116 protein-coding genes (1 of these 116 only partly in view) are annotated in these 113,056 nt (G+C 58.2%); 47 read left to right on the top strand and 69 right to left on the bottom strand.

The genetic code is table 11. The features are described from left to right. From Q1B27_RS12820 to Q1B27_RS12810, 3 genes are all read right to left on the bottom strand, one after another. Positions 1-1,679, bottom strand: the 5' portion of a protein-coding gene (locus tag Q1B27_RS12820; RefSeq protein WP_299848135.1) for a tetratricopeptide repeat protein. It extends 37 nt beyond the left edge of the window; 1,679 of the gene's 1,716 nt are visible here — the first part of the coding sequence; the start codon lies at positions 1,677-1,679; its stop codon lies off the left edge, out of view. Positions 1,680-1,787: 108 nt separating this feature from the next. Beyond that, on the bottom strand, positions 1,788-3,422 hold the full coding sequence (locus Q1B27_RS12815) for an electron transfer flavoprotein-ubiquinone oxidoreductase (RefSeq protein ID WP_299848134.1): 1,635 nt from the start codon (positions 3,420-3,422) through the stop codon (positions 1,788-1,790). Positions 3,423-3,575: 153 nt separating this feature from the next. After that, positions 3,576-4,361, bottom strand: a complete 786-nt coding sequence (locus tag Q1B27_RS12810; protein WP_299848133.1) for a DUF2927 domain-containing protein — start codon at positions 4,359-4,361, stop codon at positions 3,576-3,578. A gap of 371 nt (positions 4,362-4,732) precedes the next feature. Between Q1B27_RS12810 and greA the strand changes: the two genes are divergently transcribed. The 4 genes from greA to Q1B27_RS12790 all read left to right on the top strand — a co-directional run bounded on the left by greA (position 4,733) and on the right by Q1B27_RS12790 (position 8,606). Then, positions 4,733-5,203 carry a transcription elongation factor GreA gene (gene greA / locus Q1B27_RS12805; protein WP_299848131.1) on the top strand — a complete coding sequence of 157 codons (471 nt, stop codon included), beginning with the start codon at positions 4,733-4,735 and terminating at the stop codon, positions 5,201-5,203. A gap of 13 nt (positions 5,204-5,216) precedes the next feature. Further along, positions 5,217-6,236, top strand: a complete 1,020-nt coding sequence (locus tag Q1B27_RS12800; RefSeq protein WP_299848129.1) for a hypothetical protein — start codon at positions 5,217-5,219, stop codon at positions 6,234-6,236. Between the two features lie 479 nt (positions 6,237-6,715). After that, entirely contained in the window at positions 6,716-7,600 is an 885-nt protein-coding gene (locus tag Q1B27_RS12795) for a DMT family transporter (RefSeq protein ID WP_299848128.1), read from the top strand. A 166-nt stretch (positions 7,601-7,766) separates the two neighbouring features. Further along, positions 7,767-8,606, top strand: a complete 840-nt coding sequence (locus Q1B27_RS12790) for a methyltransferase domain-containing protein (RefSeq protein ID WP_299848127.1) — start codon at positions 7,767-7,769, stop codon at positions 8,604-8,606. Positions 8,607-8,853: 247 nt separating this feature from the next. Here Q1B27_RS12790 and groL read toward each other — a convergent pair whose 3' ends face one another. Both groL and Q1B27_RS12780 read right to left on the bottom strand, forming a co-directional pair. Beyond that, entirely contained in the window at positions 8,854-10,494 is a 1,641-nt protein-coding gene (groL, locus tag Q1B27_RS12785; protein ID WP_299848126.1) for a chaperonin GroEL, read from the bottom strand. A gap of 39 nt (positions 10,495-10,533) precedes the next feature. Then, positions 10,534-10,821 (bottom strand): co-chaperone GroES, encoded by a 288-nt coding sequence (locus tag Q1B27_RS12780; protein ID WP_299848124.1) that lies wholly within the window; start codon positions 10,819-10,821, stop codon positions 10,534-10,536. Between the two features lie 217 nt (positions 10,822-11,038). Here Q1B27_RS12780 and Q1B27_RS12775 point away from each other — a divergent pair, with 217 nt between their 5' ends. The 10 genes from Q1B27_RS12775 (at position 11,039) to Q1B27_RS12730 (ending at position 20,263) form a co-directional block, all read left to right on the top strand. Further along, positions 11,039-12,028 carry a TraB/GumN family protein gene (locus tag Q1B27_RS12775; RefSeq protein ID WP_299848122.1) on the top strand — a complete coding sequence of 330 codons (990 nt, stop codon included), beginning with the start codon at positions 11,039-11,041 and terminating at the stop codon, positions 12,026-12,028. 192 nt (positions 12,029-12,220) lie between these two features. Further along, the gene (locus Q1B27_RS12770; protein ID WP_299848120.1) at positions 12,221-12,559 is read left to right on the top strand and encodes a DUF952 domain-containing protein; all 339 of its coding nucleotides are present in this window, start codon (positions 12,221-12,223) and stop codon (positions 12,557-12,559) included. Continuing rightward, positions 12,556-13,614 carry a quinone-dependent dihydroorotate dehydrogenase gene (locus Q1B27_RS12765; RefSeq protein ID WP_299848118.1) on the top strand — a complete coding sequence of 353 codons (1,059 nt, stop codon included), beginning with the start codon at positions 12,556-12,558 and terminating at the stop codon, positions 13,612-13,614. Before Q1B27_RS12770 ends, Q1B27_RS12765 begins: the two co-directional genes overlap by 4 nt. After that, the gene (arsC, locus tag Q1B27_RS12760) at positions 13,611-13,952 is read left to right on the top strand and encodes an arsenate reductase (glutaredoxin) (protein WP_299848116.1); all 342 of its coding nucleotides are present in this window, start codon (positions 13,611-13,613) and stop codon (positions 13,950-13,952) included. Before Q1B27_RS12765 ends, arsC begins: the two co-directional genes overlap by 4 nt. Positions 13,953-13,962: 10 nt before the next feature. Next, positions 13,963-15,594: a hypothetical protein gene (locus tag Q1B27_RS12755; protein WP_299848114.1), complete on the top strand. Its 1,632-nt coding sequence runs from the start codon at positions 13,963-13,965 to the stop codon at positions 15,592-15,594. Positions 15,595-15,658: 64 nt separating this feature from the next. Further along, positions 15,659-16,900 (top strand): MFS transporter, encoded by a 1,242-nt coding sequence (locus Q1B27_RS12750; protein ID WP_299848112.1) that lies wholly within the window; start codon positions 15,659-15,661, stop codon positions 16,898-16,900. 96 nt (positions 16,901-16,996) lie between these two features. Beyond that, positions 16,997-17,923, top strand: a complete 927-nt coding sequence (locus Q1B27_RS12745) for a branched-chain amino acid ABC transporter permease (protein WP_299848330.1) — start codon at positions 16,997-16,999, stop codon at positions 17,921-17,923. After that, positions 17,920-18,864, top strand: coding sequence for a branched-chain amino acid ABC transporter permease (locus Q1B27_RS12740; protein ID WP_299848111.1), 945 nt, complete (start codon positions 17,920-17,922; stop codon positions 18,862-18,864). Before Q1B27_RS12745 ends, Q1B27_RS12740 begins: the two co-directional genes overlap by 4 nt. Further along, positions 18,861-19,568, top strand: coding sequence for an ABC transporter ATP-binding protein (locus Q1B27_RS12735; RefSeq protein ID WP_299848110.1), 708 nt, complete (start codon positions 18,861-18,863; stop codon positions 19,566-19,568). The genes Q1B27_RS12740 and Q1B27_RS12735 overlap by 4 nt, the downstream gene beginning before the upstream one ends. Continuing rightward, the gene (locus Q1B27_RS12730; RefSeq protein ID WP_299848109.1) at positions 19,568-20,263 is read left to right on the top strand and encodes an ABC transporter ATP-binding protein; all 696 of its coding nucleotides are present in this window, start codon (positions 19,568-19,570) and stop codon (positions 20,261-20,263) included. Before Q1B27_RS12735 ends, Q1B27_RS12730 begins: the two co-directional genes overlap by 1 nt. Positions 20,264-20,288: 25 nt before the next feature. Here Q1B27_RS12730 and ribA read toward each other — a convergent pair whose 3' ends face one another. Next, positions 20,289-21,380 (bottom strand): GTP cyclohydrolase II, encoded by a 1,092-nt coding sequence (gene ribA, locus Q1B27_RS12725; protein WP_299848108.1) that lies wholly within the window; start codon positions 21,378-21,380, stop codon positions 20,289-20,291. 162 nt (positions 21,381-21,542) lie between these two features. Here ribA and Q1B27_RS12720 point away from each other — a divergent pair, with 162 nt between their 5' ends. After that, positions 21,543-22,229 (top strand): response regulator transcription factor, encoded by a 687-nt coding sequence (locus Q1B27_RS12720; RefSeq protein ID WP_299848107.1) that lies wholly within the window; start codon positions 21,543-21,545, stop codon positions 22,227-22,229. A 480-nt stretch (positions 22,230-22,709) separates the two neighbouring features. Here the strand turns inward: Q1B27_RS12720 and Q1B27_RS12715 are convergent, their stop codons facing one another. After that, positions 22,710-23,078 (bottom strand): diacylglycerol kinase, encoded by a 369-nt coding sequence (locus tag Q1B27_RS12715; RefSeq protein ID WP_299848105.1) that lies wholly within the window; start codon positions 23,076-23,078, stop codon positions 22,710-22,712. A 212-nt stretch (positions 23,079-23,290) separates the two neighbouring features. Between Q1B27_RS12715 and Q1B27_RS12710 the strand changes: the two genes are divergently transcribed. Next, complete coding sequence (locus tag Q1B27_RS12710; protein WP_299848103.1) at positions 23,291-24,211, top strand: manganese-dependent inorganic pyrophosphatase; 921 nt, start codon at positions 23,291-23,293, stop codon at positions 24,209-24,211. 67 nt (positions 24,212-24,278) lie between these two features. Here Q1B27_RS12710 and Q1B27_RS12705 read toward each other — a convergent pair whose 3' ends face one another. The 5 genes from Q1B27_RS12705 to Q1B27_RS12685 all read right to left on the bottom strand — a co-directional run bounded on the left by Q1B27_RS12705 (position 24,279) and on the right by Q1B27_RS12685 (position 27,699). Continuing rightward, complete coding sequence (locus Q1B27_RS12705; RefSeq protein ID WP_299848101.1) at positions 24,279-25,106, bottom strand: phytanoyl-CoA dioxygenase family protein; 828 nt, start codon at positions 25,104-25,106, stop codon at positions 24,279-24,281. Between the two features lie 72 nt (positions 25,107-25,178). Then, a complete protein-coding gene (locus tag Q1B27_RS12700; protein ID WP_299848098.1) occupies positions 25,179-25,958 on the bottom strand; it encodes an alpha/beta fold hydrolase in 780 nt (259 codons plus the stop codon). Positions 25,959-25,967: 9 nt separating this feature from the next. Further along, entirely contained in the window at positions 25,968-26,162 is a 195-nt protein-coding gene (locus Q1B27_RS12695) for a 2-hydroxymuconate tautomerase (protein WP_299848096.1), read from the bottom strand. 11 nt (positions 26,163-26,173) lie between these two features. Then, positions 26,174-26,662, bottom strand: coding sequence for a flavin reductase family protein (locus Q1B27_RS12690; protein ID WP_299848094.1), 489 nt, complete (start codon positions 26,660-26,662; stop codon positions 26,174-26,176). Then, complete coding sequence (locus tag Q1B27_RS12685) at positions 26,659-27,699, bottom strand: LLM class flavin-dependent oxidoreductase (protein ID WP_299848091.1); 1,041 nt, start codon at positions 27,697-27,699, stop codon at positions 26,659-26,661. The genes Q1B27_RS12690 and Q1B27_RS12685 overlap by 4 nt, the downstream gene beginning before the upstream one ends. Positions 27,700-27,799: 100 nt before the next feature. Here Q1B27_RS12685 and Q1B27_RS12680 point away from each other — a divergent pair, with 100 nt between their 5' ends. The 8 genes from Q1B27_RS12680 to Q1B27_RS12645 all read left to right on the top strand — a co-directional run bounded on the left by Q1B27_RS12680 (position 27,800) and on the right by Q1B27_RS12645 (position 34,275). After that, entirely contained in the window at positions 27,800-28,624 is an 825-nt protein-coding gene (locus tag Q1B27_RS12680) for a LysR family transcriptional regulator (RefSeq protein ID WP_299848087.1), read from the top strand. A 219-nt stretch (positions 28,625-28,843) separates the two neighbouring features. Further along, positions 28,844-29,716, top strand: a complete 873-nt coding sequence (locus tag Q1B27_RS12675; RefSeq protein WP_299848085.1) for a TIGR01459 family HAD-type hydrolase — start codon at positions 28,844-28,846, stop codon at positions 29,714-29,716. Positions 29,717-29,819: 103 nt separating this feature from the next. Beyond that, on the top strand, positions 29,820-30,263 hold the full coding sequence (locus Q1B27_RS12670) for a MaoC family dehydratase (RefSeq protein WP_299848082.1): 444 nt from the start codon (positions 29,820-29,822) through the stop codon (positions 30,261-30,263). Positions 30,264-30,396: 133 nt separating this feature from the next. Beyond that, a complete protein-coding gene (locus tag Q1B27_RS12665; RefSeq protein ID WP_299848080.1) occupies positions 30,397-30,768 on the top strand; it encodes a hypothetical protein in 372 nt (123 codons plus the stop codon). Between the two features lie 103 nt (positions 30,769-30,871). Beyond that, positions 30,872-31,810, top strand: a complete 939-nt coding sequence (locus Q1B27_RS12660; RefSeq protein WP_299848077.1) for a bifunctional riboflavin kinase/FAD synthetase — start codon at positions 30,872-30,874, stop codon at positions 31,808-31,810. Beyond that, positions 31,807-32,277, top strand: coding sequence for a YcgN family cysteine cluster protein (locus Q1B27_RS12655; RefSeq protein WP_299848075.1), 471 nt, complete (start codon positions 31,807-31,809; stop codon positions 32,275-32,277). The genes Q1B27_RS12660 and Q1B27_RS12655 overlap by 4 nt, the downstream gene beginning before the upstream one ends. Continuing rightward, the gene (locus Q1B27_RS12650) at positions 32,278-33,321 is read left to right on the top strand and encodes a low specificity L-threonine aldolase (RefSeq protein ID WP_299848073.1); all 1,044 of its coding nucleotides are present in this window, start codon (positions 32,278-32,280) and stop codon (positions 33,319-33,321) included. Positions 33,322-33,648: 327 nt separating this feature from the next. After that, the gene (locus tag Q1B27_RS12645) at positions 33,649-34,275 is read left to right on the top strand and encodes a LysE family translocator (RefSeq protein WP_299848071.1); all 627 of its coding nucleotides are present in this window, start codon (positions 33,649-33,651) and stop codon (positions 34,273-34,275) included. 68 nt (positions 34,276-34,343) lie between these two features. Here the strand turns inward: Q1B27_RS12645 and Q1B27_RS12640 are convergent, their stop codons facing one another. Further along, the gene (locus Q1B27_RS12640; protein ID WP_299848068.1) at positions 34,344-35,144 is read right to left on the bottom strand and encodes an alpha/beta hydrolase; all 801 of its coding nucleotides are present in this window, start codon (positions 35,142-35,144) and stop codon (positions 34,344-34,346) included. Between the two features lie 3 nt (positions 35,145-35,147). Beyond that, a complete protein-coding gene (locus tag Q1B27_RS12635) occupies positions 35,148-35,747 on the bottom strand; it encodes a 2-hydroxychromene-2-carboxylate isomerase (protein WP_299848066.1) in 600 nt (199 codons plus the stop codon). A 107-nt stretch (positions 35,748-35,854) separates the two neighbouring features. Here Q1B27_RS12635 and Q1B27_RS12630 point away from each other — a divergent pair, with 107 nt between their 5' ends. Both Q1B27_RS12630 and polA read left to right on the top strand, forming a co-directional pair. Continuing rightward, positions 35,855-36,874, top strand: a complete 1,020-nt coding sequence (locus Q1B27_RS12630) for a ribose-phosphate pyrophosphokinase (protein ID WP_299848064.1) — start codon at positions 35,855-35,857, stop codon at positions 36,872-36,874. A gap of 187 nt (positions 36,875-37,061) precedes the next feature. Further along, entirely contained in the window at positions 37,062-39,866 is a 2,805-nt protein-coding gene (polA, locus tag Q1B27_RS12625; protein ID WP_299848063.1) for a DNA polymerase I, read from the top strand. A gap of 15 nt (positions 39,867-39,881) precedes the next feature. Here the strand turns inward: polA and Q1B27_RS12620 are convergent, their stop codons facing one another. Further along, positions 39,882-40,232: an H-type lectin domain-containing protein gene (locus Q1B27_RS12620; protein WP_299848061.1), complete on the bottom strand. Its 351-nt coding sequence runs from the start codon at positions 40,230-40,232 to the stop codon at positions 39,882-39,884. 180 nt (positions 40,233-40,412) lie between these two features. Here Q1B27_RS12620 and Q1B27_RS12615 point away from each other — a divergent pair, with 180 nt between their 5' ends. Beyond that, complete coding sequence (locus Q1B27_RS12615; protein WP_299848059.1) at positions 40,413-41,531, top strand: helix-turn-helix transcriptional regulator; 1,119 nt, start codon at positions 40,413-40,415, stop codon at positions 41,529-41,531. 79 nt (positions 41,532-41,610) lie between these two features. On the opposite strand, the gene Q1B27_RS12610 is transcribed toward Q1B27_RS12615, so the two are convergent. The 7 genes from Q1B27_RS12610 to Q1B27_RS12580 all read right to left on the bottom strand — a co-directional run bounded on the left by Q1B27_RS12610 (position 41,611) and on the right by Q1B27_RS12580 (position 48,398). Then, entirely contained in the window at positions 41,611-42,252 is a 642-nt protein-coding gene (locus tag Q1B27_RS12610; RefSeq protein WP_299848058.1) for a hypothetical protein, read from the bottom strand. A 195-nt stretch (positions 42,253-42,447) separates the two neighbouring features. Further along, the gene (locus Q1B27_RS12605) at positions 42,448-43,290 is read right to left on the bottom strand and encodes a VPLPA-CTERM sorting domain-containing protein (protein ID WP_299848055.1); all 843 of its coding nucleotides are present in this window, start codon (positions 43,288-43,290) and stop codon (positions 42,448-42,450) included. A 144-nt stretch (positions 43,291-43,434) separates the two neighbouring features. Beyond that, the gene (locus Q1B27_RS12600) at positions 43,435-43,860 is read right to left on the bottom strand and encodes a F0F1 ATP synthase subunit epsilon (protein ID WP_299848051.1); all 426 of its coding nucleotides are present in this window, start codon (positions 43,858-43,860) and stop codon (positions 43,435-43,437) included. Between the two features lie 95 nt (positions 43,861-43,955). Next, the gene (gene atpD / locus Q1B27_RS12595) at positions 43,956-45,380 is read right to left on the bottom strand and encodes a F0F1 ATP synthase subunit beta (RefSeq protein ID WP_299848048.1); all 1,425 of its coding nucleotides are present in this window, start codon (positions 45,378-45,380) and stop codon (positions 43,956-43,958) included. 18 nt (positions 45,381-45,398) lie between these two features. Next, positions 45,399-46,274: a F0F1 ATP synthase subunit gamma gene (locus Q1B27_RS12590; RefSeq protein WP_299848045.1), complete on the bottom strand. Its 876-nt coding sequence runs from the start codon at positions 46,272-46,274 to the stop codon at positions 45,399-45,401. Between the two features lie 18 nt (positions 46,275-46,292). Further along, positions 46,293-47,831, bottom strand: a complete 1,539-nt coding sequence (atpA, locus tag Q1B27_RS12585; protein WP_299848043.1) for a F0F1 ATP synthase subunit alpha — start codon at positions 47,829-47,831, stop codon at positions 46,293-46,295. Further along, entirely contained in the window at positions 47,832-48,398 is a 567-nt protein-coding gene (locus Q1B27_RS12580; RefSeq protein ID WP_299848329.1) for a F0F1 ATP synthase subunit delta, read from the bottom strand. A 476-nt stretch (positions 48,399-48,874) separates the two neighbouring features. On the opposite strand from Q1B27_RS12580, the gene Q1B27_RS12575 reads away from it, so the two are divergent. After that, complete coding sequence (locus Q1B27_RS12575; protein WP_299848042.1) at positions 48,875-50,326, top strand: sulfotransferase family protein; 1,452 nt, start codon at positions 48,875-48,877, stop codon at positions 50,324-50,326. Positions 50,327-50,493: 167 nt separating this feature from the next. Here Q1B27_RS12575 and Q1B27_RS12570 read toward each other — a convergent pair whose 3' ends face one another. The 8 genes from Q1B27_RS12570 to crcB form a co-directional block, all read right to left on the bottom strand. Further along, on the bottom strand, positions 50,494-51,261 hold the full coding sequence (locus Q1B27_RS12570; protein ID WP_299848040.1) for an amino acid ABC transporter ATP-binding protein: 768 nt from the start codon (positions 51,259-51,261) through the stop codon (positions 50,494-50,496). Positions 51,262-51,273: 12 nt separating this feature from the next. After that, positions 51,274-52,572, bottom strand: a complete 1,299-nt coding sequence (locus tag Q1B27_RS12565) for an amino acid ABC transporter permease (RefSeq protein ID WP_299848039.1) — start codon at positions 52,570-52,572, stop codon at positions 51,274-51,276. A 3-nt stretch (positions 52,573-52,575) separates the two neighbouring features. After that, a complete protein-coding gene (locus tag Q1B27_RS12560; protein ID WP_299848037.1) occupies positions 52,576-53,790 on the bottom strand; it encodes an ABC transporter permease subunit in 1,215 nt (404 codons plus the stop codon). 128 nt (positions 53,791-53,918) lie between these two features. Further along, positions 53,919-54,938 (bottom strand): amino acid ABC transporter substrate-binding protein, encoded by a 1,020-nt coding sequence (locus tag Q1B27_RS12555; protein WP_299848036.1) that lies wholly within the window; start codon positions 54,936-54,938, stop codon positions 53,919-53,921. 198 nt (positions 54,939-55,136) lie between these two features. Beyond that, the gene (locus Q1B27_RS12550; protein ID WP_299848035.1) at positions 55,137-55,853 is read right to left on the bottom strand and encodes an ATP12 family chaperone protein; all 717 of its coding nucleotides are present in this window, start codon (positions 55,851-55,853) and stop codon (positions 55,137-55,139) included. Further along, positions 55,850-56,536: an HAD-IA family hydrolase gene (locus Q1B27_RS12545; RefSeq protein ID WP_299848034.1), complete on the bottom strand. Its 687-nt coding sequence runs from the start codon at positions 56,534-56,536 to the stop codon at positions 55,850-55,852. The genes Q1B27_RS12550 and Q1B27_RS12545 overlap by 4 nt, the downstream gene beginning before the upstream one ends. Further along, positions 56,533-57,576, bottom strand: coding sequence for an RluA family pseudouridine synthase (locus Q1B27_RS12540; protein ID WP_299848032.1), 1,044 nt, complete (start codon positions 57,574-57,576; stop codon positions 56,533-56,535). Before Q1B27_RS12540 ends, Q1B27_RS12545 begins: the two co-directional genes overlap by 4 nt. Continuing rightward, complete coding sequence (gene crcB, locus Q1B27_RS12535; protein WP_299848328.1) at positions 57,573-57,950, bottom strand: fluoride efflux transporter CrcB; 378 nt, start codon at positions 57,948-57,950, stop codon at positions 57,573-57,575. The genes Q1B27_RS12540 and crcB overlap by 4 nt, the downstream gene beginning before the upstream one ends. Before the next feature lie 335 nt (positions 57,951-58,285). Here crcB and Q1B27_RS12530 point away from each other — a divergent pair, with 335 nt between their 5' ends. Continuing rightward, on the top strand, positions 58,286-59,548 hold the full coding sequence (locus Q1B27_RS12530) for a glycerate kinase (protein ID WP_299848031.1): 1,263 nt from the start codon (positions 58,286-58,288) through the stop codon (positions 59,546-59,548). Between the two features lie 448 nt (positions 59,549-59,996). On the opposite strand, the gene Q1B27_RS12525 is transcribed toward Q1B27_RS12530, so the two are convergent. The 6 genes from Q1B27_RS12525 to Q1B27_RS12500 form a co-directional block, all read right to left on the bottom strand. Further along, a complete protein-coding gene (locus Q1B27_RS12525) occupies positions 59,997-60,740 on the bottom strand; it encodes an SDR family NAD(P)-dependent oxidoreductase (protein WP_299848029.1) in 744 nt (247 codons plus the stop codon). 176 nt (positions 60,741-60,916) lie between these two features. Next, complete coding sequence (locus Q1B27_RS12520; RefSeq protein WP_299848027.1) at positions 60,917-61,468, bottom strand: hypothetical protein; 552 nt, start codon at positions 61,466-61,468, stop codon at positions 60,917-60,919. Then, positions 61,465-62,577: an exo-alpha-sialidase gene (locus tag Q1B27_RS12515; protein ID WP_299848025.1), complete on the bottom strand. Its 1,113-nt coding sequence runs from the start codon at positions 62,575-62,577 to the stop codon at positions 61,465-61,467. The genes Q1B27_RS12520 and Q1B27_RS12515 overlap by 4 nt, the downstream gene beginning before the upstream one ends. 6 nt (positions 62,578-62,583) lie before the next feature. Beyond that, the gene (locus Q1B27_RS12510) at positions 62,584-63,567 is read right to left on the bottom strand and encodes an NAD(P)H-quinone oxidoreductase (RefSeq protein WP_299848023.1); all 984 of its coding nucleotides are present in this window, start codon (positions 63,565-63,567) and stop codon (positions 62,584-62,586) included. Positions 63,568-63,578: 11 nt separating this feature from the next. Further along, positions 63,579-64,268 carry a COQ9 family protein gene (locus Q1B27_RS12505; protein ID WP_299848020.1) on the bottom strand — a complete coding sequence of 230 codons (690 nt, stop codon included), beginning with the start codon at positions 64,266-64,268 and terminating at the stop codon, positions 63,579-63,581. A gap of 77 nt (positions 64,269-64,345) precedes the next feature. Further along, positions 64,346-65,521, bottom strand: coding sequence for a Xaa-Pro peptidase family protein (locus Q1B27_RS12500; RefSeq protein WP_299848018.1), 1,176 nt, complete (start codon positions 65,519-65,521; stop codon positions 64,346-64,348). A gap of 106 nt (positions 65,522-65,627) precedes the next feature. On the opposite strand from Q1B27_RS12500, the gene rpsU reads away from it, so the two are divergent. After that, on the top strand, positions 65,628-65,834 hold the full coding sequence (rpsU, locus tag Q1B27_RS12495; RefSeq protein WP_008207378.1) for a 30S ribosomal protein S21: 207 nt from the start codon (positions 65,628-65,630) through the stop codon (positions 65,832-65,834). Between the two features lie 92 nt (positions 65,835-65,926). On the opposite strand, the gene Q1B27_RS12490 is transcribed toward rpsU, so the two are convergent. Genes Q1B27_RS12490 through gstA form a run of 4 tightly spaced genes read right to left on the bottom strand, consistent with a single transcriptional unit; the run spans position 65,927 to position 67,572 of the window. Continuing rightward, the gene (locus Q1B27_RS12490) at positions 65,927-66,367 is read right to left on the bottom strand and encodes a DMT family transporter (protein WP_299848016.1); all 441 of its coding nucleotides are present in this window, start codon (positions 66,365-66,367) and stop codon (positions 65,927-65,929) included. Further along, the gene (locus Q1B27_RS12485; protein WP_299848014.1) at positions 66,364-66,576 is read right to left on the bottom strand and encodes a 4-oxalocrotonate tautomerase family protein; all 213 of its coding nucleotides are present in this window, start codon (positions 66,574-66,576) and stop codon (positions 66,364-66,366) included. Before Q1B27_RS12485 ends, Q1B27_RS12490 begins: the two co-directional genes overlap by 4 nt. Positions 66,577-66,580: 4 nt before the next feature. Further along, positions 66,581-66,961: a nuclear transport factor 2 family protein gene (locus Q1B27_RS12480; protein WP_299848012.1), complete on the bottom strand. Its 381-nt coding sequence runs from the start codon at positions 66,959-66,961 to the stop codon at positions 66,581-66,583. Beyond that, positions 66,958-67,572, bottom strand: a complete 615-nt coding sequence (gene gstA, locus Q1B27_RS12475) for a glutathione transferase GstA (protein WP_299848009.1) — start codon at positions 67,570-67,572, stop codon at positions 66,958-66,960. The genes Q1B27_RS12480 and gstA overlap by 4 nt, the downstream gene beginning before the upstream one ends. Positions 67,573-67,690: 118 nt before the next feature. Here gstA and Q1B27_RS12470 point away from each other — a divergent pair, with 118 nt between their 5' ends. Next, on the top strand, positions 67,691-68,041 hold the full coding sequence (locus Q1B27_RS12470) for a helix-turn-helix domain-containing protein (protein ID WP_299848007.1): 351 nt from the start codon (positions 67,691-67,693) through the stop codon (positions 68,039-68,041). A gap of 255 nt (positions 68,042-68,296) precedes the next feature. Here Q1B27_RS12470 and Q1B27_RS12465 read toward each other — a convergent pair whose 3' ends face one another. Continuing rightward, the gene (locus tag Q1B27_RS12465) at positions 68,297-69,208 is read right to left on the bottom strand and encodes a LysR substrate-binding domain-containing protein (RefSeq protein WP_299848004.1); all 912 of its coding nucleotides are present in this window, start codon (positions 69,206-69,208) and stop codon (positions 68,297-68,299) included. Positions 69,209-69,420: 212 nt separating this feature from the next. Here Q1B27_RS12465 and katG point away from each other — a divergent pair, with 212 nt between their 5' ends. The 9 genes from katG to Q1B27_RS12420 all read left to right on the top strand — a co-directional run bounded on the left by katG (position 69,421) and on the right by Q1B27_RS12420 (position 79,104). Continuing rightward, positions 69,421-71,613 carry a catalase/peroxidase HPI gene (katG, locus tag Q1B27_RS12460; RefSeq protein ID WP_299848001.1) on the top strand — a complete coding sequence of 731 codons (2,193 nt, stop codon included), beginning with the start codon at positions 69,421-69,423 and terminating at the stop codon, positions 71,611-71,613. 111 nt (positions 71,614-71,724) lie between these two features. Beyond that, entirely contained in the window at positions 71,725-72,624 is a 900-nt protein-coding gene (locus Q1B27_RS12455) for a LysR family transcriptional regulator (RefSeq protein WP_299847999.1), read from the top strand. Between the two features lie 75 nt (positions 72,625-72,699). Next, positions 72,700-73,533, top strand: coding sequence for a putative hydro-lyase (locus Q1B27_RS12450; protein ID WP_299847997.1), 834 nt, complete (start codon positions 72,700-72,702; stop codon positions 73,531-73,533). A gap of 2 nt (positions 73,534-73,535) precedes the next feature. After that, on the top strand, positions 73,536-74,573 hold the full coding sequence (locus tag Q1B27_RS12445) for a TRAP transporter substrate-binding protein (RefSeq protein ID WP_299847995.1): 1,038 nt from the start codon (positions 73,536-73,538) through the stop codon (positions 74,571-74,573). A gap of 64 nt (positions 74,574-74,637) precedes the next feature. Beyond that, positions 74,638-75,201, top strand: a complete 564-nt coding sequence (locus tag Q1B27_RS12440; RefSeq protein ID WP_299847994.1) for a TRAP transporter small permease subunit — start codon at positions 74,638-74,640, stop codon at positions 75,199-75,201. Between the two features lie 3 nt (positions 75,202-75,204). After that, positions 75,205-76,488, top strand: coding sequence for a TRAP transporter large permease (locus Q1B27_RS12435; RefSeq protein ID WP_299847993.1), 1,284 nt, complete (start codon positions 75,205-75,207; stop codon positions 76,486-76,488). A gap of 74 nt (positions 76,489-76,562) precedes the next feature. After that, a complete protein-coding gene (locus Q1B27_RS12430) occupies positions 76,563-77,303 on the top strand; it encodes a carboxyltransferase domain-containing protein (RefSeq protein ID WP_299847992.1) in 741 nt (246 codons plus the stop codon). Beyond that, complete coding sequence (locus Q1B27_RS12425; RefSeq protein WP_299847991.1) at positions 77,300-78,328, top strand: urea amidolyase; 1,029 nt, start codon at positions 77,300-77,302, stop codon at positions 78,326-78,328. Before Q1B27_RS12430 ends, Q1B27_RS12425 begins: the two co-directional genes overlap by 4 nt. After that, the gene (locus Q1B27_RS12420) at positions 78,325-79,104 is read left to right on the top strand and encodes a 5-oxoprolinase subunit PxpA (RefSeq protein WP_299847990.1); all 780 of its coding nucleotides are present in this window, start codon (positions 78,325-78,327) and stop codon (positions 79,102-79,104) included. The genes Q1B27_RS12425 and Q1B27_RS12420 overlap by 4 nt, the downstream gene beginning before the upstream one ends. A 91-nt stretch (positions 79,105-79,195) precedes the next feature. On the opposite strand, the gene Q1B27_RS12415 is transcribed toward Q1B27_RS12420, so the two are convergent. Then, positions 79,196-81,190, bottom strand: a complete 1,995-nt coding sequence (locus tag Q1B27_RS12415) for a transglycosylase domain-containing protein (protein ID WP_299847989.1) — start codon at positions 81,188-81,190, stop codon at positions 79,196-79,198. On the opposite strand from Q1B27_RS12415, the gene Q1B27_RS12410 reads away from it, so the two are divergent. The 4 genes from Q1B27_RS12410 to Q1B27_RS12395 all read left to right on the top strand — a co-directional run bounded on the left by Q1B27_RS12410 (position 81,180) and on the right by Q1B27_RS12395 (position 84,213). Continuing rightward, the gene (locus Q1B27_RS12410) at positions 81,180-81,404 is read left to right on the top strand and encodes a hypothetical protein (protein WP_299847988.1); all 225 of its coding nucleotides are present in this window, start codon (positions 81,180-81,182) and stop codon (positions 81,402-81,404) included. The two genes, Q1B27_RS12415 and Q1B27_RS12410, sit on opposite strands and share 11 nt — an antisense overlap. Before the next feature lie 196 nt (positions 81,405-81,600). Beyond that, the gene (locus Q1B27_RS12405; protein WP_299847987.1) at positions 81,601-81,939 is read left to right on the top strand and encodes a P-II family nitrogen regulator; all 339 of its coding nucleotides are present in this window, start codon (positions 81,601-81,603) and stop codon (positions 81,937-81,939) included. 25 nt (positions 81,940-81,964) lie between these two features. Next, positions 81,965-83,287 carry an ammonium transporter gene (locus tag Q1B27_RS12400; protein WP_299847986.1) on the top strand — a complete coding sequence of 441 codons (1,323 nt, stop codon included), beginning with the start codon at positions 81,965-81,967 and terminating at the stop codon, positions 83,285-83,287. A 752-nt stretch (positions 83,288-84,039) separates the two neighbouring features. Further along, complete coding sequence (locus Q1B27_RS12395; RefSeq protein ID WP_299847985.1) at positions 84,040-84,213, top strand: hypothetical protein; 174 nt, start codon at positions 84,040-84,042, stop codon at positions 84,211-84,213. 411 nt (positions 84,214-84,624) lie between these two features. On the opposite strand, the gene trpB is transcribed toward Q1B27_RS12395, so the two are convergent. Further along, positions 84,625-85,857, bottom strand: a complete 1,233-nt coding sequence (gene trpB, locus Q1B27_RS12390) for a tryptophan synthase subunit beta (protein WP_299848327.1) — start codon at positions 85,855-85,857, stop codon at positions 84,625-84,627. Positions 85,858-85,978: 121 nt separating this feature from the next. On the opposite strand from trpB, the gene Q1B27_RS12385 reads away from it, so the two are divergent. After that, entirely contained in the window at positions 85,979-86,542 is a 564-nt protein-coding gene (locus tag Q1B27_RS12385; protein WP_299847984.1) for a DUF4453 domain-containing protein, read from the top strand. A gap of 3 nt (positions 86,543-86,545) precedes the next feature. On the opposite strand, the gene Q1B27_RS12380 is transcribed toward Q1B27_RS12385, so the two are convergent. The 6 genes from Q1B27_RS12380 to rpsA all read right to left on the bottom strand — a co-directional run bounded on the left by Q1B27_RS12380 (position 86,546) and on the right by rpsA (position 91,108). After that, positions 86,546-87,175 (bottom strand): class I SAM-dependent methyltransferase, encoded by a 630-nt coding sequence (locus tag Q1B27_RS12380; protein ID WP_299847983.1) that lies wholly within the window; start codon positions 87,173-87,175, stop codon positions 86,546-86,548. A gap of 53 nt (positions 87,176-87,228) precedes the next feature. After that, a complete protein-coding gene (locus Q1B27_RS12375) occupies positions 87,229-87,678 on the bottom strand; it encodes a GNAT family N-acetyltransferase (RefSeq protein WP_299847982.1) in 450 nt (149 codons plus the stop codon). Further along, positions 87,675-88,319, bottom strand: a complete 645-nt coding sequence (locus Q1B27_RS12370) for a phosphoribosylanthranilate isomerase (RefSeq protein WP_299847981.1) — start codon at positions 88,317-88,319, stop codon at positions 87,675-87,677. Before Q1B27_RS12370 ends, Q1B27_RS12375 begins: the two co-directional genes overlap by 4 nt. Before the next feature lie 10 nt (positions 88,320-88,329). After that, a complete protein-coding gene (locus tag Q1B27_RS12365; protein ID WP_299847980.1) occupies positions 88,330-88,680 on the bottom strand; it encodes a LapA family protein in 351 nt (116 codons plus the stop codon). Between the two features lie 4 nt (positions 88,681-88,684). Next, positions 88,685-88,966, bottom strand: coding sequence for an integration host factor subunit beta (ihfB, locus tag Q1B27_RS12360; protein WP_085801620.1), 282 nt, complete (start codon positions 88,964-88,966; stop codon positions 88,685-88,687). 462 nt (positions 88,967-89,428) lie between these two features. Further along, positions 89,429-91,108 (bottom strand): 30S ribosomal protein S1, encoded by a 1,680-nt coding sequence (rpsA, locus tag Q1B27_RS12355; RefSeq protein WP_299847978.1) that lies wholly within the window; start codon positions 91,106-91,108, stop codon positions 89,429-89,431. A gap of 457 nt (positions 91,109-91,565) precedes the next feature. Between rpsA and Q1B27_RS12350 the strand changes: the two genes are divergently transcribed. Both Q1B27_RS12350 and Q1B27_RS12345 read left to right on the top strand, forming a co-directional pair. Continuing rightward, complete coding sequence (locus Q1B27_RS12350; RefSeq protein WP_299847977.1) at positions 91,566-92,054, top strand: YHS domain-containing (seleno)protein; 489 nt, start codon at positions 91,566-91,568, stop codon at positions 92,052-92,054. Positions 92,055-92,184: 130 nt separating this feature from the next. Further along, a complete protein-coding gene (locus tag Q1B27_RS12345; protein WP_299847975.1) occupies positions 92,185-93,561 on the top strand; it encodes a DUF3179 domain-containing protein in 1,377 nt (458 codons plus the stop codon). A 156-nt stretch (positions 93,562-93,717) separates the two neighbouring features. Here the strand turns inward: Q1B27_RS12345 and Q1B27_RS12340 are convergent, their stop codons facing one another. From Q1B27_RS12340 to Q1B27_RS12245, 20 genes are all read right to left on the bottom strand, one after another. Then, positions 93,718-94,332: a d(CMP) kinase gene (locus Q1B27_RS12340; RefSeq protein WP_299847972.1), complete on the bottom strand. Its 615-nt coding sequence runs from the start codon at positions 94,330-94,332 to the stop codon at positions 93,718-93,720. 70 nt (positions 94,333-94,402) lie between these two features. Then, on the bottom strand, positions 94,403-95,509 hold the full coding sequence (locus Q1B27_RS12335; RefSeq protein ID WP_299847971.1) for an FAD-binding oxidoreductase: 1,107 nt from the start codon (positions 95,507-95,509) through the stop codon (positions 94,403-94,405). A gap of 52 nt (positions 95,510-95,561) precedes the next feature. After that, positions 95,562-95,954 (bottom strand): GFA family protein, encoded by a 393-nt coding sequence (locus Q1B27_RS12330; protein ID WP_299847970.1) that lies wholly within the window; start codon positions 95,952-95,954, stop codon positions 95,562-95,564. An 87-nt stretch (positions 95,955-96,041) separates the two neighbouring features. After that, complete coding sequence (gene aroA / locus Q1B27_RS12325) at positions 96,042-97,394, bottom strand: 3-phosphoshikimate 1-carboxyvinyltransferase (protein WP_299847969.1); 1,353 nt, start codon at positions 97,392-97,394, stop codon at positions 96,042-96,044. Between the two features lie 120 nt (positions 97,395-97,514). Further along, on the bottom strand, positions 97,515-97,889 hold the full coding sequence (locus tag Q1B27_RS12320; protein WP_299847967.1) for a RidA family protein: 375 nt from the start codon (positions 97,887-97,889) through the stop codon (positions 97,515-97,517). Between the two features lie 146 nt (positions 97,890-98,035). Next, positions 98,036-98,494 (bottom strand): hypothetical protein, encoded by a 459-nt coding sequence (locus tag Q1B27_RS12315; protein ID WP_299847966.1) that lies wholly within the window; start codon positions 98,492-98,494, stop codon positions 98,036-98,038. Between the two features lie 313 nt (positions 98,495-98,807). Beyond that, complete coding sequence (locus Q1B27_RS12310; RefSeq protein ID WP_299847965.1) at positions 98,808-99,929, bottom strand: beta-ketoacyl-ACP synthase III; 1,122 nt, start codon at positions 99,927-99,929, stop codon at positions 98,808-98,810. A 152-nt stretch (positions 99,930-100,081) separates the two neighbouring features. Next, positions 100,082-101,035, bottom strand: coding sequence for a D-glycerate dehydrogenase (locus Q1B27_RS12305; RefSeq protein WP_299847964.1), 954 nt, complete (start codon positions 101,033-101,035; stop codon positions 100,082-100,084). Further along, the gene (locus tag Q1B27_RS12300) at positions 101,032-101,373 is read right to left on the bottom strand and encodes a tRNA-binding protein (RefSeq protein WP_299847963.1); all 342 of its coding nucleotides are present in this window, start codon (positions 101,371-101,373) and stop codon (positions 101,032-101,034) included. Before Q1B27_RS12300 ends, Q1B27_RS12305 begins: the two co-directional genes overlap by 4 nt. Next, the gene (gene proC, locus Q1B27_RS12295) at positions 101,366-102,181 is read right to left on the bottom strand and encodes a pyrroline-5-carboxylate reductase (protein WP_299847962.1); all 816 of its coding nucleotides are present in this window, start codon (positions 102,179-102,181) and stop codon (positions 101,366-101,368) included. Before proC ends, Q1B27_RS12300 begins: the two co-directional genes overlap by 8 nt. A gap of 44 nt (positions 102,182-102,225) precedes the next feature. Further along, the gene (locus tag Q1B27_RS12290) at positions 102,226-102,726 is read right to left on the bottom strand and encodes a YbjN domain-containing protein (protein WP_299848326.1); all 501 of its coding nucleotides are present in this window, start codon (positions 102,724-102,726) and stop codon (positions 102,226-102,228) included. A 286-nt stretch (positions 102,727-103,012) separates the two neighbouring features. After that, positions 103,013-103,948, bottom strand: a complete 936-nt coding sequence (locus Q1B27_RS12285) for a 3-hydroxyacyl-CoA dehydrogenase NAD-binding domain-containing protein (RefSeq protein ID WP_299847960.1) — start codon at positions 103,946-103,948, stop codon at positions 103,013-103,015. Then, a complete protein-coding gene (locus Q1B27_RS12280) occupies positions 103,948-104,691 on the bottom strand; it encodes an SDR family NAD(P)-dependent oxidoreductase (protein ID WP_299847958.1) in 744 nt (247 codons plus the stop codon). The genes Q1B27_RS12285 and Q1B27_RS12280 overlap by 1 nt, the downstream gene beginning before the upstream one ends. 17 nt (positions 104,692-104,708) lie before the next feature. After that, positions 104,709-105,503: an SDR family NAD(P)-dependent oxidoreductase gene (locus Q1B27_RS12275; RefSeq protein WP_299847956.1), complete on the bottom strand. Its 795-nt coding sequence runs from the start codon at positions 105,501-105,503 to the stop codon at positions 104,709-104,711. Then, entirely contained in the window at positions 105,500-107,032 is a 1,533-nt protein-coding gene (gene betC / locus Q1B27_RS12270) for a choline-sulfatase (protein WP_299848325.1), read from the bottom strand. The genes Q1B27_RS12275 and betC overlap by 4 nt, the downstream gene beginning before the upstream one ends. Before the next feature lie 97 nt (positions 107,033-107,129). After that, complete coding sequence (locus Q1B27_RS12265; protein ID WP_299847954.1) at positions 107,130-108,269, bottom strand: ring-hydroxylating oxygenase subunit alpha; 1,140 nt, start codon at positions 108,267-108,269, stop codon at positions 107,130-107,132. Between the two features lie 89 nt (positions 108,270-108,358). Beyond that, positions 108,359-109,318 (bottom strand): GlxA family transcriptional regulator, encoded by a 960-nt coding sequence (locus Q1B27_RS12260; RefSeq protein ID WP_299847952.1) that lies wholly within the window; start codon positions 109,316-109,318, stop codon positions 108,359-108,361. Between the two features lie 109 nt (positions 109,319-109,427). Further along, complete coding sequence (locus tag Q1B27_RS12255) at positions 109,428-110,465, bottom strand: ACP S-malonyltransferase (protein WP_299847950.1); 1,038 nt, start codon at positions 110,463-110,465, stop codon at positions 109,428-109,430. Then, positions 110,462-112,645 (bottom strand): thiamine pyrophosphate-dependent enzyme, encoded by a 2,184-nt coding sequence (locus Q1B27_RS12250; protein ID WP_299847948.1) that lies wholly within the window; start codon positions 112,643-112,645, stop codon positions 110,462-110,464. The genes Q1B27_RS12255 and Q1B27_RS12250 overlap by 4 nt, the downstream gene beginning before the upstream one ends. Before the next feature lie 134 nt (positions 112,646-112,779). Then, complete coding sequence (locus tag Q1B27_RS12245) at positions 112,780-113,028, bottom strand: accessory factor UbiK family protein (protein WP_299847947.1); 249 nt, start codon at positions 113,026-113,028, stop codon at positions 112,780-112,782. Positions 113,029-113,056: the final 28 nt, after the last annotated feature.

Below are 113,056 nucleotides of genomic sequence, written 5' to 3'. Positions count from 1 at the left end.
CCCTCTTCCTCAAGCACCTGATCCAGCCCGACTTCCAGCTTGCGGCGAATCCGGTCTGGGTCGACATCGGTGTTGGTTGCACCACCATCAATAAAGGACAACGCGCGATGCCACTGAAATTGTGCTTCCTTGAAACGGCCCACGGCCCAAAGCACATCCCCCAGGTGGTCGTTGACTGTCGGGTCCACCGGCTCAAGCTCGGCGGCGCGTTCCATATGGCCGACGGCCTCATCATAGCGACCCAGGCGGTAGAGAACCCATCCAAGGCTATCAAGGATATATCCGCTGTCAGGACGTGCCGCTACAGCGCGTTCGATCATATCCAATGCCTCGTCCAGATTGATGCGTTTCTCAACCATCGAATAGCCCAGATAGTTCAATACCTGCGGATGCTCGGGGTTCAGCTCAAGCGCCTTGCGAAAATCGGCCTCGGCCTGATCCCACTGGTCAAGACGTTCATGGGCGATGCCGCGTGCATAATGCACGAACCACTGGTCATTGTCGCGTTCAACATAAAGCTTCAGTGCCTTGTCATAGGCCACTACTGCTTTGTCGAATTGTTCCAACTGACGATAGAGGTCCCCTGCTGATACGTGCACGACAGGCACGTCACCATGTGATTTCGCAAGCTGTTCCAGCACTTCGACCGCTGCATCGGTCTTTTCAGACCGACGCAAAGCTTCGGCCCGGCCGAGTTCAGCAATATAATAGGACGGATGATCGCGCGGCACACGTCGGTAGGCGACCGTTGCCAATTCATGCCGCTCCAGGTTTTCCAGAAGTTCGGCAGACATGATGATCGCGTCGACATTATCGGGTGTCAGGTATTCGGCCACACGGGCGTAAAGCAGCACATAATCCTGCCCTGCGTCGACCTGTAAGGCCCGACCCAGCGAATGAAAAACCTCGGACACGCCATCACGTGCACCGGTGATGATGCTGAAAGGAAGTCGTTCCCCCGCAGCCAATTTACCGCGCAACTCGGCAATTTCAGGATCTAAATCCGCCCCGAACAAATCGTCGATAACGGCCACGGCCTCGCCATTGCGTTCAAGTTGGCTCAACACCTGTGCCCAGGCCATCGTGCCGCGCCTGGTGCGCTGCATCGGGCCCTCTGCGTCGCCCGCGAAAATCTTTTCGGCACTTTCAAAATCCCCGACCGAGGCGAGGGCCAACGCTTTGTGGTAAATCGCGAAACTATGCAGCCCGCGTTGTTTGGAAACCTTGTCGAACAATTCGAGGGCTGTTTTCATATCGCCCTTGCCCATATGGGCCCAGGCCGAAATCAGCCCATCGGCAAGCTCTCCGACACCGCGATTTCTTTCAATGCGATCCAGCAATTCGTCAAAAGCCTCGCGGCGCCCTTCATCGGCGATCAACACCATATGGGCGACCTGGCTCAGCAAATCGGCATCTTCGATACGTTGCGCGACGGGCAATGCCTTGTCGATTTGCCCAAGACCTACATACGCCGCAACGGTATTCTCCATCAGCGCCGGGTTTGATGGGTCTTTGGCGAGCGCGCGCGTGAAATGTTCAGCGGCGGCGGTGAAATCATTCTGATACCGTGCCTGACGCGCTGCCAGGTAGGCCCCTACGGCCTCACCTGCATATACTGGTCCTGTCGGCAACTGCAAAGCAGCAACCAGAACAGCAATGGAAAGGGATTTGAGTTTCACGTGTGCCTGCCTTTGGGATTGCTCAAGAGGCAAACTAGTCTGATAGCGCTCTCAAAGCAATGCGGGACGGCCCATTTGCCGCCCCACAAGCAAGAATTCACGCGCCTTTTACATGTTGGGATAATTCGGCCCGTCACCGCCCTGTGGCGTGACCCAGTTGATGTTCTGACTTGGATCTTTGATGTCACAGGTTTTGCAATGCACACAGTTCTGGAAATTGATGACGAATTTGTCATCAACGACCTCGTACACACCGGCCGGGCAATAGCGCTGCGCGGGTTCGGCGTATTTCGGCATGTTGATCGACATCGGCACATTTGGATCCTTCAACTGCAAATGGGCTGGCTGGCTTTCCTCGTGATTGGTCATCGAAAAGCTGACATTGGTCAGGCGGTCAAAGCTCAGCTTGCCATCGGGTTTGGGATAGTCGATCGGCTTGTGCGTGCTGGCCTGTTCGGTCGCTGCGGCATCGGTCTTGCCATGTTTGAGCGTACCAAACAGTGAAAAGCCCAGGGTGTTGGTCCACATGTCGACGCCGCCCAGGGTAAGGCTGGCCAGAAGGCCGTATTTCGACCAGAGCGGTTTTACATTGCGCACCTTCTTAAGATCTTTGCCGATCTGGCCCGTGCGCACTTCGGTTTCGTAATCGTTCAGTTCATCGCTTGCACGACCACCTGAGATCGCGGCATGAGCCGCCTCGGCGGCCGCCATACCCGACAGCATCGCGTTGTGATTGCCTTTGATCCGCGGCACGTTGACCATGCCCACCGAACAGCCAAGCAGCGCAACACCCGGCGCCACCATCTTGGGCATCGACTGGAAACCACCTTCGGAAATCGCGCGCGCACCGTAAGCGACCCGCTTACCGCCCTTCAGCAACTCAGCCACCATTGGATGATGCTTGAAGCGTTGAAACTCCATGTACGGGAAAAGGTGCGGATTGCGATAATTCAGATGTACCACGAAACCCACATAAACCTGATTGTTCTCAAGGTGATAGATAAATGATCCACCGCCCGCGTTAGACCCCAGGGGCCAGCCCATCGTGTGCGTGACCGAACCTTCCTTGTGCTTGGCGGGGTCAATCTCCCAGATCTCTTTCATACCAAGACCGAATTTCTGCGGTTCTTTGCCATGTGACAGCTCGTATTTGGCGATCACTTCCTTGGCCAGACTGCCGCGCACACCTTCGCTGAGAAATACATATTTGCCGTGCAGTTCCATGCCCGGTTCATAGTTCGGACCATGTGTACCATCGGCTTCTTTACCGAATTCACCCGCGACCACGCCTTTAACACTGCCATCATCGTCATAGACAATTTCCGAACATGCCATGCCGGGGAAAATCTCTACTCCCAGCTCCTCGGCCTGCTCTGCCATCCAGCGGCAGACATTGCCCATCGAAACGATGTAATTGCCGTGATTGTTCATCAGTGGCGGCATCGGGAAGTTCGGAATCCGGATTTTGCCCGCTTCGCCAAGCATGAAGAAATTATCGTCCTTCACGGGCGTATTCAGCGGCGCACCTTTTTCTTTCCAATCAGGGATCAGCGCGTCAAGACCGCAGGGATCAAGCACAGCACCCGACAGGATATGCGCCCCAACCTCACTGCCCTTTTCCAACACAACGACCTCGCGTTCGGGATCAAGCTGCTTCAGGCGGATTGCGGCACTGAGACCGGCAGGGCCTGCGCCCACAATCACAACATCGTATTCCATCGTTTCGCGTTCAATCTCGGCCATTCTGCACGCTCCTCTCGGGCAAAAAACGTTTGAGATTGGCTAAACTAGAGATTGGGTTAATGCAATCGCGACGGGGCGTTAAAGCACTCTATCGCAGGGAAATTACGTAATTTACGCTGGATTTGACGGTATTCACGCAAGAGCGGCCAAACACTAACGCAGGCTTGCGTAGATGTTCAGTACCTGGTCGACCTCGTCCCCATTCCGAATCCGCGGATCATAAAGCGCTTCCAGAAGCCTCTGATCGTAATCGCGGGGCTTTTCTTCGGCCAGGTTATCAAATGTGAAAAAGGGAGAATCCTGCGCGTCATTCATCAAACCCATCGCCTGCACCATCTCTTCGTAAATGCACGCTTTTTGCATCTGGGGGTCGATGGTTGGCGCAATCAGAATCGTGCCGAAATGGATGCTCTCACCATTAGACAACACCTTGAAATAGCACGGCCCACTGCCCTGAACGTAGCTACGCGTAAGGTTACCCGTATAGCGGCCATAAGCTGTCAACGCGATGAAATGCGAAGCGAGAGGCGGCGAAACCATGAAGACGAAGATGTTGGCCGAAAGCTGGAGGTCTTCCTTCTGCGCGATGAGCAAATCCGACGTCATCTGCCCGGACTCAGTTTTGCGTGGGCTGTAGCGCGAGGCCGTGTAAAACCGCGGATCAAAGGTAGCGTCGGTCAAATTGACGAAGGTCGGCTGCTCAATCGGCAGCCCGGTTGCGGCGGCGATGAAATCGGTCACCTCTGCAAATGCCGGTTGATCGACAGGTTGGTCATGCACGACAACAAAGCGTGGCGGATAGTGCCATTTCTTGACCGTGTTCGACTTGGCCGTGACGATAACCCGAGCATCTTCCAGATCGTCAGCGGCAACGCTGCCTACGCCCCATGAAGCCAAACCCACGGCCACTGCTGTTAAGACATTAATGACTTTACGCATTTGCAACCCCTACGATACCTGTATAGGCAAAAACATGCCATAAATTGCGCTCAAGTCAAATCACACTTGCCAATATTTGTGGAACTTTTTGTGATTCGGACGTTACGTAAAATTTACCAAGTTTTAACTACTGCGTTCGGAAGTTCCCGAAGATGTTCTGGCGATGGTGATCGAGAGACACTTTGGGGGGTCAGGATAGACGCGCCGCTGCGACCGGCGAAAAACGGCAAGTTTTCAAGCAGGCGCATATGATTGCGTTGCCTTATGTCATCATCTATTGCATCCGCTGCCTCGGTCGGGGCAATCTTGCGTGATGAATTGGAAAAATGGGGTCATGCCGCGACCCCCGCATATGACAGTGGACGATTGATATGGAAAAGATCCCTATGACACACGCGGGGTTTGCCGCGCTTGAAGCTGAGCTGAAACAGCTGAAGTCGGTGGAACGCCCGGCCATCATTCGTGCCATCTCGGAGGCGCGTGAGCATGGCGATCTTTCTGAAAATGCTGAATACCATTCGGCCAAGGAAAAACAGTCCTTCATCGAAGGTCGTGTGAAAGAGCTGGAAGGCGTGATCGGCCTGGCAGAGGTGATCGACCCTGCCAAACTATCAGGCACGATCAAATTCGGAGCCACCGTCACCCTCGTGGACGAAGACACCGACGAGGAAAAGACCTGGCAGATCGTGGGCGAGCATGAAGCCAGCATTGAAAACGGCCTTCTGAACATCAAATCGCCCATTGCGCGCGCGCTGATCGGCAAAGATGAGGGCGATAGTGTCGAAGTGCGCACTCCTGGTGGCGAGCGGTCCTACGAAGTGTTAAAGATCGCCTATATCTGACAGGCAAACTGACATGTCGAACCAACCGGATTCGCATCCGACCCCGCTGGGGATTTATGACAAGGCCCGCAAGGAGACGATCACCGGTATCGAGGTGATCGCGATTGCGCTATCGCTGCTGTGGCTGCTTGGCACAGCGGTGTTTTTTCTGGTGCTTGCGCCAAGCGGCGTGTTTAACGGATCGGGCGGGGCGCTGCAATTTGTCATGATCCTGCTGGCAATTTTCATGCCGGTGGCGATGATCTGGGTAGCGGCCACAGCGGCACGCGCCAGCAAGGTCATGCGGGAAGAAAGTCAGCGATTACAAACGGCTATCGACGCGATCCGTCAAACCTACGTGGCGCAAAGCCAGGGACGGAACACCACATCAGAGCCATCTGTCGCCAAAAAACTGGATGAGATTGCAGCCGCCCAGCGCAAGACAGAAAATGCCCTGGCGACGTTTTCATCTACCCGTCAGGCAGCGCCCGTCCAACCAGCCCCGCCCCCGACCGAGGTCGAGGCCACACATGACGATCAGGTCGCCCTTCCGCTTGGCACGTCCGCCGAGGATCTGCAGCCCCCGCCTGAAAAATCCGACTTTATCCGGGCGCTCAACTTTCCGGAGAACGCGGGCGACAAGGCCGGGTTTGCAGCGCTTCGGCGCGCGTTGAAAGACCGGACGACGGCCCAACTGATCCAGGCGGCTCAGGACGTTCTGACACTGCTGTCGCAGGATGGCATCTATATGGATGATCTGCGGCCGGACATGGCCCGCCCCGAGATCTGGCGGCGCTTTGGCGCCGGTGAACGCGGGCGCACAATTGCATCACTGGGAGGTGTACGGGACCGGTCGTCGCTGGCCCTGGCCGCAACCCGGATGCGCAGCGACACGATTTTCCGCGATGCGGCACATCACTTCCTGCGTCTCTTTGATCGGATGTTCACACAGTTTGCCGAGACAGCTTCGGACGCGGAAATATCCGAGCTGTCCGACACCCGCACCGCGCGCGCCTTCATGTTGCTGGGTCGCGTGGCCGGGACGTTTAACTAAAACACGATAGCGTTGTGGCCTGCCTGGTTAAGGATTGATTACAAGGCACAACCGCGTCCGGAGCCGCGCAGCACCCGAATCGCCCGCCGACCCCTGGTTAACAAGGCAATTCCACTATCGGTATAACGTCGGTATTTTGTCGGTATTACGTCGGTGTCAGACACCGAAAACGGCGCCGTTAACAGGGCGCACGCCCCGGAGCCTGCCAAAGGCAGGTTTATCCAACTTTGGATGACGGATATCGCGAATCGCTTTCCGAGGGGTGCTGCACATATGATGGGTCAGCCTGCGGGCGCAGGTTTGACGATCTGTTATCCCTGACCGTCCGGGCTGACTGGGGAACGGTCACGATTGCCAATCGCGCCTGCAACAATAGCCGCATCCCGATCAGGTGAACCCAACCCTCTGGTTTTCTACTGACATACTGCTGTCAGCAGAGACATGGTAAGAAGCAAATCCTCAGCAATTTGCGAGCAACCATGCCAACTCAGGAAACCGATGGAACACGCCAGCTACTTGGCATTGGTTTGGTGCTTGCCTCCACCGTGGCGTTCAGTCTTTCGGGTGTGCTGACCAAGGCGATCGAAAGCGACACCTGGACAATTGCCTGCTGGCGCGGGCTGCTTGGTGCGGTGTGCATTGTAACCTATGTTCTTTGGCGTAACCGCACCGACCCCAGCCCAGCTGGGATTCGCCTTGGATGGCGCGGGTGGTTGCTGGCCAGTGTCGGAAGCCTTGCCAGCCTGGCCTTCATCGCCGCCTTCAAGATGACCTATGTCGCGAATGTCGCGATCATCTATGCCACCGTGCCATTTGCGGCGGCGCTTCTTGAATGGGTAATGCTGCGCCAGAAGGTGCGACGCCCGACAATGATTGCGGCGATGATTTCAGTCGTGGGCGTGCTTGTCATCGTCGGCGCAGGGGCTGGTTCGATCAACCTTCTTGGTGATTTCGTGGCTGTGCTGATGATGCTTGGCAATGCGCTCTATATGGTTCTTATCAGGGTGTTCAGCCAAACACCGGTTGTTCTGGCAGGGGCGGCGTCTGCCTTCCAACTGTTCGTCATTGGATGGTTTTTGACTGATCCTCTTGCCGTAAGCCTGCAGGATGGCGTGCTGTTAACGGTTTTCGGCCTGTCCTTCGCCATCGCTGTTATTTTGTGGACCGAGGGGACCAGATGCATCACCGCTGCTGAATCCGGCCTTCTGGGCGCGGCAGAGGTGCCGCTGGCAATCCTGATGGCCTGGATGTTTCTGGCAGAAGTTCCGCCGATGGCGAGCTTCGCGGGCGGCCTTTTGGTTTTATGCGCCGTTCTCTGGCATGCCGTCGGAGATTACCGCCGGGCAAATCCTGTGCGCCGCTGAATGACTGTTTCGGGCCCCTGCGAGCCAGCATGATCGTTGCGCCAGGGACACCTGTTTTTCGTCGCAGACACAATCATGGACATTCGGTCGTGAATCGATTGTGCTTGGCGTTTGGACTAGATTGCCGGGCTTTCTATACCGTTGATCGTGCAGGAGAACGAAACCTATGGATAATGATATGTCGGAATCGTCTGAATATATTCATGGCAGTTCGCCGGAAGAACAGCACCGGTTGTCCTTACTGAACGACATCCTGAATGTGGCCTGCCTGAAAGAGCTCAACCTCAGACCAGGCGAGAAGGTCCTGGATTTTGGCAGCGGGCTTGGCCAGTTTACGCGTCTCATGGCGCGGACGGTGGGCGGCAAGGGACAGGTCGTCGGCGTTGAACGCGATCAAGATCAGCTATCACAGGCAAAGCGGCTCGCCGACAGTTCAGGCGAGGCAGCGTTTGTGGAGTTTCGCCAAGGTGATGCGCTGGAGCCGCCGTTGAGTGCGGCAGAATGGGGAACGTTCGACCTGGCGCATACGCGTTTTCTTCTGGAGCATGTTCCCCGCCCGGCATTGGTCATTGAACAGATGGTTCGTTCGGTTCGCCCTGGCGGGCGCGTCTTTGTCACTGATGATGATCATGGCGACTTTCGCCCGTGGCCCGAACCCCAGGGGTTCCAGACCCTTTGGCGGGCGTATGTGCGTTCATATGAAATGCTTGGCAATGACCCCTATGTTGGGCGACGCCTTGTTTCGTTGCTGCAAGATGGCGGGCTGACCTCTATACGCAACAGTTGCGTGTTCTTTGGGGGGTGTGCCGGAAATGAAGGATTTCAGGCGATTGCTGACAATTTGATTGGCGCGCTTGAAGGCGCCAAAGAGGCGATATTGTCTGGCGAGCTTCTGGACGAAAAGTCGTTCCACGCGGGTATGGACGGGCTTCGGCAATGGAAGGCGCATCCCTCGTCTGCCTTGTGGTACTCGGCCTGTTGTGCCGAAGGTTTCGTGCCGCATTGAGGTTTTGGGGTTGTCTGAAATCCGAACCAAGGGGCCGGTTCAGAGAGGTTCAATAAGAGTGGGTGTCCAGCATATCGTGATCACCCGGCAATGGTGAGGAGACGGAAACCCGGAATAGGAAAGAGCCGCGGCATTCGCCATAATGGGTTCAACCAAGCCGTTCTGGAATTAAACTTGCATTGCACCGCCGCCAACGAAAAGGGGCCGCCCGAAGGCAGCCCCGATCCGTTTGCACAAAGGCGCTGGCTTACATCATGCCGCCCATGCCGCCCATGTCGGGCATACCGCCAGCGGCGGGGGCATCTTTGACAGGCTTGTCGGCAACCATCGCCTCAGTGGTGATCAGCAGGCCTGCGATCGAAGCTGCATCTTCCAGCGCGGTACGCACAACCTTGGCCGGGTCGATGACGCCGAACGAGAACATGTCGCCATATTCTTCGGTCTGTGCGTTAAAGCCAAACTTGGCGTCACTGCTTTCGCGGATCTTGCCAGCCACAACCGAGCCGTCAACGCCGGAGTTTTCAGCGATCTGACGCAGCGGTGCTTCCAGTGCCTTGCGAACGATGGTGATACCGTTGTTCTGGTCGCTGTTGGCGCCTTCGAGACCGGCCAGGGCGTTTGCGGCCTGAACCAGCGATACGCCACCGCCGACAACGATGCCTTCTTGAACGGCGGCACGGGTTGCGTTCAGCGCGTCATCAACACGGTCCTTACGCTCTTTCACTTCGACCTCGGTCATGCCACCGACGCGGATAACGGCAACGCCGCCCGCCAGTTTGGCAACACGCTCTTGCAGTTTTTCACGGTCGTAGTCGCTGGTGGTTTCTTCGATCTGGGTGCGGATCTGGCTGACGCGCGCTTCCAGTTCAGCTTTTTCACCGGCACCGTCGATGATGGTGGTTTCGTCCTTGGTGATGTCCACCTTCTTGGCCGAACCCAGCATTTCCATGGTGACCGATTCCAGCTTCATGCCGAGATCTTCGCTGATCACCTGACCGCCGGTCAGGATGGCGATGTCCTGCAGCATGGCTTTGCGGCGATCGCCGAAACCAGGTGCTTTGACCGCAGCAATTTTCAGGCCGCCGCGCAATTTGTTGACCACGAGGGTCGCCAGCGCTTCGCCTTCAACGTCTTCAGCAATGATCAGCAGCGGTTTCTGCGACTGGATCACCTGCTCGAGCAGCGGAACCATAGGCTGGAGGCTCGACAGTTTCTTTTCGTGCAGCAGGATCATGCAGTCTTCAAGCTCTGCAATCATCTTGTCGCTGTTGGTCACGAAATAGGGGCTCAGGTAGCCACGGTCGAACTGCATGCCCTCGACCACATCGGTCTCGGTTTCCAGACCTTTGTTTTCCTCGACGGTGATCACACCCTCGTTGCCAACCTTCTGCATCGCGTCTGCGATCTGCTGACCGATTTCGGCTTCGCCGTTGGCCGAGATGGTGCCGACCTGCGCAACTTCGGCGCTGTCCTTGACTTCGCGGGCGGCTTCTTTGATCGACGCAACCACTTTCGAGGTCGCCAGATCGATGCCGCGCTTCAGATCCATCGGGTTCATGCCCGCGGCAACGGCTTTCATGCCTTCGCGTACGATGGCCTGGGCCAGAACGGTGGCGGTTGTGGTGCCGTCGCCGGCTTCGTCATTGGTGCGGCTGGCGACTTCTTTCACCATTTGCGCGCCCATGTTTTCGAACTTGTCTTCCAGTTCGATTTCCTTGGCAACCGATACACCGTCCTTGGTGATGCGCGGTGCGCCGAAGGATTTGTCCAGAACAACGTTACGGCCTTTCGGGCCCAGCGTTACCTTGACCGCGTCGGCCAGAATGTTCACGCCGCGCAGCATCTTGTTGCGGGCATCGGTATCGAATTTGACGTCTTTAGCAGCCATGTCTCGATTTCCTTTGAATTAGTGTTTCACTCAGCGTGTTCAGGCGATGATGCCCAGAATGTCGCTTTCTTTCATGATCAGCAGCTCTTCGCCGTCCAGCGTGATCTCGGTGCCCGACCATTTGCCGAACAGAACCCGATCACCGGCCGAAATCGACATCGCGATCAGCTCACCGCTGTCTTTGCGAGCGCCTTCGCCACAAGCGACGACTTCGCCTTCGCTCGGCTTTTCCTTGGCGCTGTCGGGGATGATCAATCCGCCGGAGGTTTTCTCTTCGCTTTCAACGCGGCGTACAACGACGCGATCATGTAGCGGTTTAAATGCCATCTCTGAGGCTCCTTAGCTCAAAGTTACTCCCTATGGCCCCTCCCCAAAGGTTATGGTGGGGCCGTTAGCACTCACTCGGTTCGAGTGCTAACGGCGCATAGCTAAGGATGTGATTATTCGGAGTCAACAACTTCGGGTGAATTTTTTCCGAGCATTTACAAAGAACCGTAAGAGCGTTCCGACTTGCGCATGGCAGACAGCGGGCTAGAGTTGCGCCATGTCGCGATTTCTTACCGTCCTGCTTTGCCTGCTCACACCGCTTGCCGCCCACGCCCGCTGCGATGGCACCGACTTGATCGCGGCACTGCCCGCGACCGAGCAACAGGCCCTGTCCGACCGCGCCAATGCCACGGCCTATCCCAACGGGCTGTTGTGGCAGGCGGTCAGGGATGACACCACGATAACGCTTTTTGGCACCTACCATTTTGAACATGCCCGGACATCCGCGCATCTGGCGGCGCTTACCCCGCTGATCGATCAGGCCGACAGCGTTTACCTTGAAGTGTCGAACGCGGATCAGACACAGTTGCAGCGCGAACTGGCCGATGATCCGTCGATCATGTTCATCACCGAAGGCGACACCCTGCCCGATCTTCTGGGCGAAGAGGACTGGCAACGCCTGTCCGCCGAGATGCAGGCGCGGGCAATTCCCGGTTTCATGGCCGCAAAGTTCAAACCCTTCTGGGCGGCGATGATGCTGGGCATCGGCCCGTGTGAGGCCCGCAACGCCGCCACCAAGGAAAATGGCATCGACAAGCAGATCGGCGATTACGCCAGCAGCATCGGAAATGACAGCCGCTCGCTTGAGGATTTTCGCACCCTTCTGACCCTGTTCGACAGCTTCCCGCTGGAAGAGCAGCTTGACATGATCCGGCTGCTCTTTGCCTCATCCGGGGATGCGGATGACCTGGCCTACACGCTGCGACAACGCTATCTGGCGCAGGAAGTCGCCCTGATCTGGGAGTTTTCGCGCCTCGTTTCGCTGAAATTCGGGGGGGCGACGGCCGAAGCTGATTTCGCCCTTTTCGAAGAACAATTGCTGATCAAACGCAATCGGGAGTGGATCGACCTGCTGATCCGCGACGCCCCCGGCAAGAACCTGTTCCTGGCCGTGGGGGCGGCACATCTGCCGGGCGATTATGGCGTTTTACGCTTGCTTGAGGAACAAGGCTTTACAATCAAACGTCTGCCCTTTGACGCACTCTGATCGCGCCTGATCCGTCGCGCGCCGCCGATACCAGCCACTCGGCAGGAACACCGATGGTGCCCCGCGCGGCCCGAGGAGAAGGCCGGAGGCCGACGACGAGAGAACAGGCGTGCGCGCCAGCGCGCTCAATTTAACAGCCCCTCTCGCCTCTTCGCGCTTGACCGTTGTTCAGAGCCAAGGCATCACCGCCCCATGCTAATCTACAAAATTTTCCGCGCCCCGGAATGGGCTACCCTGAAAGACCAGAAAGAAACCGCCGGAGCACCTGTCGACATGGCCGATGGGTACGTGCATTTCTCGACACTCGCCCAGGCGCCGGAAACGGCGGCAAAGCACTTTGCCGGTGAGGACGGGTTGATGCTGCTGGCGGTCGAGGCCGACACGCTGGGCGACGCGCTGAAATGGGAGCCGTCCCGCGATGGTGCCCTCTTCCCGCATCTTTATCGCAATTTACGCCTGAGCGATGTGCATTGGGCGCAACCATTGCCGCTGATCAACGGCCAGCACCAGTTTCCACCGGGCCTGACATGACGCTGATCGAACGCATGGGACTGGCCGCGTTGCACCGGTTCGATCCGGAAACCGCGCACGGGCTGGCAATCAGGGCGCTTCGGGCGGGCCTGACACCTGCGCCGGGGCCTGTCACCTCATCACGCCTGCGCTGCCGGGTTGCGGGCCTCAACCTGCCCAACCCCGTGGGTCTTGCCGCCGGGTTTGACAAGAACGCCACTGCGCTTGCCCCGCTCTCGAGGGCCGGATTCGGATTCATCGAAGTGGGGGCAATCACGCCACGGCCCCAGCCCGGCAATCCACGCCCGCGCCTTTTCCGGCTGCGCGAAGACAAGGCCGTCATCAACCGTTTCGGGTTCAATAATGACGGGATGGAGACGGCGCTTCAGCGCTTGTCAAAACGTCCGGCTGGTGCCGTCATCGGCCTTAACCTGGGGGCCAACAAGGACAGTGCGGACCGGGCCGAAGATTTTGCCCGCGTGCTGGCGCATTGCGGGCGGCACCTGGATTTCGCCACCGTCAATGTGTCCAGTCCCAACACGGAAAAACTGCGCGACCTTCAGGGCCCCAAGGCGCTTTCGGCCCTGCTGAAAGGCGTGATCGAAGCGCGCAACTGGTTGCAGAATCCCATTCCGGTCTTTCTGAAAATCGCGCCGGACCTGACCCAGTCCGAACTGGGTGATATCGCCGAGGTTGCCCTGTTGTCGGGGCTGGACGCGATCATCGCCACCAACACGACCCTTTCGCGCGAGGGTCTGACCAATCCGCACAAGGACGAGGCCGGCGGCCTTTCCGGCGCACCGCTTTTTGATAAATCGACCCGCGTGCTGGCCGAGCTTGCAGACATGACCGATGGCAATATCCCTCTGATCGGCGTCGGGGGTATCAGCACCGCCAAGGACGCCTATGCCAAGATTTGCGCCGGGGCCAGCGCGGTGCAGCTATATTCGGCGCTGGTTTACCAGGGGCTGTCGCTGTCCGGTGAGATCGCCAAAGGTCTCGACCAACTTCTTGACGCCGATGGATACACCCATATCTCGCAGGCGACAGGCACGAAAAAACAGGACTGGCTATGACAACCATCTGGCACAACCCCCGCTGTTCGAAATCCCGGCAAACGCTGGCATTGCTGGAAGAGCGCGGCGAAGAGGTTACGATCCGCACCTATCTGACCGATGCGCCAAGCGCCGATGACATCCGCGCCGCCCTTGGAACACTGGGCCTGAAAGCCATCGACATTATCCGCACCGGTGAGGCCGCGTTCAAGGAACTGGGTCTCAGCAAGACCGACGACGACGAAACCCTGATCGCTGCGATGGTCGAAAGCCCGAAGCTGATCGAGCGCCCGATCGTCTTCAAGGGGGATCGCGCCGCCCTGGGACGTCCGCCGGAAAACGTGCTGGATATCCTGTGATCCGGGCCGCATGACCCTGCTTCGAAGCCTCTCCAACGGTATCGACGCGATCATCTTTGATCTGGCCCGGCAGTTGCGCTGGTCCTTCCTGCCGCCGGTGATGATCTACTTTGCCTATGGGCTGTCGACCGTGACCACGATTGTCGGCACTTTTTTCGTCAAGGATTACCTTGATCTTTCTGCTGCCTACCTGGCCGGGCTGGCATTCTGGGCGGGCCTGCCCTGGGCGTTGAAAATGCCGCTGGGGCATCTGGTTGATATCATCTGGAAATGGAAATGGCTGCTTGTGTGGCTGGGTGCCAGCCTGATCGCAGCAAGCGTCATCATCATGTATCTGGTGATTGCGCAGACCCAGATGATGCAGGCGCTGATGCCGATCAGTGCCTGGTATATCACCTCGTTCATTCTGGCCCCATGCGGCGCGGTCATCCAGGATGCCGTCGCCGACGCAATGTCTGTGGAGGCCGTGCCCAAGGTTAACGAGACCGGTGCACCCATTCCGGATGATGTCTCAAAAACGCTGCACACGACGATGCAGACACTGGGCCGTTTTGCCCTGATCGGCGGCACGGTCGTGGTTGCCGCCGTCAACATCTACATGTTCTCGGATATCGAGGGGATGAGCGAGGCCGACAAGGCAGCGATTTACGCACGCATCTACCTTATCGCGCTCGCGATCCCGCTGATTTCGGTGTCGGGCGTTGTTCTGGCGGGCGCCCAACGGCTTCGGCGGCAGCGCGTCCTGTTGCGGCGGGGCATGTCGCCCGAGGACATCGACGCGCTCAACCGTCCGGACGAAGAGACAACACCGAACCCCTGGTATTTCATCGGCGGCGCAGGTTTCGTGGCACTTACCCTCACCGTGGGCCTGACCGATATCCCCTATGGGCAAGAGATCATCTTTGCAGGCTCCATGACCATTGTGCTGCTGTTGATGCGCCAGCTTATCGCGGTTCTCAGCCCGGCCCAGGCAAAGGCGTTGGTAGGCACGGCATTGATCTTGTTTTTCTTTCGTGCAGTCCCACTGCCCGGGCCGGGCCAGACGTGGTTTCAGATCGACATTCTGGAGTTTGATCAGCGGTTTTTATCTGTCCTGTCGCTTATCGTCTCGGTCCTGACACTGGTGGGCATGGTGGTGCTGCGCCCGACGATGTCCAACCGGTCGATCACCTGGCTGGTGGTGATGCTGACCCTTGCCGCGGGCGTGCTGACACTACCCAATATCGGGCTTTATTATGGCATGCATCACTGGACGTCGACTGTCACCGGCGGCATTGTCGATGCGCGCTTCATCGCCATCATTGATACGGCGGCCGAATCCCCGCTGGGGCAGATCGCCGTGATCCCGATGCTGGCCTGGATTGCCCGCAGCGCACCCCGGCACCTGAAGGCCACATTCTTTGCGGTCATGGCGTCATTCACCAATCTTGCCCTTTCTGCCAGCGCGCTTTCGACCAAGTATCTCAACCAGATTTTCATCATCACCCGCGAAGTCAAAGACAACACGACAGGCAAGGTGCTAACCGCCGCCGATTACAGCGAATTGGGGATGCTTCTGATCGCGGTCACGCTGATCACGGTCGGCCTGCCACTGATCGTCATCTACATCGTCCAGCGTTCACCCCTTCGAACCAGTGATTGACGCGCCTTTCGCAATCCAACACTGATGGTCCCCAGCGGGCGAAAGCCCATGAGGGACGCGCAGCATGACCAGCCACGCCACAAAAGAGAAAGCCGCCAGAAACGTCAGTCTCTATCCGTGGTACCAGTTTGGGCGCAATTTGGTTTTCTGGCAGGCGGTCTGGTTTCTATTCTTCCAGAACAGGCTGTCGGCGTCCGAGGCGATCCTGCTCTATGCGCTCTACGATATCGGCACCACTGTGCTGGAGGTGCCATCGGGCTATATGTCCGACCGGATCGGACGACGGTTTACGCTGATCGCCTCGGGTGCTGCGGGTTTGATCGGCGCGTCGCTGCTCAGCCTGGGTGACGCATTTATGGTCTTTGCCCTGGCGCAGATTTTCCTGGGTGCCAGCACCGCGTTCAATTCCGGGACGGATAGTGCGTTATTGTTCGAATCCCTTGCCGCCAGCGAACAACAGGACCAGATCGAGGCGCAGGAACTCAGGGCCTGGCGGTTTTCCTTCACTGCGCTGGCGGTTTCGGCGGTGCTGGGCGGGGTGATGTCGTATTTCAGCGAAACGCTGCCCTTTGTCACCAGTGCCCTGGCGGGCCTGGGTGTGCTGGTGATTGCGGCAAAGTTCCGCGAGCCACCGCACCGCGATGAAAGGGTGCCGCAGGGGTCGGAATGGATGCGACTAGCCTCTCTCAGACCCGCCCTGACGCAACCGGTGTTGACCTGGCTCTTTGTGCTGAGCGTGCTGATGTATGGTTTCAGCCACCTTCCCTTTGTTTTCGGCCAGCCCTTTATCCTGGAGGCGCTGGAAGGTGCGGGCCTTGCCCCGCAGGCGCCGGTGGTCAGCGGGGCAACATCGGCGCTGATGATGCTTTTGTCGATTGCCACGTCGATGATCGCACTGCGCCTGCGCCATGCCATCGGATTGCGTGCGATCCTAACGCTGGCATTTGCCATGCAGGTCGCACTGGTCGCCGTACTGGCGATTACCAACAGCCTTTATGCTATCGCGCTTCTGTTTTTCCGGATGGTGCCGAATTCCCTATCGCAACCCTTCATCCTGGCACGAACACAGCCCCTGTTGGCAGATGAGAGCCGCGCGACATACCTTTCTCTTCGCAGTTTCTGCGCGCGGTTGCTTTTTGCAGGGTCGCTTTACCTTGCGTCCTTGTCGACGTCCCATGCCGGTCAGATGGCCTATGCCGAACTGCAGCGCGTTTTGGGTTGGTATGTTGCAATCGGTATCATCGCCCTGATCGCTTTGCTGTTCTGGGCCCGGCGGATTGCAATCGAGCCGTCCGAGCAGAGCTGAGCGCGCGCGCCATGGCCACGTTGACCAAGAAAATGCCGGCCAAGCGGCGCAACGGGCTTGCCCCCCGTTCACGCTCGGGGCATGCCTATGTGCAGAATGGAACTTGGCCCCTATCTGATACTCGCCTCGCTTGAAGGAGCTGTCACCGCCGCCGTACTGGCGTTGACCGCCGTCGGGCTGTCGCTGGTCTTTGGCGTGATGCGCGTGGTCAACATCGCGCATGGTGAGTTTTTCATGCTGGGCGCGGTCATCGCCTGGTGGATCGCCCATAGTATGGGCGGGCATCCTGCCCTTGGCTTTGCCGTGGCGCTTGTCGTGGCACCGCTGGTCGTCGGGGCGATTGCCGTTGCGGCCGACATGACCATCCTCAAACGTCTGGATTACGATCCCGAACGCACGATCGTCGCCACCATCGGTCTGCTCTATATCATCCAGCAACTGACGTTGATGACCTATGGCCCCGAGGCCCGCCCAGTTGAGGCCCCGTTCAATACGCGGCTGGCGATCCCCTGGTTCGAGAATGGCGAAAACGGGTGGCAGATGATCTGGCCCTGGGGGCTGGGCACGACCTCGTACAAGCTGGCTGTGATCGGCGCGGCAATGACGGTTCTGCTGGGCGTCTGGGTGCTGATGAAACGCACGCGCATCGGGCTGGTCATGCGTGCCACGCAGACGGATCGCGAAATGGCATTGGCGTTCGGCATCCCGGTTGAGCGTATCTATGCGCTTGTATTTGGCCTTGGCGCGGCACTGGCGGCCCTGGCAGCGGTGTTGATCGTGCCCATCCAGCAGGCGCATTACCTGATGGGGGGTGATCCATTGTTGCTCAGCTTCATCGTGGTCATCATCGGCGGGCTTGGCAGCTTGCCGGGGACGGTGCTGGCGGCCATTCTGATTGGTCTTTCGGATGGCATCATCTCGGTCTTTTTCTCACCCACGCTGGCCAAGATTCTGGCAACGCTGCTGGTGGGTTTGGTGCTGGTGTTCAAGCCCGGCGGGTTGACAGGATCGTCCGGCAAATGAGCGCGAAGGCCAAGATCATCGCGCTTCATGGCGGGTTACTGGTGCTGCTTTTCGCGCTGCAATTCGTGCTGCCTGCCTATCACCACGGCAACCTGGCACGGATCATGGTGCTGGCCAGCTACGCTATCGGCTACAATATCCTTTTTGGCTATACCGGGTTGCTCAGCCTTGGGCATGCGCTGTTTTTCGCGGCGGGCATGTATGGCATGGGGCTGGGCATTCAGCATCTTGGCCTGTCCGTCGCCCCCGCATTGCTGGCCGGGATCGCCGCCGGTGCGGTGGTATCGGCCGCGCTGGCCCTGCTGGCGCTGCGTACGGTGGGTGTCGCCTTTATGATCGTCACGCTGATGTTCGCGCAGGCGGGTTATCTGACGGTACTTTATTTCGGCGAATACACACGTGGGGACGAGGGGTTTGTCATTCAGCAGGCGCAGCGCATGCTTTGGGGTATCGACCTGTCAGACGCTACGAACCGTTACTTTGCCGCGCTGATCCTCTTTGCCACCTGTCTTGCGGTTTCGCTCTGGCTGGTGCGCCACCCGTTTGGCAAAACCCTTGTCGCCATCCGCGAAAACGAAGAGCGCGTGCGCATGCTGGGCTATGATATCTTTGTGCACAAGCTTGTGGCCATGATCGTGTCGGGCACCCTCTCGGCGGCGGCGGGCGCGGCTTATGGTCTTCTTTTCGGCTATGCGGGGGCCAGCTTTGCCAGCGTGCAATATTCTATCTTTCCGCTGCTTTGGGTGCTGTTGGGCGGTGCGGGCACCATATTGGGGCCGTTCATTGGCACACTTTTCATGTTCTACCTGATCGACCTCAGCTCTGGCCTGACCAGCGCCTATATGCTGATTGCGGGCGTGGTGCTGGTTCTTCTCACCCTTTTCGCGCCACAAGGACTGGTCGGAGAATTGCGTAACCGCATCTGGCGGTGGCTGCCATGAACCTGCTGTCCACCCATGAGCTATCCAAGCATTTCGACGGGCTGCAAGCGGTGCGCAATGTGTCGATGGATGTTCCCGCCGGGCAGGTGCGCGCATTGATCGGACCGAATGGGGCGGGCAAAACCACGCTTGTCAGCATGATCAGCGGACGCATCGCGCCGTCATCCGGGCAGGTCTTTTTCGATGCGGCGAATGTCACGGCCCTGCCGGCGCATGCACGTATCAGACGGGGTATGGCCTATACGTTTCAGATCACTTCGGTTTTCGAACGGTTGCCCGCAGGAGAGAACGTGGCGCTTGCCGCGCGCCGCCACCTGAAAGGTGCCGCGGTGATTGAGGCCACGCATGAGGCGCTGGAACGAGTTGGTCTGCAATCTTTGATCGATACCGAGGCGGGCGATTTGGCGTATGGCCACCAGCGCCTGCTGGAGATCGCGATGGGGCTGGTGCAACGCCCCCGCCTTCTGATCCTTGATGAACCGACGCAGGGCTTGACCGACGCCGAAATCACCGGGTTCAAGAAACTGGTCCGTGACCTGGCGGGAAAGACAACAATCCTGTTGATCGAGCACAATATGAATGTGGTGATGGAAACCGCCGATCAGGTGACAGTGCTGAATTTTGGCGAAGTTCTTGCCGAAGGATCGCCCGAGGAAATCCGCGCCGAAACGTCGGTTCAGGCAGCATATTTGGGGACGGGCTGATGCTGCAGCTTGACAAGATCAACTCGGGCTATGGCCGGGCGCAGATCTTGCGAGATCTGAGCCTGACCGTTGAAAGCGGTGAAATCCTGTGCCTGCTGGGCCGCAATGGAGCCGGCAAGACCACGACGATGAAAACCATCATGGGCCTTTTGCCGCTGATGTCGGGCCAGATCACATTGGACGGTCAGGATGTCGGCCAACTGCCGCCGCATGAGGTCCCGCGCCGGGGCATCGGATATGTGCCGCAGGGACGCCGATTGTTCACCGGTCTGAGCGTGGCGCAAAACCTTGAAATTGGATTGCGTACGCGGAAAAGCGGACAGGACACGCTGGAAGAGGTTCTGACGCTTTTTCCGCGGCTGCGCGAACGGTATCGCCAGCGGGCTGAAACGCTTTCAGGTGGCGAACAGCAAATGCTAGCGACCGCCCGCGCCCTTTGTCTGCGACCCAAAGTGTTGCTGTTGGATGAGCCGACAGAGGGGTTGCAGCCGTCGATGATCGAGGCCATCCGCCAGGTCATCGTGCAGATGCGGGCGACGGGTGTGGCTGTCCTTCTGGTCGAACAACGGGTGGATGCGGTTTTGTCCGTGGCGGACCGTGTTGCGTTTATCGAAAACGGTCAGGGCGGCGCGGTCGTCCCTGCCGAAACCCTGCGGCAGGATCACAGCATCGTTGAACGGTATATTGGCGTCTGACCCTGATGTTCCCGGCGCAAGCGCCTTACAAAAGGTGTCCGGATTTCGCGGCCTTGGTGGCCAGGTAGGCGCGGTTATGGGCATTCTCGCCCACTTGCAGCGGTACCCTTTCGATGACGGAAATATCGTTGGCCTCCATCATCGCGATCTTTGAGGGGTTGTTGGTCAGAAGCCGCACCGCACTGAAGCCCATCGTCTTGAGGATATGAGCGCCGATGCGAAAATCGCGCTCGTCATCCTCGAACCCCAGCCTGTGATTGGCAGCGACCGTGTCAAAGCCCTGGTCCTGCAGGCTGTAAGCGCGCATTTTGTTGGCCAGGCCGATACCGCGCCCTTCCTGATTGAGATAGAGCAGCAAGCCCTGACCCGCCGCACCCATCTGCGCCAATGCGCCGCGCAACTGCGGACCGCAATCGCATTTCAGGCTCCCCATCAGATCCCCGGTGAAGCAGGCGGAGTGCAGTCGCGCCAGGACCGGTTTGTCGCGTGCAGGCTTGCCGATTTCGATGGCATAATGCTCTTCCCCGCCATCCTCGGGCCGGAAAACATGCAGGCGGCCCGCTTCGCTGACCTCCAGCGGCAACCGCGCACTGACAACCGGGTGCAATGGGCTTGTCATCTCCAAAAGCGGCAGGGCTTGGGCGGCATCCACGCTGGTCAGCGCATGGGTCGCCACGAAATCTTCGGCACCGGTCAGGGGCAACATCAGCGCCGCGGGCAACAAACGCGCGGCCTTGGTCAATTTCAGAGCGATGCGGTGCAGGTCCGCCGATCCGTCGCGTGCGGAAATCAGCGGTCCCTTCATTGGGGTTTTCAGATCGTCGGCCGGATCAGCCACGCCCAATACCCAAGGCAGGGTTGCATCTGTCGGCACCTCTATCCGCGCCAGATCACCGTCATAGGCGCGCGCTTTCAACGTCTCAGCGCGCCGCGCGGTGATGGCCAACACTAGGTCGTTGCCCAACGCGCGCACATCTGCCAGACGCTGAGCGTCCAGCGTTTCCGCCGCCAGCACCAGCGCCGCACCCTGATCATCCGTCAGCACGATCGGCACGCCCATGCGCAGGTCAGCCCGCGCGCGGGCCAGGATTTCGGTGTTGTCAGGTGCCAGGCTCATGGCTTTCCCTCATCCAATTTGTCTCGCCAGACCTACAGTCTTTTGAAATGGAATGAAACATTCCCTCGCGCCGCAACACGTGGCCGTGATTTTACTGTAGCAGACCTTGTTTGGTGGCCGTTAGTACCGCATCTTCCTGAAAACAGCGCAAGGGATTGCCCGATGGGACAACTTAAAAAGATACTGCTGGTCGACGATGATGAGGATCTGCGCGAGGCACTCAGCGAACAGCTGGTGATGACCGAAGATTTTGACGTTTTCGAAGCCAGCAATGGGTCCGAGGCGATGACCAAGGCCAAGGATGCCATTTATGATCTGGTGATCTTGGATGTGGGCCTGCCGGACACCGATGGGCGCGAATTGTGCCGGTTGATGCGCAAACAGGGCGTCAAATCCCCCATCATGATGCTGACAGGCCATGATGGCGATGCTGATACCATCCTTGGACTGGATGCCGGTGCCAATGATTATGTCACCAAACCGTTTAAATTCCCGGTCCTTCTGGCCCGTGTCCGCGCACAGTTGCGCCAGCATGAGCAATCCGAAGACGCGGTTTTCCAGCTGGGGCCGTATACGTTCAAACCGGCGATGAAGATGCTTGAAACGCAGGATGACAAGAAAGTCCGCCTGACCGAGAAAGAAACTAACATTCTCAAGTTTCTCTACCGCTCGACCGAAGGCGTTGTGCCGCGCGACGTGCTGCTGCACGAGGTCTGGGGGTATAATGCGGGCGTCACCACTCACACTCTTGAAACGCATATCTACCGACTGCGCCAAAAGATCGAGCCCGATCCCTCTAACGCGCGCCTGTTGGTAACAGAATCCGGTGGATATCGGTTGTTGGCGTGAAACCCGCGCCTTGACCAAGATCAATGTCTGATCCGCTGTCCCGCTGTTAGGATCAGACCGACATCCCGTTGCATATGCGGGTCATCATATGCACCTCCCTGTTGGACTGACCCCGGCATCGACCGGGGTCTTTTTTTGGGGGAAATTGCGGGCCGCGGGTCGGCACAGCTTTGAAAAAGGTGACAGAAACACTCTCTTGTGGTCTGATATCAGTTGGAAACGCTGAAAAAGATTTGGCCGATGGGGAACGACACACCAGGCAGAAAACCGATGCAGCATGTCAAGCGGCGCTGCCACCGTTGTCACGGATCGGGCCGCGCGCCATGTGAGATTTGTGGCGGGACGGGACAGGTTCCGGGTGGCAAGGATGCGTATGGCAAACCCCTGGCAAATCGGTGTGCCGGATGTTTTGGCGCCAAGACAAGGCGTTGTGCAACCTGCAACGGTGAGGGTTTTGCCTAGCTATGGCGCAGGGCCGGTTCAGAACACCTGACCGGTGAGTTTCGCGTATATCGCGCAAAGCCATAAAATGCCCGGTATGAATGCCGTCAACAAGACCGCAAGCGATCCAAAATCCTTGGCCATACGTGATAATTCGTGGCGTTCGGGGCCGATCCGGTCCACGACAGCTTCGATCGCGCTGTTCAGAACCTCCACCACCAGCACCAAAAGTACCGAGGCAATCAGGATACCCGCCGCGATCGGGCGCTCGGTCAGCCAGAAAGCCGCTGGAACCGAGATCAGGAAGATGATGAATTCCAGACGGAAGGCTTCTTCCCCGCGCCATATGTCACCAAATCCGGTCTTGGAGTTGCGGTAAGCGGCGCTTAACCGCGCGAACCCTTTCAATGGCTGATGTCCCAAAGCGGCTCTTGTCCCCAATTGCTATGTGCTTCACCTGCACTCTAGGTGTGGTAAAATAACCTGTCGATACGAAATCTTGTGCCCGGAAAACCCTGCATTGCACAAACTGCAATGCCGCATTGCAGCATAAATAGTGACAAGCCGCGTCAGGCCGCTTATAAGGCGCGAAAATTCAGGAATTGCACAGGATTCTCTCCATGACCACGCTTGTCTTTGGCCACAAATCGCCCGACACGGATTCTACCGGCTCTCCCATCCTCTGGGCCTGGTATCTCAATGAAATGAAGGGCGGCAATGCTGAGGCGGTTCTGCTGGGCGAACCCAATACCGAAGCCGCCTTCATGCTGAACCGCTGGGACTTGCCAAAACCGCAGATTATCGCGGAGGTGGAAGAAGGTCAGGCCTGTGTAATCGTCGACACCAACAACCCGGCCGAATTACCCGAGAACATCAATAATGCCGATGTGCAGGCGATCATCGACCATCACAAGCTGGTTGGTGGCTTGGAAACAAAAGGTCCGATTGATATCACCATCCGCCCGCTGGCCTGTACCGCGACCATCATTGTGGATCTGATGGGCGACGATGCTGCCCGCATGCCCGATTGGGCCAAGGGTGCGGCGCTGACCTGCATCCTTTCCGATACGCTGGAATTCCGCAGCCCGACCACAACCGATCATGACCGCGCCGTCGCCGAGAAACTGGCCGCTGAACTGGGTATCAACGTCACCGAATACGCCGCCGAGATGTTTGCCGCCAAATCAGATGTCTCCGCGTTCTCCGACGCGGAATTGCTGCGCATGGACAGCAAGGAATATGGCGTAGGCGATACCAAGTTCCGCGTCAGCGTTCTGGAAACCACTGCGCCTGCCACGGTTCTGGACCGCAAGGCCAGCCTTATGGACAGCATGACAAGTGTCGCGGCCGAGGACGGCGTTGATCAGGTGCTACTGTTCGTGGTCGATATTCTGAACGAAGAAGCCACCCTGCTGGTGCCTAACGATCTGGTGAAATCCGTGGCCGAGAAATCCTTTGGTGCCACCGTCTCGGGCGATGCGGTTGTTCTGCCGGGCATGATGAGCCGCAAGAAACAGATCATTCCGAACCTGGTGGTCTGATCCCATCACAGCCGATTGAAAGGGCCCGTGCAAAGACGCGCGGGCCTTTTTCGTTGCAATTGTCCAGTTAGAAATCGCGGCGCTTTTCAGCCCCGTGATAGAGGATATCGGCCCAGGTCTCGTTTACCTTGTCGCGCAACGCCAGATCCTCGGGCGCCATGTCCTGCTTGGGTCGCCCGGCGCGCTTGAAATTGCCATGGGGGTCTTCACCGCGCACAAGCTGCGCATAGGTCGGCACGATTGTCTGTTCGACATGCGGCGGCATATAGGGTTGGATCACGAACCCGATGCGCCGATCATCGCTTTGGTTCGGTTGCGAGCTGTGGATTACCCGTGCGCTGTGAAACGAGGCCTGACCGGGCCTGAGTGGCGTCGAGATCGCCTTGCTTTCGTCCACATCGCGCACTTCTTGTCCGCGGGTCAGGATATTGTCCTCGCCGAAGGTATCGTCATGGGCCTGCAATTCCTTATGACTGCCCGGGATCATCCGCATGCAACCGCTTTGATCATTGGCGTCGGAAAGCGCCACCCAGGCGGTCACGCCAACATGCGGCTCAAGCCCCATGTAGCGCGCGTCCTGATGCCAACTGACAAACCCCGGATCGTGCGGTTCCTTGATGAACAGGACGGTGCCGTAGTTCAGGATGTTCGGTCCCACCAGATCTTCGGCAGCATCCACAAGGCCCGAATTATGGACGATTTCATCAAGACACATCAGGTTCAGGTGCGCGTTGTTGCGCGCAGCACCGACAAAGGCTTCGGGCCATTTTGCTTCGGCCTCTTCAAGTGCTTTGCGAAGGCGCGCGGCCTCGTCTTCGGAAAAGATATCAACCGGGGCAACGAAACCGTCGCGATGATATGCCTCGATCTGTGCTTCTGTCAGTTTTTTGCCCATAATCCCCTCTCCCGCAATGGAATACAGGGCCATGAAGCCACCGGTTTGACCGTACAGTCTATTCCAAAAGCGTCATTCCGTCAGGGCGTTTATGAACCGCACCAGATGCGCGGCCACCTGGTCCCCCGCTTCGAGCAAGAGCGAGTGTTTGAGTTCCGGTAAAATAACCAGTTCGGAATTCGGCAATGCCTTGTCAATCAATCGGTTCAAACGCGGGTTGCACCCGCCATCGTTTTCACCCGTTAGCACCAATGAGGGGGCGTTAACCTCATGCAACCAAGGGGCCATTTCAGTACCCGCATAGATGCGAAACACGTTCAGAAAGACATCCGGATCGGTATCAACCACTTGTTGCAATCGCCGCTCAACCACATCCGCATGTGCGCTGATGAAGCCATCCGTGAACCAGCGATCCGTCAGCGTGCCCAGCACCTGCGGAATGCCCTTTTCTTCCATTGCACGCACGACGCCGCAGACCTTGGCGCTATCATCTTCGGTCCGAAAGGCCGCGGTGGACAAAAGGCCAAGTGATTTCACCCGATCTGGGAATTTGCGTGCGTAGGCAGGCCCAATCATCCCGCCCAGCGAATGCCCGGCGAAATGTGCGGTTTCGAATCCTGTGCGCTCACGTACCCGTTCCAGGTCATCCACCAGTTCGTCGAGGCCAAATTCACCCGTTGGCATGGCTGAGGCACCATGACCGCGCAGGTCATAGGTGATCACGGTGAAATGCGGGATCAGCACCGGCAGTGCCTTGGCCCAGGTGTTGCGCGCGGCCCCAATGCCGTGGATTAGAAAGAGCGGTGGGCCATCACCCTGAACCGTGTATTCGCAATCAATGACAGTATTCATCGCCAGCCCCTAATCCGGAAATTTGTCCGAACTCAGCTGCCCGCCCGATCCCCAGTCGGATTTGTCGACATCGGTGATCACAACATGAACGCTTTCAGGGTTGCCACCGGCCGCCCCGATAAACGCGTCGGTCAGATCGCGCACCAGCGCGCGCTTCTGCTCAACACTGCGTCCCTTGAACATTTCAACCCGGATGATCGGCATGGCCCAGCCCCTTATTCAGATTTTGGGCGCACCACGTGAAATGCGCCGCTCATGTAGGTCAAAGGTTGTTCCCCCGCATCGGAAATACCGGTGACGTCACCGATACAAATCGCATGGCTGCCATGAATGACCGTGCGGTTCAACGAACAGGCAAAGGACGTCGCGCGCGGCAAAATGGGTCCTTCGTCTGTATTGGTAACCTCCAGCCCCTCGAACCGGTTTGGTTTGGTCTGATCAAAGGCACCGGCAAAGCGATTGGCCAGTTCGACGGCATCTTCGCTCAGTATATTGACGCAAAAGACGCCGTTATCCTTGACCGCCTGCGCGATCCGGCTATCGGCCTTGAGGCAGACCAGAACCGAAGGCGGATCCGCACTTAGCGACGAAAACGCGCTGACCGTGGCGCCCGATTGACCCGCCGGGCCGTCGGTTGTGACCACGGTGACGGTCGAGGCGACCTTGCGCATCGCGGTGATGAAGGCCTGACGCGCCAGTTTCATTGCGCGGCCTCCTGAATTGCCGGGCGACCGGTGAAATGCGGCATCACCTCTTCGGCAAAGCACTGGATAGCATCCAGCGTCTCGGGCGCCTCCAGGCCGAAATTCATGCTCAGAATAACCCGGTCGATCCCCAGCTCGGCATAGGGGCCCAGCTTGTCAATCATCTCTTGCGGCGTGCAAATCAAAAGGCTTTCTCCCAGCTCTTCCACCGTCTGATCGCGCGGCAGCTCTCTGACCATACCGTTATCCACGATACCGGGGCCGGTAAAGACATTATCAAACCGACTGTAGTAGTGGTAGGCCATCTCTATCTTGCGTCGCCGTTCAGCGTCGGTCTTGGCCATATGCGCCACCCGGCTCAAGGTCAGGGTCAGATGTTCACCATCAGCGCCCATTTCATCCTTTGCCCTATTGAAGCCGCCCACCTGGTCCAGCAGCAACTGATGATTGCCCGACAATGGCGTGGTCTGGATGTGGAAACCGCGCTTGGTGCAATGGTAAATCCCTTCAGGGTTCATCACCGCCATCATCATCGAGATCGGCCGGACCGGGCGCGGCATGATCGTCAGCGGCTCGAACTGATAGTAAGTCCCGTCCCAACTGACCTCTTCGCGGGTCAGAAGCGCCTGTAACACGTCAAGTGATTCATTGAACCGCGCCTGGGTTTCGCCCATCGGCACACCCAATCGCTCCATCTCGTAAGCAAAAGCACCACGTCCAACACCCAAGAGCAAACGGCCCTCGGTAAAGATATCGGCGACGACAACCTCACCGGCATAGCTGCGCATGTCATGCAAGGGCAGAACGACGATCGAGGTCATGATCTTGATACGGCTGGTATGCGCGGCAATCTTGACGGCAAACTGCAACGGCGCGGGCATCATCAGGCAATTCATAAGGTGATGTTCGGTGATCGAAACCGCATCAAACCCCAACCGGTCCCCCAGCATGGCCTGATCCAGCATGTCCGCATAGACACGATCGCCACCATAGGATTTGTCCGGATAATCCGCCGAAAGCTGAAGACTGAATTCCATTGCCGCTACTCCTGTCGCGCAGGCAAGATGGCAGAAAAGCATGAATTAGGAAAACGGATTTAATCTATCCTAAGTATAAAATATTTTGCATTATCGCCGCATGAATATCAGCGCCATCCAGACATTCCTGACCGTGGTCCGCACCGGCAATCTCAATCGCGCGGCGGACCAGTTGAACGTGACCCAATCTGCCGTGACTGCCCGGCTGGACACTCTGGAACAGGCGCTAGGGGCAAAACTGCTCACCCGATCCCGCAAAGGCGCCAGCCTCACCAAGCCCGGTTTCGCCTTCCTGGAACAGGCCGAGGTGATCGTGCGCAGTTGGGAAAACGCTCGTGCACGCTCCAGCCTGCCACGAGGGGTGACGCGGTTGTTCAGCTTTGTCTGCCATCCATCGCTCTGGACCGGATTGGGCGAAGAGTGGATTGCAGCCCTGAGGTCCCGCCAGATCGAGACGGCCATCGAGGTTTGGACCGGCCTGAGCAGCGACGCTGCCCGCTGGCTGCAAAGCGGGCTCAGCGACGCAGCCTTACTGCCCGAACCGTTGAACGATCCAGGTCTCGAAAGCCGGGAACTTTTGACCGACCGCCTGGTGCATGTGACCCCCCACAAGACACATCATAAATCCCGGGACCGAGATTATATCTACGTCGACTACGGTCCTGCCATCCGCGCGCAGCACGCCCAGATCCTGCCAGCTGATGAAACCGCAGCGGTTGCCCATTCCAATCCGGATTGGGCTTTGGCGCATCTTCTGGCGCATGGTGGCTCAGCCTACCTGCCGGAGCGCCTGATCAAGAACCATGTCGCGGCAGGTCAGCTGCACAAAATCTCAGGCACACCGGAATTCACCCGCCGCACGCATCTAAGCTGGCGAAAGTCTTCCGAGGCGACCTTTCCCTGGCTGGCCGACCCCAAGAACTGACCCGCGCCTGCAAAGGCGCATACCCCTGACGCGCCGCGCAACTTCGGCGTCACAGATCATTCTGGCACCGTCAAAGCAATCCGGGGGTTTGGGGGACGCCCCCAAAGGCTGCGTGCCTTGAACGCAAGACTTCAACGCGTAAGCGCAAGCGAACTCCTTTCAGAAACAGCCGGTTGATCACACTGGCAAATTCAACTTTTGCCTGCCATAGATACGGATATGACCCAGATCATTCAGTCCCTGTCCGAGATTTCCAACCGCTACGAGGCGCTTTTTGTCGACCTCTGGGGCTGTGTACATAACGGTATTACCCCCTTCCCTAGCGCCGTTTCTGCCCTGCAATCCTACCGCGCCAATGGCGGCCGGGTGGTCCTGGTCACGAATTCACCGCGCGCCCGCGATCGGGTCGAAATTCAGCTTGGTCAGATCGGTGTGCCGCGGGATTGCTGGGATACCATCGCCACCTCCGGTGACAGTGCCCGGGCCGCAATGTTTCGCGGTGTCGTAGGGAAAAACGTCTATTTCATCGGCAAGGAAGACGATCACAAGATTTTCGAACCGATCAGGATCGTTGAAAACCCCGTCAAAGTTGTTCCGGTACCGTTGAGCGAGGCAGAAGGCATTGTCTGCGCCGGCCCTTTTGATGCGTCCGCCGATCCTGCCACGATGCGCCCGGATTTTCTGTATGCCAAACAAAAAGGCCTCAAGCTGCTTTGTGCAAATCCCGATATCGTCGTGGATCGAGGTGATCACCGTGAATGGTGCGCCGGGGCGCTGGCCAAGCTTTACACCGAAATGGGCGGTGAAAGCCTCTATTTCGGCAAACCCCACCCGCCGATCTATGATCTGGCGCGCCGCCGTCTGACAAGTCTTGGCAAGGATATCGATTCGGCGGCCATTTTGGCCATCGGAGATGGCATCCTGACAGACATCGCGGGCGCCATGGGTGAGGACATCGACAGCCTTTTCATCTCTGGCGGGCTAGCCGCGATGGAAACCAAAACGTCGCAGCAACCAGATGAAGAAGCGCTAAGAGCTTATCTTGAAAGCAAAAATTACACGCCGACCTATACGATTGGCCATTTACGATAATGCCAGAAAAGACTTGATTTTCTGCAACTGCAAAGTAATAAAGTTCCAACTTTTGACGCCGGCACATCAGAAAATTGCGCGCCGGATCTGACTGGAGGGTCGAATGTTGGATAATATGCCGCGCGGAACCATCACCATCGAACAAATCGAGATGGGCATGACGCGGTCTCTGCGCAAAGTGGTGACCGACAAGGATATCGAGATGTTCGCCGAGGTCTCGACCGACCACAACCCGGTACATCTGGACGACGATTATGCGCGCGACACGATATTCGAGGGACGCATCGCCCACGGCATGCTGACCGCGGGCCTGATCTCGGCCGTCATCGGAGAGCAATTGCCCGGTCACGGCACCGTCTACATGGGCCAGACGCTTAAGTTCCTGGCCCCGGTGCGCCCTGGCGACATGGTCGAAGCGCAGGTCGAGGTCATTGGCATTGATCATGGCAAGCGCCGCGTCCAACTGGATTGCCGCTGCATGGTTAACGGCAAGAAAGTCCTGATCGGTGAGGCGACTGTGCTGGCACCCTCGGGTAAATTTGACTGAGCTCAACCCTGCAATCCGGAACCTTACCCGCGCTTTGAACGATCTGCGCGCTTAATTGCACGAACCATCATTAATCGTACAACTGAAATGGCCTATCTGTTTGTCACCACAACCGACAAATCAGGAGGCCATCATGCCCGCAAAATTCGTCACCAAACATATTCACGCTTACCTTGACTACCCCGTCGCGCTGGCCCTGATCGGGCTGCCCTTTCTGCTTGATCTGGGAAGCACACATCCAATGGCATTCTGGCTCTCGGTTGTCACCGGTATCGCCGCGTTCCTGCTGACAGTTCTGACAGATCACCACCTGGGTCTGATAAGGGTGATCCCCTATTATGTGCATATGGCCGTTGATCTGGTCGTCGGCCTGACCTTCCTTGCCGCGCCTTTCCTCTTCGGGTTCACCGGTCTTGACGCCATATTCTATTGGCTGAACGGCGCCGCTGTCTGCCTCGTGATCGCCTCGCATAAATCCGATATGCCGACCCAGCCGGCGGAATGAAATCTGACGGGCGTTGCAGCGCGCTTTATCCAAAAGCAGTGCAGCGCCCGGCCCCGTCACCAACACGCTTGCACAGGACCGCACGGGACGCTACCCCTGCCCCATGCGCATCATCCGTGACTATGACTATCTTGACCCGTCCGACCGTGGCGCCAGCGTGGCGATCGGCAATTTCGACGGGGTTCATATCGGCCACCGGACCGTGATCGACCTGGCTCGCAAAGCCGCCGACGCCGACAATGCCCCGCTTGGTATCCTAACCTTCGAGCCGCACCCGCGCGAATATTTTGCCCCCGATGCGCGCCCCTTCCGCCTGATGGGTCCCGAAGCACGCGCGCACCGGTTGGAAAAACTTGGCGTTCAACGGCTCTACGAATTGAATTTCAACGCCGCCCTTTCGGCCCTGTCGCCCCGCGAATTCGCCCAGAACGTGATCCATGACGGATTGGGACTGACCCATGTTGTCGTCGGTGCCGATTTCTGTTTTGGCAAAGGCCGGGCAGGCAATGCCAACCACCTTCAGGAGTTCGGTGCCGAGATGGGCTTTGGCGTTACCATCACCGAGCTGCTTGAGGGCCAGCAGGGGCAGGTTTCGTCCACTGCGATCCGAACCGCGCTCAGCGAAGGCCGCCCGGACGATGCGGCGGCGATGCTGGGCCATTGGCACCGGATCGAAGGCCCGGTGGTCGGAGGTGAACAGCGCGGTCGCGAGTTGGGCTATCCCACCACCAACATGTCCATCGAGGGGCTTCACCCGCCCAAATTCGGCGTCTACGCGGTGTTTGTCGATGTCCTGGACGGGCCGCACAAGGGCAGTTACCGGGGCGCGGCCAGCCTGGGAGTACGCCCGATGTTCAACGGTGAAATTCCTAATCTGGAAACCTTTATTTTCGATTTCTCCGGCGATCTCTACGGTGCCGACCTGTCGGTGGCGCTGGTCGAATATCTGCGCCCTGAAGAAACGTTCGAGAGCCTTGAAGCCTTTATCGCCCAGATGGATGCCGACTGCGCCCGTGCGCGGGACATTCTGGCGGGCGCATGAAAGATCCGATCGACCGAACCGGCCTGCGCCCGCGCTTCTGGGAAACCGTGCGCCCGGACCGCATGACCCAGAAGGAATGGGAGGCGCTGTGTGACGGCTGTGGCAAATGCTGCATGAACAAGCTGGAGGACGAGGACAGCGGCGAGGTTGCGCTGACCTGCATTGCCTGCCGCCTGTTCGAAGATGACAATTGCCGTTGCACGCAATATCCGACACGCCATCAATTTGTGCCGGAATGCGTGGTGCTCAGCCCTAAGAATATGGATCAAAACCTCTATTGGATCCCCGAAACCTGCGCCTACAAACTGCTCTGGACCGGCCAAACGCTGTTTGACTGGCATCCTTTGATTTCGGGCGACCCGCAGACCGTGCATGATGCGGGCGTGTCGATGCAGCATCGCACTGTGCCTGAATTCGAGGTCGATGAAGACGACTGGGAAAACCACATTATCGAGGAACCTGTTTAGATGTATTTCGCCTCTGACAACACCGGCCCCGCCCTTCCTGCCGTCCTCAAGGCGGTGACCGAGGCCAATACCGGCTACCAGCCGTCCTATGGCGAAGATCAGATGATGGCAGAGGTTCGCAGCCTGATCCGCAGCGCGTTCGAAGCCCCTGACGCGGCGGTCTATCTGGTGGCCACAGGCACGGCGGCCAATGCGCTGGCGCTGTCGACGCTGGCGCATCCCTGGCAGACGATCTTTTGCACGCCGCTGGCTCATGTCCACACCGATGAATGCCATGCGCCCGAGTTCTTTACCGGTGGCGCAAAGCTAAGCCTTGTCGGCGAAAGCGATCGGATGACGCCCGAGCAACTGGCCGCGCGGATTGAAAGCTGGACCTATGGCGATGTGCATGTATCGCAGCGTGGGCCGGTGTCGATCACCCAGGTGACAGAGATGGGGCATGTCTATTCCCTGAATGAAATCAATACCCTGACCAGCCTTGCCAAGACCTACCGCCTGCCGGTCCATATGGATGGTGCCCGGTTTGCCAATGCGCTGGCGGCCTTGGATTGCACACCCGCCGAGATGACTTGGCGGGCGGGTATCGACGTGCTTAGTTTTGGGGGCACCAAGAACGGGTGCATGGGCGTCGAGGCGGTGGTGTTTTTCGATCCGAAACATGCGTGGGAGTTCGAGCTGCGTCGCAAACGCGCGGCGCATCTGTTTTCCAAACACCGCTACCTGTCGGCGCAGATGCTGGGGTATCTGCGCGACGGGCTGTGGCGCGAGACCGCCAAGACCGCCAACGCCGCCTGCGCGCGGCTGACAGCGGGTCTGCGCGAGGTGCCCGGTGCGGAATTTCAGAACGATCCACAGGCCAACATGATCTTCGCCACCCTGCCCCGCGCCACCCATCAGCGACTGCATGATGCCGGTGCGGCCTATGGGCTGATGGCCCCGCTCAAGGGCGATGACCCGGCCGAGGCGCTGCCGATGCGGCTGGTCTGTGACTGGTCGATGACAGACGCGCTGATCGACCAGTTTCTTGAAATCGCGAAGGGCTGATCCACTGGCGGAATGCGCGGATTTCGTCTGCCGAAACACCGACGCCGCCAAAAACCAAGGAGAATCGGGTTAACATGCTGAAAACGCTTGAAATTCCATGTCGGTATAACGTCGGTATTTTGTCGGTATTACGTCGGTGTGAAAATCGGTAATTCGCCGGGTTAACAGGGCGAACGCACGAGATTTCGGACCGTGACGTACCAGCCCTGCGCGGTAAGAATGCGCAGGCCACGCATCTGACAAACCAATGGCCTTTGCCTTGTGGCTTGCATTTGACAGCGATCTGTCGCCTGATCCGGATCATATTTCTTCGGGAAGGACAGCACATTGATCGATCAAACGACGCTGATGACCTATACCGCCATCGTTCTGGGGTTTGTCTTTATCCCCGGGCCTGCCACGCTTCTGACCATCGCCCGCGCCACCAGTTCAGGCACAAGGGCGGGGCTTGCCACCGGAGCAGGCATTGCAGCCGGAGATTTGATCCACACGTTCATGGCCGTGGTCGGTATTTCGGCCATAATCGCCACCTCTGCCCTGCTTTTCAGTGTCATAAAATTCCTTGGGGCGGGGTATCTGGTCTATCTCGGGCTGCGGGCCATATTTCAGAAATCGCACCCCGATCCCGGCGCTGGCCATCTGGCGATCACGCCCGTGAAAGCGTTTCGGCAGGCAATACTGGCTGAAGTGCTGAATCCGAAAACAGCGCTCTTTTTTCTGGCCTTCCTGCCGCAATTCGTGCACCCCGAGAACGGCATGGTCCTGCTGCAACTTTCGATACTGGGTCTAGTCTTTGTTCTGATGGGGCTGCTCAGCACCGTGGTGTTTGCTTTCGGTGCCGGTGGTCTTGGGCGTTTCCTGCGACGCAACCCGACCGTTCTGAGGTGGCAGGGCAAAGTCGTTGGCAGTATCTATTGCGCGCTTGGGGTTCGCCTGGCGCTGCAAGAGCGTTGACGAGATCGCGACCTAAAGCGTTTCCAGTTCACATTGAATCGCTTGTTTCAACAAAAACTGGAAACGCTCTAAGCCAGAAAGCGCAATATTTCATGACCTGTCTGCTGCGCATGGGTGATCGGTAGCATATGGCCCGCCCCCATGATCACAGCGCGGCTTGCATGTGGCAGGCGTTGATGCAGCCCGTCACAGATCACGCTGACGATTTCGAGCGTGGCGCTGCCGTCGATCAGCAAGACCGGCATCGACACGCGCGATAATCTTTCAGGTGCAAGGATCTGCCCGGCGTCGTGAAAAAGCGCAGGCTCGCCCGCGCCGACAAACGGCATCTGCGCAGCCATGAGTTTCTGCTGATCATCGGGCAGCGCGTCGAAGGGCAACCCCGTGCTCCAGAGCCCGGTAAAGGCGCGGGCGGCTGCCATGTGATCGGCGGCGATCATCGCAGCCTCGAAATCTGCGGATTCGATCGCGTGGTCGCGCGCCACATCCGGCCGGTCGGCCAGTGCAACGGCAATAAGAACAGGTTCGATCAGGGTCAGCGTGCGCACCAGTTCGGGCCGCTCAACCGCCAGCCTGAGCGCCACGGTCGCGCCGAAGGAATGGCCGATCACATCCGTCGGCCCCTCCAGAAACGCCGCCGCGATGTCAGCGGTCACGCCCTGGATTTCACCGCGGTCATCCCAGGCGGCGCTGCGGCCATGCCCGGGCATGTCAAAAGCGGTCATGTCGAGCGCGCCCGACAGGTGCCCTGCCAGCGGCCCCCACGCTGCCGAAGAGGCCAGCGAGCAATGGATCATCAGCGCCGCACGCGGCCCCTGACCATAGCTTTTCCAGTAGGTTTCAAACCCCGCCTTGAGCGCCTTTGGCATTGCTTAGCAATCGCCTGCCAGATGCGCATCCAGATCGTCCAGCCGGTCCTGCCCCCAGAACATCTGCCCGCTATCGGCCACGTAGAACGGCGCACCGAAAACACCGGCATTCACCGCCTCTTCGAGATTGGCGGCATAGGTCTCGGCGCCGGTCAGCAAGCCACTATCGGCCAGCGTGGGATCGAACCCCGCCGCTGACAGACAATCGCGGATCACGCTGTCGTCGGCGATGTCCTTCTCTTCGACCCAGAGCGCGCGCAGCACCGCATGCGACAGCGCCCCCAGATCACCACCCCCGGCATTCTGCGCCGAGATGATCGCGTAGGACGAGGGCGCAGGATTGGGCGGCCAGAAGGCGGGTTTGACGTTGATCGGCATGCCCAACCGCTTTGCCTGCCGCGCCATGTCCTGGGCGCGGTATGCCTGCCGGTTCGGGTGCCTCTCGCCCAGTGGCACGCCGCCGGTGCGGGCAAAAAGCGACATGATGTCGAGCGGCTTATAGGTGATCGTCGCGCCGTGTTTTGCCGCGATTTCCTCCAGCCGGGTGCCCGCCAGATAGGCAGAGGGTGACAAGGTCGAGAAATAATAGTCGATATGCAGCATTTTTACCCCCTTCATGCGATGGCATAGCTTTGCCAGACCCTAAGCGCATGCTAAGCGGTGTCAACGTCACGATTCTGTCATCAAAGACCACCTTGGGGAAGCCAGACATGCCATCCAGACCAGAGCCGAAACTTATCTCGGGCAATGCCAACATGCCGCTTGCCAAGGCGATTGCACGGCGGATGTCGATGCATCGGGGCACCACGGTGGGCCTTTGTGATGCGCGGGTCGAACGGTTCAATGATGGTGAGATTTTCGTCGAGGTTTACGAGAATGTGCGCGGCGAGGATATGTTCATCATCCAGCCGACCTCGAACCCGGCTAATGACAACCTGATGGAGCTTCTGATCATGTCCGACGCGCTCCGGCGTTCCTCGGCGCAGCGCATCACGGCCGTCATCCCCTATTTCGGCTACGCGCGGCAGGATCGACGGTCACGCGCGCGCACGCCAATTTCGGCCAAGCTGGTGGCAAACATGATCGTCGAGGCGGGCATCGAGCGGGTTCTGACGATGGATCTGCATGCGGCGCAGATTCAGGGGTTCTTCGATATTCCAGTGGACAACCTTTATGCCTCGCCGGTCTTTGCCCTGGATATCAAGAAAATGTTCAAGGATTCGATGAGCGATATCATGATCGTCTCGCCCGATGTGGGGGGCGTGGCCCGCGCCCGCGAACTGGCCAAGCGGATCAACGCGCCGCTGAGCATCGTCGACAAGCGCCGTGAAAAGCCCGGCGAAGTGGCGGAAATGACCGTGATCGGCGACGTGAAGGGCAAGAAGTGCATCATCGTGGACGACATGGTGGATACGGCCGGAACGCTCTGCAAGGCGGCCGAGGTGCTGATGGACAATGGCGCGTCCGAGGTGCATTCCTACATCACGCATGGTGTCATGTCCGGGCCCGCAGTGGAGCGGGTGACGAAATCGGTGATGAAATCGCTGGTCCTGACCGATACGATCGCGCCGCGTGACACGATCGACGCCGCGCCCAATATCCGCATCGTGCCCACGGCACCGGTCTTTGCGCAGGCCATCCTCAACATCTGGAACGGCACGTCGGTCTCATCGCTTTTTGACACCGAAACGCTTGGCCCGATCTACGAGGGGCTCTACGCCGCCGAGTGATCGATTAGCGATCAAAGCTGCCACGCCGTCCGGATGCGTCGCCGCGCGCCCGTAACACCATGCCTGCCAGAGGTTCATCAGCGCCTTTTGCCAAACTCCTGTCAGCAGATGTCACGAACCCGCTGGCACCCTCCGCCGCTTCGTGGCAAAACCCGAACCACAGGGACAAACCGCGCGGGGGCACATCATGGACACGCAATTCGGCAAGGGCTGCCATCTGCATCTGATCGACGGCTCAGCCTTTATCTTTCGCGCCTACCACGCCCTGCCACCGCTGACGCGCAAATCCGACGGGCTGCCCATTGGCGCGGTCAGTGGCTTTTGCAACATGCTGCAGAAATACGTGCAGGATAATGCCGGCCCCGATGCGCCCACCCATGTGGCGGTGATCTTTGACAAGGGCAGCCACACGTTCCGCAATGATCTCTACCCCGAATACAAGGCCAATCGCGAGGCGATGCCCGAGGATTTGCGCCCGCAGATCCCGCTGACCCGCACCGCGACCGAGGCGTTCAACATCGCCTGCAAGGAAGTCGAAGGGTTCGAGGCCGACGACATCATCGCCACGCTTGCGGTTCAGGCCCGCGAGGCCGGGGGCCGCGTGACCATCATCAGCAGCGATAAGGACCTGATGCAGCTTGTCGGTGGCGGGGTCGAGATGCTGGATGCAATGAAGAATAAGCGCATCGACACCGAGGGCGTCGAGGAAAAATTCGGCGTCGGCCCCGACCGTGTGGTCGATGTGCAGGCGCTGGCGGGGGATTCCGTCGATAACGTCCCCGGCGCGCCGGGCATTGGCATCAAGACCGCGGCGCTGCTGATCAACGAATTCGGCGATCTGGAAACGCTGCTGGACCGCGCCGACGAGATCAAACAGCCCAAGCGCCGCGAGACCCTGATCGAAAAGCGCGCGCAGATCGAACTGTCGAAAAAGCTCGTTCAGCTCGACCTGAACACGCCGCTGGATTTCACCCTGGACGATCTGGAGGTCAGGGACCCCGAGCCCGACACGCTGCTGGGTTTCCTGGCCGAAATGGAGTTTCGCACGCTCAGCAAACGCATCGCCGACGCGCTTGGCGCGGAACCGCCGGTGATCGAAGATACCCCTGCCCCGTCCGAGGAAAGCGCCGCGCCCGAATGGCCCGCCATCGACCCCGACAAATACGAACGGGTCAGCGATATGACCGCGCTGCAAAAATGGATCGACCGGATCACCTATGTCGGCCATGTGGCGGTTGATACCGAAACCACCTCGCTCAATGAAATGCAGGCCGAGCTGGTGGGCATCTGCCTATCGGTCGATCCGGGTGAGGCCTGTTATATCCCGCTGATCCACAAGGAAGGCGAAGGCGGCAGCGACCTTTTCGCCACCGACACACTGGCCGAGGGGCAGTTGGACACCGATGAGGTTCTGAAGGCGCTGAAACCTGTTTTCGAGGATGATGCGATCCTGAAGATCGGTCAGAACATGAAATACGACGCCAAGATACTGGCCCGTTACGGCGTCAATATCGCGCCCATCGATGACACCATGCTGATGTCCTATGCGCTAAACGCGGGCGTCCATAATCACGGCATGGACACGCTGTCGGAACGCTATCTGAGCCATTCGCCGATCCCGATCAAATCGCTGCTGGGTACTGGCAAATCCGCCATCACCTTTGACCGCGTGCCGGTGGATGAGGCGGTGAAATACGCCGCCGAGGATGCCGATATCACACTGCGCCTCTGGCATATCTTCAAGCCGCAGTTGCACCGCGCCCATGTCACCACGGTCTATGAGACGCTGGAACGCCCGCTGGTGCCGGTTCTGGCGCAGATGGAGATGAACGGCATCAAGGTCGATCGCGAGGTGCTGAGCCGGATGTCCAACGCCTTTGCCCAGAAAATGGCCGGGCTGGAGGCGGAAATTCACGAGCTTGCCGGGCGCAGCTTCAACGTCGGATCACCCAAGCAACTGGGTGAAATCCTGTTCGACGAAATGGGCATCGAGGGCGGCAAGAAGGGCAAGACCGGTGCCTATGCCACCGGCGCGGATGTGCTCGAAGACCTGGCCACCGAGCATGAATTGCCCGCGCGAGTACTGGACTGGCGGCAGCTCAGCAAACTCAAATCCACCTACACGGATGCGTTGCAGGATCACATCGATCCCGATACCTCCCGCGTGCATACGTCCTATGTGCAGACCGGCGCCAGCACCGGGCGACTTGCCTCGACCGATCCGAACCTGCAGAACATTCCGGTACGCACCGAAGAGGGCCGCCGCATCCGCGAGGCGTTCATCGCCACCCCGGGCAACACATTGCTATCGCTGGACTATTCCCAGATCGAGCTGCGCATCCTGGCCCATGTGGCCGACATACCGGCGCTGAAACAGGCCTTTGCCGACGGGCTTGATATCCACGCCATGACCGCCAGCGAAATGTTCGACGTACCGCTGGACGAAATGACACCCGAGGTGCGCCGCCGCGCCAAGGCGATCAATTTCGGGGTGATCTACGGCATTTCGGGCTTTGGTCTGGCGCGCAACCTGCGTATCCCACGGTCCGAGGCGCAGGGCTTTATCGACCGGTATTTCGAACGTTTCCCCGGCATCCGCACCTATATGGATGACACGGTGAAATTCGCCAAGGAGCATGGCCATGTCCAGACCCTCTTTGGCCGCAAGATTCACACGCCCGAGATCAACGCCAAGGGCCCCCATGCCGGGTTCGCCAAACGTGCCGCGATCAACGCGCCGATCCAAGGCACCGCCGCCGATATTATCCGCCGGGCGATGATCCGGATGCCGGATGCCATCGCTGATCTGCCTTGCAAGATGCTGCTGCAGGTGCATGACGAATTGCTGTTCGAGGCCGATGAAAACGCGACGGATCAGGTGATCGACGCCGCCCGCACGGTCATGGAAAGCGCCGCCGCCCCTGCCGTGCATCTGGATGTGCCGCTGATCGTCGACGCCGGACAGGGCATGAACTGGGCCGAGGCGCACTGACCCCGTTTCAATAAGCTAATAAAGCTGCCAGTCGTCGTCATGCGCGACCTCACCGATCGCCATCCAGCGGGCGCGGGCGCGGGCGACGCGACTGTCGCCCCAGGTGCGGAATACCATGTCAAAACCGTCCGCGGTGATGTTCTCGGCCGAGATATCGGCGCGCGCGTTGGTGGCGCTGTCCATATCCCACATCGACAGGGCCACATGCACCATCGGGGGGGATCGGAACGGCTCGCGGAAGGTCAGGGCGTGGCGACGCTCGCGCGGGCCATTGCCCGTCCACATATCGCCACCGTCCTCATAGTCCGAGAACAGCACATCTTCGCCCTGGTCGACACCAATCGCCTGTTTGAGGAACTTTTTCATCAATCACACACAAAACACGTTGTCTTTGCTTCTACTATGACTTTTCGGCGAAATTGAGAAAGAAAAAAGAAAATCGCTCACCGGCGATCCCCCCTTGAAAACAGGCGCCACTACGGTTGCGACGCCGATGTTGACAAGTTGCTTTCCGCTGCGGCACTCTTTTCTTGGGAAAAAACGGAAATGCGCGAACTATCAATAAATGACTATCAATCGCTGACCTCGGCGATTTTTTCCGCCGCGGTGGACCCGCATAGATGGTCAGATGTGCTTGCCGCGATGTCCGCCCATGTGCCCAGTGCCTGCATCCAGATCTGGGCCCAGAACCTGCGCCGGGATGAACCGTTGATAGCCTGCACGCATGGGTATGATGCGCATTGGCTGGACCTTTTCGCGCGCCACTATCACACGATCTACCTCTGGGCACCCGCGCTGACCTCTGCCCCCGCCGGGGAGGTTCTGTATGCGCAGGAGATGTGTGCCGAAGAGGTGTTGCTGAAATCGGAATTCTATGCGGACTGGGTTCTGCCCCAGGGCGATCTGCGGGCGGGTGGCGGGGGTGTTCTTGCCCAGACCGGGGATGCGATCTGTTTATTCGGGGCGAACATACCCAACGCGATGCGGGATCGGGATGAAGATCGCTGGATCAACCTCGTGCGCCAGATGATGCCCGCCCTGAACCAAAGCTGGGCGATCAGTCAGATGCTTGCCAGCGGGGCATTGGAACGCGCGCTGCTGGCAGGTGCCGACAAAGGTGACCCGGCCTTGCTGGTGCTTGAGCAAACCGGGCGGATCACGTTCCGCAACAAGATGGCTGATGCGCTGATCCTGAACGGGCAGGACGTCCGGTGCGACATGCGCGATAAGTTCCATTTTTGCGAACCCGAAGCCGAAAATCGCCTGCAGGCCCTGCTGCGCAGCCTTAGGACCGGACCGCATGTTGGCGCGCATTTCGACCTGCCCGGGGGGAGGACCGTTAGACTGGCGCGCTTTGATCCCGACATTCTGGATGGCTGGGATCTTAGGCTGTTTTTGGGGATGCGGGTGCCCAGCCTTCTGGTGGTCATTTCAACGCCCGACCACGCAGAAGATGCAGGGCGTCTTTCTGACCAGCTTGGCCTGACGCGGGCCGAGGCGGAAATTGGCCTGGCCCTGGCACAAGGTGCGTCCCCGACGGAGATTGCCGAAAGCCGTAGCGTGTCTATTCACACGATCCGTAACCAGATCAAATCCGCGCTGTCCAAGACCGGATCAGCAAGCCGCACGCAACTGGTGGCTCAGATCGTCCGGATCATCAGATGACTTGCAGGAAGTCCGCGCCTCTTTTGCACAAAAATTGACCCGGTGGGAGTTTATGTCACCGGGCCAGAAAGTGCTGAAATCACATTGAGCGATACTGTCGGTGTCGCCAGCCAAAGAGCCCGGCCAAGACCGATATCAACATCAGGCCAGATGCCGGCAACGGCACCACATTCGGGGGCGGCGGGGGCGGAGGTGGGGGTGACAACAGGCGGAAATTGGTGACCATAGCCTCAATGGGCAAGGTTGTCGCCACTGGCCCATTCGTGGTCTGAACCGTGGCATTGACACTTGCGAAAACGATCAGCTTATCCAGATCGAACGAGCCGCCAGAGGCGCTAATCCGGATGACACCGGAGGACAGATTGTCGAAGAGTGATGAAATGCCAAGCCCCAGCGAGGTCGTGCCGAGGGGGTTTGTACTGGTGAAACTCGAGGTTGACGCATCCGGGGTCGGTGGCGGTGGTGGCGCGACGCGGCCCGTGAAATCCAGGGTGATCGTTTCGCCCTGATCCAGCCTGTTTGCGCCAAAAAAGATGTTGTATTGCTGTGCGCGGATTGGCGTGTCGATGGATATGATCGGGCAGCAGGGATTTGGCGTCGGCTGAATGCCGGAAAAACTATAATCACCAAGATAGGATTTCCCCGCCTCTATCGTAATCGCCTGCGCCGCCGTGACCGAGGCCACCAATACCGCTGCGGCCAATCGAAATTGTTTGAACATATTCTCCCCCGTTCCTAAATTAACTGGGATCGAGTTTAAGAGTTAACAAACGCCACGCATGACCCATTTGGACTATAATTCAGCCGAAATGCCGGTTTTTCAGCCAGTTCGATGTTGGATATGTGAAATCTCTCGCACGCGGCGCCATCGCTCGGAGCCTACCCCCAAGCGATGCAGTCCAGAGGAATTGCAGCACTAGGTCCGGCGCCGAGTTCGCAATCCAAACAACCCGGCCAGAAGCGAGACCAGCATCAGCCCGGATGCGGGCAGAGGCACGGCGGCAGGGCCTGTGCCACCCGATACATCGTCGGGGTAGACCGCATTTGACAGGAAACTGGATACAGAAGGCGTTGCTGTCAGACCATCAGAGGTTTCAAAAAAGATCGTTGCGGTGTTGGATGCGTCGATAAATCCTGCGGTCGCATTATTCTGTTGCGCAATCGCGTACCACCTGATGCTCACTGATCGGTTGACCACATTGAAGAAGCTTCCGGAAACAGAATAAATCCTGTTGTTGAAGCTTTGTGTGCTGGAAGCGCCGGTTCCAAAAATCTCAATGTCGCGCCCAAAACTCGTGTCGACGCCAGCCTGGAACGCCCAGGTATTTCCAGAAAGGTTCCAACTGGCATCCAGCGCCATATATGCGGTGAATGTACCACTGCCGTTCAAAGTGAAGAGTTCTCGTATTTCCGCGTCCGCAGCCGCCCCGCTGGCTGCGCCAGTACCAGTCCAGTTGGCACTTGTACGAACCTTAAGCTCACCTGTCAGTGTATTTGCAGATGCTGAACTTCTGCCCGTAGACGACCCCAGCGTCCCGCTGGCGGTTGCCAAAGATGAAACCGAACCGGACAAATCCCCGATGTTCGGAGCAATCGTAGAATTTACGAGGTCATTATCTGAGGCGTTAATCACGCTGAAGTTATCCGCAGGGTCATGCACGGCGGTGGCACTTGCACCACTGCGTGCGTAAAATGTTGCTGAGTGTGCGGTTGAGGCGCAAAAGGCCAACGCCACAATCAATGATACCGAAATACGCATTACATTCCCCAATTCTGACATCCGTTCAGCAGGAAATGATAAAGGTTAACAAAATCCGCGCATGACCCATTTGGACTAAAAAAGGGGCCGTGGACCCCTTTTCACAACCGTTTAGGTTGAAATCGTACTAGTTGGGTACGCGCTTTAGTCGGCAGTCAGGCCGATTTCACCACCCATAGCGACCATGTCGGCCAGCAGTTTGGCGGCATCGTCGACCGGGCCGGGCTCGTTCACGAAGGTTTCCTGCGCCTTGGAGAGTTTCTCTTTGGCCTCGGTCACCATCGCTTTGAACTCGTCCTGGGTCATGTCACCCTTGGGCACGGCACGTTCGGCCAAGACCGAGATGCCGCTGGGGCTGATCTCGGCGAAGCCGCCGGTTACGACATATTCCGCCTCGCCTTCGTTGCTGGTCACCTTCAGCACGCCGGGGCGCAGGGTGGTGATCAGCGGCGCGTGATCGGGCAGCGCCGTCATGTCGCCTTCGGCACCGGGGATCTGCACTTCCTTGGCATCAACCGAGGCCAGCAGACGCTCGGGCGAAACCAGATCGAATTGCACTGTGTCAGCCATCTGTCGGCCTCCGTTTTGGACGTGTGGTGGGGTGAAACCCCACCCTACATTCGGTCATAGATCTGCGTAGGGTGGGGTTTCACCCCACCGTCCGCTTAGGCTGCGTCGGCGGCCATTTTCTCGGCTTTGGCTTTCACCTCGTCGATGCCGCCCACCATGTAGAAGGCGCCTTCGGGCAAGTGATCGTATTCGCCGGCAACCACGGCCTTAAACGACGCGATGGTTTCTTCCAGCGGCACCTGAACGCCGTCGGACCCGGTGAACACCTTGGCCACGTCGAAGGGCTGGCTGAGGAAGCGCTGGATCTTCCGGGCGCGGGCCACGGTCAGCTTGTCCTCTTCGCTGAGTTCGTCCATGCCCAGAATGGCGATGATGTCCTGCAGCGACTTGTAGCGTTGCAGGATGCCCTGCACGTCACGGGCCACCTGATAGTGTTCCTCGCCCACAACCGCCGGGTCCATCAGACGCGAGGTTGAATCGAGCGGGTCCACCGCCGGGTAGATGCCCAGTTCCGAAATCGCACGCGACAGAACAGTGGTGGCGTCAAGGTGCGCGAACGAGGTCGCAGGCGCCGGGTCGGTAAGGTCGTCCGCAGGCACGTAAACCGCTTGCACCGAGGTGATCGAACCAGCCTTGGTCGAGGTGATGCGTTCCTGCATCGCGCCCATGTCGGTGGCCAGTGTCGGCTGATAGCCCACAGCGGAAGGGATCCGGCCCAGCAGGGCCGACACTTCGGAACCGGCCTGGGTGAAGCGGAAGATGTTGTCGACGAAGAACAGAACGTCGGTCCCGGACTGGTCGCGGAACTGCTCGGCCAGGGTCAGACCCGACAGGGCAACGCGCATCCGCGCTCCGGGAGGTTCGTTCATCTGACCGTAAACCAGGGCCACCTGGCTTTCTTCCAGGTTATCGGGGTTGATAACGTTGGATTCGATCATCTCGTGGTAAAGGTCGTTGCCTTCGCGGGTCCGTTCACCCACACCGGCGAAAACCGAGAAGCCCGAGTGCACTTTGGCGATGTTGTTGATCAGTTCCATGATCAGAACCGTCTTGCCCACGCCGGCACCACCAAAGAGGCCGATCTTGCCGCCCTTGGCGTAAGGCGCCAGCAGGTCAACCACCTTGATGCCGGTCACCAGCACTTCGGATTCGGTCGACTGTTCAGCGAATTCCGGCGCGTCCTGGTGGATCGCGCGGTATTCCTTGGCCTTGACCGGGCCTTTTTCGTCCACGGGCTCACCCACGACGTTCAGGATGCGGCCCAGAGTGGCGTTGCCCACAGGCATCTGGATCGGCAGGCCGCTGTCGGTCACTTCCTGACCGCGCACCAGACCTTCGGTCGCGTCCATGGCGATGGCACGAACGGTGTTTTCACCAAGGTGCTGCGCCACTTCCAGGATCAGGTTCTTGCCGTTGTTATCGGTCGTCAGCGAGTTCAAAATCTCGGGCAGGTGTTCGTCGAACTGAACGTCCACCACGGCGCCGATGACCTGGGTCACTTTGCCTTTTGCGTTTGCCATTTTTCGTCTCCGGTTCTTCTAGAGCGCTTCCGCGCCCGAAATGATTTCAATAAGCTCGTTGGTGATCACGGCCTGACGCGAACGGTTGAACTGGATCGTCAACTTGTCGATCATCTCGCCCGCGTTGCGTGTGGCGTTGTCCATCGCGGACATCCGTGCACCCTGTTCCGACGCGCCATTTTCCAGAAGCGCGCTGAAGATCGCCGTGGCGACACCGCGCGGCAGCAGATCCGACAGGATCGCCTGCTCATCGGGTTCGAAGTCGTAGAACGAACTGTCGTCGTCCCCTTCTTCGGTCTCGAACGTGGCGGGGATCACCTTTTGCATGGTCGGGATCTGGCTGACCACGTTCTCGAACTTCGAATAGAAGATCTTGGCAACGTCAAACTCACCCGCCTCGAACCGATCCAGAATGCCGGCGGCGATCGACTGCGCGTCGCCATAGCCCACATTCTTGACCTCGGTCAGATCGACATGGTGGATGAAGTGATCGCCCAGATCGCGTTTGATCGCGTCCCGGCCCTTCTTGCCCACGGTGATGATCTTCACGGTCTTGCCCGCGGCAAGCAGCTTTTGCGCCTCGGCCTTGGCCAGCTTGGCGATGTTGCCGTTGAAGCCGCCACAAAGGCCGCGTTCAGCGGTCATCACTACCAGCAGATGGGTCTGATCGCCACCCGTGCCGCTCAGCAGCTTGGGTGCGTTTTCAGATGAACCGACCGACGCTGCCAGCTTGGCCATCACGGCATTGAACCGTTCGGCATAGGGGCGCGACATCTCGGCTTTTTCCTGCGCGCGGCGAAGTTTCGCCGCGGCAACCATCTGCATGGCCTTGGTGATCTTGCGGGTCGATTTGACCGACTCGATCCTTGTTTTAAGGTCCTTTAGACTTGGCATAGGCCCTCGTCCTTTCCCTTAAGCGAAGTCGGCTGCGAATTCGTCCAGCGCGGCCCTGATCTGATCTTCGGCGTCGCCTTTGATCTTCGGATCGTCCTTGGTGATCATGTCCAGAAGCTTCTGATGCTTGCCGCGCAGATGCGCCAGCAGACCATCTTCGAAGCGACCAACCTGTTTCACGTCGATCTTGTCCAGATATCCGTTCACACCGGCATAGATCATGCAGACGATTTCTGCGTTGGTCAGAGGCGAATACTGCGGCTGTTTCATCAACTCGGTCAGACGGGCACCCCGCGCCAGCAACTGCTGGGTAGCGGCGTCAAGGTCCGAACCGAACTGCGCGAAGGCAGCCATCTCGCGGTACTGAGCCAGCGACAGTTTCACCGGACCGGCGACGGATTTCATCGCATTGGTCTGGGCCGACGAACCCACACGGGAAACGCTGAGACCGGTGTTCACCGCCGGGCGGATGCCCTGGTAGAACAGTTCGGTTTCAAGGAAGATTTGGCCGTCGGTGATTGAAATCACGTTGGTCGGAATAAAGGCCGACACGTCGCCGCCCTGGGTTTCAATGATCGGCAGCGCGGTCAGCGATCCACCACCATTGTCCTCGTTCAGCTTAGCCGAACGCTCCAGCAGGCGGGAGTGGAGATAGAAAACGTCACCCGGATAGGCTTCACGACCGGGCGGACGACGCAGCAGCAGCGACATCTGACGATAGGACACAGCCTGTTTCGACAGGTCATCATAGACGATCAGCGCGTGGCGGCCATTGTCGCGGAAATGCTCGGCAATCGCGGTGGCCGAATAGGGCGCCAGGAACTGCATCGGCGCGGGGTCCGACGCGGTCGCGGCCACAACGATCGAATATTCCATCGACCCGGCCTCTTCCAGCTTCTTCACCAGCTGCGCCACGGTCGACCGCTTCTGACCGACGGCAACGTAGACACAGTAAAGCTTCTTCGACTCGTCGTCGCCAGCAGCTTCGTTATAGGATTTCTGGTTCAGCATGGTGTCCAGCGCCACGGCGGTCTTGCCGGTCTGGCGGTCACCAATGATCAGCTCGCGCTGGCCCCGGCCAATCGGGATCATCGCGTCAACCGATTTGAGGCCGGTCGCCATCGGTTCATGTACCGATTTACGCGGGATGATGCCCGGTGCCTTAACGTCGGCCAGGCCGCGTTTCTTGGTCTTGATCGGGCCCTTGCCATCCAGCGGGTTGCCCAGAGCGTCCACAACACGACCCAGCAGTTCGTCCCCGATTGGAACGTCCACGATCGACTTGGTACGCTTGACGGTGTCGCCTTCTTTAATGTCGCGGTCGGAACCGAAGATAACAACACCAACGTTGTCGCTTTCAAGGTTCAGCGCCATGCCCATGATCGAGCCGGGGAATTCCACCAGCTCACCGGCCTGAACATTGTCCAGCCCGTGTACACGCGCGATACCGTCACCAACCGACAGCACACGGCCTACTTCGGTCACTTTGGCCTCTTCGCCGAAGTTCTTGATCTGGTCCTTCAGGATCGCAGAAATTTCTGCTGCTTGGATACCCATTTATCCGACCTCTTTCATTGCATTCTGGAGGGAATTCAGGCGCGAGCGGATCGACGTGTCGATCATTTTCGAACCCACCTTAACGACAAGACCGCCGATGAGGCTTTCATCAACGGTCGCATTGATTATTATGTCTTTGCCCATGCGGGCCTTCAGCGTTTTCGCCAGCTTGTCGGACTGCGCCTTGGTCAGGGCCTTGGCGCTGGTCACGTCCGCGGTCATCTCGCCCTTGTCCTCGGCGATCATCGCACGAAGTTGGGCGACAAGCTGTGGCAGCACAAAGAGGCGGCGCTTTTCAGCCATCAGGCCAAGCCCGCTCTGCAGCGCTTTCTCAAGGCCCATCTTCTTACCGATCTCGGCAATCGCGGCCCCTTGGGCGCTGCGTGAAATCACCGGGCTCGAAATCATCTCGCGCAGGTCTGCGCTGTCATCGATGGCCTGGGCAAGATCTGTAACATTGGCGTCGAGCTTCTTGAGGGATTTGCCCTCTTTCGAAATCTCGAAAATAGCAGTGGCATAGCGCGCGGCAATGCCGGAAGAAATCGAAGCTGGTTCGGACACGTCCACCCTTCCGATAATTTGGCCCCGGTTGCTGGGTGGCGCGTGGTCCACCTCCGGGGGCGTTTCCTGACGATGATTTTCTCACAAAACACCGAAATTCGGCGTGGGTGTAACAGAGCCGTGCGCACCTCGCAAGCCGCTTAGATTAACCCATTGAAATGCGAAATTTGTTTGTTTTCATATACTTGCCAGACATGCGACCGTTTGTGTCATTTTAGATGTCTCATTTATGGGCCTGAATCTCACATTTTCCGCGATTCCTTGGCGTGATCACCGTCACATTTCGTGAGGTGCCGTTTCCGCTAACAGGCAATTACCAGCCATCAGACCCCGCAATCCGGCCCATTTCCTGCCTACGCTCGCGGTACCAAAAGATCAGCGACAACTCCGGTCGCGGCGCTGATTTCTCCGGCGGCGCTTAAACGGTCTTTAGGGAATTGCACCGATAACCATGCTGAAATCGAACCACGCGGAAGAAAAAGATGAAAACCTCCCAGGCCCTCGCAAACGATCTTCCTGAAAGCACTTATGACGTGGTCAGAAAGCCCGTACATGCCTTCTTGCAGCGTCAGGAGTTCAAGCCCGCGCTGGAAATCCTGCTGAAAGTTCAGGACTTCTTTCCGAACGATGCAAGGCTGCTGGATGATATGGCGATCTGCTACTGGCGGCTTGGGGATCAGGAAACGTCAATTCAGCTGATCAGGCAAATCGTCGAGATCTCGCCGACCGATCCGTCAGGCTGGGGTAGGCTTGGCGCGATGACCCTGTCTGTGGGCGACACGCAGAGCGCCGAACAGGCCTTTAGCCAGCTTTTGAAACTGACGCCGCGATCCGTCTCTGCCCTTGCCGCGTTGAATCTGATCAAGGTTTTCGACCGCAAAAGCCACCGGGCAAGAACGCTCCGCAATCTGGCCGAGTCCAAGGGATTGAACCCGACCGACAAGGCAACCGCCCTCAACGCCCTTGGCCGCATTGAAGATGCCGCTGGCAATCACCGGATCGCCTTTCGCTTCTTTGCACGAAGCAAACAGCTTGTTGACGGCGCCTATGATGCCGAAATGTTTGACCAACGCGTGGCCGATCAGAAGCACCTGTTCAAAGGCGGGAATGACGCGCTGACCCCAGTGGCATCCGACGCCCCCCGCTTTGCTTTTATCGTCGGCCTGCCGCGCTCGGGGACAACATTGGTTGAGCGCATTTTGTGCCGCCACACAAATGTGCACTCCATTGGCGAAAGCCAGGTCCTTCCAACCGTTCTGACAGCTTGCCGGGAACAGGTTGCCAAGGAACACGGGCTGACTGGACGATGGGATTGGGTGGCCAAGCTGACCGCACAACAGATTGACGAGTGCCGGACACTTCACACCAAGTTGAGTTTGCAAGGGTTCACGCAAACCCCGGCGCCTGTCATCGTCGACAAACTGCCGCTGAATTGTTTCGAGATCGGGTTTGCCAAAACCATCCTGCCCGATGCGAAATTCATTTTCATGTCGCGGCACCCGCTGGATGTTGGCCTGTCCAACTTCATGACCAATTTCGATGCCACGCATGCGTTCTCAAAACGACTCGACACCATCGGCCATCTGACCCGGGCGGTCTATGCCTCGCTTGAGGATTATGAAGGCAAGATCGGCGCAGCATTGCGCAGGCAATCCTACAGCGCACTGGTCACCGATACCGAAGCGCAAATTCGCGGCCTTCTCGATCACGTCGGCCTTCCCTGGGACCCGGTCTGCCTGTCGCCGGAACAGGGGGACGAAATTGTCAGAACCGCCTCGGTCATGCAGGTCCGTGCGCCAATCAACACCGCGGCACTGGCGAAATGGAAACGATACGAGACCGAGCTTGCGCCGCTGGTTGACGCTTTGGGAGGATGGAACTGGATCGAAAACTGGCAGGCCGCTGACGCCGCTTGCGCTAAGGCGGCCAAGTGATCGCATGTTCCGAGGGACGCGTTGTTCGCGCCCAGAGGTTCAGCGGATCGCAGGCATAATGCTTGATCCCTAGAGGGTGATCAGACCCAGCAGGCCTTTCAAATCCGCCCCCATAAAAAAGGCCCCACAGATCACTCTGCGGGGCCAAATTGTGTGCCTTGGACCGATCAGTGACCGAGGATCTGGCTTAGGAACAGCTTGGTCCGGTCGCTCTTCGGATTGTTGAAGAACTCCTCGGGTTCGTTCTGCTCAACGATCTGGCCCTGGTCCATGAAGATCACGCGGTTAGCGACCTGACGGGCAAAGCCCATCTCGTGGGTCACGCAGAGCATGGTCATGCCTTCCTCGGCCAGTTCGATCATTGTATCCAGAACCTCCTTGATCATCTCCGGGTCAAGCGCCGAGGTGGGTTCGTCAAACAGCATAATCCGCGGCTTCATGCAGAGCGAGCGGGCAATCGCCACGCGCTGCTGCTGCCCGCCCGAAAGCTGGCCGGGATACTTGTCGGCCTGTTCCGGAATCTTGACCTTTTCCAGGAAATGCATCGCTGTTTCCTCGGCCTCTTTCTTGGGCGTCTTGCGCACCCAGATCGGGGCCAGCGTGCAGTTTTCAAGGATCGTCAGATGCGGGAACAGGTTGAAGTGCTGAAAGCACATGCCAACCTCGGACCGGATCTTGTCGATGTTCTTGAGGTCGTTGGACAAGACCGTGCCGTCGACCTCGATCTTACCCTGCTGATGCTCCTCCAGCGCGTTGATGCACCGGATCAGCGTGGACTTGCCCGAACCCGAAGGCCCGCAGATCACGATCCGTTCACCCTGATAGACGGTCAGGTTGATGTCACGCAGCACGTGGAACGCGCCATACCACTTGTTCATGTTCTGAATGGTGATTGCGACTTCGTCGGACACTTTCATTTGAGCGTTCTCAGCCATTTCCAGGCCTCCTTATCGATGATCGGTCGCAAGACGGCGTTCCAGCCATTGCGAGTATTGAGAGATGCCGTAGCAGACGACGAAGAACAGAAGCGCGGCAAAGCCGAGAAGCTCCCAGTAGACGCCATTCCATTCGGTCGATGCCAGGATAGGCCCGCGGATCATGCCCACGAGGTCGAACATCGAAATGACCGAAACCAGCGTGGTGTCCTTGAAAAGCCCCACCGCCACGTTCACGATCCCCGGGATGGAAATCTTGAGCGCCTGTGGCAGGATAATCAGCTGCATCGCCTGCGGATAGTCGAGACCGAGCGAGTCCGCCCCTTCATACTGCCCCTTTGGCAGGGCAGCGAGGCCACCCCGGATCACCTCAGCGATGTAGGCCGAGGAGAACATGGTGATCATGATCACCACGCGCAGGAACAGGTCCACCGTGCTTTCGGGTGGGAAGAAATACGACAGCATCACCGAGGCCACGAAGAGCAGCGTAATCAGCGGCACGCCGCGGATGAACTCGATGAAGATCACGCAAACCCACTTGATCAGCGGCATGTCGGATTGACGGCCCAGGGCCAATGCAATCCCGATCGGAAGCGACAACGACACGCAGGTAACACCCAGCATCATGTTGAGCATGAAGCCCCCCAGATCACGGCTGGGCACCGCCCTCAGCATGGCATTCTCCGACGCGTTTTCCGGGATGATCATTCCGGCAACGATCCAGATGACGAAAGCTGCAAGGATAGCACCGAAAAAGCCAGCCGCGAAGCTTGACTTGACGAACCGCTGATAGACCAGAGCGCCGCCCAGGATACCCAGCAAGGCCACGATCGGAACAAGGGCACTGCCGCCCCAGATCAGCCAATAGGCAAGGAAAGGATAAAGCCCGGTGAAGATCAGCAGTTTGCGGGGCAGATCAAAGAACAGCACCGGTGCCGCGGCAATAAACAGCAGCAGGAAAGCCAGGTTTGGACGCCAGTATTCCTCGACCGGGTATTTGAACCCATAGAGCAACTGGTTCCATCGCTCGGTCAGCACCGAGAAACAGGCACCGGTCTTGCCCTGCAGGATCTCCCGGCATTCAGCCAGGCTGGTTGTTGTCCAGAGGCCACCGAAGATCCACGGCAAGGTCGATGCGAGGATCAGGTAGATCACATAGAGCGCGGCAATGGTCAGGACACTGTTGGCCGGCGTTGCGAACAGGTTTTCGCGCAGCCATTTGACAACGCCCCTTTCTGTCGCGGGGGGTGGCGATTCTGGTATTGTGGTTTCGCGAACGAACGCGACAGATTCAGCATGTGTATCAGACATGGCTCAGCGCTCCTTCAGCTTGATGGACGAGTTGTAGACGTTCATGAACGCTGAAATCAGCAGTGAGATCGTCAGATAGAACAGCATCAGGAGCAATACGCATTCAATCGCGCGCCCGGTCTGGTTCAACGTGATCCCGCCCAGCGTTGCGGTGATGTCGGCATAGCCCACGGCAATCGCCAGCGACGAGTTCTTGGTAATGTTGAGATATTGCGAAATCAGCGGCGGGATGATCACCCGCAGCGCCTGCGGCAAGATCACCAGGTTCATCACGCGTCCGGGACGCAGACCAAGGGCCGACGCCGCTTCGGTCTGACCTTTGGAAACCGCCTGAATACCCGCGCGGACGTTTTCCGCGATGAAGGCACCGGTATAGATCGACAGGGCGAACCATAGGGCGATCAGCGGGCCGCCGATCTTGATGCCGCCCTGAAAATTGAACCCCTTGAGCTCGGGGAAATCCAGACCAATCGGCTTGCCCAGGATGACGAACACCAAAAGCGTCGGCAGCAGCAGCATGGCGATGCTTGGCCAGAGCACGGGCAACAGACGACCAGTCGCATAGAGCAGGTTCGTGGTGTAGCGCCGGTAGGCGAACACGCCGACAATCGACGCGATGAAGGTCGCGACCACAACCATCGAGCCCGGTCCCCAGATCGGCGCCGGTATATAGATGCCGCGGTTGGTAAAGGCAAAAGAGCCCAGAACCATCGACGAGGTTGCATCGTCCCCGCGAAAGGCGCGTGGCCCCGGCAGAACGGCCGTCATGATGGTGAAGATTATGATGATCCATATCAGGACCGGAATGTTGCGGAAAATCTCGACATAGACGGCCATCAGCTTGCGCACGAGCCAGTTGTTCGACAGACGCAGCACACCCGCGATCACCCCGAATATTGTGGCCGTGATACAGGCCAGAACCGCAACCAGAAGCGTGTTGAGTACGCCGACAATAGCTGCCCGCGCGTGCGAGGATTGGCTGTCATATTCGATCAGGCGCTGGCTGATGTCGTAATTCGCCGTATCACCCAAAAAATCAAACGAGATGTTGAGGCCCGCGGCGCGCAGGTTCTGGATCAGATTGTTCCCCAGATACCAGATCGAGAGGGCCAGAACCAAGGCCGCAATGGCCTGAAAAGTCAGTGAACGGTAACGGGTATCGTAAATAAGTTGCGATAACCGAAACGACTCCTTCGGAGGGTCGGTAATAGTTGTCATAAAGACGTATCCCTGATTGCCCCTGAGCGACTATCCGGCGGGGTATGCCCCGCTCGTCGCAAACTCAGGTGTTGTTCGTTGGATAGGAAAAGGGCGCGGTCGATGCCGCGCCCTTGCCCTTTTGGTTCTTAGCGGAAAGGCGGTGAATAGATCAGGCCGCCTTCGGTCCACTGAGCGTTCAGGCCACGGGCCAGACCGATCGAGGTGCTTTCACCGATGTTCTGCTCAAAGAGCTCACCATAGTTGCCACCCGCCATGATGGCGTTCTTGGCCCAGTCAGCCGACAGTCCCAGCATCTCGCCCAGGTTACCTTCGGTACCCAGCAGGCGGTTGATTTCCGGGTTGCTGCCGGGTGCCGCGCTCATTTCAGCGATGTTGGTCGATGTCACACCCAGCTCCTCGGCTGTGATCAGCGCGTTCAGGGTCCAGCGAACCACGTCACCCCATTCGTTGTCGCCGTGGCGCACAAGCGGGCCCAGCGGCTCTTTCGAAATGATCTCGGGCAGCAGAACATGGTCGCCCGGGTTTTCAAACGTGGCGCGTGTTGCAGCTAGACCTGATGCGTCGGTGGTGTATGTGTCACACGCACCGGCAAGGTACTGTTGCTGACCTTCAGCGTTGGTTTCAATCGGAACCGGCTCGTAGCTGATGTTGTTGGCGCGGAAGAAGTCCGCGAGGTTCAGCTCGGTGGTTGTACCGGTCTGGATGCAGACGGTCGCGCCGTCCAGTTCCTTGGCCGAGCTTACGCCCAGTTCCTTGGGAACCATGAAGCCCTGACCATCATAGTAGTTCACGCCAACAAAAGTGAACTTGAGGTCCACGTCGCGCGAGAAGGTCCATGTGGTGTTACGGGCCAGCATGTCGATCTCACCCGATGCAAGCGCGGTGAAACGGGTTTTGCCGGTGGTCGGCACGAATTCGACGGCGGTTGCGTCACCCAGAACAGCAGCGGCGACCGCGCGGCATACGCCAACATCAAAGCCTTCCCACTTACCATTTGCGTCCGGTGCGGCAAAGCCGACCAGGCCGGTGGTCACGCCACAGTTCAGCTTGCCGCGCGCTTTAACGTCGTCCAGCGTACCGGCAGCCGCAGCGCCAGCCGCAAGGCCAGCAACAGTCAGCGCACCAAAAAATACGGATTTTTTCATTTTTACCTCTTCCTGATTGTCCGCCCTTTGGGGCGGTTCGTACGGCCACAAAGGGGCCGGGGCGATACTGTAACAGGGGCATTCACCCCTCAGTGCCCGCGAGTTTGTGTAGAATCATCACAAAACGTCAAGACCTGGATCACGAAAAACCATGGCAATTCAGTATAGTTTACCCTGGGGAAGCGATCCCGGAGGACATCAGTGAGGCGAGCACGAAAGATTATAGAACGTTTTTGCGTGTAAAAAGTCCGATTCTTTCCTGGCCGCCATTTCCTGCGCCTCTTCATCTTCGCCCCATTGCTCTTCCTGCCAGAGCTCATCAATGCGCGATAACCGCCAAAGCGCCTCTGGCGGGTGCAGGTTGTGAAGTGCCGCGAAGCCGATAACCAGTGACCCTGAAAGGCTGACCAGATCATGAAAAGCCGTTAGCGCAAACGGATCAAGCGCATGCACCTGATCGGCCAGCGTCCGCAACGCACCTGTATCCTGTGGCGAGTGAATGACGCCCTGTACCGGCAGCAAGCGCGCGCCCAACGTGGTGTCGGCCCAGTCCAGCAGCGGGTCCCACCCCTCGGCCTGGCGCGTGACCAGTTCCTGCGGGCCGTCGGCCCGGTAACAGGTCAGGTCGGCATCACCATAGGCAGCCAGCATATCGGCGACTTCGGCGTGTTGGTGGGTCACTTTGTCGATGGCCGCATTGGCCGAGCGGGTGAAAGGCATATCAGCGGGGTTGATCTGCCCCTCGGCGGCATTCCATTCGGCGGCGATCTGGTTCGCCAAAGGCTGCGTCGGCACGATCAGTGTCGTCTTGGCCGGGGTCTTGACCGGACGACCATCCAGCTCGACCGCAAATCCCTGCTCTGTCCGGCGCACGGCAGCGGCATCCCAAAAGCGTTTGAGTTTCCAGTTGCTCATGCGCTGCCCTCCCACAATTCATCCAGGGCGCCCGGCACGGCGTCAAAGCCATCCACCAGCATATCTGCGCCCGCGGCCCGCAGATCGGAGGCATCATGATAGCCCCAGGTCACGCCCAAGGTGCGCACCTCGGCGGCGCGCCCCATTTCAATGTCAAATGTGGTGTCCCCGATCATGACCGTGCTGGCTGCGGCGGCACCGGTTTCCTGAAGGCAGCTCAGCACCATCGACGGGTGCGGCTTGGACGGATGATGATCGGCGGTCTGGCGGGTGGTGAAAAACCGGTCGAGGTCATGCGCCGCACAGGCATGATCCAGCCCGCGTCGGGCCTTGCCCGTGGCCACACCCAACGCCACCCCGGGCCGCGCAGCCAATGTCTCAAGCACGGCCTTAGCACCGGGATAAAGCGGCGCGCTCGCCTCGCCACCGGTTTCCGCACGTTGCGCGATGAAGCACGCTTTATAGGCCTCGGCCACCTGCGCGATCAGATCTTCGGCTTGGTCCGGGATCAGGCGCGCCACAGCTTCGTAAAGTGACAGACCGACAATCGACAGGATCCTGGCGCGGGGCGGGGCCGGCAGGCTGAAGGCGGTAAAAGCGCCCTCCATCGCCCGCACGATGAAATCCTGACTGTCCATCAAGGTGCCGTCCATATCGAAAACGGCCAGCCTGAGCGCACTCATTCCCAATCCTCGAACGGGTCATCCGGTGCCTCGCCCGGTATCCATTGGAACGTGTCCCAGGTGTGGGCCATGTGTTTGGGCAACGGCGCGGTCAGGTGCAGGATGGCACGGGTAACAGGGTGTTCGATGTGCAACGACCGCGCATGCAGGTGCAGTTTGCGACTGATATCGCCACCCAGTTGCGCGCCCCAGCCATCGCCAAGGTTTTCCTGACCCGAACCGCCATATTTGCCGTCGCCGATGATCGGATGACCGATCTCGGCCATATGGGCGCGCAGCTGGTGGGTACGCCCGGTGATCGGGGTCAATGCCATCCAGGCGGTGCGGCTGCCAGCAGGTTCCAGCACGGTGTAGTCGGTCGTGGCGTGTTTTGCACCCGGCGTGGCGTCAATGTCACGCGGATGCAGGCAGAGCATCTTTTCGCCCTCCCCCTTCGCGCCGTGACCCGGTGCCTTGACCAGGCCGTAACGGATCGTGCCCTGCCGCGGGATCGGCACCCCGGCGACAACCGCCCAATAAATCTTGCGCGTGGCGCGGTGGCGGAAAGCGGCGGTCAGAGCCTTGGCCGCAAGACGGGTGCGCGCCAGCACAAGAACGCCCGAGGTATCCTTGTCCAGCCGGTGCACAAGACGAGGTTTCTCCTCAAGGCCAAACCGCAACGCCTCTGATAACCCGTCGACATGGCGCGCCTGTTTCGATCCACCCTGCACCGGCAGGCCGGGTGGTTTGTTGAGGGCAATCACATGGTCATCGCGGTAGATCACACAGGACCGGATCAGCGTCGCGTCAGCGTCCGAGACGCGGCTGCCGTAATCTGGTTTGGGGGCATTCGGATCGGGCAACGGCGGGATACGCACCTGCTGCCCGGATGCGAGGCGTGTCGCGGGCTTGACCCTGCCACCATCGACCCGCAACTCTCCCTTGCGGCACATCTTCTCGATCCGGCCCTGCCCCAGATGGGGGAACTGGCGCCGCAGCCAGCGATCAAGCCGCTGATCGGCATCCTCGGCTGCAATCGTAAGGGTCTGAACTCGGCTCATGCCCAGACCATCCGTGCAATGAATACACCCAGCACCAACGCCGCAATCGAAACGGCGACTGACAGCAGGATGTAAAGCGCCGCCGCCGTGAACTGACCACGTTCAAACAGCGTGAAAGCTTCCAGCGAAAAGGCGGAAAAGGTGGTGAATCCACCAAGGATACCGGTCATTACAAAAAGGTTCAGATGCTCTGCCCCGCGCTGGAAAGAATAAACCACGAAAAGCCCCATCAGGAACGAGCCCAGCACATTTACCGTCAGGATCGCCAGTGGAAAGCCCGAACCGGCCAAGCGCAACATCACAACCCCCGTGCCAAACCGCAGGGAGGCCCCGATCGCGCCACCAAGGGCCACGGACAGAAAGCTCATCAACATGGTCGCGTCTGTCGCGCGCCCCATGGGTTTTGTCAAGCTGGCGGGCTGTTATCAGATTGAGTGCGCATGCGCGCACGCATCATATCTCGTCATCCGCCTCCGGCGTCTTCCTCGGACCACACCCCGCCAACGTGAAAGAATAACTACAACCTTGCGGCGCGGGGGGCTGGGGGACGTCCCCCAGGGGCTGCGTGCCCTGAGCGCAAAACTGAAATGTGTGAGCACCCGCGAACGCCGCAAGGGAACAGCCTGCGCAAGTGATGCACCAAGTGACGGGATTGGACTGTTACCGCAACCATCTTGACGCTAGTGTCGGCGCAAACTGACTGAACGGAATGACGCAAATGCCCGATCCCCTGCCCTTTCTGCGCCAGCTTTTCGACCGCGCGGTCGAGGTGGCCGACCCGATGCGCAGCCTGCGCCATGCCTTGCCTCCCCGGCCCACGGGTCGGTTGGTGGTCGTCGGGGCCGGCAAGGCCAGCGCGCGCATGGCCGAGGCTGTCGAGGCAGAATATGGCCCTTGCGAGGGGCTGGTGATCACGCGCTATGGCTATGCGCGGCCCTGTCAGGGCATCGAGATTGCCGAGGCCGCGCATCCTGTGCCGGACGAAGCCGGGATGCTGGCGACAAGGCGGATGCTGGCCTTGCTTGATGGCACCGGCCCCGACGATTTTGTCCTGGCGCTGATTTCCGGCGGCGGGTCGGCCCTGCTGATGGCCCCAGCGGGCGACATTACCCTGGAAGAAAAGCAGGGCCTGACCAACGCCCTGCTGGCCAGCGGCGCGCCGATTGGCACCATCAACGGCATTCGCAAACAGATTTCGGCCGTCAAGGGCGGCAAGCTGGCCGCGGCCGCCTACCCGTCGCGGATGCTGGCGCTGATGATCTCGGACGTGCCCGGCGACGACCCCGGCGATATTGCCAGCGGGCCTACTGTTGGCGACAGCGGCGATGCGGCCCGCGCACTGGCCGCACTGGACAAGTGGGGCGTCACCCCGCCGACGTCGGTCCGAGCCTATCTTGAGGCCGGAGGCGCGCCCTTGTCACCAGATGGCGAACGACTAAGCCGCGTTGAGAACGTGATCTATGCCGCTCCGGTGCAATCGCTGGAAGCTGCGGCAGAACTGGCACGGGCCCATGGCATAGATGTGCGGATGCTGGGCGACGCGCTGGAAGGAGAAGCGCGTGAGGTCGCGCACGCACAGGCCAAAGAGGCGCTGAACCTTCAGGCCGGAATGACACCGGAGGCCGCGCCGATACTGCTGCTCTCGGGCGGAGAGCTGACCGTCACCCGGACCGGCGACGGGGTGGGCGGACCCAATGCCGAATTTGCACTGGCGCTGGCGCTGGCGCTGAACGGCGCGGCGGGCATTCATGCGATTGCCTGTGACACCGATGGCGTGGACGGTGCCGCCGAGGTGGCCGGTGCGATGATCGGCCCCGATACGCTGGCGAAAGGCGCTGATGCGGCCGAGGCTCTGGCGCGCAACGACGCGCATGGGTTTTTCGGGCGGATCGGCGATCAGGTCGTGACCGGGCCGACACTGACCAATGTAAACGATTTCCGCGCCATTCTGATCACCCCCGCCAAAACGTGAATCGCCAATCGCGGCCCCGGATGCGATGATGTCACCCGCACCAGTGAGGGAGGCACCAATGTTACGCAGAACTTTCATGAGCCTTGTCACCTTGGCCGCCGTCGCACTGCCCGCCGTCGCAGGCGAGGCACCCGGCGTGGTTCAGGCGACCGCCGCGCAAATTCAGTAACTGCTGACCGGCAATACGATTGTCGGCACCTGGTCGGGCTCGACCTACAAGCAATATTACGATGCCAGCGGCTTTACCGTCTATGTCGCCGAGGGCGCGCCACCCAGCCGCGGCAAATGGCGGGTCAAGGAAGACACGAATGAATATGACAGCTGGTGGGAGCAGACCGGTTGGACGCCCTATGTCGTGATGATGACCAATGACGGCTTTGCCTGGGTCAATGGCGACAAGCTGGAGCATTTCAAGGTGCTGGACGGCAAACAGGTGGATTTCTGAGGCTCAGCGCAGCGCTGGCAGGCCGATGCCGGTCGCTTGAAATCCGCCATCGACGGCAATCACCTGCCCGGTGACGAAACTGGCGGCAGGCGAGCAGAGAAAGGTGATCATCGCGGCGATCTCATCCTCGGTGCCATAACGGTTAAGCGGGATCGCATCGTGATAGGCGGCGCGGATATCGGGCGTGTGCACCGCCAGCGCCAGCTTGGTATCGACAGGACCGGGGCAGACGCAATTGGCGCGCACGCCGTGTTCGCCCAGCTCTACCGCCTGTTGCAGTGTCAGGTGCATCACGCCTGCCTTGGATGTCCCATAGGCCACGCGCAACGTGCTGGCGCGCAGGCCTGAAATCGAGGCGATGTTGACGATCGCCCCCCTGGCGGCACAAAGCCCGTCGCGCAACGCCTGCGACATCAGGAAAACCCCGTCAAGATTGGTTGCCATCACGGTGCGCCACTGCTCGAAATCGGTGCCCTCGATCGGGCCGAAATCGGCGACACCGGCATTGTTGACCAGCGCGTCGATGCTATCGCAATTGCTGGTCACATCGGCGGCCACCTGTGCCACCTGATCCGGCTGCGACACATCGCAAACCACCGGATCGACATGCATCAGGCCAAGGGCGGCATCCTCCAGGGCGGGTGCATCCCGATCAATCATCACCACACGCCAACCCTGATCCAGAAACTGGCGCGTCGTCGCCAGGCCGATGCCCCGGGCAGCCCCTGTAACGATAGCGGTCTTCATGTGCTGGCCTCCGGTTCTGGGGTTTCCGGCACCATAATCCACATTGACCGCGAATGGCCATATGACGTGGACCAAGGCGTAGGTCGGTTTACAACAGATCGGCACCCGACCGCTGGAAAAACAACCCGTCACCTTTCAGCCTGTCGGCGACGCCCGCCCGGCGATCAGCTGGCCGGTCAGAAAAGTCGCAAGGTTAGCACAACAAAGAGGATGGGCACCAAAAGCGCATGGGTCACATGGTCAAACCAGTTGCTGCTGCCCCAGCCCATGACCCAAAGCGCCTGACCCAACACCGCAACCAGCGGGATGAAAACATTGCCGGTCAGCGCGCCATAACCACATAGCGCCAGCACCATGATCGCCACCGACACCGGCGCATAGCCAAAGCGATAAAGATCGACCGGGATCACCCCCATCGCCGTGGCAAGGAAAACCATGTAGCCCAGCAGGAAAAGCAGCAATTCAACCGTGCCAAAGGACGGGATTGCCACCCCCGCCCCGGCGGCGGCGTGCCGCAACGCCAGAAGCGGCAGCATGATACCGATAGGGCCCAACACCGCGACAAATCCCCGAACCACGATAGTGTCGCGAAACAGGATCACGCTCAGCGCGCCGATCACCCCGCCCGCGATCAACGCAACCTTGGCCGTGGCGAATAGCCCAGTGAGCGCATAGACGACCCAGCCCAGCAGGATCGCGACCGAAGCATAGGTCAGCACGCCGATCATTGCGCCGCCACCCAGGCGTCATTCAGCAGATAGGCGCGAATGCCGCGCTTGGTGCTGTGGGAAAAGGTCAGCAGAATGTCACCCGAACCCAGCCGCCGCAGCATCGGGTAGCGCGCATCGCCCGCATCATCCTCAAGCCGGTGGATCATGCGCCAAGTGGCGCCGGCATCTTCGGACACCGACAGGCGCAGCTCGTGGCGGCGTTCGGCATCGTCATTCATCACCGCCAGGATCCGATCCCCGCCCAGCGACAGCGCGGCCACCGGGGCGCTGGAATTGGGAACGTCAGTCGCTTCGACCTCGGACCAGCTTTGGCCGCCATCTTCCGTGCGACTGATCCAAAGCTTCCAGCTTGGGTCAAAATCTCGCAGGAAGGCCACTGCGCGGCTGGCATCCAGCGGCACGATCATCGGCTGGATCGCCTTGACGGTTTTCGCCGGCATCCGGCGGCTGTCTACCACGCGGCCTTCTGCATCCAGCCGGGCCAGCAGGGAATAGGCGCTGCCCATCTCGAAATAGGCGGGCAAGGCATAGCTGCCATCGGCATATTCAACCATCGGCGACTTCACCAGATGCGAACGCCCCAGCAGGGGCGACAGGTTCAGCTTGCGTGCTGAAACCGGGCCATCTGATCCCATGCGCACATCCGCAACCGACGCCATCGCCCAGCCGCCAACCGATACGACCGTGGCATATAGCGCGTCAGGCGCAGCTTCGTTCTGGATCGTATTGCCAAGGGTAACCACAAGCTGTCGCGGCGTAAATGCACCCCCCAACCCGGCGCGCGTGGCGTAGGGCGCGGGGTCCGAGATATTCCAGCCCTGTTCTGTCGGGGTGAAATGCGTTGCGTGAATGTCGACATCCGCCTGCGCCTCCTCCGATCCCTCAAACCAGACCAGCGAAAACCCATCGCCCGCAATCACGATCCCCGGCGCATGGGCTTGCCCGGTGGGCGCTCGATAGTCAAAAATCCGCTCAAAGCTCGGCGCGACCTGCATGGCCGGTATTTCCGGCACCGCAAAGCGCCAGTTCAGCGGCTGATGGCGCGTGATCGCAATGGCGCTGAGGCCGATGCTAAATAGCGCGAGAGCAAAAATGGCGACTTGCATGTCGTCTCAGGCGACCTTCAGAACGATTTTGCCGATATGGCCGCTGCTTTCCATCCGGGCATGCGCCGCCGCGGCATCCGCCAGCGCGAATTCGCTATCCATCACCGGGGCCACCTTACCGGCCTCCAACAGCGGCCAGACATTCTGGTGCAGCGCCTCGGCAATCGTGGCCTTGGCCAGATCGCTTTGCGGGCGCAGGGTGCTGCCGGTGATTGTCAGCCGCCGCATCATCAGCTGCGCAAAGTTCAGCTCGACCTTGGGGCCCTGCAGAAACGCGATCTGCACCATCCGCCCGTCATCTGCCAGCGATTTGACATTGCGGGGCAAATAGTCCCCGCCCACCATGTCAAGGATCAGGTTGGCACCTCCTTCGGCGCGCATTGCCTCGACAAAATCCGCCTCGCGATAGTTGATCGCCTGCTCGGCCCCCAGATCACGACAGACGGCGCATTTCTCATCCGACCCAGCGGTGGTAAAGACACGCGCGCCAAACGTATGGGCCAGTTGGATCGCCGTGGTCCCGATACCGCTTGAACCGCCATGTACCAGAAACCGCTCTCCGGCCTGCAATCCGCCGCGCATGAACACGTTGGACCAGACCGTAAAGAAGGTCTCGGGCAGGCAGGCGGCCTGATCAAGCGGCATGCCCGCTGGCACCGGCAGGCAATGGGCTGCGGGCGTGGCCACGTAATCGGCATAGCCGCCACCGGGCAGCAGGGCGCAGACCTGATCGCCGACCTTCCAGTCGCTGACACCTTCACCGATGGCTGTAATTTCGCCCGCGCCTTCCAGCCCTGGCAGATCGCTGGCGGTCGGGGGCGGCGCATAAAGACCTGCGCGTTGCAGCGCGTCGGGACGATTGACCCCCGCATAGGCCAGCCTGATCACCACTTCCCCGACCCGTGGGGACGGCACGGGCCGCTGCGTCAGGTGCAGCACCTCCGGCCCGCCGGGTTTGGAAATCTCCACAGCGTTCATCGTCTCACCCATCGCCTCACTCCTTAAGTCGGCCCATGCCAGCGGCCCGGCATGCCTGTCTGTTGCCCCGGTTGCGGGGCTTTGATTTTACCCAGAAATGACAGCGGCCCGGCCATCAGTCCGCTCATCAGCTTGTTGTCGCGCATCTGCGCCTTGAATTTCTCGATCTGCATCACGTCCTCGATCCGACGGTCAAGGAACTCCCAACTGGCCTGGTGATCGGGACCGTCATCCCCCAGCCAATACAGCACCGTGGCGCTGTAGACACCCGACAGCGTCATGCGCTTGGTGTACCAGTTGATGTCGTTCGAACTGTCGCCCAGCGCCACCCAGATCCGGTCACAGGTTTTCCAGACCGCATGGGCCCCGTCGGCAGCGTAAGGCAGCAGCGAAAAGAGCGCCATGCCCCGGCGCACCAGCTCCTTGTCTTCCACGGCGTCCAGCCGCGCGCGCACCGCAAAGGCGATCCGGTCGCGGAATTTCATCTCGGACAGATCAGCGGCCTCGATCGCGGCCAGCATCAGCGCATCCCCGGCCTCGTGATAGGCCAGCGCCAGATCGACGCCGCCGCGCGGGCACACGGCGCGCGCCACCCCCGGCTCGATCCCGGCATCCTCGGTGGCAGCCCGGAACGTCGCCTCGCTCCAGCCGTCAAACGGCACGTGGGATTTGGCCGCATCCAGAAGTTTCGTCTTCACATCAAGGTCGGTCATCGGTCACTCCCCAGGCTGGCCCAAGCACCATCTTATCATAGCTGCATCAAGGTGCCAGTGGTCACGGATGGGAAGGTTCAGTTCAAAAGCGCGTCGCAGTACGGGTAGGTCGTCAACCGTTCGGCGCCCGTGGGGGTGATAAGATACTGATCCTCCAGTTTCACCCCCTGCGCCTCCTGCTCTGCGCCGATATAGCTTTCGATACAGATCACCATGCCGGGGCGAAATTCACCGTCAAAGGCATAGGGCTGCCCCTCGAAATAATGCGGCACATAGGGGAATTCGCCGCAAAGGCCCAACCCATGCGCCAGGCAGTAATAGCCATGCCCGCGATATGCGGCGGGCACCGGCCATGCCGCCCGCGCGAAATCCTCATAGGATACATCCGGGCCCAGCAAGGCCGCATTATGCTGCAACTGTTCATGCGCCTGCCGGTAAAGCGCCTTTTGCCCGGCGCTTGCGGCACCCGCCCCGCACAGGAACGTGCGTGAAAAATCCACCGCATAGCCCATGTAACCCAGCGCATCGGTATCGAAACAGACCAGATCGCCGGGCTGCATCCGGCGCGGACCGGCCTCCTGAAAATAGGGGAAGGTGCGCGGCCCGGATTGAAACAGCCGGGTCGAGACATATTCGCCATCCGTCGCGATCAGGTGGCGGTGAAACTCGGCCCAGACCCCGACCTCGCTGGCACCCGGCGCGATGGCCTCCTCCAGCGACGCCGCCGCCGCTTCGACCCGCGCCACAGCCTCGCGCATCACGGCAATTTCCTGCGGTTGCTTGATCAGACGCGCCTCGGCAAAAACACCGGTGGCATCGCCCACCGTGATCCCCGCCGCGCGCAGCGCGTCGATCACCGGCGCATCGAACCCTTCGACATGTAGCTGCCGCGTATCGCCCAGCAATGCAGCGACCTCAGCCACGAAACCGGCGATATCAGCGCGATGCGCGGGGCCCGAAATCGGCGTCAGACCGGGCGCCGCGCGCGTCTCGCTCACCACCGGATTGTCGGTGACAAGATGTTCGCAGCCCGCGAACTCCCACAACACGGTCTTCCCATCCGCCCGGATCAGCGCGAATCGAAACGGCCCCATCAGGCTGAACACCGTCATATTGCGCTGCCCGGTGGCATAAACGATGTTGATCGGGTGCGCCGTCAGCACCGCCGCCACGCCGTCATTCGCCATCACCCGAAGCAACCTGCAATGGCGTTCACGGATCAGTTCAGCATGGTTAAAACTGTCACAATTCATGCGCCGCAGTTTTGACTGCGGGTAGTAGACAAGGCAAGACTGCTTTGCTATACGGCCACTTCCTGCAATCTCTTGCAACTTTAACTTAGGAAGGTGGTGACACCACATGCAGGTTAGTGTTCGCGACAACAATGTCGATCAGGCGCTTCGTGCCCTGAAGAAAAAGCTGCAGCGCGAAGGCGTGTTCCGTGAAATGAAGCTCAAGCAACATTTCGAGAAACCGTCCGAGAAAAAAGCGCGCGAGAAAGCTGAAGCGATCCGCCGTGCCCGTAAACTGGCGCGGAAGAAAGCCCAGCGCGAAGGGATGCTTTAAGCATCTTTCGCAGCTTGATCAGCACTTAAAATTTGATGACCCCCGAGGCCCAGCCACGGGGGTTTGTCATTTCCAGGGGGGATGGGACCGACCTAACCCCGCGCCAGTGCCACACCGATGACGATCAGCACGATCCCGGCAAGACGCGCCAGGGTAATCGGCACCTGCGGCATCCCGAACAGCCCCAGATGATCCAGTATGACGGCGCTCAACACCTGCCCCAGCACCACCAGGATGACCGCCGTACCCAGCCCGATCACCGGACCCAATGTGGTGATCGACAGCATGTAATAGGCCACGATCACGCCGGGCAACACCATGTACCAAGGCGCGGCGGCGACGGCCCGTACCGGTTGATCGCCTTGCGCCACGGCCGTGACCACCGCGCATAGAAGGGCCATGGCAAATGTCGCTATTGCCGCCGATGCTGGACCGAACCTGCCACCAAAGGCCCCGTTCAGCATGGCCATGACCGGGATGCCAACCCCGGCCAGAACCATCGCAGCAGCCGCGACCCCGCCGGACGGGATCACGACCCTGCCGTCTGCGTGCGCCGGTAGTCGGCGACAGGCAGGCCGCCAACACCCCAGTTTTCCATCTCGACCTCTTCGATCACCACAAATGTCGTGGCTGGGGTTTTCTGCAAGACCTCGACCAGCAGATCGGTGGCCCCTTTGATCAACTGCGCCTTTTGCGCAGGTGTGACACCCTCGCGGGTCACTTGAATATTCACATAAGGCATTCTCTCATCCCTCCTGCGCCGGGCGCATCGCAAAGATCTTGGACATGATCCGCCAGTGCCCGTCCTCGCGGATCAGGGTCAGGAAATCGACGAAATCATGGGCGTTGATGGTACAGCGCACCCGCGCCATCGCGGTGTTGGCACCCGCTAGGTCAATGCTTTCGATCACGTCCCGGCGCGGCGCGTTCTGCGACGCGGGCGAGGTGCGCTTGGCAACCACCGGGAAATATTCCGCCATCGACCGGATCAGCGCCGGGCTTTCATCGGCGGTGGCGTAGACGGCGCGCGAGTGGAATATCTGCTCCAGAAGCCCGATGTCGCAGCTGTAAAGCGCGTCGAAATAGGTTTTCAACACGCCCTGGATGTCGGCGAACGGGTCCGTCATGCTGCCAGCCCTTCCTGCTGCAGGGTTTGTTGCACCGCCGGACGGGCGGCAATGCGCGCCATATAGGCCTCAAGCTTGGGCCAGGGCGACAGCGGCAGGCCGATGAAATTGCTCCAGTTCAGGATTACGAAGGCATAGGCGTCGGCCACGCTAAACCTGTCACCCAGAACAAAGGGCGCGTCATCCGGCATCATCCCGTCAAACTGCGCGATCTTGCGGGTCAGACGGTCGGTCGTGGCCTGTTTCTTCTCCTCGGGCATCTCGCCCCCCGAAAAGAAAGGGCCAAAGGCGATATGAAGCTCTGATGACAGAAAGCTCAGCACTTCCTGAAGCCGCACCCGGTCAATCGTCCCCGCGACCGGCACCAGCGCTAGATCGGCAAACCGATCCCCCAGAAATTGCAGCACGGCGGCGTTTTCCGTGATGACATCGCCATCATCCAATCGCAGCGCAGGCACGTAGCCGCGCGGGTTCACGTCCCGGTAAGTCAGGCCGGTCTCGGTCACGCCTTTGTCGGTATCGACCTTTTCCAGCCTGTGCTCGGCACCGGCCTCGTTCAGAATGATATGGGCGGCCATCGAACAGGCGCCGGGTTTGTAAAAGAGTTGCATGTCAGGTCTCCTTTTCTTGTGACAGTGGTTTACCTGCGCCTCAAAGCATCCTTTGACAAGTTAGTTTCTATAAGATACCAAACTTTCGACTTTCTTCACGGTAACCAGGTATCCCGCCATGCCCCTCAAGATGCGCAAGAACGCCAGCCCGAAACCGCCCGAACCCTGTATGCTGACCGAATGCATGTCAGTGATCGCGGGCGCATGGGCGCCGAATGTGATCTGGTGTCTGCGCGCCGGGCCGCGCCGGTTCAGCGAGTTGAAATCGGACATCCCCCCGGTCACGTCCAAGGTGTTGTCAACGCGATTGCGAGAGTTGGAGGACCGCGGTGTGATCTTGCGCACCGTGATGCCCACCACGCCACCCTCGGTTGAATATCAGCTGACCCCGCTGGGGGCAGAGCTGATTCCGGCGCTCGAAGCCGTAGTCGAGGTCGGGCATAAACTGAAAGCCCTGCGCGCGCCGTAGGATCGGGATTTCTCAGGGCAGGTATTCGGGTAATGCGGTCAACCCGGTGTGGATTTCGGATGACATAAACACCGTTTGGCCGTTCGCCCTGTTAACCCCGCCCATTGCGGTAAATCGCACCGACGTAATACAGACAAAATACCGACGTTATACCGACAGGGGTTTTCCAACGTTTTCAGCACATTAACCTGATTCTCAGCCCTCTGGCCCGATCCGAGGGTTATTCGCCCCGCGTGACGCCAGATTCAGGCGGTATCAGACGCCTTCATCGGCGCGCAATTCATCGGTTGATTGTCGCACCACCGCCGCGATCTGATGCAGATGATCCGCCAGCGGATTGGTCTTGCGCCAGACCATGCCAACCGTCCTTGTGGGTTGCGGGTTTTTGAAATGCCCGACACAGACCGAGGCCGAGCGGGTTTCGACCGGCACTGCCATTTCCGGGATCAGCGTAACGCCGATCCCGGCCCCGACCATCTGCACCAGCGTCGACAGCGAACTGCCATCCAGGCCTTCCTGTGGCAGTGACGAGGGGATGTTGCAGAAAGACAGCGCCTGATCCCGGAAACAGTGCCCCTCCTCCAGCAAAAGCAGGCGCATTTCCCTTAGTTCTTCCTTGTTCGGCACCGGCTTGCCCGCGTCCGCGTCGGATCGGACCAGCACCATTTTTTCCGTGAAAATTGCCACCTCGGTAAAGGCAGGTTCCGACACTGGCAGGGCGACAATGGCCGCATCCAGCCGCCCCTCGGACAGTTCCTGCACCAGCCGCGGCGTCAGCGTTTCGCGGATATGTACATCCAGCCCGTGATGGCTGTGCCCCAGATTGGCGATGATGCGCGGCAAAAGGTAAGGCGCGATGGTCGGGATCACGCCCAGCCGCAACCGCCCCACCATCTTTTCCGTCGACGCCCGCGCCAGATCGCCCAACTCGTCCACGCGGCGCAGAATGTCCTGAACACGCAGGGCAAATTCCTCACCAAAGCCCGTAAGACGCACCTGCCGCGCCCCACGTTCAAAGAGTTTCGTACCCAGTTCCTCCTCCAACTCCTTGATCTGAACGGACAAGGCAGGCTGGGTAACAGAACAAGCCTCCGCCGCCCGCCCGAAATGCCCGTGGCTGGCAAGCGCCTCAAAATATCTGAGCTGCCGGATGGTAAGATTTGTCATTAGAAAAAGTTATCGTGAAGATCAGAAAATGCAACTTAAAACTATTCTAAACAATTGCTAGATAGGGGGTGTTAGGACTGGGAGGACTGACACCGAAATACTCGCGCATCACACATTATTCTGCGCCGGGATTGTCGCCTGCCCCCTTACCCAAAAACCGCAGCCCGGTCTCACTTGGCAGCACCATACGCAACCAGCATCGGAGAGATAAAATGGACGGAAATGATCTAGGCCGTGCCGGCAAATGCCCGGTAATGCACACAAATTTGGGGGTTCGGTCGAACCGTGACTGGTGGCCAAACCAGCTAAACCTGAAAATTCTGCATCAGAATCAGCCCGCTGTCGATCCGATGGGCAAGGCGTTCAACTATGCCGAAGAATTCAAAAAGCTCGACCTGAAAGCGTTGAAAGAAGACCTCTATGCGCTGATGACCGATTCTCAGGATTGGTGGCCGGCGGATTACGGCCACTATGGCGGTCTTTTCATCCGCATGGCGTGGCACGCGGCGGGCACCTACCGCACCGCCGACGGGCGTGGCGGCGGATCGACCGGCAACCAGCGTTTCGCACCGCTCAACAGCTGGCCGGACAATGGCAACCTCGACAAGGCGCGGCGTCTGCTGTGGCCGATCAAGCAGAAATACGGCAACAAAATCTCCTGGGCTGACCTCTTCATCCTGACAGGTAACTGCGCGATTGAATCGATGGGCGGAAAGACCTTCGGTTTTGCCGGTGGCCGCGAGGATATCTGGGAACCTGAAATCGACGTCTACTGGGGCAGCGAAACCGAATGGCTGGCCACCAGCGATCAGCCCAACAGCCGCTATTCCGGTGACCGCGATCTGGAAAACCCGCTGGCCGCCGTGCAGATGGGCCTGATCTACGTCAACCCCGAAGGCCCGGACGGCAACCCCGATCCGCTCGCCTCGGCCCGCGACATTCGCGACACCTTTGCCCGCATGGCGATGAATGACGAAGAAACCGTGGCATTGACCGCTGGCGGCCACACGTTCGGCAAGGCGCACGGTGCGGGTGATGCGGCAAATGTCGGCGCCGAGCCCGAGCGTGAAGGCATCGCAGCACAGGGCTTTGGCTGGCTCAGCACGCATGCTTCCGGCAAGGGCGGCGACACCATCACCAGCGGCATCGAAGGCGCCTGGACCTCGAACCCGACCCAGTGGGACATGGGTTATTTCGATGTTCTCTTCGGCTATGAATGGGAGCTGACGAAAAGCCCGGCTGGTGCCAATCAGTGGCAGCCTGTGAACATTGACGAAAAAGACATGGCACCGGATGCGGCGGACCCGTCGAAAAAGGTCACACTAATGATGACCACCGCCGATATGGCGATGCGCATGGACCCCGATTACGAGAAAATCTCACGCCGGTTCCACGCCAACCCCGACGAGTTTGCCGATGCCTTCGCCCGCGCCTGGTTCAAGCTGACCCACCGCGACATGGGCCCGACATCGCTCTATCTGGGGGCTGAAGTGCCCAGCGAAGAACTGATCTGGCAAGACCCGATCCCGGCGGTCGATCACGAGCTGATCAACGCGGACGACATTGCCAACCTCAAGGCCAAGATCCTCGGCTCGGGCCTCTCGACATCCGAACTGGTCTCGACCGCCTGGGCGTCGGCCTCGACCTTCCGCGGATCGGACAAGCGGGGCGGTGCCAATGGCGCACGCATCCGTCTGGCCCCGCAGAAGGACTGGGAAGCCAACGATCCGGCGCAACTGTCCAAGGTGCTGGGCGTTCTCGAAGGCATTCAGGCCGATTTCCAGTCGGGCGGCAAGAAGGTGTCTTTGGCCGATCTGATCGTGCTGGGTGGCTGTGCCGCCATTGAAACCGCCGCCGGAGCGGGCGTCGAGGTACCGTTCACGCCGGGCCGCATGGATGCCACGGCCGAGCAGACCGACGTCGAAAGCTTTGACGTGCTGGAGCCCAAGGCAGACGGTTTCCGCAACTACATGCAGGCCAAATACAGCATCTCTGCTGAGGAGCTGTTGGTGGACCGCGCCCAGTTGCTGACCCTGACCGCGCCGGAAATGACCGTGCTCGTGGGTGGCCTGCGGGTGCTTGGCGCGAATAGCGGCGGGTCGACTCACGGCGTCCTTACCGACCAGCCCGGCACGTTGAGCAACGATTTCTTCGTCAACCTGCTGAACATGGGAACCGAGTGGAAAGCCACATCGGAAGACGAGGATCTGTTCGAAGGGCGTGACCGCGCATCGGGCGCGCTCAAGTGGACCGGCACCCGCGTCGATCTGGTATTCGGCTCGAACTCGCAACTGCGCGCTCTTGCCGAAGCCTACGCTCAAGACGACCGCCGCGACGCGTTCTTGGCAGATTTCGTCGCCGCCTGGACCAAGGTGATGAACGCCGACCGCTTCGATCTGACCTGATCTCGGCACATGCACAATTCTGGCGCGGCTGGCGACAGCCGCGCCTTTTTTCGTGCACAAGGATGCCTATTGCTGATTAAGTGGTCGCCTGAACACCCATTGCAAAGCCAGATGACCAAGATCAACTTTGAACATCTCAGAACCTTTCTGTCCGTTGTCCGCCTGGGCGGTGTACGCAAGGCGTCCTATGCGCTGAACGTCACCCAGCCTGCGGTGTCGGCGCGGATTAAGAATCTTGAGGAAACGCTAGATTGTGAGTTGTTCGATCGCAGTGTTTCAGGGATGAGGCTGACGAAACGCGGCGAGCGGTTGCTGGGCTATGCCGAACAATTCGAACATCTGGCCGATCTGGTTCAGAAAGAGGTGATCGACCCCGACGGTATCGAAGGTCATCTGCGGCTAGGCGTGTCCGAGACAATCGCGCAGTGCTGGCTGCCGGAATTCATCTCGCGTCTGCACGGCGTCTATCCAAAGCTCGAGATCGAATTCAACGTCGACATCTCGACCAATCTGCGCACCGGGCTGCTTAACCGCGAAATAGATCTGGCAATCCTGCTGGGGCCGGTATCGGAATATTCGGTCGAGAATATCGACCTGCCGGGGTTTGAGCTGGCCTGGTACATCGCCGCTGACACGCCCGAGGCCGCCGATGGCAACGCCTACCTGACCCGCCCGGTCCTGACCTACGCGCGCAATACCAGACCCTATCGTGAGTTGAAGGACATGCTTTACGAGCGAGTCGGCCCGGGGTTTTCACTGTTCCCGTCTTCGTCCCTGTCGGCCTGTTTCCGGCTGGTCGAGGCCAATCTGGGCGTGGCCGCCCTGCCCCGCGCGCTTGGCCAGAGCTATGTCGATGCAGGTACGATCCGCGAATTCGACCCCGGCTGGGCCCCAAACCCGCTGAGTTTCTCGGCCTCGTATCTGGGTGATCCCAAAAGCCATATGGTTGAAACTGCGGCAAAGATTGCCCGGGATGTTGCCGTTGATTATGAAGGCGATAAAAATATCTGATCGGAATTACCAAATTCTTTCGATTTGATTTTATATATAGCTTCCGTCAATCTCCTGTCACAGGGAGAGACTGCATTGACCACCACATATGAAACACTAAAGGGCCGTTCGGTTGCCGCGGTTCGCGATGCGATCCGCAACGGGTGCTATAGCTCGCACACCGCTGGCCTGGGCGCGGGGATGCTGCAGGCCAATCTGGCAATCATGCCGACGTCGCATGCGCTCGATTTCATGCGCTTTTGTCAGCGCAATCCCAAACCCTGCCCGTTAAGCGGCGTGTCGGATACCGGCAACCCGATGATGTTCACGCTGGGTGAAGATATCGACATCCGCACCGATGTGCCGCTTTACAATATCTACCGCGATGGCAGGCTTGACGCCACGGTGACGGACATCACCGAGTTCTGGCGGGACGATTTCGTGGCCTTCGCCCTGGGTTGTTCCTTCACGTTCGAGAACGCGTTGCAGCAGGCCGGCATCCGGCTTTGGCATATCGACAACAACACGACCGTGCCAATGTTCCGGTCTGGCATTGATACGGTGCCCGCGGGCCCGTTTTCCGGCAAGATGGTGGTGAGCATGCGCATGGTCCCCGAGGAACGGGTGACGCAGGCGGCCGAGATTTCGCGGAAATATCCGCTGGCCCATGGCGCGCCGGTGCATTGGGGCGATCCCGCAGAGATCGGCATTGACGACCTGAGCCGCCCGGACTGGGGCGATCCGGCGCCGATCCAAGACGGTCACGTCCCGGTTTTCTGGGCCTGCGGGGTGACACCACAGGTGGCCATCGAAAACGCCGGGCTGCCAATCTGCATCACCCATAAACCCGGCGCCATGCTGATCACAGATGTCAGCGAGTTTGCCGAAATTCCGAACTATCAAAACAACACTATCTTCAAGGGAGAATGACAATGAAGAGAATCATAACCGCGACCGCTGCCCTAGCCTTGATGGCCAGCGCTGCCATGGCCGACAATCCGGTGGTTCTGAAGGCCGTGGGCACATGGTCCAGCCTGACGAATTACCAGAAACACGAGGGGCCGTTTTTCAACGAACGTCTGGCCAAAGCCTCGGACGGGCAGATCGTGGGTGAAATCCAGTCGCAATCCGGTCTGGGCCTGAAAGGGTTCGAGATCATGCGCCTGGTCAAGAACGGCGTGTTTGACTTCGCCTTTGGCCTGCCGGGTTACGTGGCGGCCGAAAACGCGATCTTCGAAGGGGCCGACCTGAGCTCGCTCACGCAAGACATCGGCACCCAACGCAAGGTGGCCGACGCATATTTCCCGACGCTGGAAAAGGCCTTTGCCGAGATCTACAACGCCAAGCTTCTGATGCTCTACCCCTTTCCCAGCCAGACGCTCTGGTGCAATGCCGAGGTAAACGGGATCGAGGATCTGAACGGCAAGAAGATTCGCGTCTATGCCACCACGCTGGGTGATTTCGTCGAAGGCGCAGGCGGCACATCGGTGACCGTGGCGTTTTCCGAGGTGATCCCAGCCCTGGAAAAAGGCGTCGTCGACTGCGGCATCACCGGCACGATGTCGGCCTACACGGCCAACTGGCAGCAGGTCGCCACCCACGCCTACACGCTGCGCGTCGGCTGGGGTCTGGCCTTCGGCGCGATGAACATGGACAAGTGGAATTCGATGTCCGCCGATCAGCAGGCGCTGTTCAAGACCGAAATCGACGCGCTGACCGAGCGGATGTGGGCCGAAACCGCCACCGAGGATGAGGTCGCGATTTCCTGCATCACCGGCGGCGAATGCGCCATCGGGGAACCCGGCGGCATGAAGCTGGTCGAACCAAACGAAGCCGACCTTGCGCTGCGCGACAAGATCGCGACCGACGTGGTGCTGTCCCGCTGGGCCGAACGCTGCGGTGCCGACTGCGCCGAGAACTGGAACAACACGGTCGGCAAGGTCCTTGGCCTGACCGCAACCGCCAACTGAACCAACAGAACGGGGCGGCCTGAACGAACCGGCCGCCCTTATTGCATCCGAAAGGCGCAAGACCATGCTTGAATCGCTACTCACCGGAACCCGCAAACTCAGCCTCTGGCTGACCTGGGCAGGCGGAACGCTCATTGTCCTCTCGGCCTTTCTGGTCACGCTGGAAATCATCCTGCGAAAAATCTTCAACGTGTCGCTGGGCGGAGCGGATGAAATCTCGGGCTATGCCTTCGGCGTCGCCACCGCCTTCGCGCTCAGCTATGCGCTTTTTGAACGCGCGCATATCCGGGTGGATGCCCTGATGGGCGCCATCCCCCGTAAACTGCATGCGCTGGTCAACCTGCTGGGCCTTGTCCTGCTGATTGGTTTCGCGCTGGTCGTGGTCTCGACCGTCTGGGGCATGGTTGGCGACACGCTGAAACACAGCTCGCGGTCGATCACGCCGATGCGGGTGCCGCTGGCGATCCCGCAGATCCCGTGGCTGATCGGCTGGCTTTTGTTCGTGGCCGCCGGCGTGCTTCTGGGGCTGGTCGCCATCAAGCGCTATTTCCAGGGCGATCATGCCGGTGTGCAGGACCTGATCGGTGTCAAAAGCATCGACGAGCAAATCGAAGACGAGAGTGTCTGAGCCATGTTGATCAAAACACTCCTCATCCTTCTGGCCCTGATTGGCCTTGCCGTGCCGATCGCCGCCGCTCTTGGCTGGCTGGGCCTCATCTTGCAATGGACTGACAGCCCGATGCCGCTGCACCGTGCGATCTCGGACATGGCTTGGCAGACCAGCACCGATTTCCTGCTGGTCGCAATCCCGATGTTCGTGATGCTGGGCGAAATTTTGCTGCGTGCCGGCATCACCGAGCGGATGTATGATGGCATCGTCAAATGGCTGGGCTGGTTGCCGGGCGGGCTGATGCACTCGAATATTGGCTCATCGGCGCTCTTTGCCGCCACCTCGGGCTCGTCGGTGGCCACCGCCGCCACCATCGGCACCGTCGCCATCCCGCAGATCAAGAAACGCGGTTATAACGAACCGCTGTTTCTGGGCACCATCGCGGCAGGTGGCACCCTGGGCATTCTCATTCCGCCCTCAATCAACCTCATTCTCTATGGCTTGCTGACCAACACCTCGGTACCCGAGCTTTACCTGGCCGGGTTCATCCCCGGTTTCCTGCTCGCGGCGCTTTTTATCCTGACCGTCGTGGTGACCTGCATGATGCGGCCCGCCTGGGGCGGCGAAAGCCTGAGCTATACTTGGGGCGAACGTATGCGCGCCCTGCCTGCGCTGATCCCGCCCCTGGGCATCTTCATGGTGGTCGTTGGGTCGATCTACGCCGGTATCGCCACCCCGACCGAGGCGGCATCGCTGGGTGTGGTCGCGGCGATGGCCCTGGCCGCCTTCAACGGCAAGATGAGCATCGACATGATGCGCCAGGCCATTGAAGGCACGATGCGTACCACGGCAATGATCATGCTGATCATCATCGCCGCCGTGTTCCTGAACTTCGTGCTGTCGATCATCGGGCTGACACAAGCGCTGACCGATTTCGTCACCGGCCTTGGCTGGTCACCGATGCAGACGATGATCATGATCGTGTTCATCATGATCCTGATTGGTTGCTTCATGGAAACGCTTTCGATGCTCCTGACAATGGCACCGCTGGTCACCCCCATCGTGGTAGCACTTGGCTTTGATCCGGTCTGGTTCGGCATCCTTCTGATGGTGCTTCTGGAAACCGCACTGATCACCCCGCCCATCGGCATCAACCTCTATGTGGTGCAGGGGCTGCGCAAGACAGGGGTGATGATGGACGTAATGAAAGGTGCGCTGCCCTTCGTGCTGACCATGTTCGTGATGCTGGCGCTGCTGCTGATCTTCCCGAACCTCGCGCTCTGGCTGCCATCCCTGTTCTACTGATCCCGTGTGGGCCCGCATCTGCCGGGCCTACACATCAACACTCAGCTTCGTGACTCAAAAGGAAACAGATCGACATGGTGCCGCACTCAAACTGGCCCCGGATCAGCACGCTTGGCGTCGATGGCTTTCTGATCAGCTTTGGCGACCGGCTCAGCGAACCCGCCAACCGCGCAGCACTTGCCTTTCGCGCAGCACTTGATCACGCGGACTGGGCGGGGGTCGAGGAAACCTCGACCTCGCTCACCTCGGCCTACTTGCGATTTGATCCGCTGGCGCAAGATCACGCGGCGCTTCAGACGCGACTGGACGGGCTGCTTGCCGCCGACGACTGGTACAAGGCCGAATTGCCCGGTGGCCGACGGCTGTGGCGCATTCCCACCGTCTACGGCACTGACCTTGCGCCGCAACTTGGCGAGGCCGCGCAGGCCGCCGGGCTGACGGTGGAACAGGCAATCGCCTCGATCTCTGAAACACAGGTGCGGGTGCAGGCCATCGGTTTCGCCCCGGGGCAGCCCTATCTGGGCGAATTGGCCGATTGCTGGGACATCCCGCGCCAGACCACGCTGTCCGACAACGTGCCGCAAGGCGCGCTTGTGGTGGCGATCCGGCAGCTTGTGCTTTTTTCCGTGACCACGCCCACCGGCTGGCGCCATATCGCACAGACCGGCTTTCGCCTGTTTCGCCCGGATACCGACACGCCCTTTACCCTGCGCCCAGGGGATGAGGTGCTGTTTCCCCCCACCACGCCCGAGCGCCTGGCGAACATGAAAGCCGACGGCCCCGATGGCGGCGCCACATCCGAGGTGCTGACATGACTCGCGCGCTGATCGTCCATCGCGCCGGTCCCGGGACCAGCGTGCAGGACCGGGGGCGGCCCGGGTTCCTGGCCCAGGGCTTGTCGCGGGGCGGCGCGGCGGATCGCCTGGCCCTGGCCGAAGGGGCGGCACTGCTGCGGCAGGACAGCCAACTTGCCGCGCTGGAACTGGTTGGCACAGGGGGCGATTTCGAGGTGACGGCGGATACCCGCATCGCCTTGACGGGCGCACCGATGCGCGCCACCATCGACGGCGCGCCGATTGTCTGGAATGCAAGCCACCTGCTGCCGCAGGGCGCCCGCCTGTCCATCGGCGCCGCTCGGACAGGAAACTATGGCTATCTGCATCTGGGCGGCGGGTTGGATCTGCCGACGCTTCTGACGGCGCGCAGCGCCCATCTGGCCGCAGGCCTTAATGGTCCCGTTCAGGCGGGGTCGCGGCTACCGCTGGGACCTGATGCAAAGCCGGATCAGACCGGTCTGACGCTCGGCACCAACGAGCGATTTGATGGCGGCACCGTACGCTTTGTCGCCGGGCCGCAGACCCCGCTATTCGATGCCAGCGAAATCGACCGATTCACCGCCATGGGCTTTCGCCGCGACACCCGTGGCAACCGGATGGGGGTGAAACTGTTCTGCGACGGTGCCGGGTTCCACAGCGACGCGGGCCTCAGCGTCCTTTCCGAGGTGATCACCCCCGGCGACATTCAGATCACCGGCGACGGCAGCCCCTTCGTGCTGCTCGGTGAATGCCAGACAACCGGTGGCTATCCGCGTATCGGCTCAGTCCTGCCCTGCGATCTGCCGCGTGTGGCGCAGGCGCGACCCGGTGACATCCTGCGGTTTAGCCTGATCCCGCTGGCCGAGGCGGTCGAGGTGGAACGCCGCGAAGATACCCGGCGCAAAACCTTGCGCAATCAACTGCGCCCGCTGATCCGCGATCCGCATAACATCCATGATCTGCTATCCTACCAACTGATCAGCGGTGTGACCGCTGGCGACGATCTTGAAAGGGACATTCCATGAGCCAGACTGTCGACCTTAACGCGGATATGGGCGAAAGCTTTGGTGCCTGGACGATGGGCGATGACACAGGGCTGCTCGACATCGTGACCTCGGCCAATATCGCCTGCGGGCTGCATGCCGGCGACTGGGATGTGATGGCCGCAACCATGCAGGCGGCGGCCGCGCGCGGTGTGGGCATTGGCGCGCATCCGGGTTTTGCCGATCTTCAGGGATTCGGCCGACGCCGCATGCATCTGCAACCGGAAAGCCTGGCGAACCTGGTGCGTTACCAACTGGGCGCGGCACAGGCCATGGCGCGCGCCGCCGGGGCCGAGGTCCGGCATCTGAAACTGCATGGCGCGCTGGCCAACATGGCGGCCGAAGATGCCAAGATGGCGTTGGCCTGCTACCGTGCCGCCCTCTCGGTCGCGCCGGATATTATCGTTATGGTTTTGGCGGGCACCGCCCAACAAGCAGCGGCGGCGGAGTTAGGGTGCAGGGTGGCATGTGAAATATTCGCCGACCGAGCCTATAACGACGATGCAACTTTGGTAGACCGCAGCCAACCCGGCGCTGTAATCCATGATCCGTCCTTGGCAGCTGATCGTATTTTCAGGATGGTTCAGGCTGCTGCGATCATTACCGAAAGCGGCACACAAATTCCAACACGCATCGACACCATCTGCCTTCATGGAGATACGCCAACCGCAATCGCTATTGCACAGGCTGTACGCCTTAAGCTGGAGGCCAATGAAATCAAGCTCGCTCAATTCGAAGGGCACCCAATTCAAGATTAATCCGGGCAATCGCGCGCACGGCAGACCCGCATCCGATGCCTTACTTGCTGGATCAAAGCCGAAAACTAGGTATGCGCAGCAAAGTCAGGACTTACCGATTTGCCCCGAACAAGCCACGTAAGATGTTTTCGATGGCATTACCACCACCGCGTTGCCGGCGGCGTTGACGGTTATCCTGCTTGGGTTGGGCTTTGGGCGCGGGACGGATCATTGGTAGCGGATTAACCGGTGTGTCCTTGTGGACGCGGACCATCGTCTCATGCCAGATTTCTGCGGGTAACCCACCGCCGGTCACCCCGCTAAGCGGTGTGTTATCGTCATAGCCCATCCAGACACCGGTTACATAATCAGCGGTAAACCCAAGGAACCAGGCATCACGCGCGGCTTGCGTTGTTCCAGTCTTGCCTGCTGCTTCACGGTCCGGCAACTTGGCGCGGCTGCCGGTGCCGTTTGATACCACCTGACTCATCATCCAGATCAGTTCCTGCGCCGCGGCTTCCTGTATCACTCGCTCTCCAATACCGCCGCTGACGCCCATCATCGGCGTATCATCACCCAAAAGGCGCAACTCGGTCAGGCCATAAGGCGTGACCGAGGAGCCACCGTTCAGAATACCCGCATAGGCCCCAGTCATCTCCAACAGGGTGCTTTCTGACGCTCCGAGTGCCAGTGCTGGTCCTTTGGCCAACTCGTTGTCGATGCCAAACCCGGTGGCCACTTCGCGCACCAAGTCACGTCCCACGCGTTCGCTTACTTTAACCGCCGGGACGTTCAGAGAATTGCGCAAAGCGTCAGCCAACGTGACCCGTCCATAATGCTTATTGGTGTAGTTTTTCGGGCACCAGCGGCCCGATCCGGGGATGTCCAGGCAGTAGGGCTCGTCCACCACCAGCGAATCCCAACCGAAACCCAGCTCAAGCGCTGTGGCGTAGACAAAGGGTTTGAACGCCGATCCGGTCTGGCGCTTGGCTTGCGTCGCCCGGTTGAACGCCCCCTGAACCGTACTGTCGCGGCCACCTACCATCGCACGCACAGCGCCGTCGGCGGACATCACCACGATAGCGGCCTGCGCCTTTGATCCTTCGCGCACTTTGTTCTCAAAAATATATACTAGTGCATCTTCAGCGGCCTTCTGGATGCGCTGGTCAAGCGTTGTTCGAATGATCACATCTTCGGTCGTGTCACGGGTAAAAAACTCGGGCCCGCTATCCATCACCCAATCGGCGAAATAGCCACCGGCCTGCGCCTTCGCGGCCTTGCTCAGCGTCGCCGGATTGGCCTGCGCTTCGCGCATCTGTTTGGGGCTGAGATACCCCTGCTCCTGCATCAATCGCAGCACCGTCGCCGCACGATCCTGCGAGCGTTTCAGGTTGCTTGTCGGTGCCAGCGTGGAGGGCGCAGTCAACAGCCCGGCCAGCATCGCTGCCTCTGCCGCACGTAATTGGGCCGAGGATTTTCCGAAATAGCGTTGCGCCGCCGCTTCGGCCCCATAGGCTCCGCCACCCATATAGGCCCGGTTCAGATAGATCGAGAGTATCTGATCCTTGGTATACTTAACTTCCATCGCAAGCGCATAGATTGCTTCTTTGATTTTGCGCGACATCGACCCACGACGGCAGTCATTGATATAGGCAGTTTCGTCCTTCCACTCGGCTTTGTCATATTCAACACCCAGACATAGAAGTTTGGCCGTCTGTTGAGTGATTGTTGACCCGCCGTGCCCGCTCAGCGGACCGCGCCCCTCGCTCAAGTTGATACGCACAGCACTGGCCACGCCGCGCGGGCTGATCCCGAAATGCCGATAGAAACGTTTATCCTCAGTCGCGACCACCGCGTTTCGCAAATGTTTGCTAACTGTCTTAGCATTAACCTCACCGCCGAACTGGTCCCCGCGCCAGGCAAAGACCTCCCCCTCACGATCAAGCAAAGTCACTGACCCCCGCGCCCGACCATCAAGCAACTGGTTCACATCTGGCAGCGTCGAGTAGACATAGCCCACCGACAATCCGACAACCAGTGCGACAACCGCAGTCACCCGCCAGGTGACCCACCAGATGATCCTCAGGAAAAAGCGGATGATGCGCAAGAAAAACGCCACAATCGGATTGCGTTTGCGCGCCGGGCCCCGCCGCTTGCGTTTAGTCGCAGGCTTGCGTTTCGCCGGTTTCGGCTTGGCCTTAGAATTGGTGTACCGCTTATCGGCCACCAAAGACGGCTTTTTCCTACCAGATTTACTCATGCTCGTCCTGCCCGGACTCGTTTGTTTTACCGCACTCTACCGCGTGGAAATGCAAATGTAGACCCCCGGCGGCGATACTGCCCGGATTTTTGCACTGCCATATTTTCAGGCATTACCAATAAATCGCACAAATTTTCCGCAACCCCTTCTCAAATTTTTCGCAAACCACCGCGCAAATCTTTCGCTGCACCGCAGAATCAACTCTGCTGCCGGTGCAACAGACATCTGTCTCACCATAAGATGAAAAGGGGAAAACGGTGAAACTGATCATCGCAACGATCAAGCCCTTCAAGTTGGATGAAGTGCGCGAGGCGCTGACCAATATGGGCGTGCGCGGCATGATGGTGACCGAAATTAAGGGATTCGGCGCCCAATCAGGCCACACAGAAATCTATCGCGGCGCCGAATATGCCGTCAATTTCGTACCCAAGATCAAGCTGGAAATCGCGGTCACCGCCAACATGGCAGATCAGGTAATCGAAACGATCGCCGGCACCGCGCGCACTGGCAAGATCGGTGACGGCAAGATCTTTGTCCTAGACCTCCAGCAATCCATGCGCGTGCGCACCGGGGAAACCGATGCCGAGGCGCTCTGATACCGATCAATACAGGAGAAATCATATGCAACCCCTGACCAAACTGCGCCTTGCCGCTGCGCTGATCTTGCTGCCAAGCATGGGTCTTGCTCAAGAGGCGGATACAACGCCGTTGAATGCCGATATCGGCTTTATCTTCACCACCTTCATGTTCCTTGTCTCAGGCTTTCTGGTGTTCTTCATGGCCGCCGGTTTTGCCATGCTCGAAGCGGGACTCGTGCGCGGTAAGAACGTCGCAATGCAACTGACAAAGAACGTCGCGCTCTTTTCACTCGCGTCACTCTTCTATTACATCCTCGGTTATAACTTGATGTACCCGGGCGATGGCTGGTCGATTGACGGCATGCTGGGCGCGTTTTCCATCGCCGCACTGGAGCCTGTGGGCCTTGAGGGAGCTGAGCCAGATTTGACCTACGCCTCAGTGGGCTCGGATTTCTTCTTTCAGCTGATGTTCTGTGCTGCAACCGCCTCAATCGTGTCGGGGGCGCTGGCCGAACGGATCAAGCTTTGGCCGTTTCTGGTCTTCGTCGTAATACTTACCGCCGTTATCTATCCTATCCAGGCCAGCTGGAAATGGGGTGGTGGGTTCCTGGACGGTATGGGTTTTCAGGACTTTGCCGGATCGACGGTGGTCCACTCGGTGGGCGGTTGGGCCGCGCTGACAGGGGCCATCATCCTCGGGCCACGTCTTGGCAAATATAAAGACGGCAAAGTGCATCCTTTCCCAGGCTCCAACCTCGCGCTGGCAACGTTGGGCACTTTCATCCTGTGGCTGGGTTGGTTCGGCTTCAACGGCGGTTCACAATTATACATGGATACTGCCGGGAACGTGGCCGATATCAGCCGTATTTTCTCGAACACGAACACCGCTGCGGCGGCTGGGGCGTTTGCCGCTCTGATCCTGACGCAAGTAATGTATAAAAAACCAGATTTGACGATGATCCTTAACGGAGCCTTGGCGGGGCTGGTTTCAATTACGGCAGAACCACTGACACCATCGCTGATCCAGTCCACGCTGATTGGCGGGATTGGCGGCGTCATCGTTGTCTTTGCCGTGCCGATGCTAGATCGCATGAAGATCGACGATGTGGTTGGCGCGATACCTGTCCACCTGTTTGCGGGTATCTGGGGCACGGTCGCGGTTTGCTTCACCAACGACGCGGCCAACCTTGGTACCCAATTATACTCGATCATGGTTGTCGGCGCTTTCGTTACCGCTGCATCGGCCGTCGTCTGGCTGGCCCTGAAAGCCACCATGGGTCTACGCGTCGATGAAGAGGTTGAGATCAGCGGCCTTGATATGGCAGAGCTGGGGATGGAAGCTTACCCCGAATTCTCGGCCACCTGACACTTCCTGATCAGAGAGCTGAAAGATAACCCCGAGCGTTCCCGCTCGGGGTTATCTTTTCATCGCTGGTAATTGCAGTCAAACGACACACATCGGCTATCTTTCGCGATTCGATCTGTCCGCGAATTGGGTGCGTTTCGGGATAATTTCGACATCGGTCCCCTTTGGAAGCCGCGATTTTCCAGTTGGAAAGCCGAAAAACAGACCTTTTCCAATGTGTGAACGATCTGGCACATCTAGGGAACATGACCTGAGAAATCCCAAATTCAGGACTCGAGGTGCTTATGGCGAAACAGTCTTCTGATTTTTCGTCTGTTCTGATCCATGACTCAGAAACTGTTGCAAATACACGAACACCGAAAGTCAGACCAAATCGTCTCCAATTAACCAATCCGCAATTCAGGACTGGATTTACCTAAATTTAGTCACAATATGGAAGCATCGAAGGATGGCGGCGGAAAGCATGTGTGTAAATTTATGTTCCGCAAGTGTGAACGAGTGAGAGTACGTGTACGAGTATGAAGTTGTTGATATTGCACATGCTTTCTGTCCGCAATTTCTGCGCATCGGTTCTTGGCCCTTTTGAGGGTCAAAAACCGTGCAGGGCCGTAGCCTGGCAGCGTATGTCCCCTTCTGATGACTGGTCGCGTGTAAGGCCAGACAAGTAAAACGGCGTGTGTTGCCGGGGGAATTGGTGAAAGGACGGCTTTCGTTGGGAGTTGGTGGGAAATCCTGACAGGAGTTTAAGTGTGATGAGTAATATGTTTGATGAACCGCAATCGTCTGCGGTGCTTACGTTTGGTTTGCGTGAGATCGAAGGCGAGCCGAAACCCGGTATCGAAGATGCCGTTGACGAGGCAATTTACAAGGTAATGGTTGCGCAGCGCCGCGAGATCAATCGTCGCAATCTGCCTGACCTGGATTAGTACGAGTTTCCGGATATATGCAGCGAATGCCCGGTCCGAGGCCTATTTCCCGGGCCGGGCGTTCTTTTTTAGGGGATGTTCAAAAGCGAAAAGGTTTCGCTTGATACTTCCGGCAGGCAGATAGCATTAGCCTCAGCCCCGTCGTAAACTACGACAGGGCTGAGATTTCATTTCCACATGCTAGGGTACCTCTATTGACTGGGCGCGTGAACAGCGGCGGTGATAACTGCTTGCATCGCGCTAAGTTGGGAAAGCACGCTGAATGGTCGCTATCTTTGCAATGTGCTCCAAGGGCACACCTTGCGACGCGCAAATGCAAAAAGGCTCTCCGACTTCTCGGCGATATCGCCTGCCCTTGTTTTGCGTTCCCTGCAGCTAGAGCGAATGGGCGGGGGCGCGCCAGATGCGGGCTTAATCCGCCTCTTCCATTTCAAAACCCAGGTGTTTTGCAACGGTGAAAATATCCTTGTCACCGCGTCCACACATATTCATGCAGATCAGGTGATCGGCGGGCAATCCGGGCGCAATTTTCATCACATGGGCCAGCGCATGACTGGGCTCTAGCGCCGGGATGATCCCTTCCTGCAAGCAACAAAGCTGAAACGCCTCAAGCGCTTCCTTGTCGGTGATGGAAACATACTTGGCGCGGCCAATTTCGTGCAGCCAGCTGTGTTCCGGCCCGATCCCCGGATAATCGAGCCCGGCTGAGATCGAATACCCTTCCAAAATCTGACCGTCATCGTCCTGCAACAAATAGGTACGGTTGCCATGCAGAACGCCCGGGCGACCGCCGGTGAGCGAGGCGCAATGTTCCATCTTGGCATTTACACCCTTGCCGCCCGCTTCGACACCGATAATCTGAACGTCTTTGTCGTCCAAGAAGGGGAAGAAAAGACCCATCGCATTCGAACCACCGCCAATCGCAGCAATGATAGTGTCGGGCAGACGCCCTTCGGCGGCCATCATCTGTTCTTTGGCTTCTTTCCCGATGATAGCCTGAAAATCACGTACCATCGCCGGGTAAGGATGCGGTCCCGCAACAGTCCCGATGCAATAGAACGTATCACGCACATTGGTCACCCAGTCGCGCAACGCGTCGTTCATCGCGTCCTTAAGCGTGCCCCGACCGGAGGTAACTGGAATCACCTCAGCCCCCAAAAGCCGCATGCGGAATACGTTGGGTTTTTGCCGTTCGACATCATGCGCACCCATATAAACCACACATTTCAGCCCAAACTTGGCACAGACGGTGGCGGTGGCGACACCGTGTTGGCCTGCGCCGGTTTCAGCGATGATCCGGGTCTTACCCATACGCCGCGCCAGAATGATCTGACCCAGTACGTTATTGATCTTGTGGGCGCCGGTGTGGTTCAGCTCATCCCGCTTGAGGTAAATCTTGGCCCCACCCAGATGACTGGTCAGCCGATCAGCGTAATATAACGGTGAGGGTCGACCGACATAATGGGTCCACAGGTCATGCATCTCAGCCCAAAAACTTTCATCGGTCTTGGCATTCTCATACTGCGCTTCCAACTCAAGAATGAGCGGCATCAGCGTTTCCGATACAAACCGGCCGCCAAAATCACCAAAACGACCTTTCTCGTCAGGACCGTTCATGAAAGTGTTGAATAGATCGTTCATCAGATGCGCCTTTCGCATGGCTTGGCTGGACTCTCGCTCTTGAATATGGCGCGCGGGCAGGATTTTCCAGTGAAAAGGGTGGCAAAACTGGATTTCCGGGCGGCAATCCGGCAAGGTTTGCACCATGAGACATTGGTCCATTCCGGTATTGCTACTTGCCACCTCTGCAGCGGCTCAGGACGCCTGCGAGGACGCATGGTTCACGCGTAACCTTCTGATGGACCGGGCGGGCTATTGCTTTGGCTCTCCGTTGGGGAAAGCTCTCTTTGACAACTCTGATTGCACCGGTAGCGACATTACGCTCTCGCCCGACGTCAAGTTCCAAGTCGAAGCAATCAAGCGGTTCGAGGCATCAAACGGTTGCACGATCGACACCTCACGCACCACACTTGAGATTGACGATATTTCGATCCGGCGGCAACTACGCGATTTGCCGATGCGCGGCCCGTTTGAATCTGCCTGCCTCGGTTGGCTCGGTGAAGGTGCGGCCCTGCGCGTGGGTCATGATGATGCGGCCCACGCAATCGGCCAGGTTGAGATGGGTGATTTTATCATGTTCTCCTATCTGACCGTTGGAGATTGGAGCTATGTGACAACCCATGATCATGATTTCACCGGGCTGAAAGCAGGTGGTTGGGTGCCAAACACTATTTTTCCGGAAGAAGCCTGCGCTGAATGGGCAGGCTAGGGCTTAGTTCATCCGCACCACGTAGAGTCGCGACCAGAGGTCCGGCTCTCCCAAAAGAAACGGCAAGAACGGCTCTGAGGTCTGTACAATCTGCCATCTGCCCGATTTGCTCAGTCCTTCCATAATCGCGGGGAAACCCTGCTCCTGATAGGTCGCCTCGATCAGGTTGAATACGCCATAACCGCGAGGCCGTGTGACATGCGCTAAATGTTCCAGGCTAACCGGTGGCGCGTGACCGGGTCCAAAAGATCCCACGCAAACAAAACCCGTGAAGGCTCCTTTTGGAAAGGGCATAGGTTGCCCCATATCAACCTCGTGCAATTCGGAATAGGCGCCGGTCTTGCGTGCGGCAGCCAACATATCGGGCGACAAATCGCAGCCAGTGATTGGGCCATAGCCCATCAATTTCAGCGCCTCACTGACCAGCCCGGTACCACAGCCGGCATCCAATATGGGTCCGTTGGTTTGGCCAAGGAACCGTGCAAGCATTCCGGCAGCCAGAGAAGGTAATCGGAACCCGCGCGAAAGATTGTCAGCGTCATAGCTGTCTGCCCACTGGTTATAGATCGCCCGCGTTTCTTCGGGCGATTTCGCGCCATAGACATCGTCCAATTCTTCGGTATGTGCTGCCATTTTGACCCCGACCCCCAAACCTACAGCATCGGCAGTGCCCAGCTTTCTGTCAACTAATCGAGCACACGCTTGAAACCCGTATGGGTCGGTTGAAAACCGAGACGCTCGTAGAACCTGTGACTGTCGATACGGGTGGCATTCATGGTTAGCTGCATTAGACTGCATCCAGCTACACGGGCGCGGGCATCAGCATCGATGAACATTGCTTCACCGATGCCCTGTCCGCGCAGATGGCTGGCCACGCGCACGCTTTCAACCTGCGCCCGTCGCGCCGCGCGCAGCGACAACCCACTGATAAAGGTCAACTGATAGGTGGCGACAACGGTTTTGTTTTCAGTCTCTCCCACAATCAATTGGTTTCCACCCTCAGCCTGCATGGCACCAAAAGCGGCCAGATATGGGCTGATATCAGCATCTTCACGGGACTGGCCCAACACATCGTCAACCAGCAGAGCAATCACTGCGGGAACATCGTCCCGTGTCGCCTCGCGAAACCTGATCATTTCCGAGCAGCCGCAATAAAGTCAGCAATCATCTTTGCATCTTTGATCCCAGGCGCTTTTTCCACACCCGAGGCTACGTCGACCTGCTTGGCGCCGGTCAGTGCGATCCCCTCAGCCACGTTTTCCGACGTCAAACCACCGGCCAGCATCCATGGTACAGACCAGCGTCGGCTGGCAATCAAGTTCCAATCAAAGGCTACCGCATTGCCCCCGGGCCGGTCAGCATCGGGGGGCGGTTTGGCATCCACCAATAGCTGGTCAGCCACGCGGGAATGTGCATCCAGAAGGGGCAGATCATCCTTGGTCGCGACGCCAACTACTTTCATCACCGGCACGCCATAGCGCGACTTCACTGCCAAGACCCGCTCAGGCGTTTCACTGCCATGCAGTTGCAAAATGTCAATCGGCACCTGTCCCGTCAGCGCATCAAGCAAAGCATCATCAGCATCGACCGTCAGTGCGACCTTCGCTACGCCTTCAGGCACATCGACAGCCAAGGCAGCGGCATCTGGTATCTCAAGATAGCGCGGTGATTTCGGAAAGAAATTAAAGCCCAAATAGGAGGCACACGCGTTAACGGACGCGGCAACATCTTCAGGCCGTTTCAGCCCGCAAATCTTGACCCGGATATCCTCTGGCATAAGACGCGCCTCAGCTGGCCTCTTCCAAGAGAGCCAAGACTTCATCCTTGCCCTGATGCTTTTCACCTTTCAAGCGCCGAATCTCTGCACGCATCTGCTGCATCTCACGTGCCTGCTTGGCAGCGGCCATTCGTTCCTTGGCCTCACGAATCCATTCCCAGATAAATCCAACGATAAGTCCCGCAAGAATGCCGCAGAAAATAACAATGAACAGTGGCACGTCATAGCTGGGGTTCAGCGCCGCTAGCGACGCCAGTTCGTTTGGTAAAACCTTAACTGTAACCATGCCGCGATTGGCCAACGCGATCAAAATCAGGGCCACCGCGAAGATGGCAATCGAGGCATAGCGAATGTAGCGCATGGGTTTACTTCCCGTTCAAGCGGTCCCGGAGCAACTTGCCCGTCTTAAAGAATGGAACGTGCTTTTCTTCAACTTGAACCGACTCACCCGTGCGCGGATTTCGACCTGTTCGAGCATCCCGCTTTTTCACCGAAAACGCGCCAAAGCCACGCAGTTCGACACGGTTGCCCTTGGCCATCGCGTCTGTGATTTCGTTGAAGATCGTGTTGACGATACGTTCCACGTCCCGCTGATATAAATGCGGGTTCTCATCGGCAATTTTCTGAATCAATTCCGATCGGATCATCGGCACCCTCCCCCGAGCGATTTTTTGTTTTGGTCGACTGGCAACGCAGTAACTATAGATAAAATCGCGAAAAAAAGAAGAGCCTAGCAATAGGTGAACAGCATGATTTTGCCCATAAATTCGCCATCATGCGCGAAAATCTTACTTCTGAGACAAACGGGCGGGTCGCATCGGCACCCAACTGCGCCGATTCTACACTTCTGTGCCTACTTTGATTCGCAAACCAAAAGACCAAGGTATAGCGCGTCGACCGCACACCACTGAATTGCAGGGTGGCGAACCTAATTAGGGCACAGGTTGTTTATCTCACATTGGCAGCTTTTGCCGAGATAGGCACCGAAAGCGCCGGACAAGAGGTCAAGCCTGCGCGGAAGCGCTTTTCTATTGAGACAACCAAGGCAAAGAAAAGGCCCCGCTGATAAAAGCGGGGCCTGATCAGATTTCCAGAAACGAAGGTCTGACTTATTCGTCGCCTTTCAACGCTGCACCCAGGATATCGCCCAGCGACGCCCCTGAATCCGAGCTGCCATATTGTTCAACGGCTTCTTTTTCTTCGGCGATCTCGCGTGCCTTGATCGACAGACCCAGACGACGGGTCTTGCTGTCGACATTGGTCACACGCACGTCAACCTTGTTGCCAACGCTGAAGCGATCCGGGCGCTGTTCTGCGCGATCACGCGACAGATCCGAACGGCGGATGAACGATTTCATACCTTCGTACTCGACTTCGATGCCGCCATCCTCGATCGAGGTGACCTCGACCGTGATGATCGATCCGCGCTTCACGCCACCAACGGCTTCGGCGAACTTGTCGCCGCCAAGCGCCTTGATCGACAACGAGATACGCTCTTTCTCGGTGTCAACTTCGGACACAACGGCCTGAACCATATCGCCTTTGCGGAAGTTCTGGATCGCATCCTCGCCACGTTCGTCCCACGAGATGTCGCTAAGGTGAACCATGCCGTCGATCTCGCCTTCAAGACCGATGAAGAGACCGAATTCGGTGATGTTCTTGACTTCACCTTCAACCTCGGTGCCCTCAGGGAACTGCTCGGCAAAAACTTCCCACGGATTGCGCATGGTCTGCTTGAGACCCAGGGACACGCGACGTTTTGCACCGTCGATTTCCAGAACCATGACTTCAACTTCCTGGCTGGTCGAAACGATCTTGCCAGGATGCACGTTCTTCTTGGTCCAGGACATCTCGCTGACGTGAACCAACCCTTCAACACCCGGCTCCAGCTCAACAAAAGCGCCGTAATCGGTAATGTTGGTGACACGGCCGGTATGGGTCGATTCCAGCGGGTATTTGGCAGCAACCAGATCCCAAGGATCGTCTTGCAGTTGCTTCATACCCAGCGAAATACGGTGGGTTTCCTTGTTGATCTTGATGACCTGAACATTCACGGTCTCGCCGATCGACAAGATTTCCGACGGGTGGTTGACGCGGCGCCAGGCCATGTCGGTGACGTGCAGCAGACCGTCGACACCGCCCAGATCAACGAACGCACCGTATTCGGTGATGTTCTTGACCACACCCTCGACATTCTGACCCTCGGTCAGGTTGCCAATGACTTCGGCGCGCTGTTCGGCACGGCTTTCTTCCAGGATGGCGCGGCGCGACACAACGATGTTGCCCCGGCGACGATCCATTTTCAGGACCTGGAATGGTTGCTTCAGACCCATCAGCGGGCCCGCGTCGCGCACGGGACGCACATCAACCTGTGAGCCGGGCAGGAAGGCCACAGCACCGCCCAAATCGACAGTGAAGCCGCCTTTGACACGGCCAAAGATCGCGCCTTCTACACGCTCGTCGTCGGCATAGGCTTTTTCCAGACGATCCCAAGCTTCCTCGCGGCGTGCCATCTCGCGCGAGATGACGGCCTCGCCACGGGCGTTTTCAGCCGAGCGCAGGAACACCTCAACCTCATCGCCGACGGCGATTTCGGGGGCTTCACCGGGATTTGCGAATTCTTTAAGTTCGACGCGGCCTTCCATCTTGTAGCCTACGTCGATGATGGCTTGCCCCGCTTCAATTGCGATGACTTTACCTTTGACAACAGACCCTTCTTCGGGTGTGTCCATTTCGAAGCTTTCGTTGAGGAGGGCTTCGAATTCCTCCATCGATGCGTTTTGAGCCATGTGGCGTTTCAATCCTAACGTTTCGTGTTTCGGGCCGCGCGGTTGTCTCCGCCGGTCTTGAGGGTTTCATTGGTCAGGCGGACCGTCACTTTCCGCAAAACAAAGAGGGCCGGCTTGTGCCCGACCCTGCCCGTCTCGATGCTCTGCGGCGGTTTCCACCTTGTAGACAGGCGCGCGTATAGCGGGTGGATGCGGGACAATCAAGCCTTAGATGGGGCAGGATCCGACTGCAAATGCACCACCCTGACTTGGATCGAACGGAAAACCTGCTGCCGTAGCATTCAGGTAAATCGGAACGCGTAGAAGTGAATTGTCGTTGAATTTTCCTATTCATTCACAAAATCAGAACGATTTGCATGTTTTGATGAAAAATTCAGCATTCAAATTTCGAAGCAATGCATCAAATTCCTTTCTGTCGCGTCATCAACGACGGACCCGAAACCTGAAAGGACCGAAAATGAAAAATCTGTTGATTACTAGCATCATCGCTACGCTTCCCCTGATTTCAGGGCCCGCATTTGCGGCTGACGAGATCAATGTCAGCAACGGCATTTCTGCGGCTGGCGCCCCTCTGGCCGTACATGGTGCAGACCCGGTTGCTCTGCTGAATGATGCGAAAGTCGTAGACGGTTCAGCGAACCACGCGCTGACCCATGACGGGGCTAGCTATTACTTTGCAAGCGCCGAAAACATGGAAGCGTTCAAGGCTAACCCAGTAAAATACACACCGCAGCACGGTGGTTTCTGTTCCTACGGTGTATCGGTTGGTCAGAAATTCGACGGCGACCCAGATCAGTTTCTGGTCCACGACGGCAAACTGTTTTTGTTCTTGAACGCCAAGACACGCGAACTCTTCATGGAAGATGTTGCTGGCACCAAGGCAACGGCGGACCAGAACTGGGAAAAGATCGAACACAAGTCGGTTGAAGAACTGGCGGATACCTGATCCCGTTGGGCGGGGCTGCAAGACGTGGCCCCGCCTGTTTCAATTTGCGACATTCCGCTCACCAACTCGTTTAATGCATGTGATCCACAAAGCACCCATTTTCCGGTCAGATGCCAATCGGAGGATCTTCATGTCGCTTTCCCGTCGCCGCTTTATTGCAAGCTCAGCAGCGCTTGGCGCTGTTTCGTCGCCATTAGGGGCACAGGATGATATAACGGAATTTGATCTGTTGCGGACAACGTTGGTCGGACCACCCGAAAATGCGATCGCTGCGCTGGATAAAATCCGCGAGCGAGGTAGCCCCGATCTTGCGTCCGGTCTGATCATGGCGATGCGATTTTCGCAACTTCCATCGACTCACTTCGTCGAGACACTGACAGCTATCACCGGCACCGGCGCGGGCAACAACTGGTTCGACTGGATGCTCTGGCAAGAGGCCAACCCACAGATCGTTCCGCATCAGCCGTCGCTGATCGCGCTCAAACGTGAAATCTACCTCGAGATCGACCCCAATTTCGATGTCTTTCTCAAACCCCGCCACCTGCGTCGTGACAAGATGAAAATCCGACTTGAGGAAATTACTTGGGGTGGTGTGCGTAAGGACGGCATTCCGTCGCTGGACAACCCCCGTCTGATTACCGCGTCCGAGGCCAGTTATATGCGCAAAGGTGATCTGGTGTTTGGGGTGTCGATCAATGGTGACACCCGTGCATATCCGCTCAGGATCATGGGTTGGCACGAGATGTTCAATGAGGTGATCGGTGGCATACCGGTCGCGCTCGCGTACTGCACTTTATGCGGGTCGGGCATTCTGTTCGAGACCAAGGTCCGTGGACGAACAAAACCTTTGATCTTCGGCTCTTCCGGATTCCTCTATCGTTCGAACAAACTGATGTTTGACCGGGCGACCCATTCGTTGTGGAACCAGTTCACCGGTAAGCCGGTCTCCGGGCGCCTCGTAAACAGCGGGATCAAGCTTAAACAGCGTCCAGTCGTAATCACGACGTGGGAGAATTGGAAACGCGACAACCCGCAGACCCGCATCTTGTCAATGCAAACCGGGCATCGGCGCGACTACGGCTCGGGCGTAGTCTATCGCGATTATTTTGCGTCGAAAGACCTTATGTTTCCGACCAATGTCGATCAGCGACAGCATCGGCAAAAGGATTACGTCTTTGGCATTCGTGAGTTTGGCGGGGCCAAGGCCTGGCCGCTGAAGGCGTTTCGCAAGCGCAAGGTGATCAACGATGCCATGCGAGATAAGAAGCTGGTCTTGGTTGGCGATGAAAAGACCCGCAGCGTACGCGCGTTCGAACGCAACGCGCTGACCTTCAAATCAGCCGACAAGGGTGGTTTGTTGTCCAATGATGGCACTCGTTGGCAGATCACAGAAGAGGCATTGGTTGCACCAGATGGACGCACTTTGCCGCGAGTACCGGGGCATATCGCTTATTGGTTTGCCTGGAATGGGTATCTGGGGGCGGAAAGCGAAATCTACAAAGGTTAGATTGAGGCGCTGTTACCAAGTCCCCGTGACTGGCCGGGCGCTTTCAGCTTATTGAGCAAGGCTAGGCGCATAGTCAGTTACAGGGTTTTTCCGAATGCTCAGCCTTCCAAAACGAGCGCCAGAGACCCTCATGCCAAGGGCAGTATGATCGCGCTATTAAACCTCGGCCAATCGCTTCTGCACAATACTGATCGCGGCCTCGATTGCGATGGCTATGGTCATCTCCGATGTATCAAGCCGTGTGGCGTCATCGGCTGGTTTCAAGGGCGCCGTGGTACGGGCACTGTCGCGGGCATCACGAGCCTGAAGATCGGCCATAACCTCATCATACGAGACGTCATGTCCCTTTTCGACCAGCTCTTTGTGGCGGCGCCTGGCGCGCACGTCATCCGTGGCCGTCACGAACAATTTCACCTGCGCGTCCGGGCAGATCACGGTGCCGATATCGCGCCCATCCAGTACCGCACCACCATCGCGAGTGGCAAAAGCGCGCTGGAAATCAAGCAACGCCTGGCGGACATCTGGCAAAGCCGCAACCCGGCTGGCAGCCTGGGCTACTTCGGGCGAGCGTAGATCATCGGCATTCAAATCCTCGGGGGTAAGGTTATATGCAGCTTCTACCGGATCGGTCCCGTCCAACGTCCGCCGCCCGGTAGCGCGATAAAGCAGACCAGTATCCAGTTGCGCAAATCCAAAATGCTTGGCCACCGCGCGGGAAATCGTGCCCTTGCCTGCAGCTGCCGGTCCATCAATCGCAATGGTGAATGACATATTGCGCCCCCTTTTGAAGGTACATGCCTAGTGGATCGTGGCCGGGGGCTCAAGTTCAGGCATGCCACACTCAACCCAAGGCAAAGCGCGCGGGGCTGATGGCAGTTACAACCTCCGTTGCAAGCGCTGGACTCTTCCCGCAGCACAAAGCATGGGTCAGCGCGGCTAATGCTGGCGAGGTCTGGACGCCGTATCCCCCTTGCCCAGCCAGCCAGAAAAATCCTGGAGCATCGGGCGCAAACCCAGCAACCGGCGTTCGATCTGACGTAAAGCTGCGAAGACCTGCCCAACTATGAGTAGGACGGGTGATCGGAAAATTCGTGGCTTCTTCGAACCGGTGCAAACCTTCGGCCAAAACCATGTCGTCGGGCCAAACGTCATGCGGATCAACCGGATCTTCATCCGCCGGTGAAATCAACAATTTTCCCGCATCGGGCTTGGCATACCAAGTCTCTTCCGCCGAGGCGATCAGCGGCCATTTTTCAGCGCCGGAAATATCACTCGGCACCGCCATCAAAACGGCGGAGCGCCGAAAAGGTTGCAGACCGATCTTCTGCACCCCTGCCATGTTTGCGATGATATCGGCCCAGGCTCCGGCCGCATTGACAACAACCGGCGCGGTGACCGACAAACCTTTGGTCTCGACCCGCCAGTCATTACCTTCCCGGATGATCGCCACGACCTCGGAATTGGTCACGATTTGCCCACCCCGGCTACGCAGTAAACGGATATATCCTTGCAACAGGCGATCTACGTCGATGTCCTGTGCGCTTTCCTCATATAGCCCCGCCACAAGCCGATCACGCTTCAAGATCGGAACCAGTTGAACAGCTTCATCCGCTGTGATGTGGTCGATACCGCTGCCCCCAGCAGCATAGGCTTTGAGGGCGTCAAGTTCCTCTTCGTTAGCCACCAATAATTCGCCGCGCGGCGACAAGAGCGAACTTTCCGCGATGCCGTCTGGCTGCGCGAGAACCGGTTCGGACGCAGCGTTGAGCGCACGTAACGTGGCATTGCCGTAATTGCGAATGAAGGTGGCCGCAGAACGACCCGTGGAATGATAACCGGTTTGCGGCTCGCGTTCGAGGACCAGCACCTCGGCATCTTCAGACATCATTGCCGCAGCGCTGATGCCTGCGATACCGCCACCAATCACGATGATATCGGGAGATGTCATTTAGTCTACCCACTCATTCCAATCAATATTATCCACATATAAGGCCTGTTTTCTAACCGAATTTCAATGTCGATTGATCGACAAGTTCTCCGATTGGAAGGTCGTAGTAATCACCTTTGGCCTCGGCGTGGATATGGCGGTCCATCCGCAGATCGGTAGCGCCATCAAGCGTACCAGCCATGATCGAGATGTGGCTTGTCTCATTCTCTTGCCAGAAAAGCGAACTGCCACAAATATTGCAGAAACCTCGTTGCGCGGTCAGCGATGAACGGTACCATCTAAGGCCTTCATCCCGGATCAAGGTAAAATCGCTGGCTTCAGCTTGAGTAGCGGCCACATAATGGCCTGAAGTCTTGCGACATTGCGAACAATGGCAACCGACAACTGGACGCAAAGAACCGGAAACTTCGTAGCGGACCGCACCGCATTCGCAACTTCCCTGCATTGAAACTCTCCCTTCGTGCTGGGTTGAGCCTAACGGGGGCGGTTCATCAGAACTGGCCGAATTCCGACCTGTCAGCCCCTCGAACCGTCAGTGGTTATCTCGCCTGATCTGAGCACCAAGCGCGGCCATCAATGGTTCGAAAATCGGAAAGGACGTAGCGATTGGGCTACCATCATCGACGCTTACAGGTTTCTCGCTGGCCATACCCATCACCATGAAAGACATTGCGATCCGGTGATCCAGATGACTGGTGCAGGTGGCCCCGCCCGGTACGTTACCGTGCCCTAAGCCAGTGACTGTCCACCAGTCAGGGCCATCTTCGACGGTGACGCCGTTCGCGCGCAGGCCGGTAGCCATAGCATCAATTCTGTCACTTTCCTTGACCCGCAACTCCTTCACGCCACGCATTACCGTTTCACCTTCAGCGAAGGAAGCAACCACCGACAATACGGGATATTCGTCGATCATGCTTGCCGCGCGATCCGGTGGTATTTCGATGCCTATCAGATCAGGCGAAAACCGCGCGCGAAGGTCTGCAACAGGCTCGCCGCCTTCGGTGCGTTCATTTTCATAGGTAAGGTCCGCGCCCATTTCGCGCAGCATCGTGAACAACCCTGCGCGCGTCGGGTTAAGCCCGATACCCGGTACAAGCACATCAGAGCCCGGAGTAATGATTGCGGCGCATACGGGAAAGGCAGCCGAGCTAGGATCGCGCGGCACTGCTATGGTCTGTGGCGTCAGTTCGGGCTGACCTGTCAGGGTGATAACGCGACCTTCATCCGTTTCTTCCGTAGTGATTTCGGCACCAAATCCGGCCAGCATGCGCTCGGTATGGTCGCGGGTCGCTTCCTTTTCCACCACAACGGTTTTGCCAGGTGCGTTAAGGCCCGCCAACAAGACAGCAGATTTCACCTGCGCGGATGGTACCGGCACGATATAGTGTACGGGCACGGGATGGGCAGCCCCGGTTATGGTCATTGGCAACCGCCCGCCCGAACGCCCCACCGATTGGGCACCAAAAAGCGCCAACGGGTCGGTCACACGCCCCATAGGACGACCGTTGAGGGATGCGTCTCCGGTAAAGGTGACGGTAATCGGCGCTGTGGCCATTGCGCCCATGATCAGGCGCACACCAGTGCCAGAGTTACCGCAATCAATTACTTGATCGGGTTCAGCAAAACCGCCGACGCCAACTCCAAAAACCGAGTATTCGCCACCGCCGTGGTCCGTCACTTCGGCCCCGAAAGCCCGCATGGCCTTGGCTGTGTCCAGTACGTCCTCGCCTTCCAATAGGCCAGTGATGCGGGTCTCTCCCACCGACATCGCCCCCAGAATCAGCGAACGATGCGAGATCGACTTGTCTCCGGGTACATCCGCAATGCCTTTCAAGGGTCCGCATTTGGCAGAAGTCATCGGGATCGGGGTGCCGTGGCCAGACATGGGCGCGCCTTTCAAGTATTTTCCTGCCCGCCTGATAGCGCAACCATCAAACGGCGTCCATCCGTGCGAACAGACATCAATTTCGGCGCTCAACCTTGGTTCAGTGCTTTTTGGAAGAGATCAGCGTCCGCGTTCCAGATCGCGCGGTTGAGCTGCGGCAATCACCAGTATTTCAACCTTTAGTTCTTTTCTGGCAAGCTTAGATTCACCGCACGCGCGAGCTGGTGCGTGTCCTTCAGGTACCCAAGCGTCCCAGACTTCGTTCATTGTGGCAAAGTCAGCCATATCGGCCAACCAGATGGTGGTCTGCAAAATGCGGGTCTTGTCCGAATCCATTGCGGCCAGCAGCGTTTCGATTTTTTCAAGGCAAGTGCGGGTCTGATCCGCCACGCCATCTTCGGCATTGCCAACCTGACCGGCCAGATAGATCACATCGCCGTGACGAACGGCAGAGCTCATGCGTTGTTTAGTACCGTGACGGATAATATCGCTCATCATTGATGGTCCTTTGATTGCTCTTAATTGAGTGCTCGCTCACCCGAACCGGTGAGGCATGAGAAAGTCAACTCCTGCACGAATTCCGCGACAAGGCCAAGACTTCGAATCAACACCGACAAGCTATTGTCGCAAACGCCTTTGCGTCAGACGCTTTCATCCTCCAGATGCAGCTTCATGTCGATCAGCACCTGTTGCAGCATTGTCGTTTCCTTGAGCAGCCGCTTGGCCTCGTTAACGGTAATGACGCCGTCATCTATTGATTGCTGGTACTCGGCCATCAGCATCGCGAACCGTTGGCTAAGCGCAATCACATCGGAATTCACCCCGCCTTTGTCGTCATCGTTCTTGCGGCGTTCGTCAAAAGACAGGTGAATGTTTTTTAGCTCTGCCAGCGCGCTCGTTACATGCGGGTACGAAGACGCCTCTTCCAATGCAGCCACAGCGTCGATGGGCATAAACCGATCGGCGTGTTCATCATGGTCGGAATAATATCGGCCAAGCGTGGCTTTGGACTTGCCCGTCAACTCGCAGGCCGGCTCGATCCCCACATCCTTGACCAGCGCCTCGGTGTGTTTCTTAAGATAGCTTCCGATTTTTGACATTCACTCATCCCCAAAGCGGCACACCCGGAATTGAACCGGGGAAAGCCTTAGACGTTTTCCCATTAAACGCTTTATCCCGAAATGTCATTTGTAAAGCAATCCCAAGGTTTTCCGGGATAACGGATGCCCGACTTCCCCAAGAGCGGGCATGAGGGTGAGGCCGGAACAGTTTGGGAATGTCCTTTCCCCAAACTTTCGATTGCAGGCATGAATGGTGCCGTCGCATTCCATCCCCGGAAGCGTGCTTCCAGATGACGACATCAGTCTTTCAATAACGGCCTCACCCGGACTTTTTGCCAAGTCAGTCTTGTTATCAAGCACGTTCAACCAAGACTGAGCCCACCGAGTAGCCTGCGCCAAACGAGCAGATCAAACCCGTATCCCCTGCTTTCAGGTCATCGGAGTATTTTGAAAATGCGATGATCGACCCCGCAGAAGACGTATTGGCATAGTCTTGCAGGATATTGGGCTGTTCTTGCGGTTCGGGCACACGGCCCATCACCTTGCGGCCAATGAAATCATTCATAGCCTTGTTGGCCTGATGCAACCAAAGACGTTTCAACTGCTTGGCCTCAACACCTTCTGCGGCCATGTGATCCGCGATGTGTTTTGAAACCAATGGCAGCACCTCTTTAAAAACTTTGCGGCCTTCCTGCACAAAAAGCATATCCCGTCGGTCGCCCATATGTCCGTCGCGGGTTCTGCGCAAGTAGCCATTGTTGTTACGGATATTGTTGGAAAATTGCGTGGCGCAACGAGTTGAGCGGACCAGGAAATGCACACCCGGTGCATCTTCGGCGCGTTCTAATACGGACGCCGTACAGACATCACCAAAGATAAAATGACAATCACGGTCGCGCCATTCCAAATGCGCCGAACAAATTTCAGGGTTCACCACCAACGCGCACCGCACCGAACCTGCGCGGATCATGTCAGCAGCAGCCTGTATCCCGAACGTGGCTGAAGAACACGCCACATTCATGTCAAATGCAAAACCGCCCGCACCCAGCAGCTGCTGGATTTCGACTGCAATCGCCGGATAGGCACGTTCATGATTGCTGGCGGCACAGATCACCAAATCAACCTCTGCAGCGTCACGCCCCGCTTGGACAAGCGCCTTTGCACTGGCGTCAAGCGCCATTTCCGCCATCAGTGAGGGATCATCATTGCTGCGTGGCGGCAAATGAGGATGCATCACATCGGGGTCAAGAATACCTGTCTTATCGAGCACATAACGTTGATGGATACCTGAGGCATTGACGATGAACTCCGAAGAAGACGGTTCTTTTGCTGTAATTTCTCCGGTTGCGATCGCTTCGGCGTGCTCGGTGTTGAACCTTTTTGCATAGGCATTGAACGCCTCAACCAATTCGTCATTGCTGATAATCTGGTCAGGCGTAAAGACGCCGGTGCCGGTAATGGCGGGTGTATGCATGTATCGGGCCTCTCAGGCGGATCACCCAAGATCATCCAATAGCTGCCTCAAGGTCAAGCGTGACGAGGCGGAAATTCGCGGAAAACCTCGGATAGCGCAGCAAGGGGTTGGTGAGAGGCGCTGAGCCAAGGCTTTTTCCAGAACCTAAATGATCAATTCACCAGATTCGGAGGTGTATCGCCCGCAAGAAACGCACGCAGATTTTCCACCGCCATCAACCCCATAGCCTCCCGCACTTGCAGAGCCGCCGTACCAAGATGCGGCAGCAGCACAACGTTTTCCAACGCCATCATCTCTTCAGGTATTTCGGGTTCATGTTCATAGACATCCAAACCCGCACCACCGATCTGACCACGTTGCAAAGCTGCGATCAACGCCGGCTCATCAACCACATCACCGCGGGCGACGTTGATAAGGCGCGCATGCGGCGCCATCTGACTGATTGTTTCCGCGTTCATCAAATGGTGCGTCTCTGATGTCGCCGGAACGCAGAGCACTACAAAATCAGCGCCTGCCAATACTTCGAGCATATGCAGATGTCTTGCAGGAAACTCCAGATTTTTCTCGCTGCGGTTGGCGTAGAGAACTTTCATGTCAAACCCATAATGGCATCGCCGCGCCACAGCCTGCCCGATCCGGCCCATACCAATAATTCCGACAGTTTTACCAGTCATGTGCAGGCCCAGCATCTGGGTGGGTGTCCATCCCTCCCATGCTCCAGCGCGTACCAAACGTTCTCCTTCACCTGCCCGCCGTGCCGACATCAACATCAGTGTCAGAGCAATATCCGCAGTAGCATTGGTCACCGCACCGGGTGTGTTGGTGATCGAAACCCCGACAGCGCGGGCGGCCTTGGCATCAATGTGATTGTAGCCGACACCGAAATTCGCCAGGATCTTGCAGCGTGGATTTTCGAAACCATCGAATACCTCGGCGGTGAACATATCACCCAGGGTCGGCATTACACCATCATAAAGCGCTAGTGCAGCGCGCATTTGTCCTGTTTTCATGGGCACAGGATCATAGCGAATCTCTACATCAAAATTGGTGCGCGCCGCCTCGACCACACGCTCCGGCATCGGCCGGGTCAAAAGGATTCGTCTCAATGCATTCTTTCTCCGACAGGGACGTCTTTGTCGGGGCCTAGCAGAACAATTTCACCATCGCTATCCGATAGACCGAGGACCAGCACTTCGGACATAAATCTGCCGATCTGTCGGGGTGGAAAGTTAATGACGGCAACGACCTGACGACCAACTAATACCTCTGGCGTGTAATGCGCCGTGATCTGCGCCGATGTCTTTTTTTCACCAATTTCGGGCCCAAAGTCGATCCACATCTTGATCGCCGGTTTGCGCGCCTCGGGGTAAGGTTCCGATTTGACCACGCGACCCACCCGGATATCGACCTTCATGAAATCATCGAATCTAATCGCATCAGCCATCTGCCAATTCCTTCGAACGATCAGTTGCGGCTTTGACCGTCGACTTCATCAGTGATGGCAAGCCGTTAGTTTCATCCATCAGAACCTCAAGCCCAGCCTGTGTGGTTCCGTTGGGGCTGGTTACATTCACACGCAGTTGCGATGGTTTTTCCTCAGCGGCCTCGGCCAACGCGCCCGCGCCTGCAACCGTCGCCTTTGCCAGCTGCATCGCCAGTTCCGGAGCTAATCCCTGTACCTCACCGGCAGCGGCCATGCATTCAATCATGTGGAAAACATAGGCCGGACCAGAACCACTGACGCCGGTCACCGCATCCATCTGGCCTTCATCTTCCAGTCGCACCACTTGCCCCACAGCACTCAACAATCCTTGAGCCAAGTCAATCTGCGCAGCACTGGTATGTTTGTTACCAATTATTGCCGTAATGCCACGTCCAACGGCAGCGGGGGTGTTGGGCATTGCGCGAACAATCGGGCTTTGGGCACCCAAAGCAGCCTCGAACGCCGCGATCGGTGTGCCGGCTGCTACCGAGACAAACAGCGTTTTGCCATTTCCCATCGCCGCAATCGCAGGCAATGCATCACCCATCATCTGAGGCTTGACTGCAATCAGTACGATCGCGGGTTTGACGGGCAACGCTGCATTGATCTGGACACCGGTTGATTTCAGCCAATCCGAGGGATTGGGGTCAATCACCCAGACCGATTTTGATGGCAACCCATCTGATAACCAGCCCTGCAGCATGGCCGAGCCCATCTTGCCGCAACCCAGCAATACAAGGCCATTCTTGGCCACAAATGACATATCCATGATGGTGTGCCCCCGCGTTGTTCAAAACCGTCGCGAGGGTAGGTTTACGCCCGCCCGTAGGCCTCTGCAATGGCGACTTGCAGTGCATCTTGTGGGTCGCGATCACCCCAGACAACCAATTGAAATGCCGGGTAGTAGCGTTCGCAACTCAGGACTGCGGCGGTGATAAGCGTGTCGATCTGTTCTGGGCTTGGGCCAAGGCCGCCCGCCATAACCAGTCCGTAACGATAGACCATCAGTTTAGGTTCGTCCCAATAGGTAAACGCGCCAGCCCAACATTGGTCGTTGACGTCATTCAGCATGTGATACAGGGCCGGGACTTTTTCTTCCGGCGGCTCCATCTCAAAGCTGCAAACCAGACGTAGGGTTTCATCATAGGCCGACCAGGCCAGAGTGATCGAGTAGGTGCGCCACTGTCCCTCAACCGCCATCGCGATCTGGTCATCGGCGATACGGTCGAAATCCCAGTCATGATGTTCGGCGATATGTTCAACAATATCTATTGGGTGAAGGTCTTCTTGCAAAAACTGCTCGGACAAGGCCATTGCGCCACCTCTTTTTTGTTGTAGCGTTTGGGGCATGGCAGCGCCCCAAGCGCTAGGTGCCTGCTCTACGAGCGGGGGCTATTCCCCACGCTCATACCAGATATGGTGCGGCCTTTCCGGCGACCTGTAAAGCTATTTGTTGTGGATAACCGCAATAAGTTGTGGATGACTAAAACTACCTCCCCATTTATGGTGAGTCTCATGCGTCTCAATTCAAAATCAGCAGGAGAGTGGCTGTAAACACTGACGATGCAGCAATAATTCGATAGGAAATATTAATTGCTGCCTAACAGTCCGGTCTGACGCGCAGTGCCTTTTGCAGCGCCACTATCATAGCATCGCGTTGAGCGCTCAGGTCAGCAAGAGAAGCGCTTCCGATCGCTTCATCAAGCCCATCGACGAGCATTTCGGCAGTTTTAGCGTCTAATTGAGGCGTTCCCAGATCATCCCACCAGCCGTTAAACGTATCCGCAAAGTGATCGCAAAAAGCAGCCAGGCCGCCAGGACCCGCACCCAGACCAAAAAGCGTGGTCGGCCCCATCGCCGCCCAGCGAAGCCCGGGCCCCGCCGATATCGCTTTATCAACATCACCTACCGAGGCGACGCCGTATTGCACAAGATGGATTGCCTCGCGCCAGACAGCGGCTTGCAGCCTGTTGGCGATATGACCGGGAACTTCCTTTCGAACGCGGATTGTTGTTTTTCCGACATCTTCATAAAATGCATCGGCCACATCGACGACACCGGGCGCGGTACGTTCGTTACCCATCACCTCAACAAGCGGTATCAGATGTGGTGGATTGAACGGATGGCCGAGCACGAAACGCGCCGGGTCGCGCCATCCGCCCTGCATCTGCCCCAATGTCAGGCCCGAGGCTGAACTGGCTGTGATGGCTTGGGGCATCAAAGCAGATTCGATTTGTTGGTATAGCGCATGTTTGACCGGTAGGCGTTCGGGAACGTTCTCTTGCACAAAGCCAGCTCCGTCCACGGCTTCTTCTGCCGATCGGTGGAAGGTGATCTTGCTGGGGTCGCCGCGGTCACACAGACTCAACTCCGTCATGATCGGCCATGCATTTTCAATATAGGTGAGCACACTCTTTTCTGCCTCATGTGCAGGATCAAAAACGGCGACCGACCGCCCTGACGCCAGAAAAAGTGCCGCCCAGCTGGCACCAATCACACCCGCGCCCAGAACCGCAGTGTGCGAAGTATACGACATCAGAAAAGCCCTGTGTTGATCGGCGAGGCGGCGGTCATGCCGCCGTCGATTGTAAAAAACTGCCCCGTTGCAAAACCGGCTTCATCCGACGCCAACCAGACGGCCATAGCGGCGATATCAGCAGGTTTGCCAAAGCGGCGGGTGGCATGACGCTCGAGCGCATCTTTGCGGGCAGCTACGGGATCATCCGACAGGTCAAACCCAGCCTCCAACATGCCGGTTTCGATCCAGCCGGGGCAAATCGCATTGCAGCGAACACTCGGCCCATGGTCAACGGCGATGGACCGGGTCAGCCCGTGCACAAAAGCCTTTGACGCGTTGTATAGCGCCATGGACGGGTCTGCGACCCGACCAGAGATTGAACCGATATTTATGATCGAAGCGCCGTTGGACATTTGCGAAAGAAACGCTCGACAAGTGTTGAACACGCCCCGGCAATTGACCCCGATCACCAGTTCCCAGTCATCATCCGTGCTGTCAGCAACAGTCTTCTCAACCTGTACTCCGGCATTATTCACCAGAATATCTATCTCGCCCACCCGGCTGGCAAGAGCAGCGACTTGATCGGGATCGGACACATCCGCAGTTTGCCATGAGCACGCTTCCGGAAGATCGTCGGGACGTGACCCGCGCCCGCAGGTGGTAACTCTTGCGCCTTCAGCCATGAACGCATCAAGAATCCCGCGCCCGATCCCCTGTCGACCGCCGGTCACAACCGCCCTTTTTCCTGTCAAACGTGCCATCGACTGATCACCCTGTTCTACAATTTCATTTGCTGCACCTGCGCGCTCAACCCACCATCAAGTATCCAAAGCTGTCCAGAAGCATAACGCGCCTCATCGCTGGCCAGCCAGTTGACCAGATTGGCGATATCCTCGGGCGTCCCATAGGTTCGCATCGGATGCACATCGCGCACAGCCTGCTGAAGCTGGTCAATGGTCTTGCCACCACCACCCGAGCCATCACCGGTGAAAAAGCTCTGCAGCATCGGTGTGTCGACATAGCCAGGGCAGATCGCATTAACACGGATGCCTTCGGGCCCATGATCGCAGGCCATCGCACGGGTCAGCGCGTGCACCGCTCCCTTTGTTGCGCAATAGGCGGCCAATCCCGGATCAGCAATGAAACCGTCGTAAGAACCAAAGTTGATGATGCTGGCACTTGTGCCGTTTGACGCAGCTTTACGCATCAAGGGCAACGCATATTTTGAGGTTAGAAACGTCCCTGTTGCATTTACGGCAAAGGAAAGGTTCCATTCTTCCAAGGTTGTTTCCTCAATGGATTTTTCGATCTCGATCCCGGCCGCATTCACGAGAATATCCAGAGTGCCGACTTCCTCCGCAATCAGTTCCATCGCGGTGATTGCGTCGGCTTCTTGCGTCACATCAAGCTTAATGAAAGTACTGCCGTCTTCGTCATGGACAGCAAGGGATCCTTCTTGCGTCAAATCCGCTGCATATACCTTTGCCCCTTCGCGGCGAAATCGCGCGACAATAGCCCGGCCAATACCACCACGCCCGCCGGTCACTAGGGCCGTTTTTCCATCCAAAATCATGAGTCTGTCTCCGATACAGGCGGGAAGCGATACCGCGCGGCGGCTTCCGTCCAATCCAGATGGTTGCGGACGTATTCCTGGGCAGCATGGCGCGGTGGGTTGTAGTCCCACGATTCACCCGCGCCAGCCTCCATCGCCGCGTGCAGTGCGCGCCGCGATTTCTGGGTAGTAATTATATCTGCGCGCAGCTTTTCGCTGTCCCAACGCAGGGCAACTTCTGCGGCAAAGGCAATAGCACGGTCAGAATAGCGCGGGTCGTCAGCCACGTTTTTTTGCTCCAACGGGTCAACGGCCAGGTCATACAATTGCGGCGGATCCGCGTCGCAGTGGATATACTTCAGACCACCCCGTCGTATCATGCACACCGGATAGGGTGTCATCTCGGCGCAATATTCACCGATAGCCTCATCCACCGGATCAGCAGATCCACGCGCCAAAGGCATCAAAGATCGCCCATCAACCGGTTCGCCAAACATAGCAGGCGTACCACCGGCAATTTCGACTAAAGTGGGCAGAAGGTCGACCAAAGAACAGGAATTGGAAGCAACGCCATGCACCACTTCTGGCCCGGCCATGATTAGAGGCACGCGAGCGGATTGTTCAAAGAAGTTCATCTTGTACCACAAGCCCCGTTCGCCCAGCATGTCACCGTGATCCGCCGTGACGATGACGATGGTGTTATCCAGCACACCGGTTTCATCCAGCGTGCGCACGACCTCGCCCAGCTTACTGTCGAAATAGCTGACATTGGCCAAATAGGCGCGCCGCGCCCGGCGCACCTCTGCATCATTTAGGGGAACAGTGTGCGCCTCGATCCCCTCCATTATCCGACGCGAAAAAGGGTCTTGATCTTCTGGCGCAAGGACAGATGCGGGCAGGTCGATCTGATCGTCGGAATAAAGGTTCCACCATTCGGGCCGGGCGACATATGGGTCATGTGGATGAATGAAACTGGTCACCAGCAGAAAAGGCGCATCATCCCCTGCAGCCCGATCCCGCGCCCGGTCGAAGAGCCAACGGCGTGCAGCAAAACCCACCTCGTCATCGTAATCGATCTGAAAGGTGGCCTGGGCCACACCGCTTTCCTTGATTGTCTGCATATTATGATACCATTTGTCGATCCGCTCATCCGAAGCTTCCCAATCAGGAGTCCAGGCGAAATCGGCCGGGTAGATATCGGTCGTGATGCGATCCTGGAAACCATGCTTCTGATCCGGACCGACAAAATGCATCTTACCCGAAAGACAGGTACGATATCCAAGGGCCTTGAGGTAATGTGCAAAGGTTGGAACCGAAGCGCGGAATTCGGAGGCGTTGTCATAAGCAGCGATCCGGCTGATCAACTGCCCCGACATGAATGCAAAGCGCGAAGGCGCGCAAAGTGGTGAGTTACAGTAGGCCGCATCAAACCGCATCCCGCGGGCGGCGATTGCATCCATATGCGGCGTCTGGGCGACCGGATGACCATAGGTGCCGGTCCAGTGTGGTGCCAATTGATCGGCCATCACAATGACGATATTGGGCTGCATCACTCCCAACTTCCGCAGAACTCACTTTGCCATATGCGGCAGGGCGAAGGGATGGGTTTGGGAGCATTGGCTAGCTCGAAACTGCAGGGCATATCCGTCACGGGGCTGCCCTCTGATAGGCGTCCAGAACCAACCCGTGAAAATGATGCACCGCATGCTCGGACTTGCCGGACCCTGACGGGTCATTCACGATTCTGCCCTGCGCAAATGCAGGCGTATTCATCCCGCGCTGCACACTTTCCACCAGACCAATATCCTCAACCTGCAACACCTCATCCAGATATCGCATCGCATCCAGTTCCATTGCGTCCGGCTCGGGCGTTTCCAAGAAGAAATCATAGGTTTCCAGCGTTCGGTCAGGCCCCACGGGGATGATGTTCAAAACGATCATGCTGGACCTCCCCGGGTACCGCATCAGACAGGTTGTGGGCCATAACCACCAGACCGCATGGGTCCGCACGGTAGCGTTCGATACATCATAGGCGGAGTTGGTCCCTTTCCCTGCCTCGGCCATATGGCTTGAATAGATGTCATATGTTGTGACTTTGTAGGTATCCATATCAACCAAGTCACAAAAATCCTTATGCGCCGTCGGACAATGATAACATTCAAGGAAATTATCGACGACATTCTTCCAGTTTGACTTGATATCGTAGGTCAGCCGCTGCCCAAAGGTTAGCTGGTCGATATCCGGCGCCCAGTGTCTGATCTCGGTTTCAAGATTGCCTGTTGTTTCGCGCAGGGATGCGGCGTTCGGGCTCAAGTTGACGTAGATAAAGCCAGCAAATTCTTCAACCTGCACCTGGTCCAAACAAATGTCGCCGGTGTTGAAATCTTCCAGATGTTCCGTCTCAGGCGCGCGCACAAGTTGCCCGTCCAGCTTATAGACCCAGGCGTGATATGGACACATGATGCGGGTTGTGTTTCCTTCACCAGTCAGCAAATGGTGCGCGCGATGCTTGCAGACGTTGTAGAACGCCTTCAAATTCCCATCACGGTCGCGCACTATGGCGATTGGATGTCCCGCAATATCAACAGTCATAAATGAACCGGGAGCGCGTAGCTTTTCGACATGGCAAACCCATTGCCAGGAGGTGGCAAGGATAGCCTGCTGGTCAGCTTCAAACCATTCATCTTGCGTGTAGGCTTCAGCCCGCAAGGAAAGGGACTTTCCAGGGTCTGCTGAGTAACCTTGTCCGATGCTCAGAAATTGAGATTTTGACGGTAGATTGCTCACGTTTTCTTCCCCGAATTCCCTAATGCTTGATGTTAAGAATGCGGACCGGTCAGATCACAGTCTGTGCATTATTCGCCATTGAATGTACTTTAACCGCCATCAGCCTGCGATTTTTTTCGCCTATACATCGGCCATGCCCGAAATTCGAATGGCACACGCCCATCGATACGGTCCTGACTAGGTGTTGCATCGAACCGTGCTTTGTAAGCCCGGCTAAAATTAACCTGACTGGCGAAGCCTGCTGCCAGCGCCACTTGCGCCATCGGCAATTCCGTCTGCGTCACCAATCCACGCGCGCGGTCCAGTCGAATATCACGGTAATAAAGCTGTGGAGTGGTTTTGACATATGCCTGGAAAAGCCGCACCAGTTGTCGCTGCGAAATCGCTGCCTCCTCACAGATCTCGGGGATGCTGATAGGAACCTCCAGATTTGCTTCCATGATCTCAATAGCCCGACGAACTTTAGGCGGGGCCGTGTTGCCCAAAGGTTCAAAATGTTCGTCTGTCTGATGCGTCCCCGGCCCGCGCACTGCGCTATGGAACAAGTATTTGGCACAATCATTGGTCAGCGCATCGCCTATCAGTTCACGCAAAATGAACAATGCATAATCGGCCGAGGCGCTGCCACCACAACACGTGCCAATGCGGCCATCATGCAAAAACAAATCCTCGACAACCTCAACGTCCGGAAATCTCTCGCCAAAAGAATCGATATGCTCGTAGTGCACTGTCGCACGGCGCCCTTTCAACAAACCGGCCTCGGCCAGAATAAAGCCCGCCGTGTCGATACCACCCACATAGGTTCCGGCACTATGAAAACGACGGATGGTGGACAGCAAGGCCGGACTGGCAAAGGCCTCAGGCGTCCAACTGCTACTGACGACGGCAACATCTGGCTGCAATTGTTTTAGTTTTTCCAACGACTCAACTTCGACGTTCAGCCCATTACTGGCACGGCAATATCCACCCGTCTCAGAAGCAATTCGCCACCGGAAGAGCGATTTGCCACTCAGGTAGTTCGCAGCGCGAAACGGATCCAGAAATGCCATCGTGCCCGCCAGATTGAAATGCGGGGTTACTAGGACAAGCAATTCAGTCAGGTCAGAAGCGGAGCGGCGCATGTGGCCAATTTAGTATAATTTCCGGCAAATGGGTATTCTAACTGACAACAAGAAGTCTTTGATCTTCCAACCCCATCGACAATAGATGGGGATTGCTAAGCTGCACTGATTTGAAATCGGCTTTGGACGTCAGGCCACGCCAACCGCACAGGATAAGACTTTGCGCAACCGCGCTGCCAAGGGTGGCCCCCGGCCCCAGAACAATAAACACATCCGGCATGAATTCACGCGCGGCCACGCGGATGGCGGTAGAGAAATCATAAGGTGCAATAACCTGATGGCCCAAGGTGTAGTTGCGCAAGTTAAAACTGTCCGTGGCGCGCGGGTGCCAAATTGCACCGCGACCGTCGATCAAGGGAAGGATTGGAGAGCTAAATAGGTCTTCGCCAAGCCTATTCTGACCTTCGGTTGCGACAGGTGTCTGCATCCGGCTGTGAAATCCGGCATGACCCGGTAGGCGTAATGGAAAGCGTTGCTGAACGACCGGCATCTCAGCCTTAAAGGCACTTAGACCTTGGACATCGCCCGCCAAAACCAGCATTCCCCCCAGATCAATCGACAGGGTTAGATTGTGCCCGGGCCGTCTGTTGATCTCGGCCATTTTTTCCTCGATCCGTTCGCGTTCACCCGGGATCAGGCACCAGTTTTCGTCGACGAACGGGTAAATCAACTGCCCACCGATCATGTGCTCCTGCATCAATGTGCCCATCGTATTGACCACGCGGAGCCCATCAAGCGCGCTCAACGCACCAGCGCAGGCCAATGCGATATACCAACCCATAGAATTCCCGGTGATTGCGAGAATGTCGAACCGGTCGCGGTCAATGGCCAGGAAATCAGCAAAGGCACAAGCGTGGATCAGCCCGCTGGCATTATCGCCGCGGGTATGTTTCGCGCCGGAAAACCGTTCAGCTCCATCAAGTGCTGATAGCGGTTCCTGACCCTCCTTTTTTCGGTATCGATCGAACTGAATCATCAAATCGGAAGAGCCTGAGTGGTGGCGCTGGAAGTATCCAAGCTCATCCCGATTATAGGTGCCCCTTCCAGGGGCTACGACAACAGCGGTTTGTTTCATGCTGCACCCCAAAGCTTACGTGCCGCATTGGCAATCGAAGCGCGGGATGGCATCGTCGCGGCATAGGCAGGACCAGTGGCGATAAAACTGTCATAAGCGGCAATGCGAGCGTGGGGCAGATCAGACCGTTCATGCAGCAATGCCATCAACGCCTCGGACTGACTGCCGGTGGTGCGGCACTCGTCGACGATCAGAACTTTTTCTGCGCCGTCGAGCGCACTCAGGATACCGTCTTCGGGCAACGGAGCTAACCAGCGCAGGTCGATGATGCGTGTCGCAATTCCCTCATCGGCCAGATCACGAGCCGCCTGCGTCGAAAGATACCTACCATTGCCGTATGTCAGGATGGCCAGTGGCCCATCGCCTTCGGTCCCGACCTCTCCCAGTCCGATCCGCTGACCGGCCGGCGGGTAAGTTGCGATCCAGCCACCGTCCTTTTCATCCATCAGGTCTCGCATCGGATAAAGCGCGATGGGTTCGACCATCACCACCACGCGTTGTTCTTCGCGCGCAAGCCGTACACATTCGCGCAGCATCATGGCCGCATCATCCCCACGCGACGGGCAGGCTACGATGATGCCCGGAATATCGCGCAGTACAGCCAGTGAATTATCATTGTGGAAATGCCCGCCAAACCCCTTTTGATACCCAAGACCGGCAATCCGGATGACCATCGGATTGGTGAATTGCCCGTTCGAAAAAAACGGCAATGTCGCAGCCTCGCCCCGCAACTGATCCTCGGCATTGTGCAGATAGGCTAGAAACTGGATTTCGGGCATCGGGACGAAGCCGTTATGCGCCATACCGATGGCGAGGCCGAGGATGGATTGCTCATCCAGCAGCGTATCAATCATGCGGTTCGGGCCGAAACGATCTATAAGCCTTTGGGTCACGCCATAAACACCACCCTTGCGGCCGATATCTTCACCCATCATGACGATTTCGCCGTGTTCGATCATCAGATCCGTCAGTGTCCAATTCAGCAGTCGCGACATGTGCTGGGGCGTATCCAACTGCATAAAATCGGCACCAAAGGCCGCTTTGCGCAGCTCTTCTGATGGTCCGTTGGTCGGCGCGCATTCGCGCGTTGTCGGGATAATTGACGCCATCACCTGATCAGCGGTCTGCAAACGAGGCCGGCTCACCGCTTCAGCGGCTACGCGTGCACATTGATCTTCCGTTTCTTGATAGACTGCTAGCACTTCATCTGCGTTCAGTATTTTCTGGTCGATCAGCAGCCGTGCAGAGTGCAGCAGCGGATCATCTGCCTCCCAGCCTTCGAATACGTCCTTTTTCAAATATGCCTGCTGCAGATCTGACCCTGCATGCCCATAAAGTCGCACGAGCGACAGATGCAGGAATGCTGGCTTACGGCGATGCCTTACATAGGCCGCAGCCTCATGCGCCACACGATAAGTATCGTAGAGGTTGAGACCATCGGCATGAAAATACTTCAACCCTGGCTTCGCTTGGTAATTTGCCTTGACCCATCCACCGGGAGTGCGCACCGAAATCCCGATGCCATTATCCTCACACACGAACAACAATGGCAGTGGGATGGATTGATATGAAGTCCAGCAGGCAGAATTGATCGCGCCTTGAGCAGTCGAATGGTTCGAAGACGCATCGCCAAAAGAGCACATGACGATCCCGTCATCTTTGAGCGTGGCATGTTCCAGGCGCTGACGCTTGGCCAGACCGATGGAATAGGCCGCGCCAACAGATTTCGGGAGGTGGCTGGCAATAGTCGAGGTTTGCGGCGGAATGTTGAGAGATTTCGACCCCAGTACTTTGTGTCGTCCACCGCTGATCGGATCTTCGATTGAGGTCGAGAAGCTCAGCAACATGTCCCAGGCCGGTGTTGTGCCGGGCACCTGGGTAGATCGCATGGTCTGAAACGCACCGTCGCGGTAGTGCAAAAAAGCCATATCGGTCGGGCGCAAGGCAGCGGCTACGGCGGCCATACCTTCATGACCCGAGGACCCAATGGTATAATAACCCTGCCCTGCGGCCTGCATCTTACGAGATCGGCGATCAAGGTTACGGCTGAGGCATTGCGCACGGAAAATCGCCACTGCCTGAGTTTTCGACAACGGACCAGCAGCAGGCGTCCCAATGGGCATCGTTCCCGAATGTAGTGCATCCCGAAATGTCTTGTCGACAATATCCGCCCTGTCCATTCAGGTTTCCTCCGGTCGCGTCCCGCCAGAGCACCGCGAACATCGCCCGCCCGGACTTCTCTTGCCGATTGATACCAAAAACAAGCCCAAGCGATAGCCAAAATCGCTTGGAATGTTTCAATGTAAGGTAGGGTTTATTTTTTAGCAGAGGCTCCCAGAGCATCTAGGCGCGCTTTAAGCGCCTCGTTCTCTTCGCGCGCTTTCTGCGCCATTGCGCGGACGGCGTCAAATTCCTCGCGGGTTACAAAATCCCGATCCGCCAGCCAGCGATCCATTATGGATTTCATCGCTGTCTCAGCCTCGTCCTTAGCGCCCTGCGCCACGCCCATCGCGTTGGTCATCAGTTTCGAGATGTCATCAAGCACTTTGTTACGGGTTTGCATAGGAGGTCTCCGGCATAACTGTTGCCTC

This window comes from uncultured Roseovarius sp. (assembly GCF_947489715.1).
Classification (GTDB): domain Bacteria; phylum Pseudomonadota; class Alphaproteobacteria; order Rhodobacterales; family Rhodobacteraceae; genus Roseovarius.
Note: the sequence above shows the minus strand (reverse complement) of the source record. Positions and strands in the feature narration are given on the sequence as shown.

Bases quoted from the DNA above. Each gene is read 5' to 3' on its own strand.
- ihfB (WP_085801620.1), bottom strand. From the start codon at position 88,966: ATGATCCGATCGGAATTGATTCAGAAAATTGCCGATGAGAACCCGCAT.
- Q1B27_RS12440 (WP_299847994.1), top strand. From the start codon at position 74,638: ATGCTTGAATCGCTACTCACCGGAACCCGCAAACTCAGCCTCTGGCTG.
- Q1B27_RS12655 (WP_299848075.1), top strand. From the start codon at position 31,807: ATGAAAGATCCGATCGACCGAACCGGCCTGCGCCCGCGCTTCTGGGAA.
- Q1B27_RS12300 (WP_299847963.1), bottom strand. From the start codon at position 101,373: ATGGCTGATGCGATTAGATTCGATGATTTCATGAAGGTCGATATCCGG.
- Q1B27_RS12400 (WP_299847986.1), top strand. From the start codon at position 81,965: ATGCAACCCCTGACCAAACTGCGCCTTGCCGCTGCGCTGATCTTGCTG.
- Q1B27_RS12345 (WP_299847975.1), top strand. From the start codon at position 92,185: ATGTCGCTTTCCCGTCGCCGCTTTATTGCAAGCTCAGCAGCGCTTGGC.
- Q1B27_RS12445 (WP_299847995.1), top strand. From the start codon at position 73,536: ATGAAGAGAATCATAACCGCGACCGCTGCCCTAGCCTTGATGGCCAGC.
- Q1B27_RS12605 (WP_299848055.1), bottom strand. From the start codon at position 43,290: ATGCGTATTTCGGTATCATTGATTGTGGCGTTGGCCTTTTGCGCCTCA.
- Q1B27_RS12635 (WP_299848066.1), bottom strand. From the start codon at position 35,747: ATGCTGCATATCGACTATTATTTCTCGACCTTGTCACCCTCTGCCTAT.
- Q1B27_RS12315 (WP_299847966.1), bottom strand. From the start codon at position 98,494: ATGTCAAAAATCGGAAGCTATCTTAAGAAACACACCGAGGCGCTGGTC.
- betC (WP_299848325.1), bottom strand. From the start codon at position 107,032: ATGCAGCCCAATATCGTCATTGTGATGGCCGATCAATTGGCACCACAC.
- polA (WP_299848063.1), top strand. From the start codon at position 37,062: ATGGACACGCAATTCGGCAAGGGCTGCCATCTGCATCTGATCGACGGC.
- Q1B27_RS12260 (WP_299847952.1), bottom strand. From the start codon at position 109,318: ATGGCATTTCTGGATCCGTTTCGCGCTGCGAACTACCTGAGTGGCAAA.
- Q1B27_RS12660 (WP_299848077.1), top strand. From the start codon at position 30,872: ATGCGCATCATCCGTGACTATGACTATCTTGACCCGTCCGACCGTGGC.
- Q1B27_RS12720 (WP_299848107.1), top strand. From the start codon at position 21,543: ATGGGACAACTTAAAAAGATACTGCTGGTCGACGATGATGAGGATCTG.
- greA (WP_299848131.1), top strand. From the start codon at position 4,733: ATGGAAAAGATCCCTATGACACACGCGGGGTTTGCCGCGCTTGAAGCT.
- ribA (WP_299848108.1), bottom strand. From the start codon at position 21,380: ATGAGCCTGGCACCTGACAACACCGAAATCCTGGCCCGCGCGCGGGCT.
- Q1B27_RS12800 (WP_299848129.1), top strand. From the start codon at position 5,217: ATGTCGAACCAACCGGATTCGCATCCGACCCCGCTGGGGATTTATGAC.
- Q1B27_RS12540 (WP_299848032.1), bottom strand. From the start codon at position 57,576: ATGAGCCGAGTTCAGACCCTTACGATTGCAGCCGAGGATGCCGATCAG.
- atpA (WP_299848043.1), bottom strand. From the start codon at position 47,831: ATGGGTATCCAAGCAGCAGAAATTTCTGCGATCCTGAAGGACCAGATC.
- Q1B27_RS12505 (WP_299848020.1), bottom strand. From the start codon at position 64,268: ATGACCGACCTTGATGTGAAGACGAAACTTCTGGATGCGGCCAAATCC.
- Q1B27_RS12630 (WP_299848064.1), top strand. From the start codon at position 35,855: ATGCCATCCAGACCAGAGCCGAAACTTATCTCGGGCAATGCCAACATG.
- Q1B27_RS12810 (WP_299848133.1), bottom strand. From the start codon at position 4,361: ATGCGTAAAGTCATTAATGTCTTAACAGCAGTGGCCGTGGGTTTGGCT.
- Q1B27_RS12775 (WP_299848122.1), top strand. From the start codon at position 11,039: ATGTCGCGATTTCTTACCGTCCTGCTTTGCCTGCTCACACCGCTTGCC.
- Q1B27_RS12520 (WP_299848027.1), bottom strand. From the start codon at position 61,468: ATGATCGGCGTGCTGACCTATGCTTCGGTCGCGATCCTGCTGGGCTGG.
- Q1B27_RS12430 (WP_299847992.1), top strand. From the start codon at position 76,563: ATGGTGCCGCACTCAAACTGGCCCCGGATCAGCACGCTTGGCGTCGAT.
- Q1B27_RS12650 (WP_299848073.1), top strand. From the start codon at position 32,278: ATGTATTTCGCCTCTGACAACACCGGCCCCGCCCTTCCTGCCGTCCTC.
- Q1B27_RS12815 (WP_299848134.1), bottom strand. From the start codon at position 3,422: ATGGCCGAGATTGAACGCGAAACGATGGAATACGATGTTGTGATTGTG.
- Q1B27_RS12330 (WP_299847970.1), bottom strand. From the start codon at position 95,954: ATGCAGGGAAGTTGCGAATGCGGTGCGGTCCGCTACGAAGTTTCCGGT.
- Q1B27_RS12310 (WP_299847965.1), bottom strand. From the start codon at position 99,929: ATGCATACACCCGCCATTACCGGCACCGGCGTCTTTACGCCTGACCAG.
- Q1B27_RS12710 (WP_299848103.1), top strand. From the start codon at position 23,291: ATGACCACGCTTGTCTTTGGCCACAAATCGCCCGACACGGATTCTACC.
- Q1B27_RS12290 (WP_299848326.1), bottom strand. From the start codon at position 102,726: ATGGCCTTGTCCGAGCAGTTTTTGCAAGAAGACCTTCACCCAATAGAT.
- Q1B27_RS12610 (WP_299848058.1), bottom strand. From the start codon at position 42,252: ATGTTCAAACAATTTCGATTGGCCGCAGCGGTATTGGTGGCCTCGGTC.
- katG (WP_299848001.1), top strand. From the start codon at position 69,421: ATGGACGGAAATGATCTAGGCCGTGCCGGCAAATGCCCGGTAATGCAC.
- Q1B27_RS12790 (WP_299848127.1), top strand. From the start codon at position 7,767: ATGGATAATGATATGTCGGAATCGTCTGAATATATTCATGGCAGTTCG.
- Q1B27_RS12470 (WP_299848007.1), top strand. From the start codon at position 67,691: ATGCCCCTCAAGATGCGCAAGAACGCCAGCCCGAAACCGCCCGAACCC.
- Q1B27_RS12275 (WP_299847956.1), bottom strand. From the start codon at position 105,503: ATGATTTTGGATGGAAAAACGGCCCTAGTGACCGGCGGGCGTGGTGGT.
- proC (WP_299847962.1), bottom strand. From the start codon at position 102,181: ATGGATATGTCATTTGTGGCCAAGAATGGCCTTGTATTGCTGGGTTGC.
- Q1B27_RS12680 (WP_299848087.1), top strand. From the start codon at position 27,800: ATGAATATCAGCGCCATCCAGACATTCCTGACCGTGGTCCGCACCGGC.
- Q1B27_RS12500 (WP_299848018.1), bottom strand. From the start codon at position 65,521: ATGAATTGTGACAGTTTTAACCATGCTGAACTGATCCGTGAACGCCAT.
- Q1B27_RS12740 (WP_299848111.1), top strand. From the start codon at position 17,920: ATGAGCGCGAAGGCCAAGATCATCGCGCTTCATGGCGGGTTACTGGTG.
- Q1B27_RS12395 (WP_299847985.1), top strand. From the start codon at position 84,040: ATGAGTAATATGTTTGATGAACCGCAATCGTCTGCGGTGCTTACGTTT.
- Q1B27_RS12565 (WP_299848039.1), bottom strand. From the start codon at position 52,572: ATGTCTGATACACATGCTGAATCTGTCGCGTTCGTTCGCGAAACCACA.
- Q1B27_RS12375 (WP_299847982.1), bottom strand. From the start codon at position 87,678: ATGATCAGGTTTCGCGAGGCGACACGGGACGATGTTCCCGCAGTGATT.
- Q1B27_RS12700 (WP_299848098.1), bottom strand. From the start codon at position 25,958: ATGAATACTGTCATTGATTGCGAATACACGGTTCAGGGTGATGGCCCA.
- Q1B27_RS12350 (WP_299847977.1), top strand. From the start codon at position 91,566: ATGAAAAATCTGTTGATTACTAGCATCATCGCTACGCTTCCCCTGATT.
- Q1B27_RS12695 (WP_299848096.1), bottom strand. From the start codon at position 26,162: ATGCCGATCATCCGGGTTGAAATGTTCAAGGGACGCAGTGTTGAGCAG.
- Q1B27_RS12735 (WP_299848110.1), top strand. From the start codon at position 18,861: ATGAACCTGCTGTCCACCCATGAGCTATCCAAGCATTTCGACGGGCTG.
- Q1B27_RS12780 (WP_299848124.1), bottom strand. From the start codon at position 10,821: ATGGCATTTAAACCGCTACATGATCGCGTCGTTGTACGCCGCGTTGAA.
- Q1B27_RS12640 (WP_299848068.1), bottom strand. From the start codon at position 35,144: ATGCCAAAGGCGCTCAAGGCGGGGTTTGAAACCTACTGGAAAAGCTAT.
- Q1B27_RS12530 (WP_299848031.1), top strand. From the start codon at position 58,286: ATGACGCAAATGCCCGATCCCCTGCCCTTTCTGCGCCAGCTTTTCGAC.
- aroA (WP_299847969.1), bottom strand. From the start codon at position 97,394: ATGTCTGGCCACGGCACCCCGATCCCGATGACTTCTGCCAAATGCGGA.
- arsC (WP_299848116.1), top strand. From the start codon at position 13,611: ATGACAACCATCTGGCACAACCCCCGCTGTTCGAAATCCCGGCAAACG.
- Q1B27_RS12335 (WP_299847971.1), bottom strand. From the start codon at position 95,509: ATGACATCTCCCGATATCATCGTGATTGGTGGCGGTATCGCAGGCATC.
- Q1B27_RS12770 (WP_299848120.1), top strand. From the start codon at position 12,221: ATGCTAATCTACAAAATTTTCCGCGCCCCGGAATGGGCTACCCTGAAA.
- Q1B27_RS12615 (WP_299848059.1), top strand. From the start codon at position 40,413: ATGCGCGAACTATCAATAAATGACTATCAATCGCTGACCTCGGCGATT.
- Q1B27_RS12690 (WP_299848094.1), bottom strand. From the start codon at position 26,662: ATGAAACTGGCGCGTCAGGCCTTCATCACCGCGATGCGCAAGGTCGCC.
- Q1B27_RS12245 (WP_299847947.1), bottom strand. From the start codon at position 113,028: ATGCAAACCCGTAACAAAGTGCTTGATGACATCTCGAAACTGATGACC.
- Q1B27_RS12455 (WP_299847999.1), top strand. From the start codon at position 71,725: ATGACCAAGATCAACTTTGAACATCTCAGAACCTTTCTGTCCGTTGTC.
- Q1B27_RS12665 (WP_299848080.1), top strand. From the start codon at position 30,397: ATGCCCGCAAAATTCGTCACCAAACATATTCACGCTTACCTTGACTAC.
- groL (WP_299848126.1), bottom strand. From the start codon at position 10,494: ATGGCTGCTAAAGACGTCAAATTCGATACCGATGCCCGCAACAAGATG.
- Q1B27_RS12685 (WP_299848091.1), bottom strand. From the start codon at position 27,699: ATGGAATTCAGTCTTCAGCTTTCGGCGGATTATCCGGACAAATCCTAT.
- Q1B27_RS12420 (WP_299847990.1), top strand. From the start codon at position 78,325: ATGAGCCAGACTGTCGACCTTAACGCGGATATGGGCGAAAGCTTTGGT.
- Q1B27_RS12600 (WP_299848051.1), bottom strand. From the start codon at position 43,860: ATGGCTGACACAGTGCAATTCGATCTGGTTTCGCCCGAGCGTCTGCTG.
- Q1B27_RS12250 (WP_299847948.1), bottom strand. From the start codon at position 112,645: ATGGACAGGGCGGATATTGTCGACAAGACATTTCGGGATGCACTACAT.
- Q1B27_RS12385 (WP_299847984.1), top strand. From the start codon at position 85,979: ATGAGACATTGGTCCATTCCGGTATTGCTACTTGCCACCTCTGCAGCG.
- Q1B27_RS12365 (WP_299847980.1), bottom strand. From the start codon at position 88,680: ATGCGCTACATTCGCTATGCCTCGATTGCCATCTTCGCGGTGGCCCTG.
- Q1B27_RS12510 (WP_299848023.1), bottom strand. From the start codon at position 63,567: ATGGGTGAGACGATGAACGCTGTGGAGATTTCCAAACCCGGCGGGCCG.
- Q1B27_RS12425 (WP_299847991.1), top strand. From the start codon at position 77,300: ATGACTCGCGCGCTGATCGTCCATCGCGCCGGTCCCGGGACCAGCGTG.
- gstA (WP_299848009.1), bottom strand. From the start codon at position 67,572: ATGCAACTCTTTTACAAACCCGGCGCCTGTTCGATGGCCGCCCATATC.
- Q1B27_RS12465 (WP_299848004.1), bottom strand. From the start codon at position 69,208: ATGACAAATCTTACCATCCGGCAGCTCAGATATTTTGAGGCGCTTGCC.
- rpsA (WP_299847978.1), bottom strand. From the start codon at position 91,108: ATGGCTCAAAACGCATCGATGGAGGAATTCGAAGCCCTCCTCAACGAA.
- Q1B27_RS12575 (WP_299848042.1), top strand. From the start codon at position 48,875: ATGAAAACCTCCCAGGCCCTCGCAAACGATCTTCCTGAAAGCACTTAT.
- Q1B27_RS12340 (WP_299847972.1), bottom strand. From the start codon at position 94,332: ATGTCATTCACCATTGCGATTGATGGACCGGCAGCTGCAGGCAAGGGC.
- crcB (WP_299848328.1), bottom strand. From the start codon at position 57,950: ATGTTGATGAGCTTTCTGTCCGTGGCCCTTGGTGGCGCGATCGGGGCC.
- rpsU (WP_008207378.1), top strand. From the start codon at position 65,628: ATGCAGGTTAGTGTTCGCGACAACAATGTCGATCAGGCGCTTCGTGCC.
- Q1B27_RS12745 (WP_299848330.1), top strand. From the start codon at position 16,997: ATGGAACTTGGCCCCTATCTGATACTCGCCTCGCTTGAAGGAGCTGTC.
- Q1B27_RS12435 (WP_299847993.1), top strand. From the start codon at position 75,205: ATGTTGATCAAAACACTCCTCATCCTTCTGGCCCTGATTGGCCTTGCC.
- Q1B27_RS12570 (WP_299848040.1), bottom strand. From the start codon at position 51,261: ATGGCTGAGAACGCTCAAATGAAAGTGTCCGACGAAGTCGCAATCACC.
- Q1B27_RS12730 (WP_299848109.1), top strand. From the start codon at position 19,568: ATGCTGCAGCTTGACAAGATCAACTCGGGCTATGGCCGGGCGCAGATC.
- Q1B27_RS12515 (WP_299848025.1), bottom strand. From the start codon at position 62,577: ATGCAAGTCGCCATTTTTGCTCTCGCGCTATTTAGCATCGGCCTCAGC.
- Q1B27_RS12320 (WP_299847967.1), bottom strand. From the start codon at position 97,889: ATGAGCGATATTATCCGTCACGGTACTAAACAACGCATGAGCTCTGCC.
- Q1B27_RS12555 (WP_299848036.1), bottom strand. From the start codon at position 54,938: ATGAAAAAATCCGTATTTTTTGGTGCGCTGACTGTTGCTGGCCTTGCG.
- Q1B27_RS12590 (WP_299848045.1), bottom strand. From the start codon at position 46,274: ATGCCAAGTCTAAAGGACCTTAAAACAAGGATCGAGTCGGTCAAATCG.
- Q1B27_RS12795 (WP_299848128.1), top strand. From the start codon at position 6,716: ATGCCAACTCAGGAAACCGATGGAACACGCCAGCTACTTGGCATTGGT.
- Q1B27_RS12675 (WP_299848085.1), top strand. From the start codon at position 28,844: ATGACCCAGATCATTCAGTCCCTGTCCGAGATTTCCAACCGCTACGAG.
- Q1B27_RS12750 (WP_299848112.1), top strand. From the start codon at position 15,659: ATGACCAGCCACGCCACAAAAGAGAAAGCCGCCAGAAACGTCAGTCTC.
- atpD (WP_299848048.1), bottom strand. From the start codon at position 45,380: ATGGCAAACGCAAAAGGCAAAGTGACCCAGGTCATCGGCGCCGTGGTG.
- Q1B27_RS12755 (WP_299848114.1), top strand. From the start codon at position 13,963: ATGACCCTGCTTCGAAGCCTCTCCAACGGTATCGACGCGATCATCTTT.
- Q1B27_RS12670 (WP_299848082.1), top strand. From the start codon at position 29,820: ATGTTGGATAATATGCCGCGCGGAACCATCACCATCGAACAAATCGAG.
- Q1B27_RS12545 (WP_299848034.1), bottom strand. From the start codon at position 56,536: ATGAGTGCGCTCAGGCTGGCCGTTTTCGATATGGACGGCACCTTGATG.
- Q1B27_RS12370 (WP_299847981.1), bottom strand. From the start codon at position 88,319: ATGCCAGAGGATATCCGGGTCAAGATTTGCGGGCTGAAACGGCCTGAA.
- Q1B27_RS12485 (WP_299848014.1), bottom strand. From the start codon at position 66,576: ATGCCTTATGTGAATATTCAAGTGACCCGCGAGGGTGTCACACCTGCG.
- Q1B27_RS12620 (WP_299848061.1), bottom strand. From the start codon at position 40,232: ATGAAAAAGTTCCTCAAACAGGCGATTGGTGTCGACCAGGGCGAAGAT.
- Q1B27_RS12380 (WP_299847983.1), bottom strand. From the start codon at position 87,175: ATGGCAGCACATACCGAAGAATTGGACGATGTCTATGGCGCGAAATCG.
- Q1B27_RS12560 (WP_299848037.1), bottom strand. From the start codon at position 53,790: ATGACAACTATTACCGACCCTCCGAAGGAGTCGTTTCGGTTATCGCAA.
- Q1B27_RS12410 (WP_299847988.1), top strand. From the start codon at position 81,180: ATGATGCGCAAGAAAAACGCCACAATCGGATTGCGTTTGCGCGCCGGG.
- Q1B27_RS12765 (WP_299848118.1), top strand. From the start codon at position 12,556: ATGACGCTGATCGAACGCATGGGACTGGCCGCGTTGCACCGGTTCGAT.
- Q1B27_RS12255 (WP_299847950.1), bottom strand. From the start codon at position 110,465: ATGAAACAAACCGCTGTTGTCGTAGCCCCTGGAAGGGGCACCTATAAT.
- Q1B27_RS12280 (WP_299847958.1), bottom strand. From the start codon at position 104,691: ATGGCACGTTTGACAGGAAAAAGGGCGGTTGTGACCGGCGGTCGACAG.
- Q1B27_RS12480 (WP_299848012.1), bottom strand. From the start codon at position 66,961: ATGACGGACCCGTTCGCCGACATCCAGGGCGTGTTGAAAACCTATTTC.
- Q1B27_RS12550 (WP_299848035.1), bottom strand. From the start codon at position 55,853: ATGAGCAACTGGAAACTCAAACGCTTTTGGGATGCCGCTGCCGTGCGC.
- Q1B27_RS12525 (WP_299848029.1), bottom strand. From the start codon at position 60,740: ATGAAGACCGCTATCGTTACAGGGGCTGCCCGGGGCATCGGCCTGGCG.
- Q1B27_RS12705 (WP_299848101.1), bottom strand. From the start codon at position 25,106: ATGGGCAAAAAACTGACAGAAGCACAGATCGAGGCATATCATCGCGAC.
- Q1B27_RS12285 (WP_299847960.1), bottom strand. From the start codon at position 103,948: ATGTCGTATACTTCGCACACTGCGGTTCTGGGCGCGGGTGTGATTGGT.